The sequence below is a fragment of the Rhodanobacter sp. BL-MT-08 genome (assembly GCF_054161255.1).
On sequence record NZ_CP167872.1, the window covers coordinates 4,104,555 to 4,218,978 of the forward strand.

Sequence of the window (114,424 nt, forward strand, 5' to 3'; positions counted from 1 at the left end):
GGCTATCTGATCTCCGGTGTCGGCGATGCCACCGCGTGGACGGCCGGCATCAGCGAAGACATCCGCGCACTGATCACCCTGTCGCCGCGCCGGCAGGCGGCAAAAGCGGCAGCGGCGCAGGTCGACGCGAGCCTGCTGTGGCAGGAGTGGCAGACCGTTGGCAAGGCGCGCCTGCTCGTGGTCGATCTGGTCGAGGGCGAGCGCCTGCGCGCCCTGCAGAGCCACACGCTGGAACAGCTGCAGCAGCGCAACCGCCAGCTTCGGCAAAGCATCGCGCAGGGCAATACCGACCTCACCGCCGCCTCGCCGGATTTCGTCGCCGCCGCGGACGCGCAAACGGCCTATGACGACCTGCAGCGGCGTTTGCTTAGCCAGCATCACGATCTGGCCGCGCTGCTCGGCATGGCACCGGACGCGTCGGTTCCGCTGCCGGCCACGCTGGACCTGCCGGCGGCGGACGACGCGCGCACTCGCGCCGACGCTGGGGACATCGAACGCCGGCGCCCCGACCTGGTGGCGCTGCAGCTCGGCTACCAGGCGCAGGAGGCGACGCTGCGCGCGGCCGTGCTGGCGCAGTTTCCGATGTTTTCGCTCGGCTATGCGGCATCGCAGGACAACAGCCGCGTGCGCAACGGCGGCCCGGCGGTCACTTTCGACCTGCCGATCTTCGATCGCAATCAGGGCAACATCGCCATCGCCAAGGCCACCCGTCAGCAGCTACGCGACGAATACATGGCGAGGCTGTCCTCGGCGCACGGCGAAATCGATGCGCTGCTGACCGAGCAGTCGCAGGCGCGTGCGCAGCTGGCCGAACTGTTGCCAGCGTTGCCCGCGGCCGTGCACGACGCCGATCAGGCGACCAGCGCGCAGCAACAGGGGCTGATCGACCTGCGCACGTACGTCGATCTGCTGATCGCCGCGCAGAGCCGGCAGGCGGCTGCCATCACCCTGCAGCAAACCGTATTGGAGCAGCAGGTGGCGATGGATACGCTGCTCGGCACCGGCATGCCCGATTCCCTTCCTCAGGATGTCATTGCGCCATGAACTTGCGTCTGTGCCGATTCCTTTTTTCGCTCGCCGCCCTGACGCTGGCTGGCTGCGGTGGAAGCGCCGATGATTCGGGCGCCGCCGGCAATGACGAGGTCAGCGCCGCTGTCACCACGCAGGCCGTGCATCAGGGCAACCTGCCCGACGTCGTCAGCGCCTACGGCACCGCCGCGCCGGCGATCGACGCGGCCTCCACGCTGAGCATTCAGGCCGAAGGGGCGGTGACGCAGTTCGACGTCACGGCCGGCACGGCCGTGCACCGCGGCCAGCGCCTGCTCACCTTCACGCTGTCGCCGACGGCAGCGGCGGCTTACCAGCAGGCGCGTACGGCGTTGAACGTGGCGCAGGCTGCACGCGAACACACCGCGCAACTGCTGGCGCATCAGCTCGCCACGCGCGACCAGCTGGCGCAGGCGGACAAGGCGGCGAGCGACGCGCGCTCGGCGCTCGACGCGCTGCGCAAACAGCAGGGCGACGGCCGCACCATGGAGCTGCGCGCGCCGTTCGACGGCATCGTCAGCAGCATCGCCGCCACACGCGGCGACACGCTGCAGCCGGGCGCACCGCTGCTGTCGCTGGCGCGCGGCGGCGGACTGCTGGTGAGCGTCGGCGTGGAGTTGGATCCGCAGCACCCGCCCGTGCCCGGCGACAAGGTCAGCCTGGTACCGCTGGGCGCCGGCGCTTCGGTGACCGGCGTGGTCAGGCGCGTGGCCGGCATGCTCGACCCGCACACGCATCTGCAGAACGCTGACATCACGCCCGACGGTCCCGTGATCGCCGGCATGGGCTATCGCGCCGATATCACCGTCGGCCAGTGGCGCGGCTGGCTGATACCGCGCGATGCGCTGGTCGAGGACGGCACGGCGTGGCAGGTGTTTCAGGTCGCCGGCGGCAAGGCGGTCAAGGTACCGGTCACCCTCGTTGGCGCATCCGATACGGTGTCGGTGGTCAGCGGCGCGCTGGATGCACAGCGCCCGCTCGTCGTGGTCGGCAATACCCAGCTCGAGGACGGCATGGCGGTTCGCACGGCGGAGCCGGCGAAGTGAGCGAGCCGACATCGCACCCGCCGTCATCGAATGAGTCGACGACGCACGAGTCCAACTGGCTGGCGCGCCACGGCCGAACGCTGATCATCGTGGCGCTGGCGCTGATGCTGGCCGGCCTGGCCAGCGCGCTGTCGCTGCCGGTCGGCCTGTTTCCGCAGGTGTCGTTTCCGCGCGTGGTGGTCGATCTGGATGCCGGCGACCGGCCAGCCGACCAGACCGCGCTGCTGGTCACCCGTCCCGTCGAAGAAGCCATCCGCACGGTGCCCGGCGTGGTCAGCCTGCGCTCGGAAAGCACGCGCGGATCGGCCCAGGTCTCGATCGATTTCGGCTGGGGTCGCGACATGACGTCATCGACCCTGCTGGTCGATGCGGCCATTGCACGCGTGCTGCCTACCTTGCCCACCGGCAGCACGTACGACGTGCGCCGGATGGACCCGACCGTTTTTCCGATCATCTCGTACGCGCTGCACTCCGACACGCTGTCGCCGGTCGCGCTGCGCGATCTGGCGCAGTATCAGATCGTGCCGCTGCTGGCCGCCGTGCCCGGGCTCTCGCACGTCGATGTGCAGGGCGGCGAGACCGCCGAGGTCGAAGTGGAGGCCGACCCGCACAAGCTCGCCCTGCACGGTCTGGCGCTGAGCGACCTGGTCACGGCGCTGTCCGGCGCCAACGCGCTGCAGGCGGTCGGTCGCGTGCAGGATCACAACAAGCTTTATCTCGTCGTGGCCGATCATTCGCTGAAGGGCGTCGACGCGCTGCGCAACGTCGTGGTGAAAAGCGACGCCACCGGCTGGATCAAGCTGTCCGATGTGGCGACGGTGCGCGACGGCTACGTGCCGCAGTGGATAAAGGTCGCCGAGGACGGCAAGCCGGCGGTGCTGTTTAACGTCTACGAACAGCCGGACGGCAACGCCGTGCAGATCGCGAAGGCGGTACGCGACAAGCTGGCCGGCTTCGCGCTGCCGCACGGCGTGACGATCCGCAACTGGTACGACCAGAGCGAACTGGTCACCGAGTCGGCCAACAGCGTGCGCGACGCGGTGATCATCGGCCTGGTGCTGGCCGCGATCGTGATGCTGCTGTTCTTGCGCAACCTGCGCGTCACCCTGATCACCGTCATCGTGGTGCCGGCGACGCTGGCGGTGACGGTGCTCCTGCTGAGCGTGCTGGGACTGAGCTTCAACATCATGACGCTGGGTGGCATTGCCGCCGCCGTGGGCCTGGTGATCGACGATGTGATCGTGATGATCGAGCATATCGCGCGGCGCGCCGGTGCCACGGGCGAGGAAGCGCGTGGCGGCACCGGCGTCGATGCGGTACTGCCGGCGGCGCGCGAATTCATGGCGCCGTTGTCGGGATCGAGTCTGGCCACGCTGATCGTGTTCATTCCGCTGGGTTTTCTCGATGGCGTGACCGGCGCGTTTTCGAAGGCGCTGTCGGTCACCATGGCCAGCGCGCTGATCGTGTCGTGGCTGATGACGGCGCTGGTAGTGCCGCTGCTGGCGCGGCAGCTGATCAACTTTCAGCGCTGGCAGGACCCCGGCAGCAATCCGCGCGGCTGGCTGCGGCGCGCGCATGGCCCACTCTACGACGGGCTGGCGCGGCGTCCATGGCTGTTGGCCGTGGTGCTGATTCCGCTGCTGGTGTTGGGCTATATCGCCTATACCAAGGTCTCCACCGGCTTCATGCCGACGGTGGATGAAAGCGGCTTCGTGATGGACTACTACACTGCGCCCGGCACCTCGCTGCCGGAGACCTCGCGGCAGGTCGGCCAGATCGAGGCCATTCTCAAGGCTCAACCGGAGGTCGACACGTTCTCGCGCCGACTCGGCACCGGCCTCGGCGGCGATCTGGGGCAGTCCTATCACGGCGATTTTTTCGTCAAGCTGAAGCCCGATCACGCCCGTGCCACCGAGGACGTGATGAGCGCGGTGCGCACCCGTATCGAGAGCGAAGTCCCCGGCGTGCAGATCGAACTGGCGCAGCTGATGGAAGACCTTATCGGCGATCTCACCGCCGTGCCGCAGCCGATCGAGATCAAGCTCTACGGCACCAATCCGGGCGAGCTGGACGCCCAGGCCGACAAGGTCGCCAAAGCGATCGGTGCGATCAACGGCGTGGTCGAGATCAAGAGCGGCGTACAGCTCGCCGGCGATGCGCTCAACGTCACTATCGATGCCGCCCGCGCAGGGTTTGAGGGCATGACCGTCGACGCGATCACGCAGGCCGTCGACCAGGCCATCTCCGGCACCGTCGCCACGCAGCTGCCGCAGCTGACCAAAAGCGTGGGCGTGCGGGTATGGATTCCCGGCGCCATGCAGCTGAAGATTCCGCAACTCGCGCAGCTGCCGATTCGAGCGCCCGATGGCCACGTGTTTCCACTCGGCCGCGTGGCAACACTGAAAACGGTCAGCGGCCAGCCGCAGATTTCGCGCGAGGATCTGCAGCCGATGGTCGCCGTCACCGCGCGCATCGAAGGGCGCGGCATCGGTGCGGCCGTTGCGGATGTGAAAAAGTTGCTGGCCAAACCCGGTGTGCTCGATGCGGGCGTGCGCTACGAGCTGGGCGGCCTGTATCAGCAGCAGCAGATCGCCTTTATCGGCTTGAGCAAGGTCTTCGCCGCCGCGCTGGTGGCCGAATTCATCCTGCTGATGTTTCTGTATGAGCGGCTGTGGCTGGCGTCGATCGTGCTGGGCTGCTCGCTGTTCTCGACCACGGCGGTTTTCATCGCGCTGTGGCTGAGCGGCGTCGATCTCAATATCACGGCCATGATGGGCATGACCATGATCATCGGCATCGGTACCGAGATGGCGATCTTCTATGTTTCCGAGTACGTGAGCCTGGCGGAAACCGTCGAGCCGCGGCTGGCCCTGCGCCAGGCCAGCGTCGACCGCCTGCGGCCGATCACCATGACCACGCTGGCGGCGATCCTCACCCTGCTGCCGCTGGCGCTAGCGATTGGCCAGGGCTCGGGCCTGCAGCAGCCGCTGGCCATCGCCATCATCGCCGGACTGATGCTGCAGTACCCGATGGTGCTGCTGGTGATGCCGATGCTGATCGGCTTTACGTTGAAGCGCCGCGCCTGACAGTTACACCTTTCAGGGCAACGTGACGCCCATCGAAGCCAAGCTGTGCGCGGGCACCGATCCGCGCACATGCGCCTACTGCTGAATGATGACTTGCCGCCCAATTCAGGCGAATAAGTAATGCCGTGCTACGCGCGACCAGATAATCCGTTATATAAATCGCATTGTCGACTTGTCCGATGATCACGACCGCGTTTCAATGTTGATCCGTCGAGGGGATATTTTTATATGGCCCGATCACCTATCCTGCGTCAGCTTCGCCTGGCGGTATTCGACAAAAAAAATAGCCAGAAGATATAGAGCTGCCGCGGACAGATCCGGCGACAGGGTTAGCCCCACCGTGCGTCTATTTATCGCCTTATCTGTCGCAAACGCTTGCGCTTTAGTTCTTGCGAATGCTTAGAATATGCTTAGCAAGGTGCACTGTTTTTTATATATTTCAAATCGTTCCTGTAAAACGATTTTGGTTATCAAATTGTCACAGTTTAAAACTAGAAATAGCGGGTCATTAAAACCCAACCCTATTTCTGGATAGCCATGAAGCGGATCAGTCGCACCACTCTTTTCACGAGCACCCAGCTTGCGCTTTGCCTGATAGCCAGCCTGCCTGTAGCCAGCTACGCCAGCGATGTCACGGCGGCAGCTGCCGCGTCGGCCGCGCCGACCGACGCCGGCACCGACTCATCCAAGAAAGTGCAGAATCTCGACGCGGTAAAAGTGACCGGCTCGGCCGTCACGGTAGAAAAGATCGCGCCAACGCAGGGTTCGATGATCGCGATCCAGCCGCAGTCGATCATCGGCGAACAGTACCTGCGCGAAAACGTGGCGCCGACCGGCGACTACACCGACGCCATTTCGCTTGCACCGAGCATCTCCACCGTCGCGCCGAACGGTCCGGGCCTGATGGAAGCGCAGAGCGTGACCATGCGCGGCTTCCAGGACGGCGAATACAACGTCACCTTTGACGGCATTCCGTGGGGCGACTCGAACGATTTCACGCACCACTCGACCTCGTACTTCACTACGCAGGACACCGGCAACATCGTGGTCGATCGTGGCCCGGGCACGGCAAGCACGCTCGGCAATGCCACGTTCGGCGGCACCATTGCGGTCGGCTCACGTACGCCTTCAGATACGGCGGGTATCGAGCCGTATCTGACTTTTGGCAGTTTTGGTACCCGCGTCGAAGGCGCCCAGCTCGACACAGGTGCCATTGAACAGACGGGCGGCACCACGGCGCTCATCAACCTGGAGAACGCCCGGTCGGACGGCTATCTGACGTACGCCGGACAGCGTCGGCAGAACATTTTCGCCAAGATCGTGCAGCCGATCAGCGACAACACCACGCTGACCTTTGTCGGCATGTACAACAACGTCCGTCAGAACGTGCCGCTCGGTACAACGCGTGCCCAGATCAGCGCGTACGGACCGGATTACGGCTTGAGCAACGATCCGTACAGCCAGGACTACTACGGCTACAACCTCGACAATATCGACACGTACATGAGCTACGTCGGATTGCACTCGGCATTCGACGGCTGGACCATCGACAACAAGGCGTATACCTATTCGTACAACCACTTCGGCTGGAACGGCGAAGATCCGAACGGCGAAACGCCGAACGGCACCATCTACAGCCCGCTCGATGTGCCGGCCCAGGCTCTGCGCAATACCTACACGTCGTATGGCGACATTTTTCGGCTGAGCAAGGAGCTGGGACCCGGCGAGCTGCGCACCGGCTTCTGGTACGACCGCCAGCGCAACCTGCGCACGCTGTATGAGGTGGATGCCAACCTCAACTACGCCTATAACGCACCAACTCAGCTGGCCGCCACCGATCGCGACATGCGCGACACGCTGACCACCTTTCAGCCCTACCTCGAATACAACTGGAACGTCACCGACCAGGTGTCGCTGACGGGTGGCCTCAAATACGCCGACTTCAAGCGCAACATCAATGCCGTCGTCAACCAGAAAACCGGCGCGCCGCTGGTCTATTCCAAGGATTACAGCAAAACCCTGCCGTCACTGGCGCTGCACTGGCAGCTGAGCGACAGCTGGACCGCCTACGCACAGATTGCCAAGGGCTTTTTGGCACCCAACCTCAATACGTTCTACACCAACGCGCCGCAGGACAATACGGTCAAGCCGCAGCAGACCATCAACAAGCAGCTCGGCACGACCTGGTCCGATGGACGCCTCACGCTGTCGGCGGACGGCTACTACATCAATTTCAACAACAAGATCGAGAGCCGTACCGTTGCGGGCAACACGGTGTTCTTCAATGCGGGCGGCGCCGTTTACAAGGGTCTGGAAGCAGAGGGCACGTATCTGGTCGGCGATGGCTTCAGCGTGTACGCCAACGGCTCGCTCAATCGCGCCATCGACAACGCCACCAACCAGTGGCTGCCCAACGCGCCCAGCAAGACCGCCGCGCTGGGCGTGATCTACAGCAGCGGACCGCTGTATGCGTCGCTGATCGATAAATTCGTCGGCCACCGCTACGGCGACACCGGTCTGCAGCAGCCGCTCGGTGGCTACGCGCTCACCAACTTTGCCGCCAGCTATACCTTTGCCGAGGGTTTCGGTGCGATCAAGAGTGTCAAGGTCGGGCTGCAGGTCAACAACGTCTTCAACAACAAGAGCATCTACTACCTTTCCGGTTACACCGCCCAGGACAACACGCCGCTGTATTTCACGATCCCGGAGCGGAGCTACGAGCTGACGTTGTCGGCGAAGCTTTGAGGAAAGGCTGACGTCGCAGCGCTGCGCTCGCGGCTCCATCGCCTCCAGCCTGCACAGGGCTGGAGGCCTTCGCACTGTTGCCGCACAAGGTTTCAATTGCACCTATTGACGTCCTTGCTGCATCGCGTCTATGTTCGAGCCATGTCGTCGAACTTCCTGCCAGCACGCATGTACCTCGCACCGGTTAACGCCTGCGCGCTGCTGCCCTCGGCAGGTCCTGCATCGAGCGGCATGTCCTCGTCCATCATTACGATTACCACCACGACCGGTACCGGTACGGGCTGGGAGTCGATGCGCGAATAGTTTCAACAAACGCGCAACGGCTCCGCCCTCCCAGAGGCGAGCCGGCACAGTCCGACCCGCTGCTGAAGAGTCGGGGCCTCATCCGGAGGCTACTGTGAACATCTGTGCACCCCAACTCGCCGAACAACCCCTCAAACGCCGCGCGGCCTTTCCGCTGGCACCGCCGTCGCTGCGCCAGCGCGTACTGTCGGTGGGCCTGATCGGCCCCGGCCGCGTCGGCAGCGCCCTGCTCGAACAGCTGCGCGCGGCGCAGCCGCGGTTGCAGCGCGATACCGGGCTGGCCCTGCAGCTGCGCGGCGTGGTCGCCAGCAAGCGCATGTGGCTAGACTGCGACGACGCCGAGCTCAACGGCCGCCATGGCGGCGCACAGACCTGGCGGCCGAATGATCTGGATGTATTCGCCGAACATGTGCGCAACAGCGGCCGCCACGCGCTGCTGATCGACTGCAGCGCCAATGACGCCATCGTCTCGCGCTATCCCGCGTGGCTGCAGTCTGGTCTGCACGTGGTGACACCGAACAAGCTCGCCGGCAGCGGTCCGCTGGAGCGCTGGCAGGCGATTCAGAGCGCCTGTGCCGACGGCGCGCGCTTTCGTTACGAGGCCACGGTGTGCGCAGGTCTGCCGGTGGTGCAGACGCTGCGCGACCTGCTCGATACGGGCGACGAGCTGCTGGCCGCCGAGGGCATGTTTTCCGGCACGCTGGCCTGGCTGTGCAACCGCCACGACGGCGCGCAGCCGTTTTCCGCGCTGGTGCGCGAGGCGCATGCGCTCGGCTATACCGAGCCTGATCCGCGCGACGACCTGTCCGGCATGGACGTGGCGCGCAAGCTGGTGATTCTGGCGCGCGAAGCCGGCTGGTCGCTGTCGCTGGACGACGTGTCGGTGGAAAGCCTGGTACCCGACGCGCTGGCCCAGCTGCCGCGCGACGAATTCATGCAGCGACTGGACGAACTGGATGCGCCGATGGCGGCCAAGCTGGCCGAGGCGCGCGCCTGCCACGGCGTGCTGCGCCACGTCGCCCATCTGGACCATGCCGGCCACGCTAGCGTGCGCCTGATGGTGCTGCCGGCGTCGCACGCGTTCGCGCATACGCGGCTGACCGACAACGTGGTGCAGTTTCGCACCCGCCGGTACTGCGATAATCCGATGCTGGTACAAGGTCCGGGCGCCGGGCCGGAAGTGACGGCGGCCGGCGTGTTTGCCGATCTGCTGCGCATCGCCGAATCGCTGCAGGTAAATGCATGAGCGCCCAGTCCTCCACCATTGCATCCATCAAAAGCCCAGCTCAGGAAGTCATGAAGTCCGCCCCGCCACGTGCCCGCCGCGCCCTCGCCTTTGCCCCCGCCTGTGTGGGCAACGTCGGCGTGGGCTTCGATATCCTCGGCCACAGCATGGCCGGCGCCGGCGACCGCGCCGACGTGCGCCGCATCGAGGAGCCGGTGGTGCGCATCTCGGCGATCCACGGCAGCGTGGTCGATCTGCCGACCGATGCGCCGGGCAATACCGCCGGCGCCGCGCTGATCTCGCTGCGCAAGGCGCTCGGCCTGCGCCACGGTTTCGACATCGTGCTGCACAAGGGCATTGCGCTGGGATCGGGCATGGCCGGCTCGGCCGCCTCTTGCGTGGCCGCGCTGGTCGCCGCCAATGCGCTGCTGGAAAAACCGCTGCCGCACGAATCGCTGTACGGCTTCGCCCTCGACGGCGAGGCGGTCGCCAGCGGCAGCCGGCACGGCGACAATCTCGGGCCAATGCTGCTCGGCGGGCTGGTGCTGGCCACCCACGATCGGCTGCTGCGCATACCCGTACCGACGAGTTGGCACTGCGCGCTGGTGCATCCGCATTTCGTGCTGGAGACGCGCAAGGCGCGCGCGGCGCTTGCCGGCGACTACCCGCTCAGCGCGTTCGTGGCGCAGAGCGCCAACCTTGCCCTGGTCCTGGCCGGCTGCTATCGCAGCGACGCCGCGCTGGTGCGCGAAGGCCTGAAGGACGTCTTGGTAGAACCGCGCCGCGCCGCGCTGGTGCCGAACTTCGCCCGCGTCAAGCAGGCCGCGCTCGATCACCGCGCGCTGGGCGCCAGCATCTCCGGCGCCGGCCCCAGCTTGTTCGGCTGGTACGAGCACCGCAGCGAGGCGGAGGCCGCCGCCGCGGCCATGCGCGCCGCATTCACCGAGGTGGGCCTCGACAGCGACACCTACGTCGCACCGGTGGACGGCCCCGCCGCGCGACTGATCGATGCCATCGACGAAAAGACCTGGGCCGACGCCCCCGCTGGCGAGGGCACATGACCTCAGCGATATGGCAAACCCGCGCCGCCCCCGCGCCGATGCTGTATGTGAGCACGCGCGGCGGCAGCCCGGCCGTATCGATCAGCGCCGCGATTGCCGCCGGCCTCGCGCCCGACGGCGGACTCTACGTGCCCCAAGCGCTGCCGCGGCTGGATCCTTCCGACTTCGATCTCGATGGCACGCTTGCCGATACCGCCGCGACGCTGCTGGCAGCTTTTTTTGTCGGCGATGCGCTGGCCAATGAGCTGCCTGCCATCTGCGCCGAATCGTTGAATATCGACATCCCGCTGCGCGCGCTGCCGCAGGCCAACGCACACGTGCTCGAACTGTTTCACGGCCCCACGGCGGCCTTCAAAGATGTCGGCGCGCGCTTCCTCGCCGCCTGCATGCGTCGGCTCCCCCGCGCCGACGCACGGCCGCTCACCATACTCGTCGCCACCTCCGGCGATACCGGCGCCGCCGTGGGCGCGGCGTTCCATCGTCAACCGGGCTTGCGCGTGGTAATCCTGTATCCCGACGGCAAGGTGTCGCCGCGCCAGGCGCATCAGCTGGGCTGCTTCGGCGACAACGTGCACGCGCTGCGCGTCGACGGGCGATTCGATGACTGCCAGCGGATGGTCAAGGCGGCACTCGGCGACACCGAACTGCAGGCTGTGGTGCCGCTGACCTCGGCCAACAGCATCAGCCTGGGCCGCCTGCTGCCGCAGATGAGTTACTACGCGCATGCGGCGCTGGGCTGGTGGCGCGAACGCGGCGAGCCGCTCAACGTGATCGTGCCCACCGGCAACCTCGGCAACGCCATGGCCTGCCTGTGGGTGCGCGAGATGGGCCTGCCGATCGGCCAGGTGCAGCTGGCCTGCAACGCCAACGCCACGCTGCCGGACTATTTTGCCGGCGGCGAGTACGCGCCGCGCGCCGCCATCAGGACGCTCGCCAACGCGATGGACGTGGGGGCGCCGAGCAATGTCGAGCGTCTGCGCTGGACCTTCCCCGACGAGCGCGCGCTGCGCCAGCTGCTGCAGGCGTACAGCGTCAGCGATGACGCCATTCGACAAACCATCACCGCCCACGCGCGCGTGCACGGCGAAGTGTTCTGCCCGCATACCGCCACCGCGGTACACCGGCTGGATCAGCTGCGCGTGGCCGGCGATACCAGCGCCTGGACCATCGTCGGCACCGCGCATCCGGCCAAGTTCGACAGCGTGGTGGAACCGCTGCTCGGGCATCCGGTCGATGTGCCTGCTTCGCTCGCTGCGATGCTCCAGCGCCCAGCCGTTGCCGAAGCATTGGCGGCCACCAACGAGGCGCTTCGGGAATATCTGCTGCGCTGATCAGAGCCTTCAGGCCAATCCTCGGGCCGTGGCCAAAGAAAAGCGGCGAGCTTCTCTGTTAGCCTTTTCTGCTTGATGGCACGGAACGCACCCATGAAGCTCGGCGCGGCGCTCGCTCTTGTGATCAGTTTTGCCACTCTGGTGGCATTCGCCGGACTCATTCCGCTGGGGCGGTGGCACGACGAGTATTTTACCTTGCAGCACTACCACGCGCTTGGCGGCAGCTACTTCGCCGAGCGACTGCTGCATTGGAGTCCTCGCCCGCTTTCCGAGGCTATCGGTTTCCTGTACGGGCTGGCGGTCTATCGTCTGGCTGCACCACTGACGGCGGAGTTTCTGGCGCTTTTATGGCTGGTCTTGCTGGCTGCCGTGTTCATACCCGTTCTGCGCAAGGGAAAGGCGTTCGTGTGCGCCTCCATGCTGATGGCCTTGTTCCTGATAGGACATCCTGTCGCCGAAGTTTTCTATTGGCCGTTTGGCGCAGTTGCCTATATGCCTACGCTTGCAGCGGCAGCGCTGCTGCTCACGCTCGATTGGGGTGGATATCTCGAGCGATCGCCCGGCGCTGCCTGGACCATCGTTGCTCTAATCGTATCGGCCATCAGCTCTGAAGTCGGCGCGCTCTTTACATTGATCTACATAGTCTTGCTGATTGCCAGCCGCAGCCTGGATAGCCGACGCCACTATGTGCAGATGCTGGTGCCGCTGGTCCTTGCGCTTGCCGTTCTGTACTTTCAGTTCGCCGGACGCGTCAGCGCCGGCAACGAGGTATTTGGCGACCCCTTGGTAGCACATCACGTTATCGCCACCGTTTCTGCCGTAGCCAAGCATCTGCTTTTCGAGCTGCTCAAGGGCGACAGCGGGCACTCCGGTTTCACCATGCTGCTTTCGGGCCTGGTGACCAAACTGGCATTTTTTTCCGGCGTTTATCTCGTCATGTCGCAACGCCAGCCGTCAACGTCGCGAGCCCAGCATGTCCGCCTGATCCTGATCGCCGCGTCGCTGCTGACGGCAACACTGACCATGGCGGCGGCGCTCTACAACTTCGGCTCGGCGTGCTGCGAAAGGCACGCCACCATGCGACAGGAATATGTATTCATCGCGATCGCGGCGCTGGCGACTTATGCGGCGGCGCGCTGGCCAAGTCGAAAAGGCTGGCATGCAGAAACATTGCTGACGTGCTCCCTGCTGATTCCACTCACCGCCGCCCTTCCCAAGTTGAAGACCGAGTATTCCGGATACCTCGAAACGCGCGCAGCCGTTGCCGAAACCTGGCTTTCCGGCCAGTCCGCGGGGCCTGACATGCGGATACTGCAAACCATGCCTCGACCGATCACCGGCGGCATCTACATCGAGCCGGGCAGCTATCGGGCGGGAGAGAAGTCGACCAGCGATGTTCCGTGGATGCTGAGCTTCTTTGGCAAGCAGTCGGCCACGGTGGAACCGGCGAAAGATCTCCCGACCGGCGTTACGCTTCGACACGAGCGCTAGCGTCTCGACACAGACGTTCTTCTTGCATGACGTGCGGGCTGGCCCAGTCCATTTTTCATCTGGACGCCCAGCCGTCCAAACGACAAGTCGGTCGCACGAAAAAAGTTACCGACGAAACTACTTTAGAAAAAGGTTGACAGGCTTTACCCAGGTGCCTTACGGTCAGGTACATGTCGCAACGCACAAGCCACTGCAGCAACACCAAAACCCGTTCGCTCATCGCGGTCGATGCACTGCTGCAGCTGCGCGGCAAGCTTGTTCTCACCCTTGTACTCGTACTCCTTATTACCAGCGGAGGTGCGGGCTGAGGGCATGTGTCCAGGTAAATAGAAACAAACCTGAAGACTCCCAAAAACCCCGCACCGGCAACGGAGCGGGGTTTTTTTTTGCCTCCAGCAACGCACACACAGCGGAGCCATGATGAAACATCCAAATCAGCAATCTGACGACGGCATCAGCGACGTAGCGGCCGATTACGTGCGCATTTTCGACACCACCCTGCGCGACGGCGAGCAGGCGCCCGGTTTCTCGATGGACCGGCGGGCCAAGCTGCGCATGGCGCAGGCGCTGGAAGCGCTGGGCGTCGACGTGCTCGAAGCCGGCTTTCCGCAGGCCTCGCCGGATGACTTCGCCGCCGTGGCCGATATCGCCCGCCTGCTGAAGACCACCACCGTCTGTGGCCTGGCGCGCTGCCAGACCGGCGATATCGACACCACCGGCCGCGCGCTGGAGAAAGCATGGCGTTCGCGCATCCATGTGTTTCTGTCGACCAGCCCGCTGCATCGCGAGCACAAGCTGCGCATGAGCAAGGCGCAGGTGCTGGACGCTACCGTGATGGCGGTCGAGCGCGCTCGCGGCCTGTGCCACGAGGTGGAATTTTCCGCGGAAGACGCGCTGCGCACGGAACCGGAGTTCCTAGTCGAGGTATTCAGCGCCGCCATTGCAGCCGGTGCCACCACGGTCAACGCGCCAGACACGGTCGGCTACACCACGCCGTCGGAAATCTTCGAGCTGTTCACCTACCTGCGCAACAACGTCAAGGGCGCCGACAAGGTGGTTTTTTCCAGCCACTGCCACGACGATCTGGGCATGGCGGTAGCGAACAGCCTGGCCGCGATCAGCGCCGGCGCGCGTCAGGTGGAATGCACCATCAACGGCATCGGCGAGCGCGCCGGCAACGCCTCGCTGGAAGAGATCGTGATGGCGCTGAAGGTGCGCGCGCCGTACTTCGACGTCGATACGCGCATCGACACGCGCAAGCTGCATCCGACCTCGCGACTGCTGACCCAGATCACCGGCCAGCACGTGCCGCGCAACAAGGCCATCGTCGGCGACAACGCCTTCGCGCACGAGTCGGGCATCCATCAGCACGGCATGCTGAAGCACCGCGGCACCTACGAAATCATGCGCTCGGAAGATGTCGGCATTCCCGAAGTGCGCATGGTGCTGGGCAAGCATTCCGGCCGCGCCGCGCTGCGCCAGCGTCTGGAAAGCCTGGGCCACGCCGTGGAAGAAACCGCGATGGACGACATCTTCGCGCGCTTCAAGACGCTGGCCGACAAGAAGCGCGAAATCCACGACGAGGATCTGGAAGCGATCGCCATGGGGCTGGATCCGGACGTGGCCGGGCCGTGGCGCATCGTGCAGCTGACCAGCGCCACGCATCTGGGTGGCGGCGCTTCGGCATCGGTGAAGCTGGCGCACGACGACGGCCGCGAGACCAGCGAAGCGGCCATCGGCGATGGGCCAGTCGATGCCGTGCTGCGCGCGATCGAACGCGCCGCCGGCAGTGAAATGCGGCTGACCGATTTTTCCGTCCGCTCGGTCAGCGAGGGCGGCGACGCGCAGGGTCATGCGCAGCTCACTGCCCGCCACAACGAGCGCGACTGGCACGGTCAGGGCATCAGTACCGACATCGTCGAGGCGACCGCACTGGCCGCGCTGGATATCGTCAACCGTATCGAACGACACACGCCGGCGATGCAGCGCGTCGCCGTTGCCCATCTCTGATCACACGCACCGCACTTTCTCCGGAACTCGTCATGACCACACCTTTCATCTGGCACAACGGCCGCATCAAGCCCTGGGCCGAGGCCACCGTCCACGTCACCGCGCACGCCCTGCATTACGGCTCCTCGGTGTTCGAGGGCGAGCGTGTGTACGCCACCCATCGCGGCCCGGCGTATTTCCGCCTGTCCGATCACACGCAGCGGCTGTTCGAGTCCGCCCGCATGTACGAAATCGACATCGGCTACAGCGAAGACGAGATCAACGCCGCCTGCATCGAGCTGATTCGCGCCAACGAGATGGCCTCGGCGTATGTGCGGCCGATCGTGTTTCGCGGCGCCGGTGGTCTGGGCGTGCTGCCGCGCGACGGTTCGCCGGTGGACGTGTCGATCATGGCGCTGGACTGGGGCGCGTATCTCGGCGATGCGCTGGAGGTCGGTGCCGACGTCTGCGTGTCGTCGTGGAATCGCGCCGCGCCCAACACCTTCCCGAGCTGGGCCAAGGCCGGCGGCAATTACCTCAGCAGCCAGCTGATCGCGTTTGAAGCGCGCCGCGGCGGCTATGACGAAGGCATCGCGCTGGGCCACAACGGCCTGCTCAGCGAAGGCGCTGGGGAGAATCTGTTCCTGGTGAAAAAGGGCCGGCTGTTCACCCCGCCGACCAGCGCCGGCATCCTGGCCGGCATCACCCGCGACAGCATCATCACCCTGGCTGAAGACATGGGCCTGCGCGTGGAAGAGCGCGACATGCCGCGCGAGGCGCTGTATTCGGCCGACGAGATCTTCATGACCGGCACCGCCGCCGAGGTCACGCCGGTGCGCTCGGTCGATCGCAAGCCGGTGGGCAAGGGCGAGCCCGGCCCGATCACGCGGTCGCTGCAGCAGGCTTTCTTCGGCCTGTTCGATGGGCGTACCGAAGACACGCGCGGCTGGTTGACGCCCGTTACCAGTGCGCTCATCCCTGAGCGCGAAGATCAAGAAGGGGCGATCCATGGCCGCGCTCCTCAGCAAGAGCATTCAACCAAGGAGATCGCGGCGTGACTGCGAAAACGCTATTCGAAAAAGTCTGGGATGCCCATGAAGTCGTGGCCGAAACCGAGGCCACTCCGGCAACCCTCTATGTGGATTTGCACCTGATCCACGAGGTCACCACGCCACAGGCGTTCACCGAACTGCGTCAGCGCGGCCTGCGGGTGCGCCGCCCCGACAAGGTGCTGGCGACGCTGGATCATTCCACCCCGACCACGCCCGCCGATGCAGCCGGTCACTACACCTATGTCACGCCAGAAGCCGAGCAGCAGGTCGACATGCTGCAGGCGAACTGCGCCGAATTCGGCATCGAGTTGAACGGCTGGGGCAGCGATCACCGCGGCATCGTCCACGTGATCGGACCGGAATACGGCGCCACCCAGCCGGGCATGACCATCGTCTGCGGCGACAGCCACACCGCCACGCACGGCGCGTTCGGCGCGCTGGCGTTCGGCATCGGCACCACCGAAGTCGGCCACGTGCTGGCCACGCAGTGCCTGCTGCAGCGCAAGCCCAAGACGCTGGCCATCCACGTCAACGGCAAGCTCAAGCCCGGCGTCGGCGCGAAGGATCTGATCCTGCACGTGATTGGAAAAATCGGCGTGGGCGGTGGCACTGGCCAGGTGATCGAATACCGCGGCAGCGCCATCGAGGCCCTGTCGATGGAGCAGCGCATGACCGTCTGCAACATGTCGATCGAAGCCGGCGCCCGCGCCGGCCTGATCGCCCCGGACGAAACCACCTTCGCCTGGCTCAAGGGCCGCCCGCGCGCGCCGCAGGGCGCCGCCTGGGAAGCCGCCGTCAAGCACTGGAAAACCCTGGTCACCGACGAGGGCGCGCGCTACGACAACGAGGTATTTATCGACGCCGCCGAGATCGGCGCCACCATCACCTACGGCACGCATCCGGGCATGGTCACGCCGATCGGCGCGGCGATTCCCGCCGCGCGCGATGCGCAGGAAGAAAAAGCGCTGGCCTATATGCAGTTCAGCGGCGGCCAGCAGCTGACCGGCGAGAAGGTCGACGTGGTCTTTGTCGGCAGCTGCACCAACTCGCGATTGTCCGATCTGCGCGAGGCCGCCAGCGTGATGCGCGGCCGAAAGGTCGCCCCCGGCGTGCGCGCCCTGATCGTGCCGGGCTCGGTGCTGATCAAGCGCGAGGCCGAAGCCGAAGGCCTGGACGAAGTATTCCGCGCCGCCGGCGCCGAATGGCGCGAAGCCGGCTGCTCGATGTGCATCGGCATGAACGGCGACATCGCCCAGCCGGGCCAGCTGGTGGTGTCCACCAGCAATCGCAACTTCGAAGGTCGTCAGGGCAAGGGCGCACGTACCGTGCTGGCCAGCCCGCTGGTGGCGGCGGTCGCCGCGGTCACCGGCCAGATCACCGACCCATCCGCCTTTCTGGAGCAGGCCGCATGAAGCCCGTCACTGAAATCCGCTCGCGTACCGCGGTGCTGCCGTTCGAGAACATCGATACCGACCGCATCATCCCGGCGCGTTTTCTGACCACCACCGAGCGCTCGGGGCTGGGCAAGTACGCGTTCAACGACTGGCGCTACCAGGCCGACGGCAGCGACAACCCCGATTTCCCGCTCAACAAACCGGAGACCAAAGGCTGCGCCATCCTGGTCGCCGGCCACAACTTCGGCTGCGGCTCGTCGCGCGAGCACGCGCCGTGGGCGCTGCTGGATTTCGGCCTGCAGGCGGTGATCTCGTCCGAGATCGCGGACATCTTCCGCAGCAATGCGCTGAAGAACGGCCTGCTCACCATCGTGCTGCCGGCCGATGCCCATCAGCGTCTGCTGGAACAGCCCGGCATCGAGCTGAGCATCGACGTGCGCGAGCAGTTCGTCGCGCTGCCCGACGGCAGCCGCATCGGCTTCGAGCTCGAACCTTTCGCCAAGCACTGCCTGCTCAACGGCGTCGATCAACTCGGCTACCTGCTGCAGCAGGACGAGGCCATCAGCGCCTATGAACGTCAGCACGAGCGGCAGAAGGTCGCCGCATGAAGGCGAATATCGTCACCCTGCCCGGCGACGGCGTCGGCCCCGAAGTCACCGCAGTGGCCGTCGCCGTTCTGAAAGCGATCGCCAAACACGGCGGCCACGAATTCCAGTTCGAGGAGCATGCGATCGGCGGCATCGCCATCGACGCGTTCGGCGAGCCGCTGCCGGCCGCCTCGCTCGACGCCTGCAAGCGCGCCGATGCGGTGCTGCTGGGCGCGGTCGGTGGCCCGAAGTGGTCCGACCCGAACGCGAAGGTTCGCCCGGAGCAGGGACTGCTGGCGCTGCGCGCGGCGCTGGGCGTGTACGCCAACCTGCGTCCGCTGCAGGTGCATCCGTCGCTGGCCAACCTGTCCCCGCTGAAGAACGACAAGTTGAAGAACGTGGACGTGCTGTTCGTGCGCGAACTCACCGGCGGCACCTATTTCGGCGCCAAGACGCGCACCGACGACACCGCCACCGACGAGTGCAAATACACCGTGCACGAGATCGAGCGCGTGGTGCGCCGCGCCTTTGATCTGGCTCGCGGCCGCAAGAAGCACCTCACCTCGGTGGACAAGGCCAACGTGCTGGAAACCTCGCGGCTGTGGCGCAGCACGGTGCAGCGCATCGCGCCGGACTATGCCGACGTCACCGTCGAGCATCAGCTGGTCGATTCCATGGCGATGCTGCTGCTGACCCAGCCCTCGCACTACGACGTGGTGGTCACCGAGAACCTGTTCGGCGACATCCTCACCGACGAAGCGGCCGCGATTGCCGGTTCGCTCGGCCTGCTGCCGTCAGCGTCGCTGGGCGACGGGCGCAACGGGCTATACGAACCGATCCACGGCTCGGCGCCTGATATCGCCGGCAAGGGAATCGCCAATCCGACCGGCGCGATTCTTTCCGCCGCAATGCTGCTGCGTCATTCGCTGCATCTGGACGCCGAGGCGGCCGCGATCGAGGCTGCGGTGAACCAGGTGCTGCGCGACGGCCCGCATACCCGCGACATCGGCGGCGATGCGGGCACCGAAGCGGTGCGCGATGCCGTGCTGCGCGCACTCGAGCATCACGTTGAAACGTCCAACGCTTCGTTCGCTGGCGCCAGCGCATGAGGTCCTCGCAGCAACATCCTTGCAGTTCCCCGATTGGACATACGGACATGTCCAGTTTTTTTCTGCCGCCGTTTCGGCAGAGGCGTTTCTCACCGGCGTCACTTAAAACTTCTGGAATCTTTCATGCGTAGTGATCAGATAAAAACCGGCCCCGACCGGGCTCCCGCCCGCGCGATGCTGCGCGCTACCGGACTGGACGATGAAGCGATCGCCAAGCCGCTGGTGGCGATCGTGCATACGTGGTCCAACGTCAGCCCGTGCAACCTCAACCTGCGCGAACTGGCCGAACACGCCGCAGCCGGCGTGCGCGCCGCCGGCGGTACGCCGATCGAGTTCAACACCATCGCGGTGACCGACGGCATCGCCATGGGCACCCCGGGCATGCGCGCCTCGCTGATCAGCCGCGAGGTGATCACCGATTCGATCGAGCTGGCCGTCGACGGCCACTGCCTCGACGCGATGGTGGTGCTGTGCGGCTGCGACAAGACCATTCCCGCCGCGGCGATGGCGATGGCGCGACTCAACATCCCAGCCGTCGCGCTTTACGGCGGCAGCATCGCGCACGGCACGCACGACAGCCATCCGATCACCATCCAGCAGGTGTTCGAAGCCGTCGGCGCGCACGGCGCCGGCAAGATCAGCGACGCCGAGCTGACGTCGGTGGAGAAAGACGCATGTCCCGGCGCCGGCGCCTGCGGCGGCCAGTTCACCGCCAACACGATGGCGATGGTGCTGACCACGCTGGGCCTGTCGCCGATGGGACTCAACGACATCCCGGCCACGCATCCGGCCAAGGGTCACGCGGCGTTTCGCTGCGGCGAGCTGGTGATGGAATGTTTCAGGGAGGACCGCAAGCCGCTCGATCTGCTCAGCCGCACCTCGTTCCGCAACGCGGCACGCATGGTCGCGGCGACAGCCGGTTCGACCAACGCCGTACTGCATCTGCTGGCCATAGCGCGCGAAGCCGACATCGAATGGAACCTGGAAGATTTCGAGCCCGCGTCGGCACACACGCCGGTGATCGCCGACCTGCTGCCCGCCGGCCGCTACACCGCGGTGGAACTCTTCGGCGCCGGGGGCAGCGGCCGCGTGGCGCAGGAACTGATCGCCGTCGACATGCTGGACGACGCACCGACCGTCACCGGCCGCAGCCTGTTCGAGGAAGCCGCCGCCGCGCCGCGCGCCGATAAACAGGACGTGGTGCATCCGGTCAGCAGCCCGCTGAAGCCGCGCGGTGGTTACTCCATCCTGTACGGCAACCTCGCGCCGGACGGCTGCATCCTCAAGCTTGCAGGCAAGGAAGGCGGCCAGTTCGAAGGCAAGGCGCGCGTGTTCGAGAGTGAGGAAGCCGCCTTCGCCGCCGTGCAGGGCGATCAGATTCACGCCGGCGACGTCATCGTGATCCGCAACGAAGGCCCGGCCGGCGGCCCCGGCATGCGCGAAATGCTCGGCGTCACCGCGGCACTTATCGGACGCGGCATGGGCAACGACGTGGCGCTGATCACCGACGGCCGTTTCTCCGGCGCGACCCACGGCTTCATGGTCGGGCATATCGCACCGGAAGCGGCGCGCGGCGGTCCGATCGCGCTGCTGCGCGAAGGCGACAGCGTGATCATCGACGCCGAAAAGCGCGAGCTGCGCACCAGCGTCGACCTGGCCAAGCGCCGCGCCGACTGGCATCCGCCGGCACCCAAGGTTACCCACGGCGCGCTGGCCAAGTACGCGCTGCTGGTCGGCTCCGCCTCCGACGGCGCCACGACCCAGCCGACCACCTTTTCCAGCCGTCCGGCCATCCAGACGTCCAAAACCTCTTCCACCCCTACAACACATACCCCATCGAACCCAGGAGCCACCGCATGAGCAACGCCACCACCAACGACACTCTCGCCAAGGCGCGCATCGCCGTGCTCGGCTACGGCAGCCAGGGCCGCGCCCATGCGCTGAACCTGAAGGATTCCGGCCTCGACGTGGTGATCGGCCTGCGCCCCGGCGGCCCGACCTGGAAGAAGGCCGAGGCCGACGGCTTCGCCGTGGTCCAGCCTGCCGAAGCCGTCAAGGGCGCGGATTTGGTCGCCGTGCTGACGCCGGACATGGTGCAGCCCACGCTGTACACGGACGTGATCGAGCCGAACATCAAGCCCGGCGCCGCGCTGCTGTTCGCGCACGGCTTCAACATCCATTTCGGCCAGATCAAGCCGCACGCCGATATCGACGTGATCCTGGTCGCCCCCAAAGGCCCGGGCGCGCTGGTGCGCAGCGAGTACGAGCGCGGCCGCGGCGTGCCGTGCATCTGGGCCGTGTATCAGGACGTCAGCGGTCACGCCGAGGCCACCACCAAGGCCTATGCCGACGGCATCGGCGGCGGTCGCGCCATGCTGATCCAGACCGACTTCAAGGAGGAGACCGAGACCGATCTGTTCGGCGAGCAGGCCGTGCTGTGCGGCGGCGCCAGCGAGCTGGTGATCGCGGGCTTCGAGACCCTGGTCGAGGCCGGCTACCAGCCGGAGATCGCCTATTACGAGGTGATGCACGAGCTGAAGCTGATTGTCGACCTGTTCTACGAAGGCGGCATCACCCGCATGCTGGAGTTCGTCTCCGAAACCGCGCAGTACGGCGACTACGTCAGCGGCCCGCGTATCGTCGATGCCGCCACCAAGCAGCGCATGAAGGACGTGCTGACCGACATCCAGGACGGCACCTTCGCGAAGAACTGGACGGCCGAATACAAGGCCGGTCTGCCGAACTACAAGAAGTTCAAGCAGGCCGATCTCGATCATCCGATCGAAAAGGTCGGCAAGGAGCTGCGCGCGCGCATGCCGTGGCTGCAGTCGGGCAAGGCGGCACCGGCTGCCGAGCCGCTGAAGAAAGTCGGCTGAAACTAGACACCACGGCCGCCGAGCGGTGCCATCCGCTCGGCGGCCGTCACCTCCAACCGCACCATCTCACAAAGGAATGCTCATGAAACGTTTCCATATTGCTCTGGCTGTGCGCAACCTCGATGACTCCATTGCCGACTACAGCGCGCGGCTCGGCCAGCAGCCGCAGCTGGTGGTGCAGGGCAAGTACGCCCTGTGGCGCACGCGGCAACTGAATTTCTCGATCAACGAAATGCCCGAGCAGGCCGGACAGGTTCGGCACATCGGTTTTGAGGACGACGAGGCCAGGGGCTTCACCATCTCCAAGGATCCCAACGGGATCGAGTGGGAGAACTTCTCCGTCACCGATCAGGAAGCGCTGATCGAGTCGATCTACGGCGAGCCGACCTACGCCATGGTCAACATCGACGTGGATGCAGTCGAACTGATCCGCAATTAGACGTCCAAACACGAGCGACCGCGCGCATGGAGATGCCGGCCTTTAACCGACTGCGCTGTTAAGCGACCCGCCGTCAGCCGACATGTCGCAAACAGCCGACCAGCCGCAAACCCAGGATACCGATGTGACTACGCAACTGCTCAAAGCGCACAAGCCGACACCTTCCATCACCATCGATGATGCCCAGCACCCGCTCGCCGGCACGCCGATGAGCGGCGCCGATGTAGTGGTGCAGGTGCTTGCCGACGAAGGCGTCGACGTGATGTTCGGCTATTCCGGCGGCGCCATTCTGCCGGTCTATGACGCGCTCTACCGCTATAACGCCGAACACCTGCGTGCCGATGGCAGCGAGCCGATGCCGCTGATCGTGCCGGCCAACGAACAGGGCGCCGGCTTCATGGCCTCGGGCTATGCGCGCGCCTCGGGCAAGGTCGGCGTCGCGGTGGTCACCTCCGGCCCCGGCGCCACCAACATGGTGACCCCGGTGCGCGATTCGATGGCCGATTCCACGCCGATGGTGGTGATCTGCGGCCAGGTCGCCACCACCTCGCTGGGCAGCGACGCGTTCCAGGAGGCGCCGGTCAGCAACATCATGGGCGCCTGCGCCAAGCACGTGTTTCTGGTCACTGACGCCAACGCGCTGGAAGCGACGCTGCGCACCGCCTTCGAGATCGCGCGCACGGGCCGTCCGGGTCCGGTGGTGGTGGATATTCCGAAGAACGTGCAGAACACCGCGCTGACTTTTGACGGCCAGTCGCGGCTGCCGATTCCGGGCTATCGTGCGCGCCTTCGCGCGGTGGAAGAAGCGCGGCTGGATGATGCCGAATGCGCCGCCTTCTTCGCCGCGCTGGACGCGGCGCAGCGGCCGCTGATCTACGCCGGCGGCGGCGTGATTGCCGCCGAGGCTTCGCAGGCGCTGCGCGCCTTCGTCGAGGCCTTCGGTCTGCCGGTGACCACCACGCTGATGGGGCTGGGCGCGCTCGACACCGGCGACGCGCTGTCTCTGCACATGCTCGGCATGCACGGCACGGCCTACGCCAATTACGCGGTCGAGGACTGCGATTTCATCCTGACGCTGGGCGCCCGCTTCGATGACCGCGTGGCCGGCGTGCCGGACAAATTCGCGCCGCGCGCCAAGTTCATCGCGCAGATCGATATCGATCCGGCCGAGTTCGGCAAAGTCAAGGCGATCCAGTGGCATCACTGCGGACCGATGGTGCGCACGCTGGAACGCCTGACCCAGTACGGCAAAACGCATGGCAAGCGGCCTTCCCTGCAGGCGTGGCACGCGCACATCGCCGAACTCAAGCGCGTGCATGCGATGAACTACGACCGCGCCAGCGCGTTGATCCAGCCGTATGCGGTGATTGAAGAAATCAACAAGACCACGCACGGCCGCGCCATCATCAGCACCGGCGTTGGCCAGCACCAGATGTGGGCGGCGCAGTATTCGGCGTTTCGCGAACCACGGCAGTGGCTGACCTCGGGCTCGATGGGCACGATGGGTTTCGGCCTGCCGGCGGCGATCGGCGCGCAGTTCGCCCGGCGCGATGCGCTGGTGATCGACATCGACGGCGACGCCAGCATCCGCATGAATATCGGCGAGCTGGAGGTCTGCACCACCTACAACCTGCCGGTGAAAGTGCTGGTGTTCAACAACCTCGGCGACGGCATGGTGCGGCAGTGGCAGAAACTGTATTTCATGGGCCGCTTCGCCGCCTCGGACAAGAGCCTGCGCACCAAGGATTTCGTCAAGACGGCGCAGGCCGACGGCTTCCAGTGGGCCAAACGATTGGAGCACCCGCAGGACATGGCAAGCACCGTCGCCGACTTTCTGCACTTCGACGGTCCGGCCTTTCTCGAAGTCATGATCGACCCCGATGCCGGCGTGTACCCGATGGTCGGCCCCGGCGCCACCTACGCGCAGATGATCACCGGCGACCACATCGCGGCGCGCGACGCCAGTGCGGCGCCGCCGGTGACGTCCACCCCTCTTGTCGACATGTTCTGAGTAACGACTTATGCGCCACACGCTTTCCATTCTTCTGCAAAACGAGTCCGGCGCGCTGGCTCGCGTCGCCGGCATGTTCGCCGCACGCCACGTCAATATCGACACGCTCAACGTCGCCGCCACCGTCGATCCGGCAATCTCGCAGCTGACCCTGGTGCTGCATGGCGACGAGGCCACGCTGGAGCAAATCGTGCGGCAGACGCGCAAGCTGATAGATGTGCTCGACGTGATCACGCTCACGCCCGATGACAGCGACAGCGAAAGCGCACGACTTGCCGCGGTACCCGCACTCTCGTGAATGCCCGCGTTGAACTCCCTACTGCCCGGACGCCCCAACCGGACGAAGCTGTCGATACGCCGAGCGACAGCGAGATGGTCGGCCGCGCGCAGTCGTCGCAGGTCTACGACGTCGCGCGCGAATCACCGCTGGAATTCGCCCCGCTGCTGTCCTCGAGAACCGGCAGCGACGTCTGGTTGAAGCGCGAAGATCAGCAGACGGTTTTCTCGTTCAAGCTGCGCGGCGCCTATAACCGCATGGTGAAGCTGGACGACGCGCAGCGCGCGCGGGGCGTGATCGCTGCGTCGGCTGGCAACCACGCGCAGGGCGTTGCGCTGGCGGCGGCCAGATTGGGCATCCAGGCCACCATCGTGATGCCGGTCACTGCGCCACAGGTGAAGATCGACGCGGTGTATCGCTTTGGCGGCGTATTCGTGAAGGTGCTGCTGGCCGGCGACTCCTACAGCGATGCCCAGGTTGAGGCCGCGCGCCTGCAGCGCGAGCTGGGCAGCGTGTTCGTGCATCCGTTCGACGACATCGACGTGATCGCCGGACAGGCCAGCGTCGGTCTGGAAATTCTGCGCCAGCATCCGGAGGCGCTGCAGGCCGTGTTTGTGCCCGTCGGCGGCGGCGGCCTGCTGGCGGGCGTGGCGACCTGCATCAAAATGCTGCGGCCAGGCGTCAAGGTGATCGGCGTACAGGCCGCCGACTCCGACGCCATGGCGCAATCGCTGGAAGGCGGTGCACGAGTGGTGCTGGAAGAAGTCGGGCCGTTTGCCGACGGCACCACGGTCAAGCAGGTCGGCGCGCACACCTTCGAGCTGTGTCGGCGCCACGTCGACACCGTGCTGCGGGTGGATACCGACGCGATCTGCGCGGCCATCGGCGACATTTATCAGGATACCCGCAGCGTGGCGGAACCGGCCGGCGCGCTGGCGCTGGCCGGCCTCAAGCAGTATGTCGCCACACACGGCGCCGGCAACGGTGCGCTGGTGGCGGTGGTCTCCGGCGCCAACATGAATTTCGATCGCCTGCGCTTCGTCGCCGAGCGGGCCAGCATCGGCGAGCAGCGCGAAGCGGTATTCGCGGTCACCGTGCCGGAGGAGCGCGGCAGCTTCAAGCGGTTCTGCTCGGCGCTGGGCCAGCGCAGCATCACCGAATTCAACTACCGCATCGGCGATGCAGCGTCGGCACATATTTTCGTGGGCGTGCAGATCGGCGCACGCGCCGACCGCGAAGCGCTGCGCGGGGCGTTCGATGAACAAAACTTCGGCGTGCTCGACCTGACCGACAACGAGCTGGCGAAGCTGCATCTGCGCCACATGATTGGCGGACGCTCTGCGCTGGCCCGTGACGAACAAATTTACCGCTTCGAATTTCCCGAGCGGCCCGGCGCGCTGCGGCGATTTCTCGAGCACATGCACCCGGACTGGAACATCAGCCTGTTCCACTACCGCAACCACGGCGCCGACTACGGCCGCATCCTCGTCGGCATCCAGGTGCCACCGCACGAGCGCGCGATGTTCCAGCAATTTCTCGGCACGCTGGGGTATCCGCATTCCAACGAGAGTGAGAATCCCGCGTATCGGCTGCTGCTCGGAAACGATCCTGCCGCTGCAAGAAGCGCTTAGCCGGCTTATCGCGCGGTAGTCATCGCTATCCTCACCGCGCAATCGCATGCCGTTAACGTGCGCGTCGCCAGTCTTGTTGCTCCCAGACCACGTGGAGCACCGTTTCATGCCAGGCAATCCAATGAACCCGCAACCGCCCTTCGCCGAACCCGGCAAAGGCCTGCCGGAACGAGAGATAGACAGTCCCGGACATTCGCATCCAGAGGTCGAGGCTGACCCTGATCCGTTGGAGCCCGATAGCGACGACGATTTGCTCTGAAGCCGTTTTCGATCTCCTTCAACCGGGCCAAGCTCGGAAAATCCGGGTCGAATTGCCCCCAAAGAGCCGAGCACCCTGGCCAGAGCATGGTCGCCGTTTATAGGTGGCAAAGTTGTTTTCTTTTGATCCCGAGCAGCCAATCGGCTCTCGGGCATCGACACGTCGAAGCCTCACGCTAGACTGTTGGTATGTCACCACCGCCCCGCAAACGTCAGCCGCGTAAATCTCCGTCTTCTCCAGGCCCGCGGACGAGACCGGGCGCTGCCAGGCCCGTAGAGAAGAAACCGCCGCGGCCGGCCGACAGCTCTACGCGCGCCACGCGCGTACTGAACTGGCTTTTGCAAAAGCTGCCGCCACGCTACCGCGAAAAAGCGCTCGATTATCTGGTGCTGACACGCATGGATCGGCCCATCGGCGCGCTGCTGCTGCTATGGCCGACGTGGTGGGCGCTGTGGCTGACTGCGGGCGACTTCCCGCCGTGGAAACCGCTGATCATCTTTACGCTCGGCGTGTTTGCCATGCGCGCGGCCGGCTGCGCCATCAACGACTACGCGGACCGCAAGCTCGATCCGCAGGTCGCGCGCACCGCGGGACGACCGATCGCCAGTGGACGCGTCACGCCGCGTGAGGCGTTAATGGTGTTTGGCGTGTTGCTCGCGTTCGCGTTTGTGCTGGTGCTTTTTACCAACGCGCTGACGATCAAACTGTCGTTTATCGGCGCCGCGCTCGCGGCGGCCTACCCATTCAGCAAGCGCTATACGCACATGCCGCAGGTGGTGCTCGGCGCCGCGTTTGGCTGGTCGATACCGATGGCATTCGCCGCGGTTGCCGGTGCCGTATCACCGGTGGCGTGGCTACTGTTTATCGGCAACATCCTGTGGTCGGTGATCTACGACACCGAGTACGCGATGGTCGATCGCGACGACGATATTCGGGCCGGCGCGAAATCCACCGCAATCCTGTTCGGCGATGCCGACCTGCCGATCCTCGGCATCCTGATGGGCACGTTTCTGCTCACCATGCTCTTCGTCGGCCAGCGCGCCGCGCTGGGCTGGCCGTACTGGCTCGGGCTGCTCGCCGCCGCCGCCCTTTTTGGCTATCAGCTGTGGCTGATCCGCCATCGCGCCAAGGACGCCTGCCTGGCCGCCTTCCGCCACAACAACTGGGTTGGTGTCACGCTGTGGATCGGCATCGTGCTGGCGCTCGCGGTGCGCTGATAACCAGTAGATCGACGCTCGATTGCAGTGTTACGGCCCACTGAATATCAGTGCAACCACCCTAGGGGAAAGAGACAGCATGGCCTCCCGTTTCTTTCCATTTTCCCAATTTGCTCTGCAGGCGCGTCAATAGATGAAGGTAACCCGACTTCTCGCCAATCGGCACAATTTCGTGATGCTCCTTGTGTGGCTGTGCGCAGTGCTGTTTGCCGCGACTCAAGCGCATTTCTTTCTCTACGGATACCGGCTGACCGGGGACGATGTTCTTTTTGAGAACGTCGTGCTGCATGGAAAGATCGCGGACTACATCGTACAAACCGCAGCCCAGCAGGCTCGCATTGGTATGTACGTGCTACTGCCGATCCTGCTGCTAGGCTCGCAATTCGCAGATCATCTGCTTTTCCGCGTCGCGTATGTGGCGCTTTGGTATGCCGACATATTGCTTTTCTCATTCTGGCTAGCTCGCGTTTCACGCGTGAAAATGGCCCTTCCGGTTTTTGTTGCCATCGTTGCACTGCAACCGATGATCGGCTACCACATGCCGCCGGTAGGCTATCCGCTGGAATTGGCACTGCCGCTGATGGTTCTGATGGCGAGTCGACTGGTCATTGTGCGTGGTCGTCCGGTTGTTGTGGGTAGCCGGAGCATCGGATCGCAACTGCTGATGTATCTGACGCATGTCTTTTACCTGCTCGCCTTGATCAGCAGTGAATACATGATGATCGTTGGGCTGGTGCTGGTGGCGTGCGAAATCAGCACGGCACGATCGGCAGACGCAGCCCAGCCGCTGGGCAACGTACTGAAGCGGTACCGCGGCGATTTGATCAGCCTGGCGGTCGTCTATTTTGCCTACGCGTATTTCCGCCAGAGCCAGGCTTCGCACTACGACGGAGCCAGCATGGATGGGCTAGGGCATCTTGCTGCACTCGGCAAGACATTCGCGATGCACATCGCATCCGGTACGTGGCTGCCATTCTTCCAGACATCGGTGCTGGCGCCACCCGCTGTCCGGGGAGCGTTGGCTGCAGCCGTCTTGTGCTTCTTTGCGCTTTGTCTCTATGAGCGAGCGAACGGCGGCAACACGAAGCTTCCAAAGAGAAGCCGGGCATCGGCCGTGGTACTTGCACTTGGCGTCGTTGCCATTACGTTGCCGGTGGTTTCCGCCGAGAAGCAGCAGCAATGGTGTTTGATCAATCATAATTGCAGCTATCTGGACAGCCGCATCTCTCTGCTTTTTCTGGTGGGTAGCGTCGCGTTGCTCATCGTTTCGCTGGCCCCAAACCGCGTGGCTAAGGTTTCTCTGAAGTTTTTTATGCTGGCGACGCTGACCGTCAGTGCAGGACTGGGATACGCCGTCGCCGTCCAGCAAACCCAAGGCATGAGAATCGCCAACTCGGCTTGGGAGAGGGCCAGGAAACTTGCTTGCGCACATACCGGGCTGAGTGTGGCGCAAGCGAGTCGCCTGATCGATCCCAACCACTACATCCCGATGCACTCCATCATGGATAGAGACATGTTCTGGAGCGATTACATGAACCGTATGGCGACAGAACAGCACTGTGCCACACCCTCCAGTGGAGTCCCCATCATCGGCAACCACCTTCCCGTAGGCACAGCCGAGCTCGTTCGTGCGGACGGTCCGGGTAGCCGTTTCATCAGTACAGGATGGAGCCATATTGAGCCCAGCGGCGTCTGGAGCGACGGCAACAATGCACTGATCGAAACAATCCTGGAACCCTCAGGCCAGCCGCTCAGACTGATGCTGGTTCTGCAGGCATACGATCCGGCAAGCCACGGTCCACAAGTCCTTCAAGTGAAGATCAATGGTGTCAAATTGACAAGCTGGACGGTAGCGGCCGATGTCGCCCGGGCGTATGCGGTCGATATTCCGGAACAGCTTTCGAGATCGGGCGGGCCGCTTTTGCTGCAACTTGAGATCGGCCACCCGACCTCGCCGCTGGAGAACCATCAATCCTCCGACCCGCGGAAGTTGGGGGTCTTTCTCAGCAGCCTGATGCTGGAGGTTCGGGCATCTTGGCCGTAATCGGAACAAGCGCCTCAGGATGAGCACTAGGTCAGGCGAGCAGCCTTGAGCTGCCGCTATCCTGGGCACGTGCAATCGACCAAAGGACTGTGGCTCGCGAGGACAACCAGCACCCTGGAAGGGAGGCCTGGTAAAGCACCTCCATTTCATGGCGCTGTCATAAAGGCTGACTACAGTCTTGGGTCAATCCTGAAACGTCTGTCGTCCGATCGCGCCCATGTGGACATGCCTTTGAAGCTGGACCATGCCCACGGCCTGTCGCGCCTGTTTTCCGAGCAGCGCGCGCCGCTGAACAGCTATTTCCTGAAGCGCACGGCGCACGCGTGGGACGCGCAGGATCTGGTGCAGGAAACTTATCTGCGCCTTCTCGCCGCCGACCAGCACGGTGCGGACGACATTCGCAATCCGGAGGCCTATCTCTACACCATCGCCGCCAACCTGATGAAGAAGCACGCGGTGATGCGGCGCAGTGCGCCGGTGGGCACCGACGGCCTGGAGGACATCATCGATCGGCTGGCCACGCCGTGCGACGCCGCCGCCGGCGTGGATCGCGAAGTGCGCCGGCAGCGGCTGGGCGAGCTGATTCAGCGGCTTTCGCCGAAATGCCGCGCCGTACTGGTGATGCATTACCGCGACGAACTCAGCTATCGCGAAATCGGCGAGCAGTTGTCGATCTCGGCCAGCATGGTCAAGAAATACATCGTCAAGGCGCTTGCCCTGTGCCGCCAGGGAATGGGCCGCTATGACTGATCGATCGAATCGGCATGCGTCCAACGCCGACGTACGTCGCGCGACCGAGCAGGCCGCCGGGTGGTATCTGGATCAGCGCGAAGGATTGTCGGCAACCGAGCAGCTCGCGTTTCTGGTGTGGCTGAAGCAGTCGCCGCTGCATGTGGGCGAATACCTGGCCATCGCCCGCATGCACGGTGACCTGCACGCGGCCGCCGCGATGGAACCAATGGATACCGCTGCACTGCGCACGCTCGCAAACAACGAACCGGCCGTCGTGGCGCTCCATCGCAAGAGCGACTCGCCGTTTGTTCCAGCGTCGCGACGGCGGCGCAGCACGGCGGCGCGCCGCAAGCGGTCAAGACGCTGGCTGGCCGCCGCCGGTATCGCTGCGCTGGGACTTTTCGCCGGTGGCGCGCTGCTGTTTACGCCGGGTCCGCAACGCGGTGAAGTCTACGCCTCGAGCACCACCGAAGGGCGCAGCCTCGACCTGCCCGATGGCAGCCTTGTCCAGCTCGATCGCGACAGCGCTATCGCAGTCAATTTTGATGCGCGCTCGCGCCGTATCGAGCTGCTGCACGGCAACGCGCTGTTCGATGTGGGCAAGGATCCGGCGCGACCGCTGCAGGTGCGCATGGGCGCCAGCGTCTTGAAGGATATCGGCACCGTGTTCGCGGTGCGCCGCGACGATGCCGGTGGTGCGGTAACCGTGGTCAGCGGACGGGTCGACGTGCTCTCGCCCACGCATCCGTGGCTGGATGCGCTGTCGCGCCGGCTGGGCCACCTATCCACGCCAGACAAGGTGGTTGCCCATCTAGGCGGCGGCGAGCAGGCCGTACTTGCTGTCGATGGTGCGGTAATCACCTCGAACAAACGCGCGGATATGGATCGGGCCACGGCGTGGCTTCCGGCCGATATTGAGTTCCGCAACAGCGCGGTGGGCGACGTGGCGCGCCGCTTCAACGCGTACACCACCAAGCCCCTGGTGATCGGCGATTCGCAGATCGCCGGCATGCGGATCAGCGGCCGCTTCCACGCGCACGATGTCGATGCCTTTCTGGCGTACCTGGCCAGCTTGCCCGGCGTGCAGGTGAAACGCGATGGCGAGCGGGCGCAGGTCACAGCCGCCGCGTCGCCAAAACGCACGCGCCACCGACTGTAAGAAAAAATTCATCAAATCAGCGGTACCCGGTTCGCTGCCCGCGCACTCGTAGTCGGGCATAGGGCGACAAACTGCGCGTCGCGCGCTGTCGCCCGTCATGCATCTAACCATCCACGGGTATCGTCATGCGTAAACAACTCGCCGTCCACATTGCATTGCTGCTCGGCAGTGCGCTGCCAATCCTTGCCGCGGCGCAGGCCGCGCCAGCGGAAGCGTCAAATGCTCGCCAGAGCCAGGCGATCAGCGCCATGCCGTTGACCGAAGCGCTGGACGTGCTGGCCCGACGCAGCGGCCTGCAGCTGGTCTATCAGTCCGAAGTGGCCAGCACGGTGCGCAGCAACGGTGCGGCCGCGGGCCTGAGTGCAAAACAGCAGCTGCAGCAGCTGCTGAAAGGCACCGGTCTGGATTACCGCTTCGTCACGCCGACCACCGTGACCATTGTGGCCGGTCGTGCGGCGGGAAACGCCGCCGCTAGCGCGCCGGCGCCGCGCGGCATTCCACCGGTTGAGGCGGCGGCCAATGTTCCGCATGACCTGGCGCCGGTCAGCGTCAGTGCCAATGCCGTCGATACGCTGGCGCCCAGCGCCGCGCCGCTGGACGCCATCCAGCCCACCTCGGTGATCGACGAGCGTTTCATCCGCGACGGCCTGCGCTTCAACGCCAACTTCGACGACATCATCAAGTACGCACCCAGCGTCACCGTCACCTCGCCCGAAGGTCCTGGCCTGGGCAAGAACGAAGGCATCAGCATTCGCGGTTTTCAGGACGGCCAGTTCAATATCACCTTCGACGGCATTCCCTTCGGCGACGCCAGCGACCTGCACCACACGACCTCGGCGTACTTCAATAACCACGTGCTGGGTCAGGCTGAAATCGATCGCGGCCCGGGCGGCGGCAGTACGATTGGCAACGCGACCTTCGGCGGCACGGTGGGCCTGCGCTCGCGCGATCCCAGCAGCGTGCCGGGCGTCACGGCGTATCTCACGCTGGGCAGCTGGAACACGCGCGCCGGCGGCGTCAGCGGCGACGGCCAGCTCGGCGCGCACACCCAGGTCTTTGCGGACGTCTCGAAGGAATCCAGCGACACGTACCTCAAAGGCACCGACGATCAGCGCAACCACATCTTTCTGAAGACGATCACCGACCTCGGCGCCGACACCACACTGAGCTTCGTGACCAGCTACAACGAAGAGCACCAGAACACCGTGCAGGGCGCGACGAAACAGGAAATTACGCAGTTCGGCTGGCGCTACGGTCTGTCCGACAACCCCGGGCTGCAAAGCTACAGCGGCTACAACAACGCCGCGTACTACTCCAGCTTCAACTATCTCGACTTGACCAGCCGCATCGGCGACTGGAGCGTCGACAACAAGGTCTACTACAACAGCTTCGACCATTGGGCACGCAAGACCAGCGACGCCAGCGACAACAATCCGGCCGACAACGGCGTAACGTTCTATAACGCAGCCGGCAAAAAGGTCAGCAAGGCCGGCAGTGACGTGCCGGGCAAGTTGTCCGACTCCGGCTTCCACGCCTTCGGCGACGTGCTGCGGCTCAGCCGCGACCTGGGCCCCGGCACGCTGCAGGCCGGCGCCTGGCTGGAGCGCAATATCGACGCGCGCTACCAGTATCCGCTCGACCTCACGACCGGCCAGCAAAACGGCACCAAGTACGGCTATCTCGACAACTACCTGCTCGGCGACCGCACCGACACCGTGCAGCCGTATCTGCAGTACGACTGGAAGGTCAGCGATCAGATCACGGTCAGCCCCGGCGTGCGCTATTCGGAAGTGACGCGCTCGATCAACGCGCCGCTCAACAAGACCGCGCCGGTGCCGCTGGATGCCGAGGCGACCTATCACTCCACCCTACCCTCGCTGAGCGTGCACGACCAGCTGAGCGACCAGTGGGCCGCTTATGCCCAGGCGGCGAAGGGCTTCCTGGCACCGCCGATCGACGTCATCGAAACCAACGCCTCGCGCGGTCTGAAGCCGGAGCAGACCACCAACTATCAGCTCGGTACCAGCTTTGCCTCACGCAGCTTCACCTTTGGCGCGGACGTCTACTACATCGACTTCACCAACTATCTCACCGAAACCCAGGTAGCCACGGCCGAAGGCAACGAGTTGACCTACGTCAACGGCGGTGGCGCGATTTACCAGGGCGCGGAAGTGGAAGGCACCTACGCGCTGACGCACGAGTGGAGCCTGTACGGCAACGCCAGCTATAACGAAGCGACCTACAAGCACAGCAGCGTGCAGGTCGCCGCCACGCCCAAGGTCACCGCGGCACTGGGCCTGCTCTACAGCGGCCGGACCGGCTATTACGGTTCGCTGATGGGCAAGTTCATCGGCAAGCAGTACGGACTGGACAACACCACCGATGCCAATGGCGATACCGTGTTCGGCAACGGCCAGCGGCTGGGCGGCTATGTCTCGGTGGACGCCGCGCTGGGCTTTCGCTCGGCGCACGGTGGCGTGTCGGACAAGGGCTACTCGATCAGTGTTGACGTCAACAACCTGTTCAATGTGCACAAGCTGACCGGATACGCAGGCACGCAGTCGGTCAGCGGCGATGCGCTGTATTTCGGCCTGCCGGGACGCGGCGTGTTTGTCGACCTGTCGATGAAGCTCTAGCTTGCGGCGTTCTTCGACTTTCCTCGACGCTCCTCGACCCTCCATCCCGAGCAGGCCGCAGCGCGATAAGCGCATCGGCATTCAGGAAATCCTATGACTCGTCATTCTCGTTCACGCCGCCTCTTTCTTGGCGCATTCGCGCTGGTTGCCGCGTGGGCCTGCGCGTCCCCACAGGCCGGCGCTGCGCATGCAGCACCGGCGGAGCGGATCGTGCAGCAGATCGTGCTGATTCGCCACGGCATCCGCTCACCGACAGCCGCACCCGACGCCTTGGCCGTCTATGCGGCCGAACCGTGGCCGGCCTGGCCCGCCGGTCCCGGCCAGCTCACGTCGCACGGCGCCCGGCTGATGCAGTCGCTGGGCCGCTGGTACCGGAAGCAGCTGGCGTCGGCAGGCGTCGCCGCCGATGCGTGCGGCACACACCCAACGCTGAAGCTGATCGCCGACAGCACGCCACGCAACCGCGACAGCGCGGCCGCCATGCTGGGTGGACTGTCATCGTCGTGCCCGCGCGACTACTTCGCCTTCGCGGCGAGCCAGGCCGATCCGCTGTTTCGCGGCAACGGCGGCGGCGATGCCGATCCGCCGCTCATCGTTCCGCTGGCCGTGCCCGCGCTAAAGGACCTGCAGCAGGTGCTGCTCGGCTGCCACGACGCCGCGTGCCTGAAAAAGGCGGCGGCCAACGGCAAAAAGCTGCTGCTCGGCACAGCGCCGGCGAAAGCGCTGAAGAGCGCCGGCACGCTGTCGGAAAACCTGATGCTGGAATACGCCCAGGGCATGCCGCTGGCGCAGGTCGGCTGGGGACGGCTCGACGCAGCCGGCGTGGGCACCATCATCACCCTGCACAACCTGCAGTTTGCGCTGGCCAAGAAAACGCCCGATGCCGCCAATGCGCGCGGCGGCAACATGCTGGCGCATATCGCTGCCACGCTGACGGCCGCAGCCGGCCAAGCCTCCAAACTGCTGCCGCTGGCACCGGCGGATACCCAGGCAGTGATCCTGCTCGGCCACGATACCGATCTGGCCAGCCAGGCCGGCCTGCTCGGGCTGGACTGGCGCAACGTCGAGCAGCCGGACGACTACCCGCCTGGCGGCGCGCTGATTTATCAGCTGATCGAATCGCGCGGCCACTACGCCGTCCGCCTGCAGATTGCACTGCCCACGCTGGCCGCGCTGCGTGCCGGTGATGTCGCACCGGCCGGGGCGATGCATATCGCCACGCTGCGCATCAAGGGATGCGAAAAAACGGACGCCTGCCCGCTGGCGACCTTTCAGGCCATCATTGCCAAGAACGTGGAAGCCAGTGCGATTGTGGCTGGCACGGGCAACGAACCGCGCGTACGGTGATGCTGGCGCGATCCTCTGTGGGCAGAAAAACGCTAGGCCAGGGCTGCACGATGCAGCTGACCATGCGAGACTGCGGCGTCCCGATCGACACTCCGGCGTCGACCCTACGCAGAGTGAGTGCCCGCGTTGCCTTCCATCCTCGACAAACTGCGGCAGCGTATCCGTTCGTCAGCATCTGAAACAGTCGGCGACGCAGCGGAGCCCGAGCAGTCGCTCGCCGAGGTCTGCCATCGGATCGAACCACAGGGTCTTTTCATTATCGGTGCTGCACGCACCGGCACCACGATTATGCAAAACGCGCTCAATGATTCACGCGATATCTTTCTTTTTGGCGAGCCCGGTTTTCATCACGATGGCGGCGCAAACGATTTCGCGACACGTTACAACGCCATGCATCGAAGCTGGGGCAACCAGGAAAACAAGAGCAGCTATTGCCCGCCGCTGTTTGAGCAGGACACCAGCTGGCATGCCTATCTGGCGCGTCTCGCCCAGACGTATCGCTATGTAGGATCCAAGATCGTCATCAACCCGCCGCAGGCAGAATGTCAGACGCGCGAACTGTTCGACTTTCACTGCCGCCATTTTTACGCATCGCACTACCTTTTCACGTTTCGGAATCCGCTGGATGTTCTGATTTCAACACGTGGCCTCGCCGAGCTCAACGGCGGCACGGTCGCCACGTTTGCCGAGGTGCTGAAAGGCTATTTCCTGGTGGTGCAGCTGTTTTTTCGTGCGCTGAGAAATCTCCCCCATGTCGATGGAATTTTTCATGAAGCCGTGGAATCCGCCACCTTCCGGAAACTGGAGACCTTGCTTGGCACGCCTCTACCGAACGCCGCCGATTACTACAGCAAGAGCAAAGTGCGTCGCTACGAATTGACCGCCGTTCCGGAGTCGCATCGCGGACTGGTTGCCGAAGCTATCGGTCTTTACGACAGGATGAAGCGCGAGACGCTGGCTGGACTCGAGTTGATACAGATAGAACAAAACGCGGGTCATTTCGATCCGAGCCACTTCACCGCCCTTGGCCAGCTTTCGAGGGACGTGTCCACCTTTCTGCGGACCATCGACGCACAAGCCTGAGAGTCACCCTCGCGGCGAGGGCGCCCGTGCGAGTGACCATATGTCCACCCGCGTTACGCCCGCGCGCTTCAGCACGCGGGCGCATTCGGCCGCCGTGGCGCCAGTGGTCATCACATCATCGAGAATCGCCACGCGCCCCGGTATCGTCACCCTTGGTCGTATTGAAAAAGCGCCGCGCACGTTGCGACGCCGGCTGACCGCATCGAGTTCGGTCTGTGCCGGCGTGGCGCGATGGCGCTGCAGCAGATCGTGCCTCATTGGAACGCCCAAGGCTTTGGCCAGTGGCTTGGCCAGTTCCAGCGCCTGGTTGTAACCGCGCTGACGCAGACGGCCGCGATGCAAGGGCACCGGCACGATCAGATCGGGCAGCGCAAGAGCCCGTGGCTCGGCCTGCCAAAGCGTGCTGAGCACGCGCCCGGCAGCAAGGTCGCGGCCGAACTTGTAGCGCGATTCCAGCCGATCGAGCGGCCAGGCGTAGCGAAACGGTGCCCATGCGGCGTCCCATGGCGGCGGCCGGCGCTGACACTCGCCGCAAAGCGCCGCTGGCGTGGCCAGTGGCAGGGCACAGCGCGCGCAGCACGAAGGATTTCGCGGCAGCTCGGTGGCGCATCCGGCGCACAGATCGATCCCGTTGCAACCCGGCGCGCCGCACAGCAGGCAGCGCAGCGGCAGCAGCCAACGCTGCACCTGCCTGCCGAGGTTGAAAAGCGCTTCCCTGCGCATAGTGGCCGGTTCGCCTGATTCAGGATTTGGCCTTGAACAAGGCCGCGTCGATGATCGACCAGATATGGATGATCCAGCCCAGCAGGAAAAACCACAGCGCCCCCGCCAGCACAAACATCACAATCGCCATCAGCAGGCGACCCTGCACGAGCTGGCCCAAGCCCGGTATGAATAAGCTGCAGATCGCGGCCAGTACGTTGCCGCCGCTACCTTGTCCTGTGCTCATGCCCATCCCCACTCCTCGATAGTGAGGCCGATGGTAACGGCAGCGGCCGGCCGAGGTCACGTCAACCCGAAAGTCGGCAGTCAGGTTGACTGCCGATCGAACTGCTCACACACTGCCCGGCTTACTGATGGGAGTTTTCCATGGCCGAAGCTGTGATCCGCCACGACTGGACCCGCGAAGAAGTCACCGCGCTGTTCGCCCTGCCGTTCAACGAGCTGATGCACCGCGCGCAAAGCGTGCATCGCGAATTCCACAACCCGAACGCGGTGCAGGTATCGACCCTGCTGTCGATTAAGACCGGCGGTTGCCCGGAAGACTGTGCTTACTGCCCGCAGGCCGCGCGCTACGACACCGGCGTGCAGGCGCAGAAGCTGATGAGCGTGGAGGCGGTGCTGGAGCGCGCCAAGGCGGCCAAGGCCGCCGGCGCCAGCCGCTTCTGCATGGGCGCCGCCTGGCGCAGCCCGAAGGATCGCGACGTGGTCAAAGTCGCCGAAATCGTCAGCGCCGTGAAGGGGCTCGGCCTGGAGACCTGCGCCACGCTAGGCATGCTTAGCGACACCCAGGCGCAATCGCTGAAGGCGGCCGGGCTGGATTACTACAACCACAACCTAGACACCGCGCCGGAGTTCTACGGCGAGGTGATCCAGACGCGCCAGTATCAGGATCGCCTGGACACGCTCGAACACGTGCGCGCCGCCGGCATGAAAACCTGCTGCGGCGGCATCGTCGGCATGGGCGAATCGCGCGGCCAGCGCGCCGGCCTGCTACAGACGCTGGCCAACCTACCCGAGCATCCGCAGTCCGTGCCGATCAACCAGCTGGTGCAGGTCGAAGGCACGCCGCTGGCCGGCACCGAGGTGCTCGATCCGTTCGAATTCGTGCGGACCATCGCCGTGGCGCGCCTGCTGATGCCCGCCTCGATGGTGCGGCTGTCGGCCGGCCGCCAGCAGCTGGGCGACGGCGTCCAGGCGCTGTGCTTCCTGGCGGGCGCCAACTCGATTTTCTACGGTGAAAAACTGCTGACCACCGGCAACCCCGACGTGGCCGACGACCGGGCGCTGTTCCGCCGGCTCGACCTGCACCCGCTGGAGATCGTCGAGACCGACAGCACCGTGCACGCCGACATTCTCGAAACGGAAGCTGCGCAAGCGGGTTGCGGGCAAGGCTGTGGCTGCACCGCCGCGGCCTGATCTGCTCGAGCGTTTGGCCGCCCAGACGGCCGAACGCGAACGGGCGAACCTGCTGCGCCGCGTTCGTACCGTCGATCAGGCCGACGGACCCTGGCTGGACATCAGCGGCAAGCGCCTGCTCTCGTTCTGCAGCAACGATTATCTCGGCCTGGCACAGCACCCACAGCTGATCGCGGCGCTGCGCCGCGCCGCGTCGGAATGCGGCGTGGGCAGCACTTCGGCGCATCTGATCTGCGGCCACCGTACCGAACACGCCGAACTCGAGGAGGCGCTGGCGGTCTGGACCGGACGCGAGCGCGCCGTGCTGTTTTCCACCGGCTACATGGCCAATCTCGGCGTGATGCAGGCGCTGCTGGCGCGCGGCGACGTCTGCGTGCAGGACAAGCTCAACCACGCCTGCCTGATCGACGGCGCCAGGCTGAGCGGCGCCGAGCTGAAGCGCTATCCGCATGTCGACGTGGGCGCTGCGTCGCGCCAGCTGACCAGCAACGACAGCGCCGCCACCCTGCTGGCTACCGACGGCGTCTTCAGCATGGACGGCGACGTGGCGCCCCTGCGCGAGCTGGCGACGCTTTGCACGCGCGAGCACGCGACGCTGATGGTCGACGATGCGCACGGCTTCGGCGTGCTCGGCCACAGCGGCGGCGGCAGCCTCGAAGCGGCCGCGCTGAATCCGTACGAGGTGCCGGTGCTGATGGCCACACTGGGCAAGGCGCTCGGCTGCGCCGGGGCTTTCGTCGCCGGCTCGCATGCGCTGATCCAGGGCCTGATGCAGTTTGCGCGGCCGTACATCTACACCACCGCCATGCCTCCGGCGCTGGCCGCGGCGGCGCTGGTCGCCACGCAGCTGGCGCAGGCCGAAACCTGGCGCCGCGAAAAACTCAACGCGATGATCGCGCGCTTTCGGCAGGGAGCCAGCCAGCTCGGGCTGACGCTGTCATCGTCGACCACCGCCATCCAGCCGATCGTGCTCGGCAACGCGCAGGCCGCGCTGGACGCCGCCCATACGCTCGAATGGCGCGGCCTGCTGGTGACCGCGATTCGACCACCGACGGTGCCCGCCGGCAGTGCCCGCCTGCGCATCACTTTATCGGCGGCACACGAAGAAACGCACGTCGACAAACTGCTCGATGCGCTGGAAGCGCTGCGGCTGCCGCCAGCGACACGCTGACGCAAGAGCGCCACCGACACGCCCCCGTATAATTAAAAGTTGCCTCGACCCTGACCGCGCATGTCCACCGTCAATATCTCCGCCTACAAATTCATCAGCCTGGACCACCTGCCCGCGCTGCGCGAGCGCGTGCTGGAACGCTGCACCGCTTTGGCGCTGAAGGGCACCGTGCTGCTGGCGCCGGAGGGCATCAACCTGTTCCTGGCCGGCGCGCGCGAGGCGATCGATGAATTCATGGCATGGCTGCATGCCGATCATCGCTTCGCCGATATCGTCCAAAAAGAATCGCTGTCCGAGACGCCGCCGTTCGGCCGCATGCGCGTGCGGCTGAAAAAGGAAATCATCACCATGCGGCTGCCGACCGTACGCCCGGAAGGCGGGCGCGCGCCGGCGGTGGACGCGCCCACGCTGCAGCGCTGGCTGGCGCAGGGTCACGACGACGACGGCCGCGAGCTGCTGATGCTCGACACGCGCAACGACTACGAAACCGCCGTCGGCGCCTTCGACGGCGCCGTGGATTACGCGCTGGCAAGCTTCACCGGCTTTCCCGCCGCCATCGCCGCCGACCGCGAACGCTTCGACGGCAAGACGGTGGTGTCGTACTGCACCGGCGGCATCCGCTGCGAAAAGGCCGCGCTGCATATGCAGGATCTGGGCATACCGCATGTCTATCAGCTCGAGGGCGGCATCCTGAAATATCTCGAACAGACCGACGGCGCACACTGGCGCGGCGACTGTTTCGTGTTCGATGAGCGCGGTGCGGTCGACAAGTCGCTACAGCCTGCCCCGCTTCCAGCCGTTAGTGACAAGGCTGTTTTGGCATGAGCGAGCTTTATGTAGACGTCGTTGGCGAAGGCCCGATCCCTCTAGTCATCCTGCACGGCTGGGCCATGCACGGCGGCGTGATGTCGCCGGTGGTCGATGCGCTGAAGGAGCGCTGCACCGTCTACGTCGTCGACCTGCCGGGCCACGGACACTCGCGTGAGTCCGCGATTCCGCTTGAACCGCGCGCCAGCTCTGCGGCCATTGCGGCGGTCACGCCGCCGGCGATTTGGCTGGGCTGGTCGATGGGTGGTCTGATCGCGCTCACGGCAGCGCTGGAGCGGCCGCAGCAGGTGCTTGGCCTGGCCATGCTTTGCGCCACACCGAAATTCGTGCGCGATGACAGCTGGCCTTACGGCAGCGACGCCAAACAGGTGCGTCATCTGGCCACCGATCTGGAAACCGATTATCACGCCACGCTGGAGCGCTTCATGGCGCTGGAGACGATGGGCAGCGCCGATCCGCGCGCCGAGCTGCGGCGCCTGCGCACGCTGGTGTTCGACCGTGGCGAGCCGGACCTGCGCGTGCTGCAGGAAGGTATCCGCATTCTCGAAGAGAACGACCGCCGCGCCGACCTGTCTGATCTCAGCATGCCCAGCGCATGGATTGCCGGCCGCCGCGACCGGCTGATTCCGCCGCGCGCCATGCAGTGGTCCGCCGATCAGTGCGGCGGCAGTTTTGTGGAAATCGAGCACGCCGGCCACGCGCCGTTTTTCGGCCACTTCGACGCGCTGGTGCGGGCGCTCGAGCCGTTGCTGCAACAGACACTAGAGCGAGTTTCATGAGCGATTTCCATTTCGACAAGCAGCGGGTGCGGCAGAACTTTGGCCGCGCCGCCACCAGCTATGAAAAGCACGACGTGCTGCAGCAGGAGGTGCAGTCCGCGCTGCTCGAACGTCTGGACTTCTATACGGCCGATCCGAGCCGCATCGTCGACGTGGGCGCCGGTACGGGCCGTGGTACCGCGCTGCTGAAAAAGCGCTATGCCAAAGCCGAGGTGATCGCCGTTGATCTTGCGTTGCCGATGCTGCGCGCCGCCAAACAGCACGCGAGCTGGCTCAAACCGTTTCAGCGCGTCTGCGCCGAAGCCACGGCGCTGCCGCTGGGCGATCATAGCGTCGACGTGCTGCACTCCAACCTCTGCTTTCAGTGGATCGACGATCTCAAGGCGCTGTTCGCCGAGTGCGTACGCGTGCTGAAGCCCGGCGGTCTGCTGGCCTTCTCCACCTTCGGTCCGGACACGCTGAAAGAGCTGCGCGCCTCCTGGGCCGAGGCCGATCAGCAGCCTCACGTCAGCCGTTTTCTCGACATGCACGATGTGGGTGACGCGATGCTCGCCGCGGGCCTGCGCGACCCGGTACTCGACGTACACCGCTACACGCTGACCTACAGCGAACCACGCAAGCTGCTGGAGGAACTGCAGGGCCTTGGCGCCACCAACGCCGATCAGACCCGCGAACGCGGCCTGACCGGCAAGGCGCGCTACAAGCGCATGCTGGCCGCGTACGAAACCATGCGGCTCGACGGGCGCATTCCCGCCACCTGGGAGGTCGTCAGCGCGCACGCATGGGGTCCACCGCCGGGACAAGGCCGCCGCGGCGCCGACGGCGGCGAGATCGCCAGCTTTTCGGTCGACAGCCTGCGCGGCAGTCGACGCTAGCCCGCTCGTCGGCGGAGCGATACGTGCCGTAAGCAAATCACAAGACTGTGCCAGCACCATGCAGGTTCGGATCCGTCGGATTCGGCAACGTGGGGGGTCCTCTGGTGAATCGCTTCAGCGCTTGCTCAATGCATCTGGGTGTCTTGCTTGTCGCGTCGCTCATCTCCTTACCGGCAAACGCCGGCGGTGGTCTGTTTGGCCTCGATCACCGCATCGCGTACGACAACAGCGGGATCTGGAAACGAACCACGCAGGTCGACCTGATCTACGGCACCGTTCTGGCCGTGGGCGGCGGCGCGCTGGCGTTCGGCGATGACAGCAAGCTCGGCGACACCTTCTGGCGCTCGGTCGATGCGCTGGTGATTACCAGTGCCACCACCACCGTGGCGAAATACGCCTTTCAACGCGAAAGACCCTCGGCGACCAGCAATCCCAACCTGTTTTTCCAGGGCAGCCATGCGCAGAGTTTTCCCAGCGGCGAGGTTGCCGCCATCGCCGCGGCGGTGACGCCTTTCATGGTGAATTACGGCGAAGACCATCCGGCGATCTATGCGCTGGCGCTGCTGCCGGCGTATGACGCGGTCGCGCGGGTCAAGACCCGCGGCCATTGGCAGAGCGACGTACTGGTGGGTGCGGCGATCGGTACCGGCATCGGCATCTGGACAGCCCGGCGGAACGCTTCGCTGACGGCCGGTTGGCTGCCGGGCGGGTTCAGCGTTGGCTATGTTCACCACTTCAAACCGTGATCGAAGCCCGCCTCTGTCATGATGATGCTTGAAGCGAGGTCGTACGTATTCGCCGTTGTGCTCCGCCATGGCCTATGCGCGTTGTCCCCAAGTGGCATATGGCAAATGGTTGCCGCACCTTTTTGCAATCCAACGATGTGAGCCTGTGACCGCCCACAACCAGCAAGCTCGTCCCGAGCGTCCTGACACGGGGTCCAGGCCGGGCGAGAGCCGGCTCTTGGCCATCCTGCTGCCCCTTTATTTTCTGATCCTGTATCCGATCCTGCGCGCCAATCGCTTCTACAACGACGATTTGAAGCGCGCGCTCGTCGGCCACACCGGCTGGGATTCCAACGGCAGGCCGCTGACCACGCTGCTGATGCGGCTGCTGCAGTGCTACGACAGCGCGCTGGTCGATGTCTCACCGCTGACGCAGGTCGGCGCGGTCGCGGTGCTGGCCTGGGTTGGTGTATTGGTCGCCCGCCGTTACACGCTTCGCTCGCCGTGGCTGGCGGCACTGCTCGCCTTTCCAATCGGCGCACAGCCGTTTTATCTGGAAAACCTGTCGTACAAATTCGACGCGCTGAGCATGAGCGTCGCGATCTGGCTGGCGCTGCTGCCACTGCTCAGCATCGGGCGCAGCCGGCGCGGATGGTGGCTTGGTGTGCTGGCATTGTTCGGCAGCCTCGCCTTTTACCAGCCGGCGATCAATCTGTATCTGGTCTTTATGCTTTTGGACGTGGCACTGGCGCAGCTGCGCGATGAACCGCTGCGCCCGTGGCTGCGCGAGTTGGTTCGGAGGGTTCTGCAAATCGGCGTGGCCGTGCTCACCTATCAGCTGGTCATCGGCATCCATATCCACGGGTGGGTCGGCCGCGAAAGCCAGAAGATCCACAGCATCAGCCAGCTACCGCTGGTCGAGACCAATATCGCCAGCTTTTATCGGTTCATCGAAAGCTGCTTCGACCGGCAGTGGTGGAATTATTTTCTGCCGCTGCTGCTCGTGCTGGCGGCGTTTCCCATCATCATCGGCGTTCGCTACGCCGTTCGGCAGCGCCCGCAGCATGCCGGCTGGCTGACCGCGATCCTGCTGCTTGCAGGCTTGCTGATGCCGCTGCTCGCGCTGCTGGGCGTCGCCGGGCCCATGCTCATGCTTCTGAGGCCGGAACTCGAACCCCGGGTGATGATGGGCGTCGGTGCTCTTCTTTCGGCCGGGTTGATACTGATGCAGGCGGCCCTTGCGCAGTGGCGTCGCTCACCGCGCTGGACGCTTGCCGCCGGATGCATGCTGGCCGCAGGCATGTGCGTGCTGGCCAGTGCGTACGGCAATGCGCTGGGCGAGCAAAAAGCCTACGAGGACCGCATCGCGTCCAGTCTGGCCGACGACCTGGTCGATCTGAAGGCAAGCCACGGCGTCCGTCGCTTTCTGCTCGATGGCAACATCGGCTTCTCGCCGATCACGCAGCACGTGGCCGAGGAGTTTCCGATGATCAACCTGCTCATCGCACCGTATATCGATTCGGCCGATCGCTTTCATACCACCGACTTTCTCATGTACTTCGTCGACGGTGTCGACAATCTGGGGCAGCAGACCGACGCTGCAAGCATGCAGACGCAATCGCGCCTGCTCGCCGAGGCGAGAGGCATGCCGGCGATCCGCACCACCAGCGGCTACAGCCTTCGTATCGTCGATGACGTCGCCGTCGTGACGCTTCATTCGGCGCCTGCGCAGGCGTATGCCGCGGCCAACCGGCCGGCTGCTGCGCAAACCCGATCCGCCAGATAGCCCAGTCCGCCGTCCGAAAGGCGGCCGTTCCCTTTTCAGAGCAGGGTCGCTTCCAGCGGTGGCCTGACCGGCTGAAGGGCATGGACCTGAAACGACTCGCGGTAGAGATCGACCGCCCGTTTTGCAGCCTGCTGCGGGCTCATTCCCTGCGTGACCAGATGCGCATTGTGCGACCCGTACGGACCGTAGATCTTGGCGTCGGTGACCGAAAACATGCCGATCGTCGGCGTTCCCGACGCCACCGCCAGATGCATGACACCGCAGTCCGCGCTGATCATCATGTCGACGCCGGCCATCGCCGATGCCATGCGCCGAATGCTGGTGGAGTAGTAGCCGGGCCACTTTGAATCCAGCATCGAGCGGCCGTGTACCGGAATGATCTCGACCAGGCTGCACTCGGGACTTGCCAGCCGCACGGCGGCGACAAAGTCATTCCACCAGTCGTGGCCATAGCGCTTTTGACCCGTCGCCTCGGCGAACAGGCCGATCACGCCGCGCGTGCAGGGCTGCTCGGACGCCGCAACAAGATCGCGGATCAACTGCTCGCCATGCCGCCGCTCCGCGTCGGTCAGGCGCAGGTCCAGTACGGGAAAGTCTTCCGCGTCGTCGATCTGGCGCGAGGCATACCAGCGCGCCAGCATTACCGAACGCTTCGCCATGTGGTGCGGCGCCATCGCGGCCGGCACCAGATGCGTCATGCCACGGCGGCGGCTTTCCCCGTCGTCAAAACCGAGCTTGCGTTTTCCCTTGAATAATCGCGTCAGCAGGCGGCTAAAACCCGAACCCAGGCAGGGGTCGATAATCAGATCGTAACGGTTTCTACGGATTTTCCGTATTTTTGAAAGGAAAATGAAAGGATGTTTGAAACCTCTGCGCGGCAAGCAATAAATATGGCGGACGCTGGAAAATGTCTGGAACACGTCGGTCGCGGCATCACCCTCGGCGACGATATCGATTTCGGCGCCTTTATACAGACGTTCCAGTTCGGCAATCAGCGGCGTCACGAGGATCATGTTGCCCAGACGGTGATTCGGCCGACAGACCAGAATGCGATAAATCTCGTTCCCTGGTATGACGTTGGCCCCGGTACGGGGAGGAAGTAGGTTCACGCTTTACCCCGAAGCTTGCTGGTGGGCCAGGCCGGTCTCGCTGGCGGCATGGCGCGATCATGACTGCTTTGACTGTGGAAGTATGGGGTTTGAATCTTTGCTGATGATTAGTTTTTGTTATTTATTCGTTGAGTCGCGCCCGACGTTATGGGCGCAGGCACTTTTTGTCGCATCTCGAATAAATTTTCGGAATCGAGGAACATTTGTGACAAATTGCTTTCTTAATACTGTCAAGATGGTTTGACGCGATTCGGCAAACCCACGTCCGGTGGATCGCACGCTGATTCGTTCGGGGCCAATCACCACATCGCATACCGAAATTCGCGCCAGGGTACGGCCGCCACTTAGCTTTTCGAAGGTGCGCGACATGCACCGCCTCAATCTGCCGGGAGTCATCCATCGTGAATGTGCTTATCGTTGAAGACTCGGTGCGCCTTCGTGAGTCGCTGGCGCGCGGACTGACCGCCGCCGGCTTTACGGTGGATATGGCCGCCGATGGCATCGCCGCCTGCCATCATCTGGACAGCTTCGGCTACGAACAGGTGGTGCTCGACCTTGGCCTGCCGCGCAAGGACGGTCTGGCCGTGCTGCATCATCTGCGTCATCGCAGCAAGCGCCCGCGCGTGCTGGTGCTTTCCGCGCGTGACCAGGTATCGGATCGGATCGGTGCACTGAACAAGGGCGCCGACGACTATCTGGTCAAGCCGTTCGCGTTCGACGAGCTGGTGGCACGGCTGCACGCGCTGGCACGACGTCCGCAGGAGGCCAAGCTGCTGTCGCTCTCCGTGGGCACGCTCAACCTCAATCCGCAGGCGCGTCTGGTCGACGTGGCCGGCGTACCGCTGATGCTTACGCCACGCCAGTATTCACTGCTCGAGGTGCTGATGCGGCATCGCGGCCGGGTGTTTACCCGCACTGAAATTCTCGATCGCCTCTCGGGCACGGAGTCCGATGCGTCGGACAAGAGCATCGAGGTCGTGGTGTTCGGCTTGCGGCGCAAGCTCGCGCAGGCTGGCCTCACCGACGTCATCGAGACGCGCCGAGGCGCGGGCTATCTCATCCCATGATCCGCAGCATATCGATCAGGCTGCGCATCACGCTTTTTCTGGTGATGGCCATCGTGCTCACGCTGGGCACGGCGACCTGGTTGCTGGACGAGCATATCGACGACGAGGTCGCCCTGCAGGCCGATACCAATCTGCTGGAGCGGGCGCAGGCGCTGTCGGATATTTTCCGCATGCAGCCGCTCGCGGAGGCCACCCAGAAAACCCGCCTTGGCCGGCTGCCGGAGTTTCTCGCCGACGACGGGGAGGTCCATTTCATCATCCACTGCCGGGGGCAGACCGTGCTGTCGTCCCCTGCCGCCGCGGCACTGGCCTGGCCTGCGCCGGTGACGGGCAAGCCGGCGTTTGCCGACATATCCGATGGGCAGAAAACCGATCTGCGCGCGGTTTCACTGCTTTTCAATCCGTCACTGGAACCGGGATTGGGCGGCCGTGCCGCGAGCGCCACGGCGGGCACAGCACGCTGCAACCTCGGCCTGGCGGTGGATCTGAAAGCGGTACGGACGTTTCAAACCTCGATGGACCGCATCGAATACGGCTGCATTCTCATTGCGGTACTGATCGTGGTGCTGCTTACCCCACTGTTGATTCGACGCGGCCTGAAGCCGCTGGCCCGCCTGGCTGAAGGCATGCGGCTGATCGGGCCGGAATCCCCCGATCAGCGCCTGGATACCGACAGCGCCGCCGAGCTGCAGCCCCTTATCGCGCGTTTCAACGAAGTGCTTTCACGCATGCAGGAAGGCCTGATGCGCGAGCGCCAGTTCGCCAGCGGCGTGGCCCACGAACTGCGCACGCCGCTGGCCGAAATGCACACGATGATCGAGGTGGAGCTGCGCTATCCCAGTCAGCGCGATCTGCGCGCGTTTCTTGCCGATATCGGCACCATCGGCATGGAGATGGAGCGGCTGGTGACCGCCCTGCTGCTGCTGACGCGCATCGAGGCAGGCATTGAGCAGGTGCAATATCAGGCGGTCGACGTCGGCGCACTGACCGGCAAGCTGCTCGATCGCCATCGCGACGATCTCAAGCGGCGCCATCTGGAACTGGTCGTGCGCACGCAGGGCACGCTGATCTGGCAAGCCGATCCGACCCTGCTCGAAGTGACCCTGGGCAACCTGCTCGGTAATGCCGTGGCCTACGCGCCCACCGGCAGCAGCCTGCTGCTCGATTACCAGTCCAATACCTGGCTGCTGCAGAACGACGCGCCAGGACTCGACGACGACGACGTCGCACTGATGCATCGCCGGTTCTGGCGCAAGGGCAAGGACGCCGGCGTGCATACGGGGCTTGGCGTCGCGCTGGTCGCCGCCGCGGCCAATGCGCAGTCCATGCATCTGGATCTGTCCCTGGTCAATGGTCGACTCCGCGCCGCCGTCACCACCGACCGACCGACCTCACTGTCGGCGGGCGGTGCGAAGCCCTCGATCGACGCGTCATTTTCCCGGCCACTCACGACCGAGTCCTGAGCGCAGGAGGCGGGAGCCAAGTCACGGGTCACAGGTCAGTCGATCGGCGGCCTCGGGCTTGCCGTCTTTTTCGGCAAGGTCAATCGATGACCCGCTGCTTTGGCGAACGCATGCGGCCGCGCCTGGCGTGATCCTGGATCCGTGGCAGCTGCGAGGCGATGCCGCGATCGAGCAGGCCGGGCAACAAGCTGTTGAGGCGCACCAGCCATTTTTCCGGCCAGCCGATCTGCAGCCGCCGCTGGTTACTGTCGATCGCTTTGATAATTTCGGCTGCCACGTGTTGGGCACTGTCGACGCGGTTGCCCAGCGCCTCATTGAGCGCATCGACTTCGGGCGAATTGAAATCCGTGCGCGTGGCGCGCGGCGACATGTAGAGAAACGCGATCGACTCGCCGTGGTGTTCGCGCGCCAGCGCTTCGAACGCGCCGCGCAGGGCAAACTTGCTGGCGCAGTAGGCGGCAAAGCCGGGATAGCCGATGCTACCGAACGTCGAACCGATCGCCACCACCTGAGCCGTCGGCGACTCGCGCAGCAGCGGCAGTAGATCGTGCGTGAGCTGCAGCGGCGAGGTGACGTTGAGGGCAAGCAGTCGACCGACGTCATCGGCCGCATTGTCCGCGAACAGGCCGAAGCTGCTGCTCGCCGCGCCGTGGATCAGCAGATTCGGCGCGCTGTTGAGCCACGACGCGGCGCTCACCACCGCGCGGCGACCTTCCGGCAGGGCGAGGTCGGCCCGCACCACCTGGATCCGCTTACGCTTCGCCGCGCTCAATTCGTCAAACAACGCGTCGAGCTTTTCGGGCGAACGCACCACCGCCAGCACGTGCGCGCCCTTGGCTAGCAGCTCGCGCAGCAGCGCCTGGCCGATGCCGCCGCTGGCGCCGGTGAGGATCGCGCAGGTGCCGCTGTCGATGCTCATGCCAGCTCCTGCAGCTTTGCGTCATGACGCGCGGCGATATCTCGAAAAATATCGCCGTACAGTCGATAAAACCGGCGTGCGGCGTACACCACCGCCGCGCGGTCCGTGGGATCGTCAAGCTGATTGATCAGGTCGATGAAAAACGCCACGTGCTCGATATCCAAATCACCGTGCGAACGCAGATAGGAAAACGCCGAGCGCGGTAGATCGAGACTTTTCTCCATCACGTCGGCCGCACGCGTCGCCAGCGCCACGCTGGTGCCCTCCAGCACCAGCACCATGCCGAAGAAGCTCACCGGATTGCGCCGCGCGATCGTGTCGTAAGCGTAGGCGACCATCACTTCGGTCGGCACGGACGGCTCGCTGGCCGCGGCCTTGGCGCGATCGCCACCGGCCGCGGCGATATCATCGAGCACCCATTCCTGGTGACCCATCTCGTCCTTGATATATTCGCCCACCAGCACGCGCAGCCACTCCAGCCGCGCCGGCAACTTCGAGCCGCAGCTCATCAGCAGCGGCACCGTGTGGCGTACGTGGTGGAAGGCCTCCTGAAGAAACGCGAGGTACTGTTCGCGGGTCGCCTGGCCGGAAAGCGCCTGGGTCACGATGGGGATCGAGATCAGGCTATTGCGCTCGGCCTCGGTGGCGGCGAGCAGTTCTTGATGAAACGTCATGAGTGATTCTCGGCAGGATGGTCGTAAAGGCGGGACACGGCATCGCCATAGGTCTGCCAGATCGCATCGCGACGAGGGCGACCGTTGGCGGTGAGTTGACCGTTGCCCATGTCGAAGGGCGCATCGGCACGCACCACGTGGGCGACGCGCGCGTAATCGGGAAGTCCGGCGTTCACTTCGCGCAGCGCGGCTGCCATGGCAGCCGCCGAAATATCCGCGCGACGCGGCACGATCACCGCCGCGTTGCTGGGTCGCGCCTCGCCGAACACCACGGCCTGCGCAATCAGCGGGTGCTGCACCAGCTCGGCCTCGACCCATTCCGGATTGACGTTGCGCCCGTACGACGTGATGAACACGTTGCGGCGGCGGCCGCGGATGTGCAGGAACCCGTCGGCGTCGATCTCGCCGAGGTCGCCGGTGGCGTATTCGGGCGCTGCCAACTCGGTGTCACCGACGTAGCCCAGGTAGGTCGCGCCGGCGACATGGATTTCGCCATCGTCCGCGATACGAACCGACGCATGCGCCAACGTCTGGCCCGCGCTGCCCGGCCGGCTGAGCCCGGGCCGGTTCAGCGTCACCACCGAAGCGCATTCGCTCAGGCCGTAACCCTCGAACACCGGCAGGCCCAGCACCGCGGCGCGTGCCAAGAGGCTTACGCCCACGCGCGCACCACCCACGGCGATGAATTTCAGGGACGCCGGCGGCGCGATGCCGTTTTCGGCGGCCGCAACGAGGGCCAGCAGCAGCTGCGGCACCAGAATGATGCTTTCCGGCTGATAGCGGTGCAGGCAGTGCAAGAGCCTGGGCACGTCGATGCCGCTGGCGCCCGAATAGCCGATCTCTGCCAGACCCGGCACCGCGATTTCCGCGCCGCTGATCAGCGGGGCGTAGATGCCGGCCACGTTTTCCAGCAGCGTGGCCATCGGCAGCAGGCACAGATGCCGACGCACGTCGAGCGGCTGCATCGCGACTACCAGCGACTGCGCCACGGCGAGCAGGCTGTCTTCGCCGAGACAGACGCCCTTGGGCTGTCCGGTGGTGCCGGAGGTGTAGGTCACGCAGGCGGTGCCCGGAAGTAACGCGGGCGCCGCCTGATTGGCGCTGCGGTTGATCCATAGGCTAGCGCCCGCCGATTGCCAGCCCTCGCCCGGCGGCGGCTGGCCGACCCACGCATCCGCGCCGCTGCTGGCGAGCAGATGAGTGAGCTGCGCGGGCGAAAAGAAGATCGGCGCCGGCACGTGCACCAGCCCGAGCTGGCGCAGCGCCAGATCCAGCGCCAGCCAGTCGCGGCCATTGTCCAGCCGGCTGGCCACGCGGCGCACGCCGGCGGCGGAGAGCTGGTCAGCCAAGCGCTGCACGTGATCGAGAAATGCTGACGCGCCATGGGCGCCCGCAGCATCGAGCAGGAGCGGACCGCGGCGATCGCGAAGAATGCGCTGAAGCTCACTCATGCCGCGTGCTCGCGAAGCTCGATGATCGGCTCTTCGGTGGTGGCTTTAGCAGAAACGACCTGTACGCGCCGCCTTGCGCGCTTCTCGAAAAAGCCGCAGCCCGCATCGACGTCACCGAGCAGCACGTGCGGATGGGTTTCGTAATAAGTGCCCCAGTCGGTGCCGTCCGGCTGCAGCCGATGCCTGTCCGCCTGCGCCAGCACCACCGGCGTCAGGCCCATGCGCTGAAACGCGTTGTGGATCTGCCGCGTGGCGCTGAAGATCACCCAATGAATGCCGATGGCTTTCAGCCGCGGCGCCAGAAAGCGGATCACCTGGCGCGCGTCGCCCGGATGGTGCGAAGCAAATCCACCCACCTCAAGCAGATCTATACGCGGCACGCTGAGCGCGGCCTCGCTGGCGATGAAGGATTCCGCCGGAGCGCTCAGATACTGCTCGACGAACAGCGTCTCCTTCGCCGCAAAGCGTATGCCAAGGCAGGCACGCAGGTGGTCGTCGCGATCGAAGAAACCAAGGATGGTCGGCATGAAGGTACGTAGACGCGCATCGAACTTGCGCTCATACACATGCGCCACGAAGGCCTCGGCGTCACCGCGCATCGGATCATCGCGCTCGATCGCACGCACGTGGCTCAGCGCGGCACCTTTGTCGCGGCTGGGAATATCGCAGGCAGGAAAGCTCATGACTGCAGCTTTCCACCCCACGCTTAGGTCGTGCTTTCGACGTTGTTAATCAAGCGTGAGCCGATACGACGGTTTGCACCGTCATCCCGCGCGAATATTCAGTGCATTCGCGGGTCTGTCCGCGCGGCCCGCGCTCGCATCAGGATCGAACGCGCGGCGGTCGCGTCACACCGTGTCTTGGTCGCGCGCCGGCTTTCCCGCTGGCCGCCGATACACGAACGGCGGCGGCATCGCGGCAGCCGATTCATCCATCGCCGCCTGCTGGATGCGCGCATGATCGGGTGATTTTTCGCAGACTGGATCCAGCGTATCGGCCGTGCCGCTCAGGGCCAGCGCCTGGCAGCGGCAGCCACCCCAGTCGACCTCTTTCTTCGGGCAGCTCTGGCACGGCTCGGGCATCCACGCGGTGCCGCGGTAGCGTTCGAACGCCTCGCCGTGCTGCCAGATGTCCAGCAGCGCGCGATCGCGCACATTTTCGAAATGCATGCCGGGAATGGTTTCGGCCGCATGGCAGGGCAGCACGTCGCCGCGCGGGCTGATGTTGAGGAATTTCTGCGCCCACCCGCCCATGCAGGCCTTGGGTCGGCGCGCGTAGTAGTCCGGCGTGACGTAGTCGATCACCAGCGTGCCGCGCAGGCGTACGCGCGCTTCCTCGACCACGGCGGTGGCCGCATCGAGCTGCTCGCGGCTGGGCATCAGCGCGGCGCGATTGACCAGGCCCCAGCCGTAATATTGGGTATGCGCCACTTCCAGCCGGCTGGCGCCGAGCTCCAGCGCCAGCTCGATCATGCGCGGCACATTGCCCGCGTTGTGCCGATGCACCACGGCATTGAGCGTCAGCGGCAGCTCGCGCGCGCGCACCCAGCCGGCAAAGCGCAGCTTCTTGTCGAAGCTGCCCTGGTAGCCGGCGATGTGATCGGCCGATTCGCGCGTCGCGTCCTGCAGGCTGAGCTGCACGTGATCCAGCCCGGCTTCGATCATGCGATCGAGCTTGGCCTCGTCGATGCCGATGCCCGAGGTGATCAGGTTGCTGTACAGGCCGCGTTCGCGCGCGCGCTGCAGCAGTTCGACCAGATCCTTGCGCAGCGCCGGCTCGCCGCCGGAGAAATGCAGCTGCAGCGCGCCCATCGCCGCCGCCTGGTCGATCACGTCGAGCCAGCCGGCGGTATCCATCTCCTCGCGCTGCGAAGCGAGCTCCAGCGGATTGGAACAGTACGGGCAGGCCAGCGGACAGCGGTGGGTGAGCTCCAGCAGTACCGCCAGCGGTGGCGCCACGGCGCGTGCCTGGGTGGCTTCGGCGAGCATGATGTTCATAGGCGCAGTATCCGTTTGCCGATCAGGTCGTCGATCAGCGCCAGCACGTCGCCGCTCACCTCGTCGGTGGTGGCATCGAATTCCCCGGCGAGCTCCGCCACGATGGTTTCGACGCGGCACTCGCCGTTGCAGCGCTGCACGATGGCATGCGCGATCTCGTCCAGTTCGATGACGCGCTCGGGCGCCAGAATCACCCACTGCCCGCGCGTCTGATCGTGGTGCAGGCGCACGCCGGGCAGAAAGCGCGGCGTGCTGCGGCTGTCGAGGGTGCTCATCTCAGGCGGCCGCGGCGGCGCGGGTGTCTTCCGGCACGAAGGCGTCGGGCCACGCCACGCCGGGTTCCACATAGGCGAAATGCAGCGCGTCGAGCTGCGACCACAGCACGCTGCATTTGAAGCGCAGCGCGGCGCGCACCAGCTCCTGCTTCTCCGCGGTGTCGGCATGCTGTTTGACGTAGTCCAGCGCAAAATCCGAGTCGCGCGGCGCTTCGGTCAGCCGATGCTCGAAATACGCAAGCGATTCGCGCGACACAAAATCGTAGTGGCGCAGCATGCCGGTGACGCGTTCGCTGATGATGGTCGGGGCAAACAGTTCGGTCAGCGACGAGGCGATCGCCTCGAGCAGGGTCCGGTCGCGCACGAAGTGGATATAGGCATGCACGGCGAAGCGCGTGCCGGGCAACAGCGCGCGGCCGGAGCTGACCAGCTCGCGATCGAGGCCCAGCGCATCGGTCAGATGCAGCCAGCGCGCGATGCCACCCTCGCCTTCCGCGCTGCCGTCGTGGTCGATGATGCGCTGGCGCCAGATCCGTCGTAGCGCCGGATCGTCCATGCGCGCCAGGATCGCCGCGTCCTTCAGCGGAATGCAGCGCTGGTATTCGAAGCGGTTCAGCGCCCACGCCTGTACCTGGCCGCGGTTGAGCTTGCCGGCGTGCAGCAGCGCGTGGAACGGATGACGGCTGTGATACAGCCCGGCGCCGATATCACGCAGCTCGGCCTCCAGCTGCTCGGGCGAAACCAGCGCGGGTGATGCCGTGGCGCTCATAGCGAAATCTCCATGCCGTCGTGCGATATTTCCCACCCGCGCGCGGCGGCTTCGGCACGCTCCGGCGCGTGGGCGTTGAGCACCGGATTGGTGGTGTTGATGTGGATGAAAACCTTGCGCGCCACGTCCAGATCATCGAACGCGGCCATCGTGCCGCCCGCGCCATCGATGCTCATGTGGCCCATGCGCTGGCCGGTTTTCTGGCTGACGCCGGCGACCAGCATTTCGTCGTCGCGCCACAGCGTGCCGTCGAAGAATACGAGCTCCGCACCACGCAGGCGCTGGCGCAGCGACTGCGGCATCGAGGCACAGCCGGGGATGAAAAAAAAGCGGTGGCCGTCGTGCTCGATGCACAGGCCCAGCGTTTCCTCGGCCGATCCGGCAAGATCGCCGGCGCTGCGGCTTTCCATGAACAGCGGCACCTTGCCCGGCACACTGAAGGGCGTGACGCGCAAACCGAGCAGGTTGAGCGGCTGGTCGAGCGCAAAGGCCTTGCGCGCGACGTACTCAGGATTGAGCGAATCGAAGATCGCGTTTTCTGCCAGCACAGCCAGCACGCGTTCGCTGGCGTAGAGGTCGAAGCGCTGGCTCTCGCGCATCGAGAGCAGGCCGGCGATGTGATCGATCTCGCCGGACGTCAGCAGCACGGCGCCGATCGGCGAGTGGCGCAGGTCACGCTGCGGCCATAGCGCCGGCGTAGCCAGTATCTGCTGACGAAAATCGGGGGATGCGTTGATAAGTAACCAGCGCTCACCATCGGCACTCACGGCGATACTGGCTTGCGTACGGCGGCTGGCGCCGTTGTCTTCGCGCCACGCGCGCAGGCTCGCAGGCGTGTGGCAGTTCCACTGCGGATGGCCACCTCCGGCTGCCGAACCGAGAACCACGATACGCATCAGGGTCTGTCCGACATGATATCGGCAGGCATGCGCACCGGGCTTGGCAGCACGGAGGCGACCAGGGACATCAGAAATCGCCGGAATAATACGAGTTGATTTCGCAACCGACGCAGATCTCCACGATCACCGGCTTGTTCCACTTCTTCATAAGAGCACCTCTTGAGATGAATCGCCTGGGGCGAGAATGTGTAGAACGCCATCGTCGAGCGGGTCTGAACAGGGCCCATAAGAGCAACGGCCAATTGAGCCTAGCGCTAATCTGGGAGCAGGGGAAGAAGCGTGAAAGTCCTCTATTTACAGAGAAAAGTGTCCCACTTCTGACCACCCCGCGTGGGACAGTTTGCACAAATGGACGTCCATGTTGCGCTGCGCTGCGGCAGGTCAACTTGTATTACTCGGCGCGTGGCCGGCCATCATGCGCTGATCAGCAAACGCTAGGGCCAAGGCATTGCATAGCAACATGTCTCATTGGTAAGAAACCTGTCGCGTATTGCAACAGTTCATCGCCGCGCAGAGGTCACCTGAAGGCAGTCGGCATACCGAAAACATGTCACCACATGGTCGTTGACCATCCCGGTGGCCTGCATCAGCGAATAAAGAATGGTGCTGCCGACGAAGCGGAAGCCACGTTTCTTCATCGCCTTGCTCACGCCGTCGGACAGCGGCGTGCTTGCCGGCACGCTGCCACTGTCCGCCCAACGATTGACCAGCGGCCTGCCGTCGACGAAAGACCACAGATAGTGATCCAGGCTGCCGAACTCATCGATCACGCCCAGCGCAGTGATGGCGTTGTCGCGCGTGGCAAACACTTTCAGCCGATTGCGGATGATGCCGGGGTCAAGCAGTAATTTCTCCAGCTCGCGGTCTTTCATCGCCGCGACACGGGCGATGTCGAAATCGTGGAACACCTCGCGATAGCGCTCGCGCTTGGCCAGCACCGTGCGCCAGGACAGGCCCGCCTGTGCGCCTTCCAGGCACAGAAATTCGAACAGCTGCCGATCGTCGTGCAGCGGCACACCCCATTCGGTGTCGTGGTAATCGCGCAGCAGCGGATCGGTCGCGCCCCACGGGCAGCGTTGGCGTTCGGCGGCTTTCGTCATGGTCTGGCCTCGATGAGCAAGGTTTCGCGCTGGACGGGTATGAACACGCAAACCGCGCATTAAAAACCTCAGCCACGCCGGCCGGTTATCATGGCAGGCATGAATCCCACCGTGCTCCCCGCCGATCCCGCGCAGTTTCCCGATCAGGCCGCCAGTTTCATGCTGGACGGTCCGACCGGCAAGCTGGAAACCATCACCGATATCGCCGAACCCGCCGACGCGCGCCGCGGCGTGGCGGTGATCTGTCATCCGAATCCCGTGCAGGGCGGGACCATGCACAACAAGGTGGTGACGATGGCCGAACGCGCGCTGCGCGAATCCGGCCTCGATACCGTGCGCTTCAATTTTCGCGGCACCGGCAACTCGCCCGGCGACTATGACAACGGCGCTGGCGAAGGCGACGATCTGGCTGCTGTGGTGGCCTGGGTGCGCAAGACGCGTCCGCACGATGCGCTATGGCTGGCCGGCTTCTCGTTTGGCAGCTACGTGACCATATCCCGCGCCGCCGATCTGCACGCCGATGCGCTGATCAGCATCGCACCGCCGGTGGGCCGCTGGGCCTTCGGCGAGCTGACCGTACCGACCTGCCCGTGGCTGGTCATCCAGGGCGAAGCCGATGAAGTCGTCGAGCCCGAAGCGGTGTTCGAATGGATCGATGCGCTGGAGAAAAAGCCCGAGCTGGTGCGCATGCCCGACACCAGCCACTTCTTCCACCGCCGCCTGATGGATTTGCGCGGCGCAATCAAGCACGCCGTGCGCGGCTGGTTGCCGCCGACGCGTTGAGCTTCTCCACCAGCCGCGTTTCTGGCTCGGCCCTCGTCCCACATCCAAGACGTTCCGTTTGATGAGTGAATCACCGCAACTCGGGCCCAGCGCGCGCTATCAGGAAGGCGTTGCCGCGCACCGCTGGGAATCCGATCCCACGCAGCTGGCGCTGCTGCCGGAGTTCGACCGCATGCACGCGGCGCTGTGCGCGCCAGTCGATGCGGGTGCCGGGCTGTTTGGACGGCTGAAATCGCTGCTCGGCAGCGAGCCGACGGCCGCCGTGCCGGGGCTGTATCTGTGGGGCAGCGTGGGTCGCGGCAAGACGTTTCTGATGGACCTGTTTGTCTCCAGCCTGCCGCAGGGCACCGCGCTGCGTCGGCACTATCACCGTTTCATGGGCGAGGTGCACGAGAGCCTGCGCGCGCTGGGCAATCGGCAGAATCCGCTGATCGAAGTCGCCGCCGGTCTGGCCGCGCGCTGCCGCGTGCTGTGTCTGGACGAGTTTCTGGTCAACGACATCGGCGATGCGATGATTCTGGCCGGCCTGCTCGATGCGCTGTTCGCGCGCGGCGTGACCCTGCTGACCACCTCCAACACCGCGCCGGCCGACCTGTACAAGAACGGCCTGCAGCGCGCGCGCTTTCTCCCGGCCATTGCCCTTATCGAACAACACTGCCACGTGGTGGAGATGGCCTCATCGCACGACTGGCGGCTGCGCGCGCTGGCGCAGGCGCCGGTGTATCTGACGCCGCCAGGGGCAGAGTCGCACCGCGCGCTGGAGCGCATCTTCAGCAGTCAGGCCAGCGGCACCATCGAGCAGAACGGTGCGCTCAGCGTCAACGGTCGCGACATCCCGTTTCGCAAGCGTGCCGAAAACGTGCTCTGGTTCGAGTTCGAAGCCTTGTGCGAGGGACCGCGCGCCGTCGCCGACTACATCGCGCTGGCCAAGGCCGGCCCCACCGTGATCGTTGCCAACGTGCCGCAGTTCAACAGCTATAGCGACGACGCGGCCAAGCGCTTCGTGCAACTCGTCGACGAGTTCTACGACCGACACGTCAAGCTGGTGCTTTCCGCCGCGGCGCCGATCACCGAGCTGTACGACGGCGAACGCCTGCGCGCCGAATTCGGCCGCACCGAATCGCGCCTGATCGAAATGCAGAGCAAGGATTATCTGGCGCTGGAGCATCGGGCAGATTGATTTTTGTAGATTGGCGGTGAGCGGAGCGACTGTGGAGGCAGGATGCCGGAACGAACATTCGCGCAGCGAATGGCCCGTAGGGAAACTCGCAGTAGCGAGTTGTCACCCCAACATTGGGGCAACGCCTGTTGGGGTTCGCTCCGCTCACCGCCAACCTACGCCGACCGCTGTTAGCATCTTGCGCGATGAATCGCATTTCTTTCCGCTTGAAAACACCAGGTGGCGCTCCGTGAGCCCAAACGAATCCCGCTCACGCAGCGACAGCGTCAAGTCCATCTTCCGCGTGGTGGGCGGCAACTTTCTGGAGATGTACGACTTCATGGTCTACGGCTATTACGCCTCGGCCATTGCGCGGACGTATTTCCCCAGCCACAACGCCTATGCCTCGCTGCTGCTGACTCTGCTGACGTTTGCGGCGGGCTTTGTGATGCGGCCGATCGGGGCGATCGTGCTGGGCGCCTATATCGATCACCACGGTCGCCGCAAGGGCTTGATCGTGACGCTGGCGCTGATGGCCATGGGCACGCTGCTGGTGGCGGCGGTGCCGGGCTATGCGACCATCGGCATCCTCGCGCCGCTGCTGGTGCTCGCGGGGCGACTGCTGCAGGGGTTTTCGGCCGGCGTGGAGCTGGGTGGCGTATCGGTCTATCTGTCGGAGATCGCCACGCCCGGGCATCGCGGTTTCTACTGTGCGTGGCAGTCGGCCAGCCAGCAGGTGGCGGTGATGTTTGCCGCGCTGCTGGGCCTGCTGCTGCAGCGCTGGATGCCGGCGCAGGCGATGAACGACTGGGGCTGGCGCATCCCCTTCATCGTCGGCTGCCTGATCGTGCCGTTCGTATTTCTTATCCGCCGCTCGCTGCAGGAGACCGAGGCTTTCCTCGCGCGCAAGCATCGCCCTGATGCCCGCGAGATTTATCGCTCGATGATCACCCACTGGCGGATCGTGTTGCTCGGCATGGCAATGGTGCTGATGACGACGGTGTCGTTCTATCTCATCACCGCGTACACGCCGACCTTCGGTAAGGAAGTGCTGAAGCTGTCGTCGTCGGACGTCTTCATCGTGACCCTGTGCATCGGCCTGTCCAATCTGATCTGGCTACCTGCGATGGGCGCACTGTCCGATCGCGTCGGCCGCTGGCCGCTGCTGGCTGCCTGCACCGTGCTCGCCCTGCTCAGCGCCTATCCGGCACTGCACTGGCTGGTCGCCGTACCGGGCTTTGGTCGGCTGCTCGGCGTGGAGCTGTGGCTGTCCTTCATCTACGCCGCCTATAACGGCGCGATGGTTGTGGCGCTCACTGAGATCATGCCGGCCGACGTGCGCACCGCCGGCTTTTCACTGGCCTACAGCCTTGCCACCACCCTCGGGGGTTCGAGCCTGGCGATTTCGCAGTGGCTGATTCACCTCACCGGCAACAACGCCGCGCCGGGACTGTGGCTGTCGTTTGCGGCACTATGCGGCTTGATCGCCACAGTGGTGGTGTATCGCGATCCGCAGCGGCGCGCGCAATATCGGGCGTAATTCCTGGTCGCCCTCAACAACCTTGATTAGCGCAGGTGATGGCTAAAGAGTCTGTACCAAGCACGCATTTGAGTTTGATACGCTTGGTCGAAAATCATTCACAGGAAACACGGACATGTTTCGAGTGACCGCTTTGCTTGGCATTGGCGCAACTGTTTTCAGCATGCATGCTGTTGCGCAATCGCGAGAATTGCTGCCAACGATTTATGAGGCCGGTCATTTTTACGCGACGCCTCAATTGCCGAACGGAAAAGCCATGCGCCTGCTGGTGGATACAGGCGGCGCCGGGGGCAGTGGCATGTACGCCATCGATTCGGCATCGGCACGGCGTCTCGGCCTCGAGGTAACACCGTGCGCAGTGGACGACGAGAAAATTCAGATCATCGAGCCGCCGCCTTTCCTGCCCGGCAAAGGCTTGCCGACATCGACGCATACGCCGTGCGGCGCGGCGGCGATTGTGCTCAAAGGCCTGGGAGGCGACGTCGACGGCGAAGACGGCCTGCTGGGCGCGGGCTATCTACCCGGGCATATCTGGACATTCGATTATCCCGGGCACAAGCTGTGGCTGGAGCCGAAAAACTGGCGACCACCGGCGGGGGCGCATCGGACGGCGTTGGGCTTCCAGCAGAACGCCAAGGGCGAACCGACATCCGGCCTGTCCCGAATAACCCTGACGGTCGACGGCCAACCGCTGGATCTGCTGCTGGACACAGGCGCAACCGCCAAACCCACCACGGCCGGTGAGCAGGCCAGCGGCACACCGACCGAACACGGCACCGGCGTCACCAGCTACATCACCACCAGCGTGCTGAATCGGTGGCACCAGCAGCATCCCGACTGGCGGGTGGTCGCAGACGGCGATGCGTTGAGCAGTCCGCGTGCGACGCGACTGATCGAAGTACCGACGGTGAAAATCGCAGGATGGGACATCGGCCCGGTATGGTTTACCGAGCGGCCTGACACGAACTTTGATGCCGAGCGTGGAATAGCGCGTTATATGGACAAAGAAGTCGCCGGCGCCGCCGGTGGCAATATATTCCGCCACTTCGCCATGACGATCGATTATCCGAACCAGGCGGCGTGGTTTTCATGCGCCAGTCAATGTCGGAATAACCACGGAAATTAATCCATGCGAGCAAGCATAGCTTCGTAGTTTGGGCTGAGCGCAGCGATGCCCAACCTGCGATTCGTAATGTGTGAGGCCTCCCGCAATCACGATTCGCATGTACCACGCTGGCTATAGTCGATCTCAACTATTTACGAAGGCAGCGCCGAATCGATGACGGTACTCGATACCAGCAAACCTTCTGCCACCGGCGGGTCGCCGCGAACGCTCGAACCGAACGCGCCCTTCTTTATCGTGATGAACGCCGGCTCCGGCAAAAAGCAGGGCGACGAAACGAAAGCCTTGATCGAGGAGACGCTCGGCGCCGCCAATCGACGGTTCGAGTTTCGTCTGGTGGAGAACGCGGACGATCTTGTCGACGTGGCTAAACGCGCCGTGGCGGATGCGAAGGCGGCTGGCGGCATCGTCGTCGGCGCGGGCGGCGACGGCACGCTGTGCGCCGTGGCGCAAGCGGTTTACGGCAGCGACTGCCCGTTCGCGGTGATGCCGCGCGGCACCTTCAACTATTTCAGCCGCGACCACGGCATTCCCGCCGAGCCGGCCGAAGCCATCGCGCTGATGCTGAAGGCGCGCGCGTTTCCGGTGCAGGTCGGCTTCGTCAACGAGCAGATGTTTTTGGTCAACGCCAGCCTTGGCCTGTATCCGAAACTGCTGGAAGATCGCGAGGCCTATAAACAGCAATTTGGCCGTAGCCGGATCGTCGCGCTCTGGTCTGCGCTTGTCACCTTGCTGCGGCCGCACAGACATCTGCGCCTGCATATCGATCACGATGGTGAGCAGCACGACGTTCGAACATCGACACTTTTCGTGGGCAATAACCGGCTGCAGCTTGAGCAGATCGGCATGAAAGAGGCTCCTGCGTTGCAGCAGGGCAATCTGGTCGCGATCGCGCCGCGCGCCGTGGGGCGACTGCGGCAGCTTGTGCTATCGCTGCACGGCGCCGCGGGCGCGCTGGGCGAGGCTGATGACGTCAACAGCCTTACTTTTCGCGAGATCACGGTCAGGTCACCATCGCGGCGCATCAAGATAGCCACCGACGGAGAGGTGCATCGTCTGAATACGCCGCTGGTATTTCGCGTTGGCTATGAGCCGCTGTATCTGCTGAAGTACGAGCCCGACGTCGCCGAAGAGCATCGTGCATGACCGTGCTGCTGCACGTTTCCGATCCGCATTTCGGCACCGAGCAGCCGCCGGTCGTCGAAGCGCTGCTGCGATTGATAAAGCAGCAACAGCCTTCGCTGATCGTCATGTCAGGCGATCTTACCCAGCGCGCGCAACGCAGCGAATTTGCGGCCGCTCGGCAGTTCGTCGATCGCTGCATGCCGATACCGACCATGGTGATTCCCGGCAATCACGATATCCCGCTATTCAACCTGGCGGCGCGTGCGTTCCGTCCCTACGGCCATTATCGACATGCCTTCGGAGAAGAGATGGAACCCGTGCACGCTTCGGACAGTGCGCTGGTGCTTTGCCTGAAAACCACGCGCCGGTATCGACACAAGGATGGCGAAGTCTCCAGCGCACAGATCCGGCGCGTAGCAAGCCAGCTCGCGCGCGCCACGCCGAAACAGCTGCGCGTGGTGGTGACACATCAGCCGGTGGCTGCCGCGGTAGCCTCGGATCACAAGAATCTGTTGCACGGACGCGAGCGGGCTGTCGCCGCGTGGGCGCGCGCAGGCGTGGACCTGATCCTCGGTGGGCATATTCATCTGCCCTACGTCATGCCGCTGCCAAACCTGCCGCGCCGCGTCTACGCGGTGCAGGCCGGTACCGCCGTTTCCACGCGCGTACGCGACGGCGTGCCGAATTCCGTCAACCTGATTCGCCATGAAGGCGCATCGCCGCAGGCGCTGGTCGAACGCTGGGACTATCTCGCCGCGGAAGATGCCTTCGGCATGGTGATGCGCCACGCGTTGGCCTTGGGCCCAGCTTAGTTCACTCATCTAGTTCCACGTTCGTGCGGCGCCTTTGCAGGTTGGGTTGATCCTGCGATCGTGAAGGCAGGATGCCGGAACGAACATTCGCGCAGCGAATGCCCGAAGGGCGACTCGTAGGAGCGAGTCGTAAACCCAACTTTGTTCGCAGCGTTTTGTTGGGTTTCGCCGCGCTCAACCCAACCTACGAAAGCACCTGCAAGAACATCCTGGTACGCGCGCAATAGTGCCCGATGTCCTGCTCCGAACCTAAAGAAGCGAGCCCTCCTCAAGCGCGTCCTGCGCATCTCGACGTCCCAGATCGTACGCATCACGCACGGTCGTTTTAGCTGTGCAATCCCAGGTGGATACCGGCACTCGCCGGCTCGGCTGCCAATAGGTTCGTCCCGAAAGACGGAAGAGTCCGGGTAGCTTTGGATAGTGACGACTGAGCAGAACCAGCGTGCCTGCACGCTCGTCAGGTGACTGCGGAGGAATCGGCGCATTGTCGACGTAGCCGCCGTCGAACGCGTGGCCCTCGCCTATCCGCCGCGCCGACATGATGGGTGGTGCCGATGCCGCCGCTACGAGCAGCGAGTAGGCGTCCTCGAGGCTGGCGCAATCATTCAACGCGACGAAATCCTGGCGAAGCCCAAACATTTTCGGAAGCCTGGGATGAATGCTGTTCCAAAGGTATTTATCGATCAGATAGGCGAGCGTTCCCGCAACCACCGAACCACCCGTACCCAAAAGCCGCGCCGGTCGGGTAAGCGCGACCGTCAGACGAGATGACGAGTTGCGTATCTCGTCGATCGTTTCGGCGTTGAGAAAGGAACCAATCCACGCCGGATACACATGCTGATGAGCGAACTTGAACCTGAGTCTCGACAGGCCAGACCAGTCGAAGATCCGTGCGTTCTCGGCATAGAGCCTCAGGCACGCCTGCAGCGCCACGTCAGGATTGCGCGTCATGCACGATGCGGCAACGGCCGCTCCGGCGCTCGTTCCTGCCAACTGTCTAGGCAACTGCATGCCGCGCGACATCAGGTAACTAATTGCGCCGGCTTGCCACCAGCATCGGTTGCCGCCGCCAGCAAACACCAGTGTTTCAACGCCGGCAAGCGCGTACCCGCGAACGTCCTCTGTATTGCGCATTTCCCATTCCTTTGTTGGCTTGTTTTCGCTTTCGATGATTTCGCAACCGAAAGCCCCAGGGGTTTTTGAGCACAATCGTCGGGAGCTGCAGAACTTGTGCCATATCGTATGGATGGGTTGAGCGCAGCGAAACCCAACCTACGAAAGCGCTGCAAGGAGTTCTTCCGACGTCCAACTTTTGGGATGCTTTTCGACCGCGTGGATCAATTCGCACAGCCTGCCATTGATCGGCGCGTGGCGACCTTGCGCTTGGGCCAGCTTCACTACCTCACCATTGATGTAATCGACTTCGGTGAGGCGGCCGGCTTTCAGATCGTCCCACGTGGAGGAGCGGGCGATCGGATCGATGGCGAGCATGCGTGAGGCGACGCGGCTGAAGAGCGCGTCAGGCAACTGCAGCACGCGCGGCAGCCACGACGGTGGCACGGGCGTCAGCTTCGCGACCGGTAGTCTGGCGTGGCGAAACACGTCGAGCGCCTCCCGCTGCGCCAGCGCCAGGCAGCGGCGCCAGCCGCGCTGCGACAGCTCGTCGCGCAGCGGTAAATCCGATAGCGCATTGATCGCGTTGTTGAGATTGAGCAGCAGCTTGGCGCGCTGCACAGCCGCCATGTCATGCCGCAGCTCCAGCGGCAGCCCGGCATTGGCGAAGGCCGCCAGCCACGCGGCGAGCCCAGCGTCCGACTCCACCATCACCTCGCCGGAAGAGGCCTGATGAAACACACCCGGCGCACGCTGCACCACGTTGAAGGGCACCATGCCGGCCAGTACCGTGCACTGCGGCAGCGCATCGCGCAGCACGTCTGCATTGTGCAGCCCGTTCTGCAGGCTGATCACCACCGTGCCCGGCCTGAGCAACGGCGCGAGCTGCTGCGCGGCATCGACGGTCGCCGCCGACTTCACGCAGACCAGCACCAGCGACGCGCCGGCTGCCGCCTGAGGCGCGGTATGCAGATCGAGTGCGGCCGGCGGCGTAAGCTGTTGGTGACCACGATAGTCGGTCACGGTGAGTCCGCGTTCACGCAGGCTTTGCAGAGCACTTTCACGACCGACGTAGCGGATCGACGTTTGGCCTTCCAGACGTCCGCCGATATAGCTACCGATGCTGCCGGCACCAAAGACCGCGATGCGCCCAATCGACGCCATCATGCGCAGGCCTCGGCCGCGGCGCGACCCGCGATGCGTCCGGAAAACAGGCAGCCGCCCAGAAAGCTGCCCTCCAGCGCACGATAGCCGTGCAGGCCGCCGCCACCGAAACCGGCCGCCTCGCCCGCCGCGTAAAGGCCGGGCAGCGGCTGGCCGTCCGGCGCCAGCACACGGCCATCAAGATCGGTCTGAAAGCCGCCGAGGCTTTTGCGGGTGAGGATATTGAGCCGCACGGCGATCAGCGGCCCCTTGCTCGGATCAAGCAGCCGATGCGGTTTGGCCACGCGCACCAGCTTGTCGCCGCGATAGCGTCGGGCGTTGTGAATCGCCGCAACCTGACCGTCCTTGGCGTACGGGTTGTCGAACTGCTGGTCACGCGCCTCGACTTCGCGGCGGATATGCGCGATGTCGATCAATTCGTTGCCGGCCAGCGCATTCATGCCCTTGACCAGCTCCTCCAGCGTGTCCCGCACGACGAAATCGCGGCCGTTCTGCTTGAACGCTTCCACCGGCGGCGGCGCGCCCTTGTCGAGCGCGCGCTTCGCCACGAGGCGCCAGTTCTTGCCAGTGAGATCGGGATTCTGCTCCGAGCCGGAGAGCGCGAACTCGCGCCGGATGATCTGCTGATCGAGGAGAAACCAGCTGTAGTCGTAGCCGGTGCGGCGCAGGTGCTCGAGCGTGCCCAGCGTATCGAACCCGGGCCAGAGCGGACCAGGCAGGCGCTGACCGGTGGCGTCGAACCACAGTGAGGAAGGGCCGGGAAGAATACGGATCGCGTGGCGCGGCCAGATCGGATTCCAGTTCTCGATGCCTTCCACGTAATGCCACATGCGATCACGGTTGATCAGATTGGCACCCGCCGCCGCGCCGATATCGAGCATGCGGCCGTCGACGTGTGCCGGCACGCCACACAGCATGTGCTTTGGCGGCTCGCCGATGCGCGAAGGCCAGTAGCGGCGCACCAGCTCGTGGTTGCCGCCAATGCCCCCGGAGCAGACGATCACCGCCTGCGCGCGCTGCTCGAATGCGCCGACGGCCTCGCGCGACGTCGGCTTGCCGCGCTCGGCAAGATCGGCCATCAACGCGGCGCCACGCGCGCCGACGACAGCGCCGTTTTCCACGATCAGTTCATCCACGCGATGGCGAAACGCAAATCGCAGCACGCCCTTGGCCTCGGCCGCGCGCGCGCGGCGCACAAACGGTTCGATCACGCCCGGGCCGGTGCCCCAGGTCACATGAAAACGCGGCACCGAATTGCCGTGGCCGATCGCCCCATAACCACCACGCTCGGCCCAGCCCACCACCGGAAACCAGCGCATGCCCATGGCATGCAGCCACGCGCGTTTTTCGCCCACGGCGAAATGCACATAGGCTTCGGCCCAGCGTCGCGGCCAGTGATCTTCCGCGCGATCGAAACCCGCACTGCCCATCCAGTCCGACAGCGCCAGCGCCGGCGAGTCGCGCACGCCCATGCGTCGCTGCTCGGGTGAGTCGACAAAAAACAGGCCACCAAACGACCAGAACGCCTGGCCGCCCAGATTCTGCTCGGGCTCCTGCTCCAGCATCAGGACGCGCTTGCCCGCATCCGTCAGCTCGGTCGCCGCGACGAGTCCGGCCAGCCCTGCGCCAATCACGATCACATCTGCGCTGTCGCCCATGCGTGCTCCGGTATCGTTCCGAACCGTCAACTTAACGCGAGTCGAGTGTCGTGGCTATGCGCAATGCGGCAGAGCGGCATGGTGAAAACAGCAGCTCATTCCACGCCGGATGGGCTCCCTTGAAGGCTCAGAAGGCGAGCGCGTGAATGAGATCTCAAATGCAGGTCATCGCATGGAGAAGCTTCAGGCAACAGGTGCCATCCACGGCAGCGGGGCGCGTAGTGTTCAATCAATGGATTGGAATTCGCCACATTTGTGCGGCAGGCACGCTAGCATCGACACAACCATTCCGGAGATACCCATGCGCCGCACCGCTCTCGCTCTCGCGCTCGCCATCACCGTGATCACGTCACTGCACGCCACCGACACGCCCCCACCGAGCGTGCAGGCGATGGCGCAAAAGGAGTTGCCGCAAGTCACCGCGTGGCGGCGCGATATTCATCAGCATCCCGAGCTCAGCAATCGCGAAGTGCGCACGTCCGCGCTGGTGGCAACGCGGCTGAAAAAGTTCGGGCTGGAAGTGCATACCGGCATCGCACATACCGGCGTGGTCGGTCTGCTGAAGGGGGATCTGCCCGGTCCGCGGCTGGCGATCCGCGCCGATATGGATGCGCTACCGGTAACCGAGCCGGCTGGACTGCCGTTTGCGTCGACGGCGACCGGCGAATACCGCGGCAAGCCGACCGGCGTGATGCACGCCTGCGGCCACGACGCGCATACGGCGATGCTGCTTGGCATGGCGCAGGCGCTCAGCGGCATGAAGAAGACCCTGCATGGCTCGGTGCTGTTCGTGTTCCAGCCGGCCGAGGAAGGTGCGCCGGCCGGCGAGGAAGGCGGCGCCTCGCTGATGCTGAAGCAAGGCCTGTTTCGCGATTTCAAACCCGACGCGATGTTCGGCATGCACGTGGTCAGCTCGCTCAACGTGGGCACGGTGTCGGTGCGGCCGGGGCCGACGATGGCCGGCTCGGACTGGTTCCGCATGGTGGTACACGGCAAGCAGACGCATGGCGCCATGCCGTGGAACGGCATCGACCCGATCGTGACCTCGGCCGAAATCATCACCGCCGCGCAGACCATCGTCAGCCGCCGGCTGGATATCAGCACGCTGCCTGCGGTGCTGAGCTTCGGCATCATCGAAGGCGGCTCGCGCTACAACATCGTGCCCGACCAGGTGGAGCTGCAGGGCACGCTTCGCACCTTCGACGCCGGCATGCGCCAGCAGGCGGTGGACGACTTGAGGATGACGGCCGAGCACATCGCCGCCGCCAACGGCGCCACGGTTGACGAACAGATTCCGGTCGGCGACAGCAACCCCGTACTGGTCAACGACCCCGCGCTCGCCGCGCGCGTGCGCGCCAGCATCGGCAAGGCGATCGGCAGCGAACACGCGATCGAAGCGAAGCCGTGGATGGCCTCGGAAGACTTCGCCTATTTCGCGCAGGCGGTGCCGAGCGTGTATTTCTTCGTCGGCTCAACGCCAAAAGGTCAAGACGCGTCGAAGGCGCCTTCCAACCACTCGCCAAAATTCTTTCTCGACGAAGGTGCGCTGACCATCGGCATGGAATCGATGCTGCAGGCGAGCCTGGATTATTTGAATACGCCAGCGACCTGAGCGAGGCTGTCGGCATGGCCAACGTTCTTATCCCTTTGCCGAGCCGCGATTCCGATCCGTCGGAAGTCGCGGTGAGCTGGCAGACCCTGCGCAACGATGGGCATGGCGTCGTGTTCGCCACGCCGGATGGACGGCGTGCGCACTCGGATGAGCTGATGCTCAGCGGAATCGGGCTGGACCCGTGGGGCTGGTTGCCGGGGCTGCGCAGGCTGCGCGTAGTCGGCCTAGTGCTGCGCGCCAATCGCGATGCGCGCCAAGCCTACGCCGCCATGCAGAACGATACCGCGTTCCACTCGCCGCGGCGCTGGGACGAGCTCAACGCGAACGACTATGACGGCCTGCTGCTGCCCGGCGGTCACCGCGCGCGCGGCATGCGCGAGTATCTGGAGAGCCCGGTGTTGCAGCAGCTTGTGGCAGCATTCTTCGACGCCGGCAAGCCGGTGGCGGCGATCTGCCATGGCGTACTGCTCGCCGCGCGCAGCCGTTCGCTCAGGAACGGCAAATCCGTGCTGTTCGGCCGCCGCACCACCGCACTGACCTGGGCCTTCGAGAAGAAGGCATGGATGACCACGCGCATCACCCGCTTCTGGGATCCGCACTACTACCGCACCTACAGTGAAGCGCCGGATCAAACGGATGGCTATATGTCGGTGCAGCAGGAAGTGACGCGTGCGCTGGCCGACCCTGCCGACTTCCGCGACGTGCCGCGCGACGCGAAAGACCACGCGCGCAAAACCAACGGCATCGCGCGCGACAGCGCCACCGACGACTCCCCGGCCTTCGTAGTCCGCGACGGCAACTACCTGTCAGCACGCTGGCCCGGCGACGTGCATCGATTCGCCCGCGAGTTCTCGGTGATGTTGGGCTAAGCGAAGACGTAGGTTGGTGGTGAGCGCAGCGAACCCCAACATTGATGGCCGCGGGACGTTGGGGTTCGCTACGCTCACCGCCAACCTACGCCGGGACGAACCGCTGACGGTTTCCTAATCCCATATCACTCGCCCCGCTCGCCTAAGGCGTTCGGAGAATCAACATCCGCAGCCCAATCGGCGGCAAGTACGCCTGAGCGGATATAGCTATGGATAGACGAGTAAGGCCAATCGCTCGCCTTCGCTGCATGACCATGTTTTGCGGGATTGATGTGAACGTAATCGATATGACGCGCGAGATCGTTTCCATCGCGAATCTGATGCTCCCAGAAGCGCCGCTGCCAGATGCCGCGTTCGCCCTTGCGCAGGCGTGAAGCGTTGATGCTTTCGCCGCGTTGAATGCTTCGCGAAAAACCCATCTTGATCAGCATCCAGCGGGTGGAGAAGTCTTCGTCATCGAAAGGAAGCGTCCATACCGCATGCATATGCTCAGGTAAAACGACCCAGGCAAGAATGTCGAAGGGATGGCGTTGTTTGACCGTGCGCACCGCCTGGCGAAGCTCGGCGACATGCTCAACGAGCAGGGTGCTGGAGCGGTCGGCAAGATTCACGGTGAAGAAATAGGTGCCGCCTGCCGTTTTGATTCTTCGGTATTGCATGACGTCGTCCTTGACGTTGGGGTTCGTGTGTTGGGGTTCGCTGCGCTCACCGCCAACCTACAGAGCTACAGCGCCGTGGCGCCCAACTGCGCGCGCTGAAAGCGGCGGTGGTGGATGAGCAGGCCGGTGAAGTAAAGAATGTAGTAGCCGATCAGCAGGCCGATGACGAGCATGGTCAGCGGGCTGGAGGTGTAGGCGGAGGACCAGGCTTGTGCGCCGGGGTCAGACACGCCCTGCCCTTGCAACGCGACGTGGGCTTGCTGGACCTGCGGCATCACCACGATAAACCGATACGCCAGCCGACCAAGCAGCAGCACGGTGAGAAACGCACCGATCCAGGGGTTGGGCACATAGCAGTCACCGCGTACGGGATCGACTTCGAAGCGGGTCAGGCGCACGCCAAGGATGCCCAGCGCCGCGCCGAGCATCACGCCACCGAAAAGGCCTTCGGCCAGCTCGATCTTTTGCAGGCCGGCCAGCGCGAGCAGCACGCCGATCACGGCAAAGATTGCGATACGCGCGATCATGGTCTTGCGCTTGATCGGCTGGCGGCCGAACGAGCGACTGACGCGGCGCCAGACCACCCACGCCATGATCGGCAGCATGATGAGATATTGGGACAGGTGGGCAGGCATGGGCATCGCCGGTGAGTGGATACCGGCACAGCTTAATCCAGCGCCGAGGCAGTGACGACTGACGGGATACCGTTATCGCGCATGACGAGTGTCATGTAACGGATGGCTAGCTCAAGCGATGCTAGGCGCCGCCGAACTGCTCGGCCAGCGAGCGCGTCTTGTCCATCACCACATCACCGGTGTGCAGGGTCGATTTGCGTTCGATCAGCAGGATGTGGCACTCCTCCGCGGCGACCGGGTTGTGCCGCACGCCCTTGGGCACCACGAACATCTCGCCCTGGTCCAGCTCGATCGCTTCGGCGTTTTCCAGCTCGATGCGCAGGTGGCCCTTGAGCACGAGGAACAGCTCATCCTCGTCGTCATGGCTGTGCCAGCAAAGGCTGCCGTGCACCTTGGCCACCTTGATGTAGTTGTCCTCGAGCTCGCCCACCACGCGTGGCGACCAGTACTCGGTCAGCGCGGCGGCAACGGCCTGCGGTGAGGTGGCCCTGGTCATGCTTATTTCGCTTTGCCCTGGTTGGCCACCGCCGCCATCTTCGCTTCGATCTCGGCGGCGTCGCCGAGGTAGTAGTGGCGCAGCGGCTTGAGGTGTTCGTCGAACTCGTAGACCAGCGGAATGCCGTTGGGGATGTTCATCTCGACGATGGCTTCGTCGGAGATATTGTCCAGGTACTTCACCAGCGCGCGCAGCGAATTGCCGTGGGCGACCACCAGCACGCGCTGGCCTGCGCGAATCGCCGGCGCCAGCGTCTCGTGCCAGTACGGCAGCACGCGGGCCACGGTGTCCTTCAGGCATTCGGTATCGGGGATTTCCTTGGGATCGAGCGCGGCGTAGCGCAGGTCATTCACCGATTCATTGACGCTGCGCTCCAGCGGCGGTGGCGGAATGTCGTAGCTGCGGCGCCAGATCTTGACCTGCTCGTCGCCGTACTTGGCCGCCGTCTCGGCTTTGTTGAGGCCGGTGAGGCCGCCGTAGTGACGCTCATTGAGGCGCCAGTCGGTCAGCACCGGTATCCACATCTGCTCCAGCGCGTCCTGCACGCCCCAGAGCGTGCGCACCGCCCGCTTGAGTACCGACGTGTGGGCAACATCGAAGGTGTAGCCGGACGACTTCAGCAGCTCGCCCGCGGCGGTGGCTTCGGCGTTGCCTTGCGGCGTGAGGTCGATATCGGCCCAGCCGCTGAAGCGGTTATCGAGGTTCCACTGCGACTGGCCGTGGCGAATCAGTACGAGCTTGTGCATGGCGATCATCAGGTCGGGACAGGCCGGCATGGTGCGGCCATGAGGGGGCAGCGTCAAATGCGACCCATGCCACAGGTCACGGTAAACCCCGGAGCGCGCGGGCGCATCCTAAGTGCACACATCATCTACGGAGACTGTCATGCGTCGATTCCCGACGATTTTCATTAGCGCGGCGTTCGCCGTGGCGCTGCCGCTGGCGACTTTGCCCTCGGCCGCCTGGGCCAGCGGCGACGACATCAGCAAGGTCAACGGCTCGGTCACCGTTGAGGCCAACCAGCCTGCCGGCGACGTCAGCACCGTCAATGGCTCGGTCCACATCGGCGACGGCGCCAGGGTCGAGAAGGCCGATACGGTGAATGGCTCGATCGATCTCGGCGACAGGGCGCAGGCCCGTTCGCTGGAGACGGTCAATGGCGCCGTGACGCTTGGCAGCGCCAGCCGCGTCGACGGCACGGTCACCTCGGTCAACGGCGCACTGCGTCTGGCCAAGGGCACCGAGGTATTGGGCAAGCTCAGCAACGTCAACGGCGCCATCGTGCTGGATGCGGCGCACGTATCGGGCGGCATCGATACCGTCGGCGGCGACATCACCGTGGGCGCCAACTCGCACGTCGAAGGCGGCATCCTGGTCGAGAAGAACACCGGCAGCTGGTTCAAATGGGGCAAGAGCCACGATCCCATCATCACCATCGGCCCGCACGCGGTGGTACAGGGTGCGCTGGAGTTTCGGCGCGACGTGGTGCTGAACGTCAGCGATAGCGCGCAGATAGGCCCGGTGAAGGGTGCGACGCCGGTGAAGTTCAGCGGCGCGACGCCTTGATGAGCGAGAGCGTTGGCTAGGAATGAGGGGGGAGTAGCGAGGGCGTAGGACGAAGGCGCCGCGGCAGGCCAACAATCACGGCAAGCCAGCTCTTCGCTCTTCGCTCTTCGCTCACCCCTCAATCCAATCCCGCGGCTTCAAATAATCCGCCAGCTTCGCCTCGGCGGATCCCGCTTCCGGTTCGTACGCATACTCAAAGCGCACGCGCGGCGGCAGGCTCATCAGGATCGATTCGGTGCGCCCGCCGGACTGCAGGCCGAACAGCGTGCCGCGGTCGTAGACCAGGTTGAATTCGACGTAACGGCCGCGGCGGTAGAGCTGGAATTCGCGCTCGCGCTCGCCGTAAGGCGTCGCCTTGCGGCGTTCGACGATCGGCAGGTAGGCGTCGAGAAACCCGTTACCCACCGCCTGGGTGAAATCGAAGCAGCGCTCGAAACCGCCTTCGTTGAGGTCATCGTAGAACAGCCCGCCGACGCCGCGCGTCTCGTCGCGATGCTTGAGATAAAAATACTCGTCGCACCATTTCTTGTAGCGTGAATAGACGTCCAAACCGAACGGCGTACACAGCGCGTTCGCCGCGCCGTGCCAGTGCCGCACGTCTTCTTCATAGGGATAGAACGGCGTGAGGTCGAAGCCGCCGCCGAACCACCACACCGGCTCCATGCCCGGCTTGCTGGCTTCGAAGTAACGCACGTTGGCGTGCGTGGTCGGCACATGCGGATTGCGCGGATGCAGCACCAGCGACACGCTGGCCGCCACGTACGAAGCGCCGGTGAGTTCGGGCTTGCGCGCCGTCGCCGCGGGCGGCAGCGACTTGCCGCGGGTGTAGGAAAAATTGACGCCGGCCTGCTCGAATACCTCGCCTTCGCTCAGCACACGCGTGCGTCCACCGCCGCCGCCCTCGCGCGTCCAGGCATCCTCGACAAAGCGGGCGCGGCCATCGGCCTGCTCCACCGCGGCGCAGATGCGGTCCTGCAGTCCGCGCAGGAAAGTTTCGGCACGTTCGGCCTGCTCGCTCATCATGTATCCCGGTCATTCAACTGCGGCGAGCTTAACAAGGCGTTTGGGTCAGCGTGGGCGTTCCCGCAGCCTTCATGCCCGAAACCCCAGTATCGGCGCCATCTGCCGCCGGTCCGCCGGAAGGCTAGGCAACCCCTGAATCGACCGGTAGGCTTTTGCGATGCCCGACCTCATGACACCGCTCGCGGTTACCGCGTACACCGCCACCTCGGCCATCGGCCACGGCCTGGCGGCACAGTTCGATGCCCTGCAGGCGGCCCGCAGCGGCCTGCGCCCGAACGACTTCAGCAGCGCCCCGCTGGACTGCTGGATCGGGCGCGTAGCCGGCGTGGAGGACGCGCCGCTGCCGGCGGATCTTGCCGTATGGGAGTGCCGCAACAACCGGCTGGCCTGGCTCGGCCTGAACCAGGACGGTTTCCTCGACCGCGTACGCGCCGCGCGCGAACGCTACGGCGCGCACCGCATCGCGCTGATGCTGGGCACCTCCACCGCCAGCATCGGCGAGACGGAAGCCGCCTACCGCCGGCTCGACGCCAACGGCGGCTTTCCCGCGGACATGCGTCGCCCGGCCATCCACGCGCCGCATTCGCTGGCGGCCTTTGTCACCGCGGCGCTGGAACTGGAAGGTCCGTGCCTGACTATTTCTACCGCCTGCTCGTCCAGCGCGAAGGTGTTCGCCAACGCCGAACGGCTGATCCGACTCGGCCTGGTCGATGCCGCCGTAGTCGGCGGTGTAGACACCCTGTGCGACAGCGTGCTGTTCGGCTTCAACGCGCTGGAGCTGGTCTCGCCGCAGCCGTGCAGGCCGTTCGACGCCGCGCGCAACGGCATCTCGGTCGGCGAGGCGGCCGGCTTCGCCCTGCTCGAACGGATCGACGCCGAGCCGGCGGCGCCGCGCCTGCTCGGTTACGGCGAAGCCAGCGACGCGCACCATATGTCGACACCGCACCCGGACGGCCTCGGCGCCGAGCTGGCGCTGCGCGACACGCTGGCGCGCGCCGGCATCGATGCCGATCAGGTCGATTACATCAATCTGCACGGCACGGCGAGCCAGAAAAACGATGAAGTGGAAGCCGCGCTGGTCAGCCGCGCGTTTCCGGCGCGCACCCGCGGCAGCTCCACCAAAGGTTTCACCGGCCACACGCTGGGCGCCGCCGGCATCATCGAGGCGACCATCGCGCTGCAGGCGATCGAGCACGGCCTGATCCCGGGCAACCTCGGCGGCGCCACGCCGGACGCCGCCTGCGGTCCGCAGTTCGCCTGGACCAACGAACAGCAGCGGGTCGACGTGGCGCTCAGCAACTCGTTCGGCTTCGGCGGCAATAACGCCTGCCTCGCTTTCGCCCGCGCGGAGTTTGCCGCATGAGGCCGCTGCGCATTCACGTCGAAGGCATCGGCCTGTGGTCGAAGCAGCTGGGCAACTTCGCCGCGCTGCAGGCGCTGCTGGCCGGCCACGCACCCGAGCCGCCGTCACCGAAACCGGCGGCCACCACGCTGCCGCCGAACGAGCGCCGCCGCGCACCGGAAAGCGTGCTGCTGGCGGCCGAGGTGGCCGGACAGGCGGTGGCGATGAGCGGCCGCACGGCGGATTCGCTGACCTGCGTGTTTTCCTCCTCGCACGGCGATCAGGCGATCACCGATTACATGTGCGCCACGCTGGCGAGCGCGCCCAAGGAGCTCTCGCCGATCCGCTTTCACAACTCGGTGCACAACGCGCCGGCCGGCTACTGGACCATCGCCACCGGCTGCCACGAACCGTCCACCGCCGTGTGCGCACAGCGGATGAGTTTTGGCGCCGGGCTGCTCGAAGCGATCAGCCATGCGCTGGCCGATAACTGCCCGGTGCTGCTGGTGTGCAGCGACATCGCCGGCGTGTTTCCGCTGGTCGAGGAAACCGGCTGCACGCAGTCGTTCGGCTGTGCGCTGGTGCTTACCCCCGAACTCAGCGAAAACACGCTGGCCTCGCTGGACGTCATGCTGGCGCCGATCCAGGGTTCGACCGACCACGCACTGCCCGAACCACTGGCCGGCTGGCGCGCCGCCAACGCATCCGCCGAAGCGCTGCCACTGCTGGCCGCGCTGGCGCGCGGTCATGGTCATTGCGAGCTGAAGGCCGCGGCGAGCCTGGGGCTGCGGATCGAGCTGCGGGCCGCCGCAGCTCGGCAAGATCACGCGCCAAGCCGCGCCGCGGAGCAGGTCGCGTGATCGCCTCCAGCGCCCGCTGGTGCGTGCTGATTCCCTGCCTCAACGAGGAAGAGGCGATCCAGTCGGTGGTGCAGTCGGTGCTGGCGCTGGGCGCCAAAGTCATTGTGGTAGATGACGGTTCGAGCGATCGCACCCCCGAGATCGTCGCGGCCATGCCGGTGACCCTGCTGCGTCACGCGCAGCGGCGCGGCAAGGGCGAAGCACTGCGCTGCGGGTTTCGCGAAGCGCTGCGGCAAGGCTTCGAGGCGGTGCTGACCATGGACGGCGACGGCCAGCATCTGGCGGCCGATATTCCGCGTATCGTCGCGGCCGCCGCGGGCCATCCCGAGCACATCGTGATCGGCGCGCGCCTGCTCGATCGCGACCAGCAGCCCAAGGGCCGCCGCCGCGCCAACGCAGTGGCCGACTGGGGCATTTCCTGGGCCTGCGCACAGCCGGTGGCTGATACGCAGAGCGGCCAGCGCTGGTATCCGCGCCGTGCGATGGAACTGGTCGACCTGCCGGCCGAACATTTCGTGTTCGAAGCGGCGATCCTGATTGCCGCCTCGCGTGAAAAAAAGCTCGGCGTCGTCGCGGTGCCCATCGCCTCGCGCTATCACGGCACGTTTCGGCGCAGCCACTTCGCCCCCGTGCGCGACGTCACCCGCATCACCACCTACACCATCGGCCGGGTGATTCATTACGGCAACATCGTGAAAAGCTACCGGCGCTCGCGCGCGCAGCCGCTCGTGGTTGAGCAAATCGGCACGAGCGCGCCGCTGACCACCCTGGCGCCGGTGCCGTAATCGATCGATCGCCGCGCGCGATGCGGCGAAATTACGCGTCGATACGCCGCCCCGCTGACGCCCAAAACACCGGCGCCGTGCGACGATCGAACGGTGCACAATCAAGGCCGAAACGGCGGCGCGGAGTCTGCATGACCAACACGTCCCACGATGCGGTGATACTCGGCGGCGGCCTGGCCGGTCTGTGCCTGGCGCTGCAGCTGCGTGGCGAATTTCCGGACATGGACATCGTGGTGCTGGAGCGCCGTACGCATCCGCTGCCCGCCGCCGCGCACAAGATCGGCGAATCGACGGTGGAGATTGCCGCGCATTATCTGGCCGAGACGCTGGGGCTGCGCGAGCATCTGGAAACCGAGCACATCCGCAAATTCGGCTTCCGCTTCTTTTTCTCCGAGGGCCGCAGCGATCTGGAGAACGTGACGGAGCTGGGAGTCCGCCGGGTGCTGCCGACGCCGAGCTATCAGATCGATCGCGGCATCTTCGAGAATTTTCTCGGCGACGAAGCGCGCCGGCGCGGCATCGATTTTCGCGACGGCGTGACCGTGCAGACGTTCGAACTGGGCAGCCACGGTGACGTGCACAGCGTGCGCTACAGCGACGCCGGCGGCGAAACGCATGCGCTCGGCGCGCGCTGGCTGCTCGACGCCTCCGGCCGCGCCGGCATGATACGCCGCCGGCTCGAACTGACCCGCGACAACGGCCACCACGCCAACGCGGTGTGGTTTCGCCTCGACGACCGCCTGGCGATCGACGGCTGGTGCGACGACAGCGACTGGCAGAGCCGCTGCAACCCCGCCGAGCGCTGGCGCTCGACCAACCACCTGTGCGGACCGGGTTACTGGACCTGGCTGATTCCGCTGGCCTCGGGCGCGCATTCGGTCGGCATCGTGGCCGATGCCGCGATGCATCCGATCGATACGATGAACACCTTCGCCCGCGCGCAGGACTGGCTCGGCGTGCACCAGCCGGCGATCGCGCGCGAAGTGGCCAAGCGGCAGGACAAGCTGCTCGACTTCGCCTTCTTCCGCCATTACTCGTACGGCTGCGCGCGCATGTTCAGCGCCGACCGCTGGGCGCTGACCGGCGAGGCCGGCCCGTTTCTCGATCCGTTCTATTCGCCCGGCACCGACTTCATCGCGATTGCCAATACCTATATCTGCCGACTGGTGGCGATCGATCGCGCTGCTCAGCCGATCGCGCCGTACGCGCGGCTGTACGAGCGGCTGTTCCTGTCGTTCTACGAGAGCACGCTCAAGCTCTATCGGCATCAGTACCCGCTGTTCGGCAACGCCGAAGTGCTGCCGATCAAGGTGATCTGGGACTACGCGTACTACTGGGGCGTGCTGTGCCAGCTGGTGTTCCAGCAGCGCCTGGGCGATGCCGCGCTGTTCGCCGACATGGCGCGTGAACTCGAGGCGGCGCAGGCGCTCAACGAACGCATGCAGCATTTCTTCGGCCGCTGGCATGCGCTGTCGCAGGGACGCAATCCGCGCGGCATGCTCGACCAGGGCATGCTGCCGTGGTTCGCCGAAATGAATGCCACCCTGCACGATCAGCTCAGCGATGCCGACCTGCGCCTACGCCTGCGCGAAAATCTCGATCTGCTCGAGGGGCTGGCCGCCAGCATCGTCGAACGCGCGGTGGCCGACGGTGGTGATTCGCTCAGCGGCGACATGCGCGACCTGGCCCGCGCGCGGCTGCGGCCGATGCTGTTCGCCGCTTGAGGGTTTTCTCAGACCCTGTTCACGCTCTCAGGCCATGCCGCCGTTGATGCCGATGACCTGCGCATTGATGTAAGCCGCCGCGTCGCTGCATAGAAACGCTACCAGCGCCGCGACTTCGGCCGGCTTGCCGGCGCGCTGCGCGGGGACCATCTCGCGGATGCGCTCGGGCGGAAAGTCGTCGCCGATCATGCGGCCCTCGATGATGCCCGGCGCCACCACGTTGGCGGTGATGCCGCGCGAGGCCATCTCGCGCGCCAGCGACTTGGTCGCGCCGTGCAGCGCGGCCTTGGCCGCCGCGTAATTGGTCTGGCCGCGGTTGCCGACCTGCGCGGCGACCGAACTGACCGACACGATGCGACCAAAGCGCGCGCGCGCCATCGGCAGCAGCAGCGGCTGGGTGACGTGGAAAAATCCGTGCAGCGACACGTCGATCACCCGATGCCACTGCTCGTCGGACATGCCGGCCATCGGCGCGTCGTCGTGGATGCCGGCGTTGTTGACCACGGCATGGATGGTGCCTTCGGCCAGCAGCGCGTCCATCGCGGCGCGCGTCACGCCAGCGTCGGTGACGTCGAAGGCGCAGGACTCCGCGCTGCCGCCCTGCTCTCGAATGGCCGCGGCGACGTCGTCGGCGCGATGCAGGCTTTGATTGCCGTGCACGATCACGTGATAGCCGCCAACGGCCAGCGCATGGCAGATCGCGCTACCCAGTTCGCCACTGCCACCGGTGACCAAAGCGCGACGCAAGGAAGGAATGGCGGTCATGGCATAGATCTCAGGGGTCGGGGTGAATGACGGCCGCACGGCCGCTGGCCAGCAGCTGGCCGCGATGCTCGATGCGAAACAGATATTGCGCGCTGGCTTCACCGGCCTGCAGGCATTGCGCATGGACGTCCAGACGGCCATCGCAGGTGTCGACATAGTCGGCCAGCAGCTGCACATCGCGCAGACTGACCAGCCGGCCGGGCTTGGCCGTTTTCGCGCCCGCGGCGCGCGCCAGCAGGGCGCCGTGCACGGCCATCGCCTGCGCGCCGTATTCGGCCAGATGCACCGCGTGCAGCCCCTGGGTACCGCGCAGCGGATTGTCCGCGCGCGCGTGGCCCTCGGTGACGGCGTGGATGGTGTGCGCGTCCCACGCCACCACGGCGTCGAGCAGGCACATCGTGCCGGCGTGCGGAATCAGTGCCGCCCAGTCAGTCTTCGGAAGCATGCGGCGCCATCAGGATGGAAAGGCAGAAGTGGAACGCCACGCCCAGGCTCACCGTCAGCCCGATCGCGCGCAGCACCGGAATGGTCGCCCAGGCCAGCATGCCGAACACCAGCAGCGCGGACAGCACGCAGACCAGGGTCGCATGCAGGGTGCGCCGCTGTTCGGCCGGGTCGCCAGTATCGCGCTCAAAAAACAGCGCGTAGTGCAGGCCCAGGCCGCCGGCCAGGATCAGCGCGACCAGATGGAATAGCGAAATCTCGATGCCCGCCACGCGCTCCACCGCCAGCACCAGAAAGGTAGCCAGCGTCATCGGCGCCAGCACGTGCCAGGCGCGACGCAGGCTGCGCAGCGCAAAACTGATCGTGGCAATCAGCAGCACGGTCGCCGCCAGCAGCGCCTGCAGGATGCGCGTGCGGTAGTCGACCACCAGCGATTCGGACGCCGCTTTCAGATCGAGCAGGCGCACTGTGCCATCGCTGTTGTCACCCAGCGCCTGCACCGCCGCGACATCGTGCAGGCCGCTGATCGAGCCGAGGCCGAGCCAGTGGCCGTCGCGCTGGGTCAGCATCGAGGCCAGACGCTGTCCCAGCGGCGAGGCAGCATACAAGGCCGGAGTCAGCGGCGGCAGCCGGCGCGCGGTAGCCACGTCGTCGAGAAACGGCTGGAACAGATTCGGCTGGAACGGCAGGCCCTGCAGGGCATCGCCCAGCGACTTTTTCAGGGCCTCGGCATCCGGCAACTTTTGCTGACGCGATTGCTGCAAGGCGACGCTGGGCAGATAGCGCGACGGCAGCTCCAGCCCGTCGACCGCGTGCGCCGCCACCAGCGCATCGACCTTCGGCTGCAGCGCCTCGGACAACGCCAGCACGCCCTGCTCGGTTGGCGCCTGCAGGACAAGCAGGTAGCGCACGTCCGGCGCGCCCAGCGCCTCGCGCAGGCGCGCGTCGTGCAGCAGCATGTCCTGCGGCAGCGGGGTCAGTGCCGCCAGGTTGTTCTGCCAGAACGGTCCGGGCGCGAACGCCAGCATCAGCACGATCGCCAGCGCCACGACCAGCGGAATCCACCGCGGCCGCGGCAGGCGATCGACCAGATCACGCGCCCGAACCAGCCAGGGCAGATCGGCCACGTCGCGCACCTTGCGCGGCAGCAGATGCGGCAGCAGATAACGCGTGCTGAAGCCGGCGACCAGCAAGCCGACGATGGTGAACACCGCCAGCTGCTTGAGGCCGCTCACGCCCGACGCATAAAACGCCAGGTAGGCGATGCAGGCCGACGCGATAGCGGTGAGCAGCAGCGGCCACAACGCCCGCACGCTTTGCACGGCGTCCTCGCCCGCGCGGCGGTGGCTGAGCACGCGTATCGGGTATTCCTGCGCCACACCGAGCAGGGTGAAGCCGAACGCGAGCGTGATGCCGTGCACCTCGGGAAACGCCAGCGTCAGCGCCGCGATGCCGGCCAGGGCCGCGCTGGCGATCGGCAACGCGCCCAGCAGCAGCGAGCTCACGCTGCGATAGGCCAGCAGCAACAGCGCGATAAAACCCACGGTGGAAATACGCCCGATCCACTCGGCCTGATGCTGCGTCTGCGCGCCGATCACCATGCTGAAGTAGCCCGGCCCGCTGGGGTCCAGATGCGCGCCGGCGCTGCCGGGCAAGGCATGAAACGCCTGCTCGATGCCGCCAATGGCCTTGGCCTGCGCGTCGGGATCGAAACCGGCGGCGGCGGTCTGTACCACCAGCAGCGCCTCGTGCTGCGGCGAAAACCATACGCCCTCGCGCAGCTCGGGGGATCGCGGCGGCGTCCAGCGTTCGGCCAGCTTCAGCACTTCCAGCGTGGGGTCGCGCGGCAGCAGGTCCTTGAGCAGGCTGGCGCCGGGCGAGGACAGATCGTCCAGCCGCTGCTGCAGCTGGTCGGCAAGATAGGCCTCGTCGAGCGGCTGGGTATCCAGCGTCGGCGACAGCAGGTAGCGATACGGCAAAAGCTTGGGGTCGAGTGCGCCGAGATCGAAGCCGCCGTTGAGCACCTGGCTGTAGCGCGGATCTTTTTTCAGCGCCGCGACCAGGCCCTGGCTGAGCGCGGCGAGCTTCGCGTCGGGCTGGCCCGATATGGCCAGCAGCAGCAGGCGCGAGCCGGCGCCGTCGCCGACCTGCGCCATCAGCAGGCGCTGATCCGCCGTGGTCGGTGCCGGCATGAAGCTGCGCAGGTCGGTGCTGACCTTCAGCCGCTGGCTGACCATCCAGCCCAGCCCGGCCAGCACCAGCAGCCAAAGGACCAGCAGCGTGACACGCCCGCGCTGGCTCATGCTCAGTGCGCGCCCTGGCACAGCGCCTGCAGCGAGGCACGCGTCGGCTGCGTCGGCATCTGGTCGGCCAGCGGCCCGAGCAGGTCGATGGCCAGATCGCCATCGGCTTCCTGCATCTGCATGCAGCGCGGCTGCTTGCCCTCGCCGGCGATCACGATGCTCGCGACGGTCTTGGCGACTTTCGCATCGCGCGGGGTCAGCGTCAGCGTCCACGCACCGCTGGCCTGCCCGGTCTGGCTGATGGTGAACGCCTGCTGCAAGCGGCCGCCGTCACCGCTGAGCAAGGCCACGAAACTGTCCAGCAGCACCTGCAGCTGCGGCGCATGCGACAGCGAAAACGTGCGCGCGCTTTTGCCGGGGCGCTGCAGCGTCACTTCGCCGTTGGCAATGCTGGCCGTTTCCTGATTCGGATGATCGACGCGGCGCTGCAGCTGATCGCCGCCGAGCCACGCCAGCTCGCCGGAGACGACCAGCGGCTTGTCCAGCACCTTCAAAAAGCGTGCTTCGGCAAACGGCGTGCGTGCTGGCGCGGGCTGGCCCAGGGCCGCGATCAAGGTTTGCGATGTGGCCGATGAGGATGCCGCGGCTGCGGTCGTTTCAGATCTCGACGCGCTCGCTTCCGCGCTCGTCCATGGCAGCAACGTCATGCACAGCAGTAGCGCGAACATCTTGCTGCCAGAAATCATAGAAGTTGAACCAGTTGTAGGGAGCGACATGGACGTAGTGTTCCAGGCGTTGGGCATAGCGGGTGATCAGTGCGTCCAGGGCCGGGCCGCGCGCCTTGCGCGGAATCTCCACCCGGTCGGCCATCGCCTCGAACACCACGCGGTAGCGGTTGCCGCCCAGGTACAAGCCGAAGCACAGTATCACCGGCACCTGCAGCGTATGCGCCAGCAGCCACGGGCTGATCGGAAACGGCGCCGGCGAGCCGAGAAATTCCGCGTCGCGCAGCGCCTCGTGACCGCGGCCGCGATCGGCAAGCATCGCCACCATCGCGCCGCTCTGGCAGGCCTCGGCCATCGCCAGCGCGATGCTGGTGCCATCCTTCGAGGCATCGATCACGTTGGCACCGATGTCGGGCGCGAGGTCTTCAAGCAGGCGCGTCATCGCCGGGGTTTTCTGCTTGTCCAGCACGACGCGGATCGACATGTCCGGCCGCCGCGCGCCCACCGCGCGCAGCGCTTCGAAACTGCCCTGGTGCGAGCCGAACAGCAGCAAGCCCTGGCCGCGATCGATGCAGGCATCGAGCAACTCCAGCCCTTCGGTCTCGACCTCGAACAGCGACTCGCCGCGTGCGAGCAGAAAGATCCGGTCCAGGCTGGTCGCCGCGTAGGTATGCATGTGGTGGAACACTTCGCGCACCGTCGCCGGCCGGCCAAACACGCGCTGCAGGTATTGCCGCGAGGCGAGGCGCTCGGGTTTGCGGCGCAGGTAGAAATACAGCGTGATCGGATACAGGCACGCGCGCGCCAGTCCGCGGCCGCCGTGCAGCGCGATGCTGCGGATGATCCACATCGCGAAGAAACCGCCGCCTTCGGGCCGATCCTGCCAGTGCTCGGTGGTGGTCATGCCGCCGCCTCGATCGTGCCGCGCGCCAGCAGCGTGTCGCCGCGAAAAATCTCGAAGCGAAGGCGTTCGGCAGCGGCCGGCGTCAGGCGCACCACGGCCGCTTCAGCCGGCAGCAGCGGCGCGACGAATTTCGCCTCCACGACGCGGCCCAGGCGCTGGCCACGCCATGCCCGCAGCGCCATCGCAACCTGCTCCAGCAGGATCACACCCGGCACCAGCGGATGGCCGGGAAAGTGACCGGGCAACGATGGGTGATCAGCGCCGATGCAGAACGCGTGCTCAAACGTTTCATGGATTGCCGCCGTGGCGTGTGCGTCCGTCTTGATCACATCGGCACTCATCGCGGCGACGCCCCTTTGCCATGCATCAGCTGCGGCCACTGCAGCATGAGCTTGAGCAGCATGTCGTGAAGAGCCTGATGCCTGAGATGGCGCAAGCGCCAGCGGCGATAGCCGTATTCCAGCGCAAAGGCCACGGCCAGCACCAGATAACCACCGACATGCAGCCACATCGCGGCCCAGCGATCCGATACCGGCAGCGGTGAGGTCAATCCCAGACGCGCCAGCACGCCCGCGTGCTCGGCGCACAGCAGCAGCACGGCCAGCAGTAGCGCCTGCGCGGCCAGCAGCAGCGTCCAGCTCCAGGTGATGTCACGCGCGTAGCGCGCCACACCCGGCTGCGCCAGGCGCTCGGGACCTTCCAGCGCAACGATAAATCGGGCTACCAGCGGTTCGGATGTTTTCAGCGTGCGGCCAAAGCCGAACGCCAGCAGCGCGCTGATCAGAATCGGCACGCTTTCCAGCAAAAGATCGGCGAAGCCGAACACCGACGACAGCACCAGCGCTGCCAGAATCGCCACCCAAAGCAGCCATGCGCCGATGCGCAGCGTCAGCAGGCGCGGCAGCATCAGCGCCGTGGCCAGCAGCAGCAGCGCGATCAGCGGAAAGATTTGTCGATGCGTCACGTCACCGGCGATCGCCAGCACCGGATACGCCAGCAGCAGCGGCAGCACGTAGCGGCGCGTGTCGACGGCGCGCCGCGGCGGCTCAGCTGAAAGAGGCGGTAGCGTCATGCCGGATACCGTGATGACAGAACACACGGGCAGGTCTGCCACGCGCGAATTAAGCAGCGAGGCGATGCTGCTCGACGTGCGCCGACAGCGTGCGCAGGCTGGTGAAGATCTGCCGGTTGTCCGGGTTGTCCGAGCGCAGCTGAAAACCGTAGCGCTTGGACACGGCCAGGGCGATCTCCAGCGCGTCGATCGAGTCCAGCCCAAGGTCGCCACCAAACAGCGGCGCGTCGGGATCGATCTGGTCGGGCGTTACGGTATCGAGATTCAGGCAGTCCACGATCAACGTGGCCAATTCGTGTTCCGACGCTGTCTGCTCTGCCATGCTCGATTCCGACTGGGATAATGCCTCGCCTACACCCGGTGGCGACGGCCACGGAGTGTAACATGGCGACCTTAACGTTCTTGGTTACGACGCATGGTTCAGGGAAGTGAAAACCCGCAGTTTGATGCCCTTTTGCGCCGCGCCCCGCGCGTGTCCTACCGGGTCGGCGATGCCGCTGCCGCGTTGAAGGAAGCCGGTACGCTGGCCCTGCTCGGCTTCGGCGCCGGCAGCCAAAAAACGGGTGACCCGCGCGCGCTGCAAGTCGCGCTGGAAAGCTTCGACGCGCCGGCGCCGCTGGAGATCTGGCAGGTCGTTGCTCCAGTGACCCAAGGCACGGTTGGCGCCCTGCGCTGGTCGGCCGGCGGCGGCTGGCTTTTCGCGGCGATCGAACTGGACGAACGTGAGCACGATGGCCCCGAAGGCGCCGCCAACACGGCCTACGCTCAGCTGCGTCACTTTCTCGAACAGCGCCCGGAGCGACACGTGCTGCGCCTATGGAATTACCTCGGCGCCATCAACGAAGGCGCGGGCGATGCCGAGCGTTACAAGCAGTTCTGCGACGGTCGCGCCGCCGGCATGGGCAGCTTCTTCGCCGACGGCTTTCCCGCGGCCAGCGCCATCGGTCATCACGGCCAGGCGTACCGGCTGCAGATTTACCTGCTGGCCTGCGATCAGCCCGGCCAGCGCGTGGAAAATCCGCGTCAGGTCAGCGCCTGGCGCTATCCGCGCCAGTACGGCCGCACGCCGCCGAGCTTTGCCCGCGCAATGAGCCTCCCCGGCAACGACGTGCTCGCGATCTCCGGCACCGCCGCCGTAGTCGGTCACGCGTCGGCGCATAACGACGATCTGGATGCCCAGCTCGATGAAACCCTGATCAATCTCGAAACCCTGCTCGCCAGCGCCGACATGCCCGCCGGCTTCGACACGCATTCACCGCTCAAAGCGTACGTGCGCCATGCCGTCGACGCGCCGCGCGTGCGCGACTTCTTCCGGCGTCGCCTGCCCGGCGTCCCGGTGCTGCTGCTGCACGGCGACATCTGCCGCCGCGAGCTGCTAGTGGAGATTGATGGGTGGCGGTATGCGTGAGGGCGGGGAACGGGGAACGGGGAACGGGGAACGGAAAAACATAAAAGCAAAACTCGGCATGGCGTAATCGCCGCGGGCTAATCGCTCTTCGGGTTTTGCTCCTACCCGTTCCCTGTTTACTCGCGGCTTTGCCGCTCGCCCTTCGGGCCGCCTGCGGCGTTCGCGCTGCGCGCGTCCCTTTCCCCGTTCCCGGATTTTTTGACCGGCCGCGTCCATCCGCGCAGCGTGGCCTGCTTCGCGCGGGTCAGTGTGAGTTCGCCTTCGGGCGCATCGCGGGTAATGACGGAACCGGCACCGATGGTGGCCTGGGCGCCCACAGTCACCGGCGCGACGAGTGCGCTGTTGGAGCCGATGAAGGCGCCGTCCTCGATGCGAGTGATCGACTTGTTGATGCCGTCGTAGTTGCAGGTGATGGTGCCGGCGCCGATGTTGACGCCGCGGCCGATCTCGCTGTCGCCGAGGTAGCTGAGGTGGTTGGCCTTGCTGTTTTCGCCGATGGTGGTTTTTTTGACCTCGACGAAATTGCCCACGTGCACGCCGCTGGCCAGTTCGGTGCCGGGACGCAGGCGCGCGAACGGGCCGATGACGCAGGGGCCGTGGGTGATCACACCTTCGATATCGCAGTGCGCATGCACGACGGTACCGGCCGCGAGTTGCACGTTCTTGAGCCGGGTGAAGGCGCCGACGCGCACGTCGTCGCCAAGTACCACGTCGCCTTCGAGGATGACGTCGATATCGAGTTCGACATCGTGCCCCGTGCGGATCGTGCCGCGCACATCGATGCGCGTCGGGTCGGCCAGGCGCACGCCGTCGAGCGCCAGCGAACGCGCGGCGCGACCGCGGAAATGCGCCTCCAGCTCGGTCAGCTGCCACGGGTCGTTGGCACCGGCCGCCTCCACCGGATCGGCGCATTCCACGCTCAGCGCGGCGCGATGTTCCCGCGCCGCCATGGCAAAAATATCGGTGAGGTAGTACTCGCCCTGCGCGTTGTTGCGATCCAGCCGCGCGATCCAGCCGCGCAGCGCGGCCGCGTCGGCGGCGAGAATACCGGTGTTGACCAGCGTGACGGCGCGCTGTTCCGCGGTGGCGTCCTTCTCTTCGACGACTTCGGCGATCTGCCCGGCCGCATCGCAAAGCACGCGGCCGTAGCCGTGCGGGTTATCGAGGCGCGTAGTGAGCAGGCGCAGCGCGCCGCCGGCCTGCACCAACGGCCGCAACGTGTCGGCACGGATCAGCGGCACGTCGCCATAAAGAACCAGCACCTGCGCGCCGTCGGCGATGGTCGCCAGCGCCTGCTCGACGGCGTGGCCCGTGCCCAGCCGTTCGGCCTGCAGCACCCAGCGCAGATCGGACTGGCCGGCAAAGGCCGCGCGCACTTCATCACCGGCGTGGCCGTAAACAACGTGGATCGCCGCCGGCTGTAGCGCACGCGCGGTGCTCAGCACATGGGCCAGCAGCGGACGGCCGGCCAGCGGCATCAGCACCTTGGCGTGGCGGGACTTCATCCGCTTGCCTTCGCCGGCAGCAAGAATGATGACGTGCAGCGAGGAATCAGGCATGACAGCACCAACGTGATCGAAACAGAGGCTCAAGCCCCGCAGGATACAAGTGATCGCGCGCGCTGCGCGCTTATCTCCAAGAGATCCGGTCGAACGCCTTCAAGAAAAAATGCTCTACCGACGACCGATCATTTTTTCGGCGCGGGCTTCAGTTTTTCCAGCTTGGGCGAATAAGCCTGCACAAATGCGTTGTGCAGAATGCCGAGGATCGCCTGCGCGGGATCGGCCACCTTGTCGCCAATGTGCCCAGAGATTGGGACGCGTGTGCCGAACTGATCCTTCTCTTGATTCTTGAATACTGAGACCACGCCCTGCGCGACCGCCTCGTAGGCGACTTTCAGCGGACTCTTCTTTTCCTGCTCGACGTCTTTCTTCCAGCTGAAGATTTGCAGATTGCGGAACAGTGGTTTGGCGTAGCCGTCCAGTTGCCCGTTCTTGGCCTGCAGCTCCATCGTGAAATCGCCGGTGCCACCGGCGAAATCGAGGCCCGCATACGCTCGCGCCAAGTCGTTGACCTTCACCAGCTGAATATCTCTGGCGCGTAGCTCGTAGAAGAAGTCACCGAGCTGGTTGATAGGATCAAAGGTTGCCTGGGTTTCGAATGGCGCATCGCCCAAGATCTTGGCGGTAGCGCGCAGTTCGGCCACGCGGTTGCCGTTGCGGCCCTGGATATTGGTGAGGTTGCTCACGGTGCCGTTGACGTCGGTCATCTTCAGATCGACGCGCGGATTGGAGACAAAACTCTGGAACGTCACGGTGCCATTGATGACGTTGATCTCGTCCAGCCGCATCGGCGCCAGCAGCTTGAGCTGGTCGCGCCAGTTCACGCCCTTGCCGGTCTGGCTGCCGCCCTGGTTGCTGCCTTCGATGAAATTGATCGTCGGCTGGGTGAAGGTCACCTTGCCGCGAAAGACGCCGTGCGTGAGCGCCACCCAGCTCAATGAAATGTCGGTGCGAGGGGTTTCCAGCAGGGGCGCCGGCAGTTTGCCGCTGACCTTGACGATGCTCAGCTGGTTGATGGTGTACGCGCCACGCCACAGGTGCAGATCGATATCGGCGATCTGGCCATGGTAGTCGCCCATCTTGTCCATGCGGCTGTTGAGGTAGTGGCGCACCGCATACGGCATGGCGGCCCGGACGATCAGCAGCACCACGATGACGATGATCAGCACGCCCAGATGTCGGCGGTAGCGAAACTTCATGGCGATCGTTTCCCTGTGCGGTCGGGGCATTCTAGTCGCGCCCGTGTCTGCGTGCCGGCAAAACCCGGCGACAAAGCGACGCGCGGATGGCAAAACGCCGGCGCAAGGCCGGCGTCAGTGAAGCGCCATCCTATCCAGATGGCAGCGCTTTTATTGATAGTGCGGCCATGGACGGCCGCCTTTTGATCTTGTTATGCGCTCAGGGACGGGCGCACAAGCTCAAGGTTTAAAGTGCGGCAAGGCATGGCTGCCTCTTGATCTCGTTTTGCGCTCAGGGAGCGCGCAAAAAGCTCAATGCTTGAGGTTCTTGCGCAGGCGCTCCAGCGCCTGCAGCTGGGCCATCGCCTCGGCCAGTTTGGCCTGCGCCTCGGCGATATCCAGCGCCTCGGTGCGGTGGGCCAGGGCGTCCTCGGCTTCCTTCTTGGCGCGCTGTGCCGCGGCCTCGTCCAGATCGGAGGCGCGGGCGGCGGTATCGGCCAGTACGGTGATCACCTGCGGCTGCACTTCCAGAATGCCGCCGGACACGTAGAACTGCTGACGCTCGCCACCGTCCAACAGCACATCGACGTGGCCGGGCTTGAGGCGGGTGATCAGCGGCGCGTGGCGGGGCGTAATGCCCAGCTCACCGAGCTCGCCGGTGGCAATGACCATCGTCGCGTCGCCGGAAAAAATCTCGGCTTCGGCACTGACGATGTCGACGCGAATGGTGTTGGTCATGGTGGTTGGTCTCGCTTTGCTCGACGGGAACGGGGATCGGGGAACAGGGAACGGTAAAATCAAAAGCGTGCAGCGCGCGGCTTCGCATTTGTTCCCTGCCGGGCCACCTCGGGTGGTTTCCTGTTACCTGTTCCCGCTTTTAAAGACTCAGGCCGCCTTCTTGGCGCCCATGTCTTCGGCTTTCTTGATCGCCTCGTCGATGCCGCCGACCATGTAGAACGCCTGCTCGGGCAGGTGATCCACATCGCCGTCGACGATCATCTTGAAGCCGCGGATGGTTTCCTTCAGCGGCACGTACTTGCCCGGCGAGCCGGTGAACACTTCGGCCACGTGGAACGGCTGCGAGAAGAAGCGCTCGATCTTGCGCGCGCGCGTCACCGACTGCTTGTCTTCTTCGCTCAGCTCGTCCATGCCGAGAATCGCGATGATGTCCTTCAACTCCTTGTAGCGCTGCAGCGTGCCCTGCACCTTGCGCGCGACTTCGTAGTGCTCCACGCCGATCACCAGCGGATCGAGCTGGCGGCTGGTCGAGGCCAGCGGATCGACGGCCGGGTAGATACCCAGGCTGGCGATTTCGCGCGACAGCGCGACGGTGGAGTCCAGATGCACGAAGGTGGTGGCCGGCGACGGATCGGTGTAGTCATCTGCGGGCACGTACACGGCCTGAATCGAGGTGATCGAGCCGGTCTTGGTCGAGGTGATGCGCTCCTGCAGCACGCCCATTTCCTCGGCCAGCGTCGGCTGGTAGCCCACGGCGGACGGCATACGGCCAAGCAGTGCGGACACTTCGGTACCGGCCAGCGTGTAGCGATAGATGTTGTCGACGAAGAACAGCACGTCGCGGCCCTTGCCGCTGGCGTCCTTCTCGTCGCGGAAGTACTCGGCCATGGTCAGGCCGGTCAGCGCCACGCGCAGGCGATTGCCCGGCGGCTCGTTCATCTGGCCGTAGACCATCGCGACCTTGTCGAGAACGTTGGAGTCTTTCATCTCGTGGTAGAAGTCGTTGCCCTCGCGGGTACGCTCACCGACGCCGGCAAACACCGACAGGCCTTCGTGCGCCTTGGCGATGTTGTTGATCAGCTCCATCATGTTGACCGTCTTGCCCACGCCGGCGCCGCCGAACAGGCCGACCTTGCCGCCCTTGGCAAACGGGCAGATCAGGTCGATCACCTTGATGCCGGTTTCCAGCAGGTCGTTGCCGGCTGCCTGCTCGTCGTAGCTCGGCGCCTCGCGATGGATCACCCACTGATCCTGCTCGCCGATCGGACCGGCTTCGTCGATGGGATTGCCCAGCACGTCCATGATGCGGCCGAGCGTGGCCTTGCCGACCGGCACCTTGATGCCTTCGCCGGTGTTGCGCGCAACGAGGTTGCGGCGCAGGCCATCGGTCGAGCCCAGCGCGATGCAGCGCACGATGCCGTCACCCAGCTGCTGCTGCACTTCCAGCGTGATCGCCGTGCCGTCGATTTTCAGTGCGTCATACACCTGCGGCACTTCATGACGCGCGAACTCCACGTCGACGACGGCGCCGATGATCTGAACTACTTTGCCCTGGCTCATGAAATGCTCCGGATGTAATTTGAAGTTTTAGAAAGCGCCAACTAAATGTCGCTCTTGTTTCTATTTCGAGTGCGGCCACGGATGGCTGCTTTTTGATCTTGTTCTGCGATCACGGATGATCGCTTTTCCTTACCATTGCGGCCACGGATGGCCGCCTTTTGATCTTGTACTGCAATCGCGGATGATCGCTTTTATTACCACTGTGATCACGGATGATCGCTATAACTAAACCGCCGACGCGCCGCCCACGATTTCCGAAATTTCCTGGGTAATCGCCGCCTGGCGCGCCTTGTTGTAAACCAGCGTCAAATCGCCGATCACCTTGCTGGCGTTGTCCGATGCCGCCTTCATGGCGACCATGCGTGCGGCGTGCTCGCTGGCCAGGTTCTCCAGCGTCGCCTGGTACACCAGCGACTCGACATAGCGGGCGAGCACGTGCTCCAGTACGCTCTGCGCGTCGGGCTCGTAGATGTAATCCCAGTCGTTCTTCTGTTCGAGCTTCGCGCCGTCGGCTTTTTCCATCTCCGCCGCGACCGCCGGCAGGGGCAGCAGTGCGTCGATGGTCGGCTTCTGCGTCATGGTGTTGACGAAGTCGTTATAGGCCAGGAACACGCGATCCAGGCCGTTGGACGTATAGACGTCCATCATCACCTTGATCACGCCGACCAGCTGCTCGAGCTTGGGCTTCTCGCCGAGATGGCTCACGCTGCCGATCAGGTTGACACCCTTGATGCGACGGAAAAACGAGATGGCCTTCTGGCCGATCGCGACCACGTCCACCTCGACGCCCTGCTTCTGCCATTCGGCGATCGAGGGCAGCAGCCGGCGGAACAGGTTGGAGTTGAGGCCGCCGCACAGGCCGCGATCGGTCGACACCACGATGTAGCCGACGCGCGCCACGTTATCGCGCTGGGTCAGGAACGGATGGCTGAAATCGGTGCTGGCCTGGGCCACGTGCGCGATCACCTTGCGCATGGCACGGGCATACGGGCGCGAGGCGCGCATCATGTCCTGCGCGCGGCGGATCTTCGCCGCCGAGACCATTTCGAGCGCGCGCGTGACCTTGCGCATGTTCTGCGTGCTCTTGATCTTGGTTTTGATTTCGCGTCCGCTTGCCATCTGTCTCGCTCGCTATGCTCGCTTTGGGGGAACAGGGAACGGGGAGTGGGGAACTGAAGCTCCCTCTGGAATGGGGTACTGCGTCAAACGCCACTTCCCCATTCCCTGTTCCCTGTTCCCGCTTTTACTCACCAGCTACCGGTCTTCTTGTACTCGTCCAGCGAGGCCTTGAAGGTGGCTTCGATGTCGTTATTCCAGTCGCCGGTGGCCACGATCTTGGTCATCAGCTCTTCGTGGTTCTGGTGCATGAAGGCATGCAGGCCCTTCTCGAACGGCAGCACCTGGTTGACCGCGAGGTCATCGAGGTAGCCCTTCTCGGCCGCATACACCGACAGCGCCAGTTCGGCGATCGACAGCGGCGAATACTGGCCCTGCTTCATCAGCTCGGTCACGCGCTGGCCGCGGTCCAGCTGCGCGCGCGTGGCCGGGTCCAGATCCGAGGCGAACTGCGCAAACGCGGCCAGCTCGCGGTACTGCGCCAGCGCCAGCTTCACGCCGCCGGAGAGCTTCTTGACGATCTTGGTCTGCGCGGCACCGCCGACGCGGGACACCGAGATACCGGCGTTCACGGCCGGACGGATACCGGCGTTGAACAGGTCGGTTTCCAGGAAGATCTGACCGTCGGTAATCGAGATCACGTTGGTCGGCACGAAGGCCGACACGTCGCCACCCTGGGTCTCGATGATCGGCAGCGCGGTCAGCGAACCGGTCTTGCCCTTCACTTCGCCATTGGTGAACTTCTCGACGTACTCCTCGGACACGCGGGCTGCGCGCTCGAGCAGACGGGAATGCAGATAGAACACGTCGCCCGGATAGGCTTCACGGCCCGGCGGACGCTTCAGCAGCAGCGAGATCTGGCGGTAGGCCACGGCCTGCTTGGACAAATCGTCGTACACGATCAGCGCGTCTTCGCCGCGATCGCGGAAGTATTCGCCCATTGCGCAACCCGAATACGGCGCCACATACTGCAACGCGGCCGACTCGGAGGCCGACGCGACCACCACGATGGTGTACGCCAGAGCGCCGTTGGCCTCGAGCTTGCGCACCACGTTGGCGATCGACGAGCGCTTCTGGCCGATGGCCACGTAGATGCACTTAATGCCGGAATTCTTCTGCGCGATGATCGCGTCGATGGCCAGCGCGGTCTTGCCGGTCTGGCGATCGCCGATGATCAGCTCGCGCTGGCCGCGGCCGACCGGAATCATCGCGTCGACCGACTTGTAGCCGGTCTGCAGCGGCTGGTCGACCGACTTGCGCCAGATCACGCCCGGCGCCACGGTTTCGATGGCGGCGTTGAGCTTGGCGTTGAGCGGACCCTTGCCGTCGATCGGATTGCCCAGCGCGTCGACGACGCGACCGAGCAGCTCCGGACCCACCGGCACTTCCAGGATGCGGCCGGTGGTCTTGGCGGTGTCGCCTTCGCGCAGATGCTGGTACTCGCCCAGCACCACGGCGCCGACCGAGTCGCGCTCCAGGTTGAGCGCCAGGGCAAACGAGTTACCCGGCAGCTCGATCATTTCGCCCTGCATCACGTCGGCCAGGCCGTGGATGCGCACGATGCCGTCGGACACGCTGATCAGCGTGCCTTCGTTGCGTGCTTCGGCGCCGAGCTTGAACTGCTCGATGCGGGTCTTGATCAGCTCACTGATTTCGGACGGATTCAAGGTGGTGCTGGACATGGTCGTGATCCTGAATTTTTAGGTCTCTTTTTCAAGAGTCCAGCCATGGACGGCCGGGTTTTTTACTGTTCGCGTTAGCACTTCGCGTAAAACTGTTTTCGGAGTTCAGCCGTTGATGGCCGGTTTTGCTCTTCGCGAAACGGACTTCGCGTAAAACTTTAGACTGTCAGCGCGCTCGCCATCCGTTCAAGGCGTCCGCGGGCCGAACCGTCGATCACTTCGCTACCCGTATCGATCACCACGCCAGCCAGCAGCGACGCATCGACCTCGGTCTCCAGCTCGATCTCGCGCTTGAAACGACGCTTCAGCGACGCCTTCAGCTGATCGGACTGCGCGGCATCGAGCGCGAGCGCGCTGGTAACTTTCACCAGCAGCTGCGACTCGGATTCGCGCTTATAGCCTTCGAACAGCTCGGCCACTTCCGGCAACAGGGTCACCCGGCGATTTTCCACCAACTCGGCCAGAAACTGCGCAAACGGGGCGTCGCTGGCCATGCCTTCGGGCAGATGCAGCGCCACGATCTGCTCGGGCTTGACCCGCGGATCGTTGTCGAGATCGACCACGCGCGCATCCGCCGACACCGCCGCGGCAAACGCCAGCGACTGCGACCAGCTATCCAGCAACCCGGTGGCATGCGCCACTTCGAAAGCGGCGCGTGCATACGGGCGGGCGAGAGTGATTGCCTGAGCCATCGATCAGATCTCGGCCGCGAGCTGGTCGAGCAACGCCTTGTGCGTCGACGCGTCGACTTCGCGCTGCACGATCTTGCTGGCGCCCTGCACGGCCAACGCACCCACCTGCTCGCGCAGCTGGTCACGGGCGCGCTGCGCCATCGAGGCGATGTCTTCCTGCGCCGAGGCCTTCAGCCGGTTGATCTCGACCACCGCTTCGGCGCGAGCCTTCTCGATGATCTGATTGGCCTGCTGCTGAGCCTTGTCGATGATCTCGCCAGCCTGCTGACGAGCCACCTTGATCTCGGCGGCCACCTTGGTATCAGCCGCGCGCAGTTCAGCGTGCGCCTGCTCGGCGGCATTCAGACCCTCGGCAATCTTGACCTGACGGTCTTCGATCGCTTTGCTGATCTGCGGCCAAATGAACTTGGTAGTGAACCAGACCAGTATCGCGAACGATAGCATCTGGCCCAGGAAGGTCATGTTGATATCCATGATCTCTCCGTTATCTCCTGAAACACATTAACCGTACGGCCACCGCTGCCAACGTGTCGGCAGCGGTGGCGTGAGCAGCCTTGATCAGCCCGCGACCACTTTGAGAGCGGCCAGCAGCGGATTGGAGAATGCCAGCAGCAGCGCAATGGCCAGACCGATGATGAACGCCGCGTCGATTAGACCGGCGAGCAGGAACATGCGGCCCTGCAGCAGCGGCACCAGCTCCGGCTGACGGGCAGCGGCCTCGAGAAACTTCGAGCCCATGATGCCGATACCGAGGCAAGCACCGAGAGCGCCCAGGCCGATGATGATGCCGATGGCAATGGCCGTCAGAGCCTGCACGTGTGCGATGAATTCCATGGTGTTCTCCTACGAGGCAATAAAAGGTTGGCTGTACTAACTAAATGGACAAATTTACTGGACAAAACAAAACAGGGTGGAACTGTGCGACCACAAAGAATGATGTGAAACTCAGTGGTGCTCACGTGCCATGGCGATATAGACAATCGTGAGCATCATGAAAATAAATGCCTGCAGCGCGATGATCAGGATGTGGAAGATCGCCCAGGCCGTATTGAAAAGCACGCCCGGGACAAAGCTGACCCAGCTCACCATCAACCCGGCGATGAGCATGAACACCAGCTCGCCACCGTACATGTTGCCGAACAGTCGCATGGCCAGCGATACCGGCTTCGACAGATATTCGACGACATTGAGCAGCAGATTGAACGGCGAAAGCGCGATCTTCGCGCCCATGCTGTTGGCCTGAAACGGAGCCGTCAGCAGCTCTTTGCCGAACCCAAGGCCGCCCTTCGCGCTGAAAGCGTGCGCCAGAACAATGAAGAACACCGCGACCGACAACCCAACCGTCGTATTGACGTCCGCCGTCGGCACCATGCGGAAAAACGTGTGATGCGCGACCTCGTGGCCGCGGAACGTGGTGACCAGCCAGCCGACCAGATCCACGGGCAGCAGATCCATGGCGTTCATCAGGAACACCCACATGAAGATCGACAGTGCCAGCGGCGTGATGGTCCGGCGGTCACCATGGAAGGTGTCCTTGACCTGGGTGTCCACGAACTCGACGATGATTTCGACCAGCGCCTGACCCTTCGAGGGCACGCCCGAGCTGGCCTTGCGCGCAAACAGCCAGAACCACAGGCAAAAGATCACACCCAGCACAAAGGAGACCACGATCGAGTCCACGCGAACGTGCCAGAACGAGCCGGCGCCAGGACGCGTCATCACCACCATGTGCTCCAGGTGATGAGTGATGTATTCGGTAAGACCGCCCTGCGGCTCGCTTGCCATAACTAACCCTTGAATCTGAACGCCAACAAATTGACTGCGTAAGCAGCAACGAGCCCCGTGATTGTTGCGAGAGGCGGCAACTTGAACTGCACCAGGATCAGCATCAGACCTCCCCCGATGGTCATCCACTTGAGGATGACTCCCGCGAGTAACCTGGCCAACACCATCTCCCCGCCACCCAGCAGCGCAAAAGCTCTCAGAGAGAGCAGCGCTGTACCAGCAGCGACGATTCCCGCACCGAGGAGGGCCGCAAGAGCTTCGCGCCAGCCAAGGATAAGGAAAAAAATTCCAGCCAAGACCCCTGCAGCGATCTGCCAGACCACAATACGCAATGCCAGACGCCGGCCGGAGGCAAGACTATTGATCAAGTACGGTCCCCGCGCGGTTTGCACCAAGCGACGCCGTCATAGCTACGGGCCACAATGCTAATCCCGAAAAGTATACCAGCCGGCCCAATGGCGCGACAACCGAGTTGCTGGCGGTTAGCGAGGGGATTCGCAAAAAAATACATGCGGCAACGCAACATGTTGCTAGACAACGTTATGTCGTCTACTGCGCTGTAACCGTCGCCGAACCTACTTGCCCCGGTACCGACAGCCGGAGGTGCATGTCTCATGGACCACGACCTCCGAAAGCAAGGGCAGCACGGGCTTGAGGCGATCCCATACCCAGATCGACAGCCGCTCGCTGGTCGGATTCTCCAGACCCTCGATGTCGTTGAGGTAATGGTGATCCAGCTGGTCGTAAAGTGGCTGAAAAGCCGTCTTCACGTCGGAAAAATCCATGACCCAACCGGTTTCGGCACCTAACTCGCCCTGAAGATGAATCTCCACCCGGAACGAGTGTCCGTGCAGGCGCGCGCACTTGTGGCCCGGGGGCACGTTGGGCAGCCGGTGCGCCGCCTCGAGGGTAAAGACCTTGAAGATATCCATGGCGCCATTGTAACGCCCCACCGCCACTAGACCGCTCACGCCGAGCGACACGCCGGCTGCGGCGGCCTGAGTCGCGGCTAAACAGCATTCCCCCGTTCACGCCGGTTTGCAGGCCACCTGCGCAAGCTGGCCTCCCTCACTTCGTCGACACAGAAGGACTTCACCATGAACAAGCGCATGCTTCCCCTCTTGCTGGGATTGTCGGTTTGCAGTGCCGCCATGGCGCAGAACGCAACGACGACCGCGCCGGCACCGGCCGCCGCCACCCAGATGACGACCACCACCGTGACCTGGGCAACCCCAGCCAGCGGCGCGCTGACCCAGGACGCGATCGAAACGTCCATCGCCAACGCCGGCTATAAAGAAGTGGAAGGCCTGGCGTTCAAGGACGGCGTCTGGCGCACCAAGGCCCGCGGCGGCAACAAAAAGTGGTCAAAACTGGCCGTCGGCCCAGTCACCGGCCGCGTCTATCCCGCCGATGCGCCCTCCGCCCTCAACGCCGACGAAGTCAAAGCCAAGCTCACCACAGCCGGCTATCAGAATCCCACCGACGTCAAATTCGATGACGGCCTGTGGAGCGTCTCCGCCAAATCCCCGCAGGGCAGCGACATCCACCTGCTGGTCGACCCGACCGATGGCAGCGTGGTGGCGCAGTCGCGCGATTGATGGTTTCAACCAACGCGACGAAATAGGCGGCCGTGATAGCCACCTGTTTCGTCACGTGCTGTGGCGACGCTCTGCCTAACTGACAAAGCTACGGCTTGGTAATCGGCTCATATCGTGAGCGGATTACGGCATCTATTCGGCTCACAGACAGCAGGCAGCGCATGGCCAATTCCATAAAGTGCCTAGGCAGAAGCATTGACTGCGAGAACGGCACCGGAACGAGATATATGCCTGCACGAACTCGGCACCGCATATCGCGCGTTTCACGGGGAGAACAATCAGCGGCGAAATCAACCGCGAGAAGGATCCGACTGACTCGCATTTGATTTCGCCCTCAGCGCTTCATACAACTGCGCCGGCCCAAGCAGGATGTCTTTCAATCCGTTACGAACTCGCTCTGATCCAAGCGCTTGGCTGCTCATGGTCGAATGGGCGTCCAGCGCATCCATGATCGCGTGCATCAACGCGTCTTTCAGGTCGGGGGAATTGGCGAACTGTTCCTTGCTGTTGCTGCCGGCCTGCTGCATCAGGGTTTCGTTTTCCAGCAGCTTGCCCTTGATCGCACCGTTTACGTAGTGCAACTGGTCACCGTCGGTCAGCTGTCCCTCGAAGAGCCCGTTGACCTTCTCGATAATCTCGACCAAAAGGGCTTGCTGCTTGTCTTGTAAAGCGCCCGTTCCAACAGCATCCATTGGCGGCAGTTTGTAGCTGCCTTTACCGTCATCCCTGAGGTTAAGCGGCTGCCGCCCCGCGCTACGGAGCGTGTGATGGGTCAACACCACTCTGGACAAATCGACCGTATCGCGCTCGCACCCAAATTCCAGCAAAGGGATCAGCCGCTTGTAGAACAGGAAACGTTTTTCGATATCGGTATTGCCGTAATCGAACACCTGCGACAGAAACGCATACAGCCGAACGTATGCGCCCATGTCGTTCTTGAACAGGACCAGCGCGTCCAGTACGTCCTTGCTCGCCTGTGCGGCTTTATCGTCACCACCGTCCAGTGCGGCAGCGCGTTCCAACTGGGCCGCTCGATACCGCCTCAGCAGGCGATCGGCCACCGGTGCGATGGCGCTGCTCAGCTGCGCCTGCGTGCCGCGCGGATCGGTTTCCACCTTTGCCACCCGCTCGACCTCGAAGTCGTCGTAGTGACCGCTGGCGTCGAGCTTGGCGCGCAAATCGAACACGAGGTGCGGGTCGGTGGTCGCCTCCAGCTCCGCCGTTTCGTAGTAGGTCTTGAACGCCTTGAGAACATCGGCGGCATCGTTGACGAAGTCGAGGATATAGGTCGTGTCTTTGCCCGGGTGCGCACGGTTCAAACGCGACAGCGTCTGCACGGCCTGGATGCCGCCGAGGATCTTGTCGACATACATCCCGCACAGCAGCGGCTGATCGAATCCGGTCTGGAACTTGTTGGCGACCAGCAGCAGGTGATAGTCGGGCTGGGCAAACGCATCGCGGATATCGCGACCTTTGAGGCCGGGGTTCAAATCCGCGCTGGTTTCGCTCACCGGTGCGGGAAAGCTCTCCGGGTCATCCACTTCGCCGGAGAACGCCACCAGCACGCCGAGGGAATAATTCTGCCGGGCGATGTAGCCGCGAATCGCCTTTTGCCAGCGCACGGCCTCCTTGCGACTGCCGACCACCACCATGGCCTTGGCTCTGCCTTCGAGTAGAGGCTGCACGTTCTCGCGGTAATGCTCCACCACGATCTGCACTTTCTGCGCGATGTTGTACGGGTGCAGGCGCACCCACTGCATGATCCCCTTCGTCGCGGTGCTGCGCTCGACCTGAGTCTGGTCGTATTCCTTGCCGTCGTGCGCCAGCTTGAACGCCAGCTGGTACGGCGTGTAGTTTTTCAGCACATCGAGAATGAAACCCTCCTCGATCGCCTGCCGCATCGAATACACGTGGAACGGTTGCGGCAGTCCATCAGCACCTGGACGTCCAAACAGCTCCAGCGTTTTCTGCTTGGGCGTGGCGGTGAAAGCCACATAGGTAAGTCGCGTGTTGCCGCCAGCACGGGCGCCCATGTTTGCCGTCAGCACAAGTTCGGTGTCGAAGCCACCTCCGTCTTCCAGCTCGGCCCGTTCCTCGGCGCTCAACAGCTGCTTGAGCTTGGCCGCGGCGTCGCCGGTCTGCGAGCTGTGCGCCTCGTCGGCAATCACGGCAAAGCATTTGCCCTCGGTAGCCGCCAGCTCCTGCACGGCCTGCAGCGCAAACGGAAACGTCTGGATCGTGCAGACGATGATCTTTTTACCGTTCTTCAGCGCCTGTCCCAACTGCTTGCTTTTGCTGTCGCCCTCGCCGGTGATCGTCTCGACCACACCGGTAGTGCGCTCGAAGTCGAAGATCGCCTCCTGCAGCTGCGCATCCAGCACGTTGCGATCGGACACCACCAGCACGCTGTCGAACATCTTGCGATGCTGCGCATCGTGCAGGTCGGCGAGAAAATGGGCCGTCCAGGCAATCGAGTTGGTCTTGCCCGAGCCGGCCGAGTGCTGGATCAGATAGCGCTGCCCGGCGCCTTCGGCCAGCACGTCGGCCACCAGCCGGCGCGTGGCGTCGAGCTGGTGGTAGCGCGGAAAGATCATGCTCTTCAGCTGCTTCTTGTCATCGCGCTTGCCGATCAGATACCGGCCTAGAATCTCCAGCCAGCTGTCGCGCGCCCAGACCTCTTCCCACAGATAAGCGGTCGCAAAGCCGTCGGGGTTCGGCACATTGCCCGCACCGCCGTGGTTGCCGCGATTGAACGGCAGAAAGTACGTGGCCGTGCCCGCCAGCCGCGTGGTCATCATCACTTCGGCCTGGCTCACCGCAAAATGCACCAGCGCGCCGCCGGGAAACGCGAGCAGCGGTCCGACCAGGCCGCCCTTCGGCTGCGGATCGCGATCGAAACGGTACTGATCCACCGCGTCGTTCACGCTCTGGGTAAAGTCTGATTTCAGCTCGGCCGTGGCCACGGCAATGCCGTTGACGAACAGCACCAGATCCAGCGCATCGTTTGGGTTATTCGGCGAATGCCGCACCTGCCGCACCACGCGCAGCCGGTTGGCCGCGTAGTGCTGCTGGATCACTGGATTGATCGCCAGCGCCGGCTTGAACTGCACCAGCGACAGCGGCTCTTCAGCCCCAGCATTTCCACGCCACGACGCAGCACCTCCAGCGTGCCGCGCTCGTTGAGGCTCTTTCGGACCCGCTCGGCGATGCGTTCGCCGATCGCCGCACCATGGGTCCTGGTCAACCGTTGCCAGCTGTCCGGCTGGGTTGTTTCGATCCAGGCCAGCAAGTCGGGCAGATACAGCGCGTGCGTGCGGTGGTAATTGGCCGCGTCGCCGTCGGCATACAGCCAGCCGTGTGCAGCGAGGTGATCGCAGATGGCCTGCTCGAAGTGATGTTCGCGATGCAGGTTCATAGGTTTTCCATGGCGTATGCGGAAGACATTCCGTATCGGGTCATGCCGCGTGTTCGGTCATTCGTATTCACAGGGCCATGCTCCGCAATCGCTGTTCGATAATGCCGGCGCGCTCTGGCTCGGCCAGCATGCCCGGCAGGGCATTGATGAAGTCCGCATGGTGCAGAAGGGTGCCAAACGCTTCACCCACCGCCTGCCGCAACGCGGGCGGCGCGTCGGCCAGTTCGCCGGCCAGCGTCTCACGACCGTCGACGATGTTGAGCACGTCCTCCAGATCGTGGCTGGCCAGCATGTCGCCGCCACCGCGATCGGCGAACGCGTCGAGCTTGGAGGCGATAAAGGCCACCGCCGTTGCCACGCGGATCGAGACTCCGGTCGAAAGTTCCAACCGGCTCGCCGTGTCCACCAGATACCGATACCACCGGTTGGAGAAACCCAGCACTGCGGCATCGACCGGCATGAGATCGAACAGCACGCCCGAGTCGCGATGCACCCAGCGACAGATCACGCCGCTCTCCACGTCGTTGACGAAGCCGCGGGCGGCAAGCTGTCGCTCCACCTGATGGAACTGCGCGCGCCCTGCTTCGACCACGGCGTCCACATCTTTGGTGGCGCGCACGCCAGCGGCCAGGGGATCGGTCACCAGCAAACCGGCAACGGCGCCGCCGATAAAGACCACCTGCTCGCGCAGCTCGCCGAGGGCTTCGGCAATGATGCGCAAGTACGCAAGGTTGGGATCATCACGGCGCATCAGCGGCAGCCAGCTCCAGCGGCAGCAGCCTGGCGGCGAGCGTGCGCTCGCGTGCGCGCCCTGCACGCAAGGCGTCCTGCAAGGCCAGCAGCCGATGCAGGGCCGGGTCTGCCAGCGCCGCCTGCGGCACCGTGCGATAAAGCGGCGAAAGACTCGGCCCCTTGACGCTACCGCCGGCGTGCGCCCAGACCGGCGCCTCGCCGGGCGCTGCGGTAATCTGATCGAGCAGCGGCTCCGCGCCAAAGCCGGTGGGCACGCCTCGTTTCACCGCACCAGTGACGGCCGGCCAGACGTAACGCACGCCGTGTACCGCAAACTCCAGCAGCGCCGGCCGCACGGGAGACCAGTCGCCGCGCCCACGAACCACCGCCAGTCCCGCCACCACCGCCCGCCGCACGCTGGCGTGCGCTTCCGACGCGCTCATCGACAAGGCTTCGCCCAGCGCGGCATACGTCCACCGCTGGCGTGGGTGTGCCGCCACCTTGAACAGCACAAGCAGATCTTGCGGTTTTAGTTCCATGCCTGCCCCATATTCGCTATTCGCGAATTGCGAATATCATCTCAATCCCGTGTTTTTGCAAGGGGCAGCCGTACTCTGGCGGGCACGAAAGCATAGTGTCTGCTGGCTGGCGCGGTCGTTACGGTATAGCAACCGAGATCAGCGGTGCCGATAATTTCAATTTCAGTAGGAGGTGAAATCAGCGGCCAGGGCGACTCTCATTGGCCGGGATCTTGCGCCAACCACCAACGGCCCAGCTGTTGCTCAAAAGGCGACGATCGTTGCAATGTGGACAACACTTCGGTGCCGCAGTAGATCTTCGAGCGGCCACTCAACTCTCGCCGTAACTGCGCTCTAGCAATGGCTTTGCGCGCTGAAGATCGGCCTGGTTCCGTAAACACAGTTCAAGATCACCGGTGCCCCACTTGCCGATGTTGCGCACGTCGCGGCTGAAGCCGGCTTCCAGTGCGACCGTATCGGGGTTCAACTTCAGCATGACCAGCAGCTTGTCCTTGTATGGAATAACGCAAGCAAAGTTTTTAAGTCGACGGAACGCGACATACAGCTTCAAGTGCTTTTCCTGCACATCGTCACCAAGTGCAAGTAACTGACTGGAAACTACCTCGTACAAGGCGCGGATTTCAGGGTGCGCCTGTTCCAGCTGCTCTTCTGCCGTCTTGTCCTTGCCTAACGTCTTTGTCTTGGCAGATACATTGCCTTCTACCAGCTTCTCTTTGACCGTGGTGGCATCGTCCACAGTCACCGCGTTGACCAAATCGAGCAGCAGCAAGTCATCGCCGAAGAGCTTGTAACGAATCAGCTCTATGTTGCGCGGTATCTGCTGCACCGCGTGCTGGTCGTAGCGGGTGAAGTCAGCGGCGATGCAGAGCAGTCGGGTGCCGGCCCAGTCGATGTCGTTGGCGATGTCCTTGCCCAGCTTCTCCATCACCAGCCACTGGAACTCGGCACGGTGATCGAGCAACCAGTCCAGATAGAACAGGCCCTGGCTCATCACGTTTTCGTTGCTGTGCCGCTTGTACTCGATAATCACCGGGCAGCCGTTTTCGTCCAGCCCCAGCGAGTCGATCCGGCCGCGGTGCGTCTTGCCGGTAGCGTATTCGCTGGCGAGGAAGCGCACGCCGAGGAAGGTTGGCATCTGCGCTTCGATCAGAGACTGCAACTGCTTTTCGACCGTTACGGAGCGACCAGATAGTTCTACTGCTTCGCTGCCAGTCAGGCGGAACAATTGAATGTCACTCATTACCACTCCCTGTTAATTCTCAAAATACGAGCACTGAAGCGCAGCCGTCGCAGTAGCACGCTTACGACCAGGCCCTCCCCTCTGCCCGCGCTCAACCTATCCGTTCAATGCACCGATGAGTGCGCCCGTGACGGTCAAAGCCGCTGTTGCAGCGGTCCAACGTGCAGCGATCTTGTTCAGTCGAGATGACTCTGAAGCCGCTTGGAGCATGGCGGCAATCCATGCATCTTGCGACAGTGCATGGATACCAGACTCGACCATTCCGCCCTTCCCCCAACCTGGATCCGCAGGCACTTTGCTCGCCTTCAGCCAGTACCAAGCGGACAGCAGACCGGTAGCGAACGCACAAACTGCTAGCAGTAGTTCAATACGTTTCACGCGCAAGCCTCCTCCTTTGTCTGCGACGTGCTTCGCACGTCGATTTTACCGGTGACGGCGGCGGCGATCAGGGCGCTGCGGCGCTCTTTTAGCAAATCGATGGCGTGCTTCGATTCGCACTGGAGCTCATCCAGTCTGTGGCGTTCCATTCCGATGAAAGCCACAATCCGAAACTGTTCTTCGATAGGTGGGAGCGCGACGGGCATATCAAGGATCACAGATTGGCCGATATTCAACATGGAGCTGCTAGCACCAGATGCATGAAGCTCGATCTGAGATCGTGCACCGTCTGCGCCGAGAAGCGCGGCGAGGAACTCAGCAAGGCAAAAAGCTCCATCCATGCGCAACCTGTACAGTTTGTCGCACAGGAGCAATTTGGGGTGATCTTCGGTGACGACCGCTGCGCCGCCAACCAGATCACGAGCGTTCGCCCGTGAAATCAGCAAGTCGCCTTGCCTCAACGCGTACTGAGACATTGGCTCTAGCTCATCCGGCAACCGCTTGTTCTCTGAAGGCCTGAACACCCCGCCGTTTACGCAACCAACTTTGAGAACACCCCACTCTTCGGAAGTCTCGGCTGGGTAGTTTTCACACTGGGGACTCCAACCTTGTTCGATTGAGCTAATCACATGCTTGATGCGACCGATCAACCAATGCGCAGGCACTTCGCCCAGCCACGGCACGCCGGAGTCTTTCATCGGGGCGTTGGGGTTGAGGCCGCGGGTGACGGCGTGGGAGATGGTGGCCTGGCGCTTTTCGGCCAGCAGGGTCAGCAGCTTTTCCTGCTCGGCAATCAGCGCATCGATCTTGCCGGTCTCGCGGTCGAGGAAGGCGGCAATGGCGGCTTGCTCGTCCGTAGGTAAAAGAGGCAAATCAACTTGAGCAAAATTGCTAAACCTCATGGCCTGCCCGTCGCGGACTAAATTGGTGGTTGACTGAAGCGCTTGAATATAAGGAACACTTTTAAATAGATAGCGAAAGAATTTGGCATCAATTTGGGCTGACGGAATGAGCATAACGTAAGCAGAGCTTATGCTTCCCCGAAACGGACACCATTCAATGCCGCCCTGAAAACTCCTCATGCTGATAACGAAGTCGTTGGGTTCTACATGCTTGAGAATGTCGGCGCCCAAGATAACCTGCACAACTTTCTGACCTTCGATTGCAGTGAAAATGTCTTGATACAACACTCCGTATTTCTGCGAGGCTGTAAGTTGTCGATCCCGATCAACAGCCCTTTCTTTTCGCTCTGAGAAATATCTTCGGCTTTGCACAACTTGCCAATGCGTTGGGATCTCACCGAGCCATGGCAAACCACTAGCTTTGTAATCCAAATACCTAGCAAGGCTCATTCCGCCAACTCCCCCAGCATCGCCATGATCCGCGCCGACACGCCCTTCAACTCCTCATCGATCTCATGCAGATCGCGCGGCGGCTCGAACACGTAGAAGTGCCGGTTGAACGGAATTTCGTAGCCGACCTTGCTCTTGGCTTCGTCTATCCACGCGTCGGGTGCGTGCGGCAGCACTTCACGCTGGAAGTAGGCCTTGATGTCTTCGCCCAGCGGCACGTTTTCGGTATCGCGCAGCGCGCTGTCGGACTGCGGCTGGCCTTTGAGCTTTCCTTTGAGGTTGATCACCGGCTTGCCGTTTTCATCGCGCAGCGGGCGCTCGACGGTGATGGTGGTGTAGCCGAAATCCTCGTTTTTGAAAACGCGCGCCAGCGGTACAACCTTGACCTTGCCACCGGCGGGCGGCTCGGGGGCGAACTCAGCGGCAGCGATCACCTGGCGGCTCACTTCCTTGCCGCTGGCGTCGAGCACGGTGGCCAGCTCTGCTTCGGCGAACTCGCCAAAGAGTTTGGTAACGGTGGCGATGTGCTCGTCGTTCATTTCCTTGCGCTTGCTGCCCAGGCTTTTGCGCATCTTTTGCCAGAAGCTGCTGGCGTCGATCAGCTGCACAAAGCCCTTGCGGTCGCCCGGCTTTTTGTTGGAGATGATCCACACGTAGGTAGCGATGCCGGTGTTGTAGAACATGTCGGTGGGCAGGCCGATGATGGCTTCCACCAGATCGTTTTCCAGCACGTAGCGGCGGATTTCCGATTCGCCACTGCCGGCGCCGCCGGTAAACAGCGGCGAGCCGTTGAGCACGATGCCGAAGCGGCTGCCGCCGTCGGTGGCCGGGCGCATCTTGGCCAGCAGGTGCATGAGGAACAGCATAGAGCCGTCGGACACGCGCGGCAGGCCGGGGCCGAAGCGGCCGTCGAAGCCTTTTTCTTCGTGCTCCTTGCGCACGGTCTTTTCGACCTTTTTCCATTCCACGCCGAACGGCGGATTGGACAGCATGTAGTCGAACTTGCGCCTGCCGTGGCCGTCTTCGCTGAGCGTGTTGCCGGCGACCATGTTGCCCACGTCCTGCCCGCGGATCAGCATGTCGGCCTTGCAGATGGCGTACGACTCGTCGTTCAACTCCTGCCCGAACAGGGTGAGCCGCGCCGCAGGGTTGTGTTGCAGCAGATGCTCGGCCGCGACGGAGAGCATGCCGCCGGTGCCTGCTGTTGGGTCATAGATGGTACGCACCACGGCGTTGCCCTGGCTGAGCACGTCGTCGTCCTCGATAAAGATGAGGTTGACCATCAGCCGGATGACTTCGCGCGGAGTGAAGTGCTCACCGGCGGTTTCGTTGGAGAGCTCGGCAAACTTGCGGATCAGCTCCTCGAACACCAGCCCCATCTGCGCGTTGTCCACCACGTCCGGATGCAGGTTGATGTTGGCGAACTTTTCGGTGACCAGATACAGCAGGTTGGCCTTGGCCAGCCGCTCGACCTGCGTGTAGAAATCGAAGCGCTCGAAGATGTCGCGCACGTTCGGCGAAAACGCCTGCGCGTACGCGTAGAGGTTCTGACGGATATTGTCCTGATCGCCCAGCAAGGTGGGCAGATCCAGCGGCGAGGTGTTGTAGAACGACTGTTTCGCCTTTCGCAGCAGAAACGCTTCCGGATTGAGGCCGGCCTTGGTCTTGGCCTCGTTCTCCGCCAGCACGGCGGCCTTGGTGGGCTCCAGCACGCAGTCCAGACGACGCAGCACGGTGAAGGACAAAATCACCCGGCCGTATTCGGATTGCCTGTAGTCACCGCGAAGCAGGTCGGCGACCGACCAGATCAGGGCGGAAAGAGATGCTTGATTCATGCGTGAAACGTATTCCCTGGCTAATAGCCGTTGGCGTCATTCGTTGTATTTGCGCGAAGTACCCTTGAACTTTTCGACGGGATACTTGCGGTCGTTTGCCTGCAACTTGTTGCGAATGGCAGTAGCCACGTCGATGCCCTGATCGTGCACCAGATAGGTCATCAGGATGAGCAGGTCCGACACTTCTTCTTCCAGTCGCGTGCGGACTTCACCGGCTCGCCGGGTAAGATCCGCGTCCGATGTCCACTGGGTCAGCTCGGACAGCTCAGCCGCCTCGATGACCAGCGAACTGGAAAGCGTACGCAGGGTGTGGAACTGCTCCCAGTCGCGCGCACTGCGGAAATCCAAAATCTCGCGGGTCAGTGCTTGATCGATGACGATGCTCATCCGAGGAACCTGTTGTCGTTGTGCCAGCGCAGCGCGTCGCGGTCGGGCTGGTCGCCAGAAAAATCGGGAAGTGCGGCCAGTGGCTGTCCGTCGAGCCGGTAGTAAGCCTTGCCATTGAAATACTGATCGCGGATGCGCGAACTGATGCGAATGCGATAGTCGGGCTCTACCGTCAGCAGCCCAAGATCGAACAGCTTGTGGAAGTCGGATCGCAACAATAGACCGTTGGACGTTACATGTCGGCCTTCATCGGCGTACGGCCGGATGTGCGCAGCCTCCAGCACCGGCGCGGTCGACTCGCCAGTAAGAGCACATTTGCGGCCGTAGGCATCCAGCACCAGCGCCCGGAAGGCAGCCTGGCCGAGACGACCGCGCTGCAGGTATTCCTGACCGTATCGAGCACCTTCTTCAGCAATGGCTGCACTCGCTGACCCCACCGGAAGTGACGCGAGTATTCGCATCCACAGCGTGGCGCCATCGGGCGCCTCGGAGTCATAGGTCTTGCCCTGCATCAGGTTTCCGGGGAACAGGTCGGCCACCGGAATCCAGGCCTCGCGCGGAAGAAAGAATACTTCCGACACGACGGTGCAGCCGATCAGACGATCCGCCCCAGCCTGCGCATGTGCGTTGTCGGAGATCAGGTCGACCAGGTAGCGCAGCGAGTCGGCACCGTTCTTCTGGCCGAACAACTCCCACGCCATCGTCAAAGGCAGGGTCGTATAACGAACGAATCGACCACCGCCCGCAATGTGGTTGTGCGGACGTTTCAGCTTGAAGAGAAACGGCGTGCCCGCCGGAAGGTTGGAAAATGGCGCTCGCGACGATGGTTGCCAAAAATTGACCTCGTCGAAGCCATGCGCAGCGTTGAAGTCGAACCAGCGATTGTCCGTCACCCCTAGCCAGAACTTCATATGTTCCCCTTCGTGCATCAGGCTAAGCCGCAGCATGGCGAGTATGCACGCGCCTGGAGAACCAAGTCACGCCGCACCACCCTCGGGATGCGGTGGTGCTCCGAGACCATCTCCCGCGCATCTGTCAGGCCTGTGGGCACAAAAAACCCCGCTACTGAGCGCAATGCTGTTCACTTAAGCGGAGCAGCCTTTCGATTCACGGGGTAGCGAGTCTTGGATATTTTGACGGACCTCGGCCTGGAAGGCCGAGGTCGTCTATCCAGAAACAGGTTGCCGATTCCGGCCCTGAGTTGAGCCAGTCGCACTCCGGTGCGTGATAGAGGTTGCGCTGCCGCCATGACAATGAGTTGGGCGGCGATGTATTGATAGGCGAACTTGAAGCGCACTCGGGCTGGCTCTTGGCCGTGCGCCACGGCGGCCTGACTGGCCTCGCGACGGATCACGTTGTAGCCCAGGAGCAAACCCCAGACTTCCTGATAGATCAACGCGACGGTCTTGCTGCGCAGCGTGACGGCGTTGTGTTGCAGGGAGCTCTTGATGTCCCGGAAGCCTAACTCGATTTCCCAGCGCTCCCGATACAACTGTGCAACGGCTTCGCTGGAGTAATGCTCGGCTGGCAGCGAGGTGTAGACCGTTCTTCGCTGTCCCTTGTGCATGTAGCTCACGGCACGTACTTCCCAGACCGCAGGCAGTTCGGGGTTGCGTTTGCGTGCCTGCGGCGAGACCTTCATCTGCACCCACTGATCATCGGCGTGGTAAGTCTCCCGTGTCTCGCACACCAGATCTTTGCGAGCAGGAATCAGCCAATGCCGTTGTTGGCCGCCACCGGCCAGACGCAGCAGCAGGTCAGCGCTCCAGAAGCCCTTGTCCAACAGGGTGATTGAGCGGTCCGGTATGCGGTCGATGAACTCATCGGCCAAGCGAATTTCGCTGCGCCGATAAGGACTAAGCTGGGCATCCAGCATGACGTGCGAACGGACATTCATCAGGGCGACCAGTCGCATCATCGGGAACGGCGTCTGGCGATCGGTGCTGGTATTGCCCGAGCCGAAGTGTTCACGCAATGCCGGGGTGTCCGGAGTGCGCAACACCGCGCCATCGGCGGCCAGCACCTGCAAGCCGTGCCAGTCATCGCCGGGATAGCGCTCCTTGCCCCAGCACTCGCCGGTCTGACGGAACAGGCATTGCAGCGGCTCGGCGCCAAGGCGCTGACGCGCCTGAGAGACGCCACTGCGCGCCAACAGACTGTCGCTGGCCAAGCCTTGTGCGCAGATGTTCAGGCGACGAGCCACCTCCGAGATCGGCTCGTTACGAAACAGTGCCATGCCCAGCACCAGCCACAGCACCTGATCCGACGGTAAACGCCGGCGGCGAATTGTGGCCGAGGAGGAAAGGTCCAGCGCCGAGGCTACCCACTCGACAGGAATGTGCTGCGCGAAGGTACTCAGATCAGAGAACGAGTGCAGCTCATCGATATCAAACAGAACACTTTGCAGGGACACAAAAAAATCCGGCCTTCAACACGTGAAGGCCAGATTCTTGGGACGCCCTGGCTACGATGCAATGCTTAAGTGAACAGCATTACGCTACTGAGCGGGGTTATCGGACATCCTCGAAAGGCTTGGTTCGCCAAAGGCGACGTGGTGGCTATGGGTGGAGGGGAAGCATAGCCACCGTCCAACCGAAGAACCTAGCATTTATGCGGCTTTCCGCCGGGGCGGTCCGGCTCAATGTAGCAGTTGATGTAGCACTTCTCGTAACACTCGTCGTAACACAATCGGTCCGGCCGCCAGAATTTCGGAGCAAATTTCCATAGGGCTAACCGTAGCGTCAAGGCCCGATAACTCGTCCGCACCAGAGGTATTCGAGAGTTAAAAGTGGACTCGAACCATCGTCCATCGTGGCGTAGTTCGGGCTCCTCACAGCGCGTGATCGGCTGCCGCACTGGACCTGCTTAGCGGCGCCCGAGGAAACCCTTGTGAAACTCCTGCAGCAGCGACAAGGCGCGCACAGGGTCTGCACGATCCATCTCGGCCGCCAGTCGAAGAGTGCCGGCAGGATCGACCTGCGGCGCCAGAATGCTGGTGATGATGGTGATGGACTGTTCGTTGCCGGGCTGGTCAAGGACAGATCTTGCATCTGCACCCAGCAACCACGCACCCGTCCGGCTGTAGTCGAAGGTGTCGTCCAACAGGTAAGCCGCGTCACCGGAGAGTCGTTGACTGTTGCCGGCATCGAGATAGTTTTGCAGCACCAGATATATGTCATAGGCATCCTTTCCAGGCGCAGTGCGGCCACGCTCGGACCAGGCGATCAACTTCACCAGCATCAAGGCTGGTAGCGAGATGACGCTGAGAACAGAGTCACCAGGTAAACGGACAAGCTCGGCAAACTGGAGTGCCTCGCGATAGCCAAGCACGTTCATCGCGACATCGTGCTCGGGCGGCCATTCGATATGCCGATTGGCTCCTTCCACACCGTCGAAGGGGATGATGTCGACCGGCACGCCGTTCTTGTACAGCAGCCTATGCATGGTGCCGCGCGCCGCGGTGAATTCGCCGGTCTCTATGAGGCTCGTTCTTATGCTCTCGAACGCCAGCCAGTTCTGAGTTGCCAGCGCGAAGTCGATGTCCGCCGTACCGCGGGCGATGGCAATACCGTGCGCATATGTCAACAAGATGTCCCGCGCCGTCGCCCCGACAAGGAGGATAGGCGTGTCACCTGTCTGTGCCTGGACAGCCCGCACGACGTCCGCCATCGGCCCCAGGCGGCGATCGCTACTTAAGTCGATCAAGGATAGGCCCATAGAGTAGTGTCGCGGCCTCTAGACATCGCGCATCACCAATCGCCAGAAGGTCCGCATAGACGAGCAGTGTGGGCACGAGGCCCGGCTTGTCATCCGGGAACGCCCAGAATCGACGAAGCACTTCCACATTGCCTGCAGCATCCGGCCGCAGTCGCTGCTCTAGAAGTAGACGCGGCTCGATACGATTGCCATAGAACGTCGCGGTGCCGGGCCTGAGGTGCTGCGTTAGCTGGGCGGCCGCAGGTTCCCCGCCTAGGGCAAGGTCGTAGCGCAGCGCGTTATCCGCAGTAGTCCACTCCAAGGTCTCGGCGCGATAGCGGCCAAGGACCATTTTGGGCCGCAGTGTGCGTGCGTATCCCTCTGTCCACTGAGCGAGGAGGGTCTCGACGTTCACCAGGCGCCGGCCGTGGTGTGGGACGGTCGCCAGAAAGCCTAGGCGCGGCAGCTCGGCCATGACCCAGCCGACCGTGCCATGAGCCACGCCCGCCAACTTCGCGATGTCTCGATAAGGAAGCGCGGCGCGCTCCGGTGCGCACAGCAGAGTAAACAGCACTTGCAGACCCGTGGCCGTGAAGGCGCGCCCTGTGTCTGTTGCAGCCTCAGGTGCGACACGCGGGCGCTCACCTTTCACCCAGACCATGAAGTCAGGCGTCGCCAGATAAGCGTTACCCGCCGCATCCATGAAGTGCACTTGCCGGTTGCGTAGTTCGTCGGCGAGGTTCGGGGTTACGTAATCCGTCACCAGCATCTTGTTCGGCCCCAGGTGACGGAGCTGATGGACGACGGCACCGAGCGTCCCAGGGCGAAGGCCCTGCTTGGTCTCGACCTCGTACCGCGCCTTGTGCTCGCCATACTGAATATCAACAACAGCGTCGACGTGCCGCCCTCCTTTGGCGGTCTCAGCGGTAACCAGACGGGCTTCCAAGCCATGCTTCTGCGCTGCCTGCATGGCTGCAAGAAGTATGATGTCTCCGGGTTGTTGGGTAGTCTTGTCCATTTATTTGCATTGTCCATGGTGCGTGGACAGCGGTCAATATTGGACAATGGCGTCCACTGAGAGCCTGCGTCCACGCGCCGTGGACAAGACGAATTGTTGGACAGCGTGCCTTCGCAACGCGACCGTCGAACGATCGGCTGAAATGTTTGACGGAAATTTCCGCGGGGGTGTCCAACATATTAGGCATGCGCGTTACCCCCCGCTGGGTCACCTTGCACCAGCATCTCTGCGACCAGTTCAAAGATCGTGACGCCCTGCTTGGCTGTCTTCGGCGACCAGCGACCCTGGGCGATCCGCTCTTCCGCGTACAACTTAGCCATCTCGGAAACCTTGGGGGTCGGCTTCGTCTTTGGCACTGCGACCCTAGAAGCTCTGCCGGTTCCCTCAGGACGCCTCAGGGGCTCGCCAGCAATCGCACGAAGCTCAGCTATTCCTGCATTTAGCTGCACCTCAATCAGGCGCCGCGCGAGTTTCCGACGTGCCTGCTCATCAGCCTGCGGGGCCATCTCGGCTGCAAGCTCGATTGCCGAGGACACATCGGCTGCCGCCAAAGCCCCTGAGAGCTCGTGGCAACGCTCGTTGATCTGCGAGGAGTGAATCTCCAGGCCACCCGAACTCCAGTCCAGAGCTAGGCGATCCTCAATCTCGTCGAACGAGGCCGCGAGGTAACGCTGTGTCAGCGCTTCCAGTTCTTCTTGCTTCATCCTACGGCCGTGTCTTCGCAAACGGCTGAGCAGGGTGCCGATATGAGGCTCCCAAAGCAAGTTCTTGCGCCTGGCTTCGCGTAAGTCGGTTGCCCGCAGACTTCTAGTGATCTCCGCACGGCCCAACCCCGAAGATCACGAGGAACGACGATACGGGAGGTGAAGACTAGGTGAAGACTCTTCCTATGCGATGTAGCACTTGATGTAGCACTCGCTGTAGCACTTGGCCAAAACGATGCAGAAACGCTAGGAAAGTCTGCCTTATCAATCAGATAGATAGGCATGGTGGCTATGGGTGGACTCGAACCACCGACCCCAGCATTATGAGTGCTGTGCTCTAACCGGCTGAGCTACATAGCCATGGGGTTGCCCACTATACCGGATCCGGGCGACCTCGGCGGGGCG

108 protein-coding genes, 1 tRNA gene and 1 pseudogene (1 of these 110 running past the window's edge) are annotated in these 114,424 nt (G+C 64.1%); 53 read left to right on the plus strand and 57 right to left on the minus strand.

The window, feature by feature from the left end:
* From ACDK93_RS18245 to ACDK93_RS18380, 28 genes are all read left to right on the plus strand, one after another.
* A protein-coding gene (locus ACDK93_RS18245) for a TolC family protein (RefSeq protein ID WP_458070438.1) crosses the window boundary here: on the plus strand, positions 1–1,044 show its 3' portion. 345 nt of this gene lie to the left of the window's left edge; 1,044 of the gene's 1,389 nt are visible here — the last part of the coding sequence; its start codon lies beyond the left edge, outside the window; the stop codon is at positions 1,042–1,044.
* A complete protein-coding gene (locus tag ACDK93_RS18250) occupies positions 1,041–2,093 on the plus strand; it encodes an efflux RND transporter periplasmic adaptor subunit (protein WP_458070439.1) in 1,053 nt (350 codons plus the stop codon). The genes ACDK93_RS18245 and ACDK93_RS18250 overlap by 4 nt, the downstream gene beginning before the upstream one ends.
* Complete coding sequence (locus ACDK93_RS18255) at positions 2,090–5,179, plus strand: efflux RND transporter permease subunit (protein WP_458070440.1); 3,090 nt, start codon at positions 2,090–2,092, stop codon at positions 5,177–5,179. Before ACDK93_RS18250 ends, ACDK93_RS18255 begins: the two co-directional genes overlap by 4 nt.
* 537 nt (positions 5,180–5,716) lie before the next feature.
* Positions 5,717–7,924, plus strand: coding sequence for a TonB-dependent receptor (locus ACDK93_RS18260; protein WP_458070441.1), 2,208 nt, complete (start codon positions 5,717–5,719; stop codon positions 7,922–7,924).
* Positions 7,925–8,065: 141 nt separating this feature from the next.
* Positions 8,066–8,227, plus strand: coding sequence for a hypothetical protein (locus ACDK93_RS18265; protein ID WP_458070442.1), 162 nt, complete (start codon positions 8,066–8,068; stop codon positions 8,225–8,227).
* A 94-nt stretch (positions 8,228–8,321) separates the two neighbouring features.
* A complete protein-coding gene (locus ACDK93_RS18270) occupies positions 8,322–9,473 on the plus strand; it encodes a homoserine dehydrogenase (protein WP_458070443.1) in 1,152 nt (383 codons plus the stop codon).
* Between the two features lie 50 nt (positions 9,474–9,523).
* A complete protein-coding gene (locus ACDK93_RS18275; RefSeq protein WP_458070444.1) occupies positions 9,524–10,513 on the plus strand; it encodes a homoserine kinase in 990 nt (329 codons plus the stop codon).
* A 38-nt stretch (positions 10,514–10,551) separates the two neighbouring features.
* The gene (thrC, locus tag ACDK93_RS18280) at positions 10,552–11,844 is read left to right on the plus strand and encodes a threonine synthase (RefSeq protein WP_458072528.1); all 1,293 of its coding nucleotides are present in this window, start codon (positions 10,552–10,554) and stop codon (positions 11,842–11,844) included.
* A 93-nt stretch (positions 11,845–11,937) separates the two neighbouring features.
* Positions 11,938–13,335, plus strand: a complete 1,398-nt coding sequence (locus tag ACDK93_RS18285; RefSeq protein WP_458070445.1) for a hypothetical protein — start codon at positions 11,938–11,940, stop codon at positions 13,333–13,335.
* 170 nt (positions 13,336–13,505) lie between these two features.
* Positions 13,506–13,643 carry a hypothetical protein gene (locus ACDK93_RS18290; protein ID WP_458070446.1) on the plus strand — a complete coding sequence of 46 codons (138 nt, stop codon included), beginning with the start codon at positions 13,506–13,508 and terminating at the stop codon, positions 13,641–13,643.
* Positions 13,644–13,755: 112 nt separating this feature from the next.
* On the plus strand, positions 13,756–15,345 hold the full coding sequence (locus tag ACDK93_RS18295) for a 2-isopropylmalate synthase (protein ID WP_458070447.1): 1,590 nt from the start codon (positions 13,756–13,758) through the stop codon (positions 15,343–15,345).
* Between the two features lie 32 nt (positions 15,346–15,377).
* Entirely contained in the window at positions 15,378–16,382 is a 1,005-nt protein-coding gene (locus ACDK93_RS18300) for a branched-chain amino acid transaminase (protein WP_458070448.1), read from the plus strand.
* On the plus strand, positions 16,379–17,788 hold the full coding sequence (leuC, locus tag ACDK93_RS18305; RefSeq protein WP_458070449.1) for a 3-isopropylmalate dehydratase large subunit: 1,410 nt from the start codon (positions 16,379–16,381) through the stop codon (positions 17,786–17,788). The genes ACDK93_RS18300 and leuC overlap by 4 nt, the downstream gene beginning before the upstream one ends.
* Complete coding sequence (leuD, locus tag ACDK93_RS18310; RefSeq protein ID WP_458070450.1) at positions 17,785–18,378, plus strand: 3-isopropylmalate dehydratase small subunit; 594 nt, start codon at positions 17,785–17,787, stop codon at positions 18,376–18,378. Before leuC ends, leuD begins: the two co-directional genes overlap by 4 nt.
* Positions 18,375–19,466 (plus strand): 3-isopropylmalate dehydrogenase, encoded by a 1,092-nt coding sequence (gene leuB / locus ACDK93_RS18315; RefSeq protein WP_458070451.1) that lies wholly within the window; start codon positions 18,375–18,377, stop codon positions 19,464–19,466. Before leuD ends, leuB begins: the two co-directional genes overlap by 4 nt.
* Before the next feature lie 123 nt (positions 19,467–19,589).
* Positions 19,590–21,326: a dihydroxy-acid dehydratase gene (ilvD, locus tag ACDK93_RS18320; protein WP_458070452.1), complete on the plus strand. Its 1,737-nt coding sequence runs from the start codon at positions 19,590–19,592 to the stop codon at positions 21,324–21,326.
* On the plus strand, positions 21,323–22,342 hold the full coding sequence (ilvC, locus tag ACDK93_RS18325; protein WP_458070453.1) for a ketol-acid reductoisomerase: 1,020 nt from the start codon (positions 21,323–21,325) through the stop codon (positions 22,340–22,342). Before ilvD ends, ilvC begins: the two co-directional genes overlap by 4 nt.
* A gap of 82 nt (positions 22,343–22,424) precedes the next feature.
* Positions 22,425–22,781, plus strand: a complete 357-nt coding sequence (locus ACDK93_RS18330) for a hypothetical protein (protein ID WP_458070454.1) — start codon at positions 22,425–22,427, stop codon at positions 22,779–22,781.
* Positions 22,782–22,989: 208 nt separating this feature from the next.
* Positions 22,990–24,792 (plus strand): biosynthetic-type acetolactate synthase large subunit, encoded by a 1,803-nt coding sequence (gene ilvB / locus ACDK93_RS18335; RefSeq protein ID WP_458072530.1) that lies wholly within the window; start codon positions 22,990–22,992, stop codon positions 24,790–24,792.
* A 10-nt stretch (positions 24,793–24,802) separates the two neighbouring features.
* Positions 24,803–25,090 (plus strand): acetolactate synthase small subunit, encoded by a 288-nt coding sequence (gene ilvN / locus ACDK93_RS18340; RefSeq protein ID WP_458070455.1) that lies wholly within the window; start codon positions 24,803–24,805, stop codon positions 25,088–25,090.
* Positions 25,087–26,700 carry a threonine ammonia-lyase, biosynthetic gene (ilvA, locus tag ACDK93_RS18345; RefSeq protein WP_458070456.1) on the plus strand — a complete coding sequence of 538 codons (1,614 nt, stop codon included), beginning with the start codon at positions 25,087–25,089 and terminating at the stop codon, positions 26,698–26,700. The genes ilvN and ilvA overlap by 4 nt, the downstream gene beginning before the upstream one ends.
* A 447-nt stretch (positions 26,701–27,147) precedes the next feature.
* The gene (gene ubiA / locus ACDK93_RS18350; RefSeq protein ID WP_458070457.1) at positions 27,148–28,176 is read left to right on the plus strand and encodes a 4-hydroxybenzoate octaprenyltransferase; all 1,029 of its coding nucleotides are present in this window, start codon (positions 27,148–27,150) and stop codon (positions 28,174–28,176) included.
* Positions 28,177–28,309: 133 nt separating this feature from the next.
* A complete protein-coding gene (locus ACDK93_RS18355; RefSeq protein WP_458070458.1) occupies positions 28,310–30,220 on the plus strand; it encodes a hypothetical protein in 1,911 nt (636 codons plus the stop codon).
* A gap of 225 nt (positions 30,221–30,445) precedes the next feature.
* Entirely contained in the window at positions 30,446–30,970 is a 525-nt protein-coding gene (locus tag ACDK93_RS18360; protein ID WP_458070459.1) for an RNA polymerase sigma factor, read from the plus strand.
* Positions 30,963–32,111 (plus strand): FecR family protein, encoded by a 1,149-nt coding sequence (locus ACDK93_RS18365; protein ID WP_458070460.1) that lies wholly within the window; start codon positions 30,963–30,965, stop codon positions 32,109–32,111. Before ACDK93_RS18360 ends, ACDK93_RS18365 begins: the two co-directional genes overlap by 8 nt.
* Before the next feature lie 125 nt (positions 32,112–32,236).
* A complete protein-coding gene (locus ACDK93_RS18370) occupies positions 32,237–34,747 on the plus strand; it encodes a TonB-dependent receptor domain-containing protein (protein ID WP_458070461.1) in 2,511 nt (836 codons plus the stop codon).
* Positions 34,748–34,840: 93 nt separating this feature from the next.
* On the plus strand, positions 34,841–36,094 hold the full coding sequence (locus ACDK93_RS18375; RefSeq protein ID WP_458070462.1) for a histidine-type phosphatase: 1,254 nt from the start codon (positions 34,841–34,843) through the stop codon (positions 36,092–36,094).
* Between the two features lie 126 nt (positions 36,095–36,220).
* Positions 36,221–37,177: a hypothetical protein gene (locus ACDK93_RS18380; RefSeq protein ID WP_458070463.1), complete on the plus strand. Its 957-nt coding sequence runs from the start codon at positions 36,221–36,223 to the stop codon at positions 37,175–37,177.
* Between the two features lie 3 nt (positions 37,178–37,180).
* Here ACDK93_RS18380 and ACDK93_RS18385 read toward each other — a convergent pair whose 3' ends face one another.
* Both ACDK93_RS18385 and ACDK93_RS18390 read right to left on the minus strand, forming a co-directional pair.
* On the minus strand, positions 37,181–37,900 hold the full coding sequence (locus ACDK93_RS18385; RefSeq protein WP_458070464.1) for a ComF family protein: 720 nt from the start codon (positions 37,898–37,900) through the stop codon (positions 37,181–37,183).
* A 19-nt stretch (positions 37,901–37,919) separates the two neighbouring features.
* On the minus strand, positions 37,920–38,126 hold the full coding sequence (locus tag ACDK93_RS18390; RefSeq protein WP_458070465.1) for a hypothetical protein: 207 nt from the start codon (positions 38,124–38,126) through the stop codon (positions 37,920–37,922).
* A gap of 140 nt (positions 38,127–38,266) precedes the next feature.
* On the opposite strand from ACDK93_RS18390, the gene bioB reads away from it, so the two are divergent.
* The 7 genes from bioB to ACDK93_RS18425 all read left to right on the plus strand — a co-directional run bounded on the left by bioB (position 38,267) and on the right by ACDK93_RS18425 (position 45,480).
* Entirely contained in the window at positions 38,267–39,316 is a 1,050-nt protein-coding gene (gene bioB, locus ACDK93_RS18395) for a biotin synthase BioB (RefSeq protein WP_458070466.1), read from the plus strand.
* Complete coding sequence (gene bioF / locus ACDK93_RS18400; RefSeq protein ID WP_458070467.1) at positions 39,294–40,487, plus strand: 8-amino-7-oxononanoate synthase; 1,194 nt, start codon at positions 39,294–39,296, stop codon at positions 40,485–40,487. Before bioB ends, bioF begins: the two co-directional genes overlap by 23 nt.
* Positions 40,488–40,547: 60 nt before the next feature.
* Positions 40,548–41,312, plus strand: coding sequence for a sulfurtransferase (locus tag ACDK93_RS18405; RefSeq protein ID WP_458070468.1), 765 nt, complete (start codon positions 40,548–40,550; stop codon positions 41,310–41,312).
* Positions 41,309–42,094, plus strand: a complete 786-nt coding sequence (gene bioH, locus ACDK93_RS18410) for a pimeloyl-ACP methyl ester esterase BioH (protein ID WP_458070469.1) — start codon at positions 41,309–41,311, stop codon at positions 42,092–42,094. The genes ACDK93_RS18405 and bioH overlap by 4 nt, the downstream gene beginning before the upstream one ends.
* Positions 42,091–42,969 carry a malonyl-ACP O-methyltransferase BioC gene (gene bioC, locus ACDK93_RS18415; RefSeq protein ID WP_458070470.1) on the plus strand — a complete coding sequence of 293 codons (879 nt, stop codon included), beginning with the start codon at positions 42,091–42,093 and terminating at the stop codon, positions 42,967–42,969. The genes bioH and bioC overlap by 4 nt, the downstream gene beginning before the upstream one ends.
* A 128-nt stretch (positions 42,970–43,097) precedes the next feature.
* Positions 43,098–43,715 (plus strand): phosphatase PAP2 family protein, encoded by a 618-nt coding sequence (locus ACDK93_RS18420; protein ID WP_458072532.1) that lies wholly within the window; start codon positions 43,098–43,100, stop codon positions 43,713–43,715.
* Positions 43,716–43,932: 217 nt separating this feature from the next.
* On the plus strand, positions 43,933–45,480 hold the full coding sequence (locus tag ACDK93_RS18425) for a glucosyltransferase domain-containing protein (protein WP_458070471.1): 1,548 nt from the start codon (positions 43,933–43,935) through the stop codon (positions 45,478–45,480).
* A 35-nt stretch (positions 45,481–45,515) separates the two neighbouring features.
* On the opposite strand, the gene ACDK93_RS18430 is transcribed toward ACDK93_RS18425, so the two are convergent.
* Positions 45,516–46,178 carry a glycosyltransferase family 9 protein gene (locus ACDK93_RS18430; RefSeq protein ID WP_458070472.1) on the minus strand — a complete coding sequence of 221 codons (663 nt, stop codon included), beginning with the start codon at positions 46,176–46,178 and terminating at the stop codon, positions 45,516–45,518.
* Positions 46,179–46,337: 159 nt separating this feature from the next.
* Between ACDK93_RS18430 and ACDK93_RS18435 the strand changes: the two genes are divergently transcribed.
* Complete coding sequence (locus ACDK93_RS18435; protein WP_458070473.1) at positions 46,338–46,583, plus strand: hypothetical protein; 246 nt, start codon at positions 46,338–46,340, stop codon at positions 46,581–46,583.
* 123 nt (positions 46,584–46,706) lie between these two features.
* Here the strand turns inward: ACDK93_RS18435 and ACDK93_RS18440 are convergent, their stop codons facing one another.
* Entirely contained in the window at positions 46,707–46,958 is a 252-nt protein-coding gene (locus ACDK93_RS18440; protein WP_458070474.1) for a hypothetical protein, read from the minus strand.
* A 32-nt stretch (positions 46,959–46,990) separates the two neighbouring features.
* On the opposite strand from ACDK93_RS18440, the gene ACDK93_RS18445 reads away from it, so the two are divergent.
* Together ACDK93_RS18445 and ACDK93_RS18450 are read left to right on the plus strand one after the other, a co-directional pair.
* Positions 46,991–47,656 carry a response regulator transcription factor gene (locus ACDK93_RS18445; RefSeq protein ID WP_458070475.1) on the plus strand — a complete coding sequence of 222 codons (666 nt, stop codon included), beginning with the start codon at positions 46,991–46,993 and terminating at the stop codon, positions 47,654–47,656.
* Positions 47,653–49,119 carry a histidine kinase dimerization/phospho-acceptor domain-containing protein gene (locus ACDK93_RS18450; RefSeq protein WP_458070476.1) on the plus strand — a complete coding sequence of 489 codons (1,467 nt, stop codon included), beginning with the start codon at positions 47,653–47,655 and terminating at the stop codon, positions 49,117–49,119. Before ACDK93_RS18445 ends, ACDK93_RS18450 begins: the two co-directional genes overlap by 4 nt.
* 79 nt (positions 49,120–49,198) lie before the next feature.
* Here the strand turns inward: ACDK93_RS18450 and ACDK93_RS18455 are convergent, their stop codons facing one another.
* The 10 genes from ACDK93_RS18455 to ACDK93_RS18500 form a co-directional block, all read right to left on the minus strand.
* The gene (locus ACDK93_RS18455) at positions 49,199–50,038 is read right to left on the minus strand and encodes an SDR family oxidoreductase (RefSeq protein WP_458070477.1); all 840 of its coding nucleotides are present in this window, start codon (positions 50,036–50,038) and stop codon (positions 49,199–49,201) included.
* Entirely contained in the window at positions 50,035–50,712 is a 678-nt protein-coding gene (locus ACDK93_RS18460; RefSeq protein WP_458070478.1) for a TenA family transcriptional regulator, read from the minus strand. Before ACDK93_RS18460 ends, ACDK93_RS18455 begins: the two co-directional genes overlap by 4 nt.
* Positions 50,709–52,163, minus strand: a complete 1,455-nt coding sequence (locus ACDK93_RS18465; RefSeq protein WP_458070479.1) for an AMP-binding protein — start codon at positions 52,161–52,163, stop codon at positions 50,709–50,711. The genes ACDK93_RS18460 and ACDK93_RS18465 overlap by 4 nt, the downstream gene beginning before the upstream one ends.
* The gene (locus tag ACDK93_RS18470; RefSeq protein WP_458070480.1) at positions 52,160–52,846 is read right to left on the minus strand and encodes a thermostable hemolysin; all 687 of its coding nucleotides are present in this window, start codon (positions 52,844–52,846) and stop codon (positions 52,160–52,162) included. Before ACDK93_RS18470 ends, ACDK93_RS18465 begins: the two co-directional genes overlap by 4 nt.
* 165 nt (positions 52,847–53,011) lie before the next feature.
* Positions 53,012–54,151 carry a pyrroloquinoline quinone biosynthesis protein PqqE gene (pqqE, locus tag ACDK93_RS18475; RefSeq protein ID WP_458072533.1) on the minus strand — a complete coding sequence of 380 codons (1,140 nt, stop codon included), beginning with the start codon at positions 54,149–54,151 and terminating at the stop codon, positions 53,012–53,014.
* A 5-nt stretch (positions 54,152–54,156) separates the two neighbouring features.
* Positions 54,157–54,435: a pyrroloquinoline quinone biosynthesis peptide chaperone PqqD gene (gene pqqD / locus ACDK93_RS18480; protein WP_458070481.1), complete on the minus strand. Its 279-nt coding sequence runs from the start codon at positions 54,433–54,435 to the stop codon at positions 54,157–54,159.
* Position 54,436: 1 nt separating this feature from the next.
* Positions 54,437–55,204: a pyrroloquinoline-quinone synthase PqqC gene (gene pqqC, locus ACDK93_RS18485; RefSeq protein WP_458070482.1), complete on the minus strand. Its 768-nt coding sequence runs from the start codon at positions 55,202–55,204 to the stop codon at positions 54,437–54,439.
* Positions 55,201–56,100 carry a pyrroloquinoline quinone biosynthesis protein PqqB gene (gene pqqB, locus ACDK93_RS18490; protein WP_458070483.1) on the minus strand — a complete coding sequence of 300 codons (900 nt, stop codon included), beginning with the start codon at positions 56,098–56,100 and terminating at the stop codon, positions 55,201–55,203. The genes pqqC and pqqB overlap by 4 nt, the downstream gene beginning before the upstream one ends.
* Before the next feature lie 70 nt (positions 56,101–56,170).
* Positions 56,171–56,251 (minus strand): pyrroloquinoline quinone precursor peptide PqqA, encoded by an 81-nt coding sequence (gene pqqA / locus ACDK93_RS18495; RefSeq protein WP_458072535.1) that lies wholly within the window; start codon positions 56,249–56,251, stop codon positions 56,171–56,173.
* A gap of 352 nt (positions 56,252–56,603) precedes the next feature.
* Entirely contained in the window at positions 56,604–57,203 is a 600-nt protein-coding gene (locus ACDK93_RS18500; protein WP_458070484.1) for a DNA-3-methyladenine glycosylase I, read from the minus strand.
* Positions 57,204–57,302: 99 nt separating this feature from the next.
* On the opposite strand from ACDK93_RS18500, the gene ACDK93_RS18505 reads away from it, so the two are divergent.
* The 6 genes from ACDK93_RS18505 to ACDK93_RS18530 all read left to right on the plus strand — a co-directional run bounded on the left by ACDK93_RS18505 (position 57,303) and on the right by ACDK93_RS18530 (position 63,745).
* Positions 57,303–57,986, plus strand: a complete 684-nt coding sequence (locus tag ACDK93_RS18505) for an alpha/beta hydrolase (protein WP_458072536.1) — start codon at positions 57,303–57,305, stop codon at positions 57,984–57,986.
* Positions 57,987–58,047: 61 nt separating this feature from the next.
* Positions 58,048–59,166 (plus strand): cell division protein ZapE, encoded by a 1,119-nt coding sequence (gene zapE, locus ACDK93_RS18510; protein WP_458070485.1) that lies wholly within the window; start codon positions 58,048–58,050, stop codon positions 59,164–59,166.
* A gap of 229 nt (positions 59,167–59,395) precedes the next feature.
* Positions 59,396–60,685, plus strand: a complete 1,290-nt coding sequence (gene tcuC / locus ACDK93_RS18515) for a tricarballylate/proton symporter TcuC (RefSeq protein WP_458070486.1) — start codon at positions 59,396–59,398, stop codon at positions 60,683–60,685.
* A 256-nt stretch (positions 60,686–60,941) separates the two neighbouring features.
* Positions 60,942–61,811: a hypothetical protein gene (locus tag ACDK93_RS18520; RefSeq protein WP_458070487.1), complete on the plus strand. Its 870-nt coding sequence runs from the start codon at positions 60,942–60,944 to the stop codon at positions 61,809–61,811.
* Between the two features lie 153 nt (positions 61,812–61,964).
* The gene (locus ACDK93_RS18525; RefSeq protein WP_458070488.1) at positions 61,965–62,954 is read left to right on the plus strand and encodes a diacylglycerol/lipid kinase family protein; all 990 of its coding nucleotides are present in this window, start codon (positions 61,965–61,967) and stop codon (positions 62,952–62,954) included.
* Positions 62,951–63,745 carry a metallophosphoesterase family protein gene (locus tag ACDK93_RS18530; protein WP_458070489.1) on the plus strand — a complete coding sequence of 265 codons (795 nt, stop codon included), beginning with the start codon at positions 62,951–62,953 and terminating at the stop codon, positions 63,743–63,745. The genes ACDK93_RS18525 and ACDK93_RS18530 overlap by 4 nt, the downstream gene beginning before the upstream one ends.
* A 249-nt stretch (positions 63,746–63,994) precedes the next feature.
* Here the strand turns inward: ACDK93_RS18530 and ACDK93_RS18535 are convergent, their stop codons facing one another.
* The 3 genes from ACDK93_RS18535 to ACDK93_RS18545 form a co-directional block, all read right to left on the minus strand.
* Complete coding sequence (locus ACDK93_RS18535) at positions 63,995–64,879, minus strand: patatin-like phospholipase family protein (RefSeq protein ID WP_458070490.1); 885 nt, start codon at positions 64,877–64,879, stop codon at positions 63,995–63,997.
* Between the two features lie 138 nt (positions 64,880–65,017).
* The gene (locus tag ACDK93_RS18540; protein ID WP_458070491.1) at positions 65,018–66,025 is read right to left on the minus strand and encodes a 2-dehydropantoate 2-reductase; all 1,008 of its coding nucleotides are present in this window, start codon (positions 66,023–66,025) and stop codon (positions 65,018–65,020) included.
* Positions 66,022–67,680 (minus strand): FAD-binding dehydrogenase, encoded by a 1,659-nt coding sequence (locus ACDK93_RS18545; protein WP_458070492.1) that lies wholly within the window; start codon positions 67,678–67,680, stop codon positions 66,022–66,024. Before ACDK93_RS18545 ends, ACDK93_RS18540 begins: the two co-directional genes overlap by 4 nt.
* Before the next feature lie 301 nt (positions 67,681–67,981).
* Between ACDK93_RS18545 and ACDK93_RS18550 the strand changes: the two genes are divergently transcribed.
* Complete coding sequence (locus ACDK93_RS18550) at positions 67,982–69,292, plus strand: amidohydrolase (protein WP_458070493.1); 1,311 nt, start codon at positions 67,982–67,984, stop codon at positions 69,290–69,292.
* A gap of 14 nt (positions 69,293–69,306) precedes the next feature.
* Positions 69,307–70,161: a type 1 glutamine amidotransferase domain-containing protein gene (locus tag ACDK93_RS18555; protein WP_458070494.1), complete on the plus strand. Its 855-nt coding sequence runs from the start codon at positions 69,307–69,309 to the stop codon at positions 70,159–70,161.
* Between the two features lie 125 nt (positions 70,162–70,286).
* On the opposite strand, the gene ACDK93_RS18560 is transcribed toward ACDK93_RS18555, so the two are convergent.
* From ACDK93_RS18560 to gpmA, 4 genes are all read right to left on the minus strand, one after another.
* Positions 70,287–70,820, minus strand: coding sequence for an REP-associated tyrosine transposase (locus ACDK93_RS18560; protein ID WP_458070495.1), 534 nt, complete (start codon positions 70,818–70,820; stop codon positions 70,287–70,289).
* Positions 70,821–70,885: 65 nt separating this feature from the next.
* On the minus strand, positions 70,886–71,455 hold the full coding sequence (locus tag ACDK93_RS18565) for a DUF1453 domain-containing protein (protein ID WP_458070496.1): 570 nt from the start codon (positions 71,453–71,455) through the stop codon (positions 70,886–70,888).
* A 121-nt stretch (positions 71,456–71,576) separates the two neighbouring features.
* Positions 71,577–71,951, minus strand: coding sequence for a cupin domain-containing protein (locus ACDK93_RS18570; protein WP_458070497.1), 375 nt, complete (start codon positions 71,949–71,951; stop codon positions 71,577–71,579).
* 2 nt (positions 71,952–71,953) lie between these two features.
* Positions 71,954–72,697: a 2,3-diphosphoglycerate-dependent phosphoglycerate mutase gene (gene gpmA / locus ACDK93_RS18575; protein WP_458070498.1), complete on the minus strand. Its 744-nt coding sequence runs from the start codon at positions 72,695–72,697 to the stop codon at positions 71,954–71,956.
* A 139-nt stretch (positions 72,698–72,836) separates the two neighbouring features.
* Between gpmA and ACDK93_RS18580 the strand changes: the two genes are divergently transcribed.
* Complete coding sequence (locus tag ACDK93_RS18580; protein ID WP_458070499.1) at positions 72,837–73,517, plus strand: hypothetical protein; 681 nt, start codon at positions 72,837–72,839, stop codon at positions 73,515–73,517.
* 111 nt (positions 73,518–73,628) lie between these two features.
* Here ACDK93_RS18580 and hemF read toward each other — a convergent pair whose 3' ends face one another.
* On the minus strand, positions 73,629–74,537 hold the full coding sequence (gene hemF, locus ACDK93_RS18585) for an oxygen-dependent coproporphyrinogen oxidase (protein ID WP_458070500.1): 909 nt from the start codon (positions 74,535–74,537) through the stop codon (positions 73,629–73,631).
* Between the two features lie 160 nt (positions 74,538–74,697).
* On the opposite strand from hemF, the gene ACDK93_RS18590 reads away from it, so the two are divergent.
* The 4 genes from ACDK93_RS18590 to ACDK93_RS18605 all read left to right on the plus strand — a co-directional run bounded on the left by ACDK93_RS18590 (position 74,698) and on the right by ACDK93_RS18605 (position 79,251).
* On the plus strand, positions 74,698–75,903 hold the full coding sequence (locus ACDK93_RS18590; protein WP_458070501.1) for a beta-ketoacyl-[acyl-carrier-protein] synthase family protein: 1,206 nt from the start codon (positions 74,698–74,700) through the stop codon (positions 75,901–75,903).
* On the plus strand, positions 75,900–76,742 hold the full coding sequence (locus ACDK93_RS18595) for a beta-ketoacyl synthase chain length factor (protein ID WP_458070502.1): 843 nt from the start codon (positions 75,900–75,902) through the stop codon (positions 76,740–76,742). Before ACDK93_RS18590 ends, ACDK93_RS18595 begins: the two co-directional genes overlap by 4 nt.
* Positions 76,739–77,527, plus strand: coding sequence for a glycosyltransferase family 2 protein (locus ACDK93_RS18600; protein WP_458070503.1), 789 nt, complete (start codon positions 76,739–76,741; stop codon positions 77,525–77,527). The genes ACDK93_RS18595 and ACDK93_RS18600 overlap by 4 nt, the downstream gene beginning before the upstream one ends.
* A gap of 131 nt (positions 77,528–77,658) precedes the next feature.
* Entirely contained in the window at positions 77,659–79,251 is a 1,593-nt protein-coding gene (locus tag ACDK93_RS18605) for an NAD(P)/FAD-dependent oxidoreductase (RefSeq protein WP_458070504.1), read from the plus strand.
* 27 nt (positions 79,252–79,278) lie between these two features.
* Here the strand turns inward: ACDK93_RS18605 and fabG are convergent, their stop codons facing one another.
* The 8 genes from fabG to ACDK93_RS18645 are packed head-to-tail and all read right to left on the minus strand — an operon-like array spanning position 79,279 to position 85,726.
* Complete coding sequence (gene fabG / locus ACDK93_RS18610) at positions 79,279–80,016, minus strand: 3-oxoacyl-ACP reductase FabG (RefSeq protein ID WP_458070505.1); 738 nt, start codon at positions 80,014–80,016, stop codon at positions 79,279–79,281.
* A gap of 10 nt (positions 80,017–80,026) precedes the next feature.
* On the minus strand, positions 80,027–80,461 hold the full coding sequence (locus ACDK93_RS18615) for a phosphotransferase (protein ID WP_458070506.1): 435 nt from the start codon (positions 80,459–80,461) through the stop codon (positions 80,027–80,029).
* Entirely contained in the window at positions 80,445–82,763 is a 2,319-nt protein-coding gene (locus tag ACDK93_RS18620) for an MMPL family transporter (RefSeq protein WP_458070507.1), read from the minus strand. The genes ACDK93_RS18615 and ACDK93_RS18620 overlap by 17 nt, the downstream gene beginning before the upstream one ends.
* Before the next feature lie 2 nt (positions 82,764–82,765).
* Positions 82,766–83,317, minus strand: coding sequence for a LolA-related protein (locus ACDK93_RS18625; protein ID WP_458070508.1), 552 nt, complete (start codon positions 83,315–83,317; stop codon positions 82,766–82,768).
* A gap of 43 nt (positions 83,318–83,360) precedes the next feature.
* Positions 83,361–84,332, minus strand: a complete 972-nt coding sequence (locus ACDK93_RS18630) for an LpxL/LpxP family acyltransferase (protein WP_458070509.1) — start codon at positions 84,330–84,332, stop codon at positions 83,361–83,363.
* A complete protein-coding gene (locus ACDK93_RS18635; RefSeq protein ID WP_458070510.1) occupies positions 84,329–84,673 on the minus strand; it encodes a hydroxymyristoyl-ACP dehydratase in 345 nt (114 codons plus the stop codon). The genes ACDK93_RS18630 and ACDK93_RS18635 overlap by 4 nt, the downstream gene beginning before the upstream one ends.
* Complete coding sequence (locus ACDK93_RS18640) at positions 84,670–85,404, minus strand: xanthomonadin biosynthesis protein (protein WP_458070511.1); 735 nt, start codon at positions 85,402–85,404, stop codon at positions 84,670–84,672. The genes ACDK93_RS18635 and ACDK93_RS18640 overlap by 4 nt, the downstream gene beginning before the upstream one ends.
* 49 nt (positions 85,405–85,453) lie before the next feature.
* Positions 85,454–85,726, minus strand: coding sequence for a phosphopantetheine-binding protein (locus ACDK93_RS18645; RefSeq protein WP_458070512.1), 273 nt, complete (start codon positions 85,724–85,726; stop codon positions 85,454–85,456).
* Between the two features lie 93 nt (positions 85,727–85,819).
* Here ACDK93_RS18645 and ACDK93_RS18650 point away from each other — a divergent pair, with 93 nt between their 5' ends.
* On the plus strand, positions 85,820–86,812 hold the full coding sequence (locus ACDK93_RS18650; RefSeq protein ID WP_458070513.1) for a chorismate transformation enzyme, FkbO/Hyg5 family: 993 nt from the start codon (positions 85,820–85,822) through the stop codon (positions 86,810–86,812).
* Positions 86,813–87,006: 194 nt separating this feature from the next.
* On the opposite strand, the pseudogene glmU reads toward ACDK93_RS18650, so the two are convergent.
* The 12 genes and pseudogenes from glmU to queD form a co-directional block, all read right to left on the minus strand.
* Positions 87,007–88,371: pseudogene (gene glmU / locus ACDK93_RS18655) on the minus strand (bifunctional UDP-N-acetylglucosamine diphosphorylase/glucosamine-1-phosphate N-acetyltransferase GlmU); the annotation flags it as partial.
* Positions 88,372–88,499: 128 nt separating this feature from the next.
* The gene (locus tag ACDK93_RS18660; protein WP_458070514.1) at positions 88,500–89,573 is read right to left on the minus strand and encodes a hypothetical protein; all 1,074 of its coding nucleotides are present in this window, start codon (positions 89,571–89,573) and stop codon (positions 88,500–88,502) included.
* A gap of 291 nt (positions 89,574–89,864) precedes the next feature.
* Positions 89,865–90,290, minus strand: coding sequence for a F0F1 ATP synthase subunit epsilon (locus ACDK93_RS18665; protein WP_458070515.1), 426 nt, complete (start codon positions 90,288–90,290; stop codon positions 89,865–89,867).
* Positions 90,291–90,437: 147 nt separating this feature from the next.
* The gene (atpD, locus tag ACDK93_RS18670) at positions 90,438–91,850 is read right to left on the minus strand and encodes a F0F1 ATP synthase subunit beta (RefSeq protein ID WP_179480955.1); all 1,413 of its coding nucleotides are present in this window, start codon (positions 91,848–91,850) and stop codon (positions 90,438–90,440) included.
* A gap of 225 nt (positions 91,851–92,075) precedes the next feature.
* Complete coding sequence (gene atpG, locus ACDK93_RS18675) at positions 92,076–92,969, minus strand: F0F1 ATP synthase subunit gamma (RefSeq protein ID WP_458070516.1); 894 nt, start codon at positions 92,967–92,969, stop codon at positions 92,076–92,078.
* 128 nt (positions 92,970–93,097) lie between these two features.
* Positions 93,098–94,648: a F0F1 ATP synthase subunit alpha gene (atpA, locus tag ACDK93_RS18680; RefSeq protein WP_458070517.1), complete on the minus strand. Its 1,551-nt coding sequence runs from the start codon at positions 94,646–94,648 to the stop codon at positions 93,098–93,100.
* 158 nt (positions 94,649–94,806) lie between these two features.
* A complete protein-coding gene (locus tag ACDK93_RS18685; protein ID WP_458070518.1) occupies positions 94,807–95,340 on the minus strand; it encodes a F0F1 ATP synthase subunit delta in 534 nt (177 codons plus the stop codon).
* Positions 95,341–95,343: 3 nt separating this feature from the next.
* Entirely contained in the window at positions 95,344–95,814 is a 471-nt protein-coding gene (locus tag ACDK93_RS18690; protein ID WP_458070519.1) for a F0F1 ATP synthase subunit B, read from the minus strand.
* Positions 95,815–95,898: 84 nt separating this feature from the next.
* Positions 95,899–96,174 (minus strand): F0F1 ATP synthase subunit C, encoded by a 276-nt coding sequence (atpE, locus tag ACDK93_RS18695; protein ID WP_458070520.1) that lies wholly within the window; start codon positions 96,172–96,174, stop codon positions 95,899–95,901.
* Between the two features lie 111 nt (positions 96,175–96,285).
* Positions 96,286–97,125: a F0F1 ATP synthase subunit A gene (gene atpB, locus ACDK93_RS18700; RefSeq protein ID WP_458070521.1), complete on the minus strand. Its 840-nt coding sequence runs from the start codon at positions 97,123–97,125 to the stop codon at positions 96,286–96,288.
* A 2-nt stretch (positions 97,126–97,127) separates the two neighbouring features.
* The gene (locus ACDK93_RS18705; protein WP_458070522.1) at positions 97,128–97,493 is read right to left on the minus strand and encodes a hypothetical protein; all 366 of its coding nucleotides are present in this window, start codon (positions 97,491–97,493) and stop codon (positions 97,128–97,130) included.
* A 207-nt stretch (positions 97,494–97,700) separates the two neighbouring features.
* A complete protein-coding gene (gene queD, locus ACDK93_RS18710; RefSeq protein WP_458070523.1) occupies positions 97,701–98,057 on the minus strand; it encodes a 6-carboxytetrahydropterin synthase QueD in 357 nt (118 codons plus the stop codon).
* A gap of 165 nt (positions 98,058–98,222) precedes the next feature.
* Here queD and ACDK93_RS18715 point away from each other — a divergent pair, with 165 nt between their 5' ends.
* Positions 98,223–98,723: a PepSY domain-containing protein gene (locus tag ACDK93_RS18715; protein ID WP_458070524.1), complete on the plus strand. Its 501-nt coding sequence runs from the start codon at positions 98,223–98,225 to the stop codon at positions 98,721–98,723.
* Between the two features lie 290 nt (positions 98,724–99,013).
* Here the strand turns inward: ACDK93_RS18715 and ACDK93_RS18720 are convergent, their stop codons facing one another.
* From ACDK93_RS18720 to ACDK93_RS18790, 15 genes are all read right to left on the minus strand, one after another.
* Positions 99,014–101,833, minus strand: coding sequence for a type I restriction endonuclease subunit R (locus ACDK93_RS18720; protein ID WP_458070525.1), 2,820 nt, complete (start codon positions 101,831–101,833; stop codon positions 99,014–99,016).
* Positions 101,797–102,138: a hypothetical protein gene (locus ACDK93_RS18725; protein WP_458070526.1), complete on the minus strand. Its 342-nt coding sequence runs from the start codon at positions 102,136–102,138 to the stop codon at positions 101,797–101,799. Before ACDK93_RS18725 ends, ACDK93_RS18720 begins: the two co-directional genes overlap by 37 nt.
* A 67-nt stretch (positions 102,139–102,205) precedes the next feature.
* Entirely contained in the window at positions 102,206–102,889 is a 684-nt protein-coding gene (locus ACDK93_RS18730) for a hypothetical protein (RefSeq protein WP_458070527.1), read from the minus strand.
* Positions 102,879–103,409: a MarR family transcriptional regulator gene (locus tag ACDK93_RS18735; RefSeq protein WP_458070528.1), complete on the minus strand. Its 531-nt coding sequence runs from the start codon at positions 103,407–103,409 to the stop codon at positions 102,879–102,881. Before ACDK93_RS18735 ends, ACDK93_RS18730 begins: the two co-directional genes overlap by 11 nt.
* Before the next feature lie 310 nt (positions 103,410–103,719).
* Positions 103,720–104,649 carry a DUF5655 domain-containing protein gene (locus tag ACDK93_RS18740; protein ID WP_458070529.1) on the minus strand — a complete coding sequence of 310 codons (930 nt, stop codon included), beginning with the start codon at positions 104,647–104,649 and terminating at the stop codon, positions 103,720–103,722.
* 96 nt (positions 104,650–104,745) lie between these two features.
* A complete protein-coding gene (locus ACDK93_RS18745) occupies positions 104,746–105,027 on the minus strand; it encodes a hypothetical protein (protein WP_458070530.1) in 282 nt (93 codons plus the stop codon).
* Positions 105,024–106,379 carry a restriction endonuclease subunit S gene (locus tag ACDK93_RS18750; RefSeq protein WP_458070531.1) on the minus strand — a complete coding sequence of 452 codons (1,356 nt, stop codon included), beginning with the start codon at positions 106,377–106,379 and terminating at the stop codon, positions 105,024–105,026. The genes ACDK93_RS18745 and ACDK93_RS18750 overlap by 4 nt, the downstream gene beginning before the upstream one ends.
* Positions 106,376–108,214, minus strand: a complete 1,839-nt coding sequence (locus ACDK93_RS18755) for a type I restriction-modification system subunit M (RefSeq protein ID WP_458070532.1) — start codon at positions 108,212–108,214, stop codon at positions 106,376–106,378. The genes ACDK93_RS18750 and ACDK93_RS18755 overlap by 4 nt, the downstream gene beginning before the upstream one ends.
* A gap of 36 nt (positions 108,215–108,250) precedes the next feature.
* Complete coding sequence (locus ACDK93_RS18760; RefSeq protein ID WP_458070533.1) at positions 108,251–108,601, minus strand: nucleotide pyrophosphohydrolase; 351 nt, start codon at positions 108,599–108,601, stop codon at positions 108,251–108,253.
* On the minus strand, positions 108,598–109,548 hold the full coding sequence (locus ACDK93_RS18765) for an HNH endonuclease (RefSeq protein ID WP_458070534.1): 951 nt from the start codon (positions 109,546–109,548) through the stop codon (positions 108,598–108,600). The genes ACDK93_RS18760 and ACDK93_RS18765 overlap by 4 nt, the downstream gene beginning before the upstream one ends.
* 134 nt (positions 109,549–109,682) lie before the next feature.
* Complete coding sequence (locus tag ACDK93_RS18770) at positions 109,683–111,014, minus strand: IS4 family transposase (RefSeq protein WP_458070535.1); 1,332 nt, start codon at positions 111,012–111,014, stop codon at positions 109,683–109,685.
* Between the two features lie 452 nt (positions 111,015–111,466).
* The gene (locus ACDK93_RS18775; RefSeq protein ID WP_458070536.1) at positions 111,467–112,306 is read right to left on the minus strand and encodes a nucleotidyl transferase AbiEii/AbiGii toxin family protein; all 840 of its coding nucleotides are present in this window, start codon (positions 112,304–112,306) and stop codon (positions 111,467–111,469) included.
* Positions 112,290–113,315, minus strand: a complete 1,026-nt coding sequence (locus ACDK93_RS18780; protein WP_458070537.1) for a type IV toxin-antitoxin system AbiEi family antitoxin — start codon at positions 113,313–113,315, stop codon at positions 112,290–112,292. Before ACDK93_RS18780 ends, ACDK93_RS18775 begins: the two co-directional genes overlap by 17 nt.
* 179 nt (positions 113,316–113,494) lie before the next feature.
* On the minus strand, positions 113,495–114,019 hold the full coding sequence (locus ACDK93_RS18785) for a hypothetical protein (protein ID WP_458070538.1): 525 nt from the start codon (positions 114,017–114,019) through the stop codon (positions 113,495–113,497).
* 283 nt (positions 114,020–114,302) lie between these two features.
* Positions 114,303–114,379: transfer RNA gene (locus ACDK93_RS18790), tRNA-Met, on the minus strand.
* Positions 114,380–114,424 lie beyond the last annotated feature (45 nt).

Bases quoted from the DNA above. Each gene is read 5' to 3' on its own strand.
- ACDK93_RS18250 (WP_458070439.1), top strand. From the start codon at position 1,041: ATGAACTTGCGTCTGTGCCGATTCCTTTTTTCGCTCGCCGCCCTGACG.
- ACDK93_RS18260 (WP_458070441.1), top strand. From the start codon at position 5,717: ATGAAGCGGATCAGTCGCACCACTCTTTTCACGAGCACCCAGCTTGCG.
- ACDK93_RS18265 (WP_458070442.1), top strand. From the start codon at position 8,066: ATGTCGTCGAACTTCCTGCCAGCACGCATGTACCTCGCACCGGTTAAC.
- ACDK93_RS18275 (WP_458070444.1), top strand. From the start codon at position 9,524: ATGAAGTCCGCCCCGCCACGTGCCCGCCGCGCCCTCGCCTTTGCCCCC.
- thrC (WP_458072528.1), top strand. From the start codon at position 10,552: ATGCTGTATGTGAGCACGCGCGGCGGCAGCCCGGCCGTATCGATCAGC.
- ACDK93_RS18285 (WP_458070445.1), top strand. From the start codon at position 11,938: ATGAAGCTCGGCGCGGCGCTCGCTCTTGTGATCAGTTTTGCCACTCTG.
- ACDK93_RS18290 (WP_458070446.1), top strand. From the start codon at position 13,506: ATGTCGCAACGCACAAGCCACTGCAGCAACACCAAAACCCGTTCGCTC.
- ACDK93_RS18295 (WP_458070447.1), top strand. From the start codon at position 13,756: ATGAAACATCCAAATCAGCAATCTGACGACGGCATCAGCGACGTAGCG.
- ACDK93_RS18300 (WP_458070448.1), top strand. From the start codon at position 15,378: ATGACCACACCTTTCATCTGGCACAACGGCCGCATCAAGCCCTGGGCC.
- leuD (WP_458070450.1), top strand. From the start codon at position 17,785: ATGAAGCCCGTCACTGAAATCCGCTCGCGTACCGCGGTGCTGCCGTTC.
- leuB (WP_458070451.1), top strand. From the start codon at position 18,375: ATGAAGGCGAATATCGTCACCCTGCCCGGCGACGGCGTCGGCCCCGAA.
- ilvD (WP_458070452.1), top strand. From the start codon at position 19,590: ATGCGTAGTGATCAGATAAAAACCGGCCCCGACCGGGCTCCCGCCCGC.
- ilvC (WP_458070453.1), top strand. From the start codon at position 21,323: ATGAGCAACGCCACCACCAACGACACTCTCGCCAAGGCGCGCATCGCC.
- ACDK93_RS18330 (WP_458070454.1), top strand. From the start codon at position 22,425: ATGAAACGTTTCCATATTGCTCTGGCTGTGCGCAACCTCGATGACTCC.
- ilvB (WP_458072530.1), top strand. From the start codon at position 22,990: ATGAGCGGCGCCGATGTAGTGGTGCAGGTGCTTGCCGACGAAGGCGTC.
- ilvN (WP_458070455.1), top strand. From the start codon at position 24,803: ATGCGCCACACGCTTTCCATTCTTCTGCAAAACGAGTCCGGCGCGCTG.
- ubiA (WP_458070457.1), top strand. From the start codon at position 27,148: ATGTCACCACCGCCCCGCAAACGTCAGCCGCGTAAATCTCCGTCTTCT.
- ACDK93_RS18355 (WP_458070458.1), top strand. From the start codon at position 28,310: ATGAAGGTAACCCGACTTCTCGCCAATCGGCACAATTTCGTGATGCTC.
- ACDK93_RS18360 (WP_458070459.1), top strand. From the start codon at position 30,446: ATGCCTTTGAAGCTGGACCATGCCCACGGCCTGTCGCGCCTGTTTTCC.
- ACDK93_RS18365 (WP_458070460.1), top strand. From the start codon at position 30,963: ATGACTGATCGATCGAATCGGCATGCGTCCAACGCCGACGTACGTCGC.
- ACDK93_RS18370 (WP_458070461.1), top strand. From the start codon at position 32,237: ATGCGTAAACAACTCGCCGTCCACATTGCATTGCTGCTCGGCAGTGCG.
- ACDK93_RS18375 (WP_458070462.1), top strand. From the start codon at position 34,841: ATGACTCGTCATTCTCGTTCACGCCGCCTCTTTCTTGGCGCATTCGCG.
- ACDK93_RS18385 (WP_458070464.1), bottom strand. From the start codon at position 37,900: ATGCGCAGGGAAGCGCTTTTCAACCTCGGCAGGCAGGTGCAGCGTTGG.
- ACDK93_RS18390 (WP_458070465.1), bottom strand. From the start codon at position 38,126: ATGAGCACAGGACAAGGTAGCGGCGGCAACGTACTGGCCGCGATCTGC.
- bioB (WP_458070466.1), top strand. From the start codon at position 38,267: ATGGCCGAAGCTGTGATCCGCCACGACTGGACCCGCGAAGAAGTCACC.
- ACDK93_RS18405 (WP_458070468.1), top strand. From the start codon at position 40,548: ATGTCCACCGTCAATATCTCCGCCTACAAATTCATCAGCCTGGACCAC.
- bioH (WP_458070469.1), top strand. From the start codon at position 41,309: ATGAGCGAGCTTTATGTAGACGTCGTTGGCGAAGGCCCGATCCCTCTA.
- bioC (WP_458070470.1), top strand. From the start codon at position 42,091: ATGAGCGATTTCCATTTCGACAAGCAGCGGGTGCGGCAGAACTTTGGC.
- ACDK93_RS18420 (WP_458072532.1), top strand. From the start codon at position 43,098: ATGCATCTGGGTGTCTTGCTTGTCGCGTCGCTCATCTCCTTACCGGCA.
- ACDK93_RS18430 (WP_458070472.1), bottom strand. From the start codon at position 46,178: ATGACGCATCTGGTGCCGGCCGCGATGGCGCCGCACCACATGGCGAAG.
- ACDK93_RS18435 (WP_458070473.1), top strand. From the start codon at position 46,338: ATGTTTGAAACCTCTGCGCGGCAAGCAATAAATATGGCGGACGCTGGA.
- ACDK93_RS18440 (WP_458070474.1), bottom strand. From the start codon at position 46,958: ATGTCGCGCACCTTCGAAAAGCTAAGTGGCGGCCGTACCCTGGCGCGA.
- ACDK93_RS18450 (WP_458070476.1), top strand. From the start codon at position 47,653: ATGATCCGCAGCATATCGATCAGGCTGCGCATCACGCTTTTTCTGGTG.
- ACDK93_RS18455 (WP_458070477.1), bottom strand. From the start codon at position 50,038: ATGAGCATCGACAGCGGCACCTGCGCGATCCTCACCGGCGCCAGCGGC.
- ACDK93_RS18460 (WP_458070478.1), bottom strand. From the start codon at position 50,712: ATGACGTTTCATCAAGAACTGCTCGCCGCCACCGAGGCCGAGCGCAAT.
- ACDK93_RS18465 (WP_458070479.1), bottom strand. From the start codon at position 52,163: ATGAGTGAGCTTCAGCGCATTCTTCGCGATCGCCGCGGTCCGCTCCTG.
- ACDK93_RS18470 (WP_458070480.1), bottom strand. From the start codon at position 52,846: ATGAGCTTTCCTGCCTGCGATATTCCCAGCCGCGACAAAGGTGCCGCG.
- pqqE (WP_458072533.1), bottom strand. From the start codon at position 54,151: ATGCTCGCCGAAGCCACCCAGGCACGCGCCGTGGCGCCACCGCTGGCG.
- pqqD (WP_458070481.1), bottom strand. From the start codon at position 54,435: ATGAGCACCCTCGACAGCCGCAGCACGCCGCGCTTTCTGCCCGGCGTG.
- pqqC (WP_458070482.1), bottom strand. From the start codon at position 55,204: ATGAGCGCCACGGCATCACCCGCGCTGGTTTCGCCCGAGCAGCTGGAG.
- pqqB (WP_458070483.1), bottom strand. From the start codon at position 56,100: ATGCGTATCGTGGTTCTCGGTTCGGCAGCCGGAGGTGGCCATCCGCAG.
- pqqA (WP_458072535.1), bottom strand. From the start codon at position 56,251: ATGAAGAAGTGGAACAAGCCGGTGATCGTGGAGATCTGCGTCGGTTGC.
- ACDK93_RS18500 (WP_458070484.1), bottom strand. From the start codon at position 57,203: ATGACGAAAGCCGCCGAACGCCAACGCTGCCCGTGGGGCGCGACCGAT.
- ACDK93_RS18505 (WP_458072536.1), top strand. From the start codon at position 57,303: ATGAATCCCACCGTGCTCCCCGCCGATCCCGCGCAGTTTCCCGATCAG.
- zapE (WP_458070485.1), top strand. From the start codon at position 58,048: ATGAGTGAATCACCGCAACTCGGGCCCAGCGCGCGCTATCAGGAAGGC.
- ACDK93_RS18520 (WP_458070487.1), top strand. From the start codon at position 60,942: ATGCGCCTGCTGGTGGATACAGGCGGCGCCGGGGGCAGTGGCATGTAC.
- ACDK93_RS18525 (WP_458070488.1), top strand. From the start codon at position 61,965: ATGACGGTACTCGATACCAGCAAACCTTCTGCCACCGGCGGGTCGCCG.
- ACDK93_RS18530 (WP_458070489.1), top strand. From the start codon at position 62,951: ATGACCGTGCTGCTGCACGTTTCCGATCCGCATTTCGGCACCGAGCAG.
- ACDK93_RS18535 (WP_458070490.1), bottom strand. From the start codon at position 64,879: ATGCGCAATACAGAGGACGTTCGCGGGTACGCGCTTGCCGGCGTTGAA.
- ACDK93_RS18540 (WP_458070491.1), bottom strand. From the start codon at position 66,025: ATGATGGCGTCGATTGGGCGCATCGCGGTCTTTGGTGCCGGCAGCATC.
- ACDK93_RS18545 (WP_458070492.1), bottom strand. From the start codon at position 67,680: ATGGGCGACAGCGCAGATGTGATCGTGATTGGCGCAGGGCTGGCCGGA.
- ACDK93_RS18550 (WP_458070493.1), top strand. From the start codon at position 67,982: ATGCGCCGCACCGCTCTCGCTCTCGCGCTCGCCATCACCGTGATCACG.
- ACDK93_RS18555 (WP_458070494.1), top strand. From the start codon at position 69,307: ATGGCCAACGTTCTTATCCCTTTGCCGAGCCGCGATTCCGATCCGTCG.
- ACDK93_RS18560 (WP_458070495.1), bottom strand. From the start codon at position 70,820: ATGCAATACCGAAGAATCAAAACGGCAGGCGGCACCTATTTCTTCACC.
- ACDK93_RS18565 (WP_458070496.1), bottom strand. From the start codon at position 71,455: ATGCCTGCCCACCTGTCCCAATATCTCATCATGCTGCCGATCATGGCG.
- ACDK93_RS18570 (WP_458070497.1), bottom strand. From the start codon at position 71,951: ATGACCAGGGCCACCTCACCGCAGGCCGTTGCCGCCGCGCTGACCGAG.
- gpmA (WP_458070498.1), bottom strand. From the start codon at position 72,697: ATGCACAAGCTCGTACTGATTCGCCACGGCCAGTCGCAGTGGAACCTC.
- ACDK93_RS18580 (WP_458070499.1), top strand. From the start codon at position 72,837: ATGCGTCGATTCCCGACGATTTTCATTAGCGCGGCGTTCGCCGTGGCG.
- hemF (WP_458070500.1), bottom strand. From the start codon at position 74,537: ATGAGCGAGCAGGCCGAACGTGCCGAAACTTTCCTGCGCGGACTGCAG.
- ACDK93_RS18590 (WP_458070501.1), top strand. From the start codon at position 74,698: ATGCCCGACCTCATGACACCGCTCGCGGTTACCGCGTACACCGCCACC.
- ACDK93_RS18595 (WP_458070502.1), top strand. From the start codon at position 75,900: ATGAGGCCGCTGCGCATTCACGTCGAAGGCATCGGCCTGTGGTCGAAG.
- ACDK93_RS18605 (WP_458070504.1), top strand. From the start codon at position 77,659: ATGACCAACACGTCCCACGATGCGGTGATACTCGGCGGCGGCCTGGCC.
- fabG (WP_458070505.1), bottom strand. From the start codon at position 80,016: ATGACCGCCATTCCTTCCTTGCGTCGCGCTTTGGTCACCGGTGGCAGT.
- ACDK93_RS18615 (WP_458070506.1), bottom strand. From the start codon at position 80,461: ATGCTTCCGAAGACTGACTGGGCGGCACTGATTCCGCACGCCGGCACG.
- ACDK93_RS18620 (WP_458070507.1), bottom strand. From the start codon at position 82,763: ATGAGCCAGCGCGGGCGTGTCACGCTGCTGGTCCTTTGGCTGCTGGTG.
- ACDK93_RS18630 (WP_458070509.1), bottom strand. From the start codon at position 84,332: ATGACCACCACCGAGCACTGGCAGGATCGGCCCGAAGGCGGCGGTTTC.
- ACDK93_RS18635 (WP_458070510.1), bottom strand. From the start codon at position 84,673: ATGAGTGCCGATGTGATCAAGACGGACGCACACGCCACGGCGGCAATC.
- ACDK93_RS18640 (WP_458070511.1), bottom strand. From the start codon at position 85,404: ATGACGCTACCGCCTCTTTCAGCTGAGCCGCCGCGGCGCGCCGTCGAC.
- ACDK93_RS18645 (WP_458070512.1), bottom strand. From the start codon at position 85,726: ATGGCAGAGCAGACAGCGTCGGAACACGAATTGGCCACGTTGATCGTG.
- ACDK93_RS18650 (WP_458070513.1), top strand. From the start codon at position 85,820: ATGGTTCAGGGAAGTGAAAACCCGCAGTTTGATGCCCTTTTGCGCCGC.
- ACDK93_RS18660 (WP_458070514.1), bottom strand. From the start codon at position 89,573: ATGAAGTTTCGCTACCGCCGACATCTGGGCGTGCTGATCATCGTCATC.
- ACDK93_RS18665 (WP_458070515.1), bottom strand. From the start codon at position 90,290: ATGACCAACACCATTCGCGTCGACATCGTCAGTGCCGAAGCCGAGATT.
- atpD (WP_179480955.1), bottom strand. From the start codon at position 91,850: ATGAGCCAGGGCAAAGTAGTTCAGATCATCGGCGCCGTCGTCGACGTG.
- atpG (WP_458070516.1), bottom strand. From the start codon at position 92,969: ATGGCAAGCGGACGCGAAATCAAAACCAAGATCAAGAGCACGCAGAAC.
- atpA (WP_458070517.1), bottom strand. From the start codon at position 94,648: ATGTCCAGCACCACCTTGAATCCGTCCGAAATCAGTGAGCTGATCAAG.
- ACDK93_RS18685 (WP_458070518.1), bottom strand. From the start codon at position 95,340: ATGGCTCAGGCAATCACTCTCGCCCGCCCGTATGCACGCGCCGCTTTC.
- ACDK93_RS18690 (WP_458070519.1), bottom strand. From the start codon at position 95,814: ATGGATATCAACATGACCTTCCTGGGCCAGATGCTATCGTTCGCGATA.
- atpE (WP_458070520.1), bottom strand. From the start codon at position 96,174: ATGGAATTCATCGCACACGTGCAGGCTCTGACGGCCATTGCCATCGGC.
- atpB (WP_458070521.1), bottom strand. From the start codon at position 97,125: ATGGCAAGCGAGCCGCAGGGCGGTCTTACCGAATACATCACTCATCAC.
- queD (WP_458070523.1), bottom strand. From the start codon at position 98,057: ATGGATATCTTCAAGGTCTTTACCCTCGAGGCGGCGCACCGGCTGCCC.
- ACDK93_RS18715 (WP_458070524.1), top strand. From the start codon at position 98,223: ATGAACAAGCGCATGCTTCCCCTCTTGCTGGGATTGTCGGTTTGCAGT.
- ACDK93_RS18725 (WP_458070526.1), bottom strand. From the start codon at position 102,138: ATGAACCTGCATCGCGAACATCACTTCGAGCAGGCCATCTGCGATCAC.
- ACDK93_RS18730 (WP_458070527.1), bottom strand. From the start codon at position 102,889: ATGCGCCGTGATGATCCCAACCTTGCGTACTTGCGCATCATTGCCGAA.
- ACDK93_RS18735 (WP_458070528.1), bottom strand. From the start codon at position 103,409: ATGGAACTAAAACCGCAAGATCTGCTTGTGCTGTTCAAGGTGGCGGCA.
- ACDK93_RS18740 (WP_458070529.1), bottom strand. From the start codon at position 104,649: ATGAGTGACATTCAATTGTTCCGCCTGACTGGCAGCGAAGCAGTAGAA.
- ACDK93_RS18750 (WP_458070531.1), bottom strand. From the start codon at position 106,379: ATGAGCCTTGCTAGGTATTTGGATTACAAAGCTAGTGGTTTGCCATGG.
- ACDK93_RS18755 (WP_458070532.1), bottom strand. From the start codon at position 108,214: ATGAATCAAGCATCTCTTTCCGCCCTGATCTGGTCGGTCGCCGACCTG.
- ACDK93_RS18760 (WP_458070533.1), bottom strand. From the start codon at position 108,601: ATGAGCATCGTCATCGATCAAGCACTGACCCGCGAGATTTTGGATTTC.
- ACDK93_RS18765 (WP_458070534.1), bottom strand. From the start codon at position 109,548: ATGCTGCGGCTTAGCCTGATGCACGAAGGGGAACATATGAAGTTCTGG.
- ACDK93_RS18780 (WP_458070537.1), bottom strand. From the start codon at position 113,315: ATGGACAAGACTACCCAACAACCCGGAGACATCATACTTCTTGCAGCC.
- ACDK93_RS18785 (WP_458070538.1), bottom strand. From the start codon at position 114,019: ATGAAGCAAGAAGAACTGGAAGCGCTGACACAGCGTTACCTCGCGGCC.